Source organism: Mycoplana sp. MJR14 (assembly GCF_029210525.1).
Taxonomy (GTDB): Bacteria; Pseudomonadota; Alphaproteobacteria; order Rhizobiales; family Rhizobiaceae; genus Mycoplana.
Genome location: NZ_JARGEO010000009.1, coordinates 115,344 through 209,735 on the forward strand (window position 1 = coordinate 115,344; position 94,392 = coordinate 209,735).

97 protein-coding genes and 2 pseudogenes (1 of these 99 cut by a window edge) are annotated in these 94,392 nt (G+C 66.7%); 48 read left to right on the forward strand and 51 right to left on the reverse strand.

Annotated elements, in window-relative coordinates:
- Window positions 1-136 carry the start of an MFS transporter gene (locus P0086_RS19380; protein ID WP_275788512.1) on the reverse strand. Its footprint begins 1,067 nt before the window's first position, so only the first 136 of its 1,203 coding nucleotides appear in the window; its start codon is at window positions 134-136; its stop codon lies beyond the left edge, outside the window.
- 142 nt (window positions 137-278) lie between these two features.
- Window positions 279-539, reverse strand: coding sequence for a hypothetical protein (locus P0086_RS19385; RefSeq protein ID WP_112611839.1), 261 nt, complete (start codon window positions 537-539; stop codon window positions 279-281).
- A gap of 177 nt (window positions 540-716) precedes the next feature.
- Here P0086_RS19385 and hemF point away from each other — a divergent pair, with 177 nt between their 5' ends.
- From hemF to P0086_RS19400, 3 genes are all read left to right on the forward strand, one after another.
- Window positions 717-1,628, forward strand: coding sequence for an oxygen-dependent coproporphyrinogen oxidase (gene hemF / locus P0086_RS19390; protein ID WP_112600896.1), 912 nt, complete (start codon window positions 717-719; stop codon window positions 1,626-1,628).
- 183 nt (window positions 1,629-1,811) lie between these two features.
- Window positions 1,812-2,054 carry a hypothetical protein gene (locus tag P0086_RS19395; protein WP_275788517.1) on the forward strand — a complete coding sequence of 81 codons (243 nt, stop codon included), beginning with the start codon at window positions 1,812-1,814 and terminating at the stop codon, window positions 2,052-2,054.
- A 174-nt stretch (window positions 2,055-2,228) separates the two neighbouring features.
- Window positions 2,229-2,414 (forward strand): DUF1059 domain-containing protein, encoded by a 186-nt coding sequence (locus P0086_RS19400; RefSeq protein ID WP_112600898.1) that lies wholly within the window; start codon window positions 2,229-2,231, stop codon window positions 2,412-2,414.
- 180 nt (window positions 2,415-2,594) lie between these two features.
- Here P0086_RS19400 and P0086_RS19405 read toward each other — a convergent pair whose 3' ends face one another.
- From P0086_RS19405 to P0086_RS19415, 3 genes are read right to left on the reverse strand one after another with little or no spacing between them, the layout of a single operon-like run.
- On the reverse strand, window positions 2,595-3,854 hold the full coding sequence (locus P0086_RS19405) for a CCA tRNA nucleotidyltransferase (RefSeq protein ID WP_275788519.1): 1,260 nt from the start codon (window positions 3,852-3,854) through the stop codon (window positions 2,595-2,597).
- On the reverse strand, window positions 3,851-4,483 hold the full coding sequence (locus tag P0086_RS19410) for a CoA pyrophosphatase (protein WP_112600001.1): 633 nt from the start codon (window positions 4,481-4,483) through the stop codon (window positions 3,851-3,853). Before P0086_RS19410 ends, P0086_RS19405 begins: the two co-directional genes overlap by 4 nt.
- Window positions 4,480-5,103, reverse strand: coding sequence for a DUF1285 domain-containing protein (locus P0086_RS19415; RefSeq protein ID WP_112600000.1), 624 nt, complete (start codon window positions 5,101-5,103; stop codon window positions 4,480-4,482). The genes P0086_RS19410 and P0086_RS19415 overlap by 4 nt, the downstream gene beginning before the upstream one ends.
- 162 nt (window positions 5,104-5,265) lie before the next feature.
- Here P0086_RS19415 and P0086_RS19420 point away from each other — a divergent pair, with 162 nt between their 5' ends.
- The 4 genes from P0086_RS19420 to P0086_RS19435 are packed head-to-tail and all read left to right on the forward strand — an operon-like array spanning window position 5,266 to window position 12,092.
- Window positions 5,266-6,279 carry a MoxR family ATPase gene (locus P0086_RS19420; RefSeq protein ID WP_112599999.1) on the forward strand — a complete coding sequence of 338 codons (1,014 nt, stop codon included), beginning with the start codon at window positions 5,266-5,268 and terminating at the stop codon, window positions 6,277-6,279.
- A gap of 12 nt (window positions 6,280-6,291) precedes the next feature.
- Window positions 6,292-7,212: a DUF58 domain-containing protein gene (locus P0086_RS19425; RefSeq protein ID WP_112599998.1), complete on the forward strand. Its 921-nt coding sequence runs from the start codon at window positions 6,292-6,294 to the stop codon at window positions 7,210-7,212.
- Window positions 7,209-10,022 (forward strand): DUF4159 domain-containing protein, encoded by a 2,814-nt coding sequence (locus P0086_RS19430; RefSeq protein ID WP_275788522.1) that lies wholly within the window; start codon window positions 7,209-7,211, stop codon window positions 10,020-10,022. The genes P0086_RS19425 and P0086_RS19430 overlap by 4 nt, the downstream gene beginning before the upstream one ends.
- Window positions 10,023-12,092, forward strand: a complete 2,070-nt coding sequence (locus P0086_RS19435) for a hypothetical protein (RefSeq protein ID WP_275788525.1) — start codon at window positions 10,023-10,025, stop codon at window positions 12,090-12,092.
- Between the two features lie 27 nt (window positions 12,093-12,119).
- On the opposite strand, the gene P0086_RS19440 is transcribed toward P0086_RS19435, so the two are convergent.
- The gene (locus P0086_RS19440) at window positions 12,120-12,668 is read right to left on the reverse strand and encodes an N-acetyltransferase (RefSeq protein ID WP_112599995.1); all 549 of its coding nucleotides are present in this window, start codon (window positions 12,666-12,668) and stop codon (window positions 12,120-12,122) included.
- Window positions 12,669-12,953: 285 nt separating this feature from the next.
- On the opposite strand from P0086_RS19440, the gene P0086_RS19445 reads away from it, so the two are divergent.
- Window positions 12,954-13,952 carry a glutathione S-transferase family protein gene (locus P0086_RS19445; RefSeq protein ID WP_148179643.1) on the forward strand — a complete coding sequence of 333 codons (999 nt, stop codon included), beginning with the start codon at window positions 12,954-12,956 and terminating at the stop codon, window positions 13,950-13,952.
- Window positions 13,953-13,960: 8 nt separating this feature from the next.
- Here the strand turns inward: P0086_RS19445 and P0086_RS19450 are convergent, their stop codons facing one another.
- A complete protein-coding gene (locus tag P0086_RS19450; protein WP_112611831.1) occupies window positions 13,961-14,452 on the reverse strand; it encodes an NUDIX domain-containing protein in 492 nt (163 codons plus the stop codon).
- 189 nt (window positions 14,453-14,641) lie between these two features.
- Between P0086_RS19450 and P0086_RS19455 the strand changes: the two genes are divergently transcribed.
- From P0086_RS19455 to P0086_RS19465, 3 genes are all read left to right on the forward strand, one after another.
- Complete coding sequence (locus tag P0086_RS19455) at window positions 14,642-15,556, forward strand: metallophosphoesterase (RefSeq protein ID WP_112599992.1); 915 nt, start codon at window positions 14,642-14,644, stop codon at window positions 15,554-15,556.
- Between the two features lie 184 nt (window positions 15,557-15,740).
- Complete coding sequence (locus tag P0086_RS19460) at window positions 15,741-16,259, forward strand: RNA polymerase sigma factor (protein WP_112599991.1); 519 nt, start codon at window positions 15,741-15,743, stop codon at window positions 16,257-16,259.
- A gap of 3 nt (window positions 16,260-16,262) precedes the next feature.
- Window positions 16,263-17,105 carry an anti-sigma factor gene (locus tag P0086_RS19465; protein WP_275788533.1) on the forward strand — a complete coding sequence of 281 codons (843 nt, stop codon included), beginning with the start codon at window positions 16,263-16,265 and terminating at the stop codon, window positions 17,103-17,105.
- A gap of 111 nt (window positions 17,106-17,216) precedes the next feature.
- Here the strand turns inward: P0086_RS19465 and leuA are convergent, their stop codons facing one another.
- A complete protein-coding gene (leuA, locus tag P0086_RS19470; protein ID WP_275788535.1) occupies window positions 17,217-18,926 on the reverse strand; it encodes a 2-isopropylmalate synthase in 1,710 nt (569 codons plus the stop codon).
- Window positions 18,927-19,343: 417 nt separating this feature from the next.
- Between leuA and P0086_RS19475 the strand changes: the two genes are divergently transcribed.
- Complete coding sequence (locus P0086_RS19475; protein ID WP_112614769.1) at window positions 19,344-19,544, forward strand: hypothetical protein; 201 nt, start codon at window positions 19,344-19,346, stop codon at window positions 19,542-19,544.
- Window positions 19,545-19,629: 85 nt separating this feature from the next.
- On the opposite strand, the gene P0086_RS19480 is transcribed toward P0086_RS19475, so the two are convergent.
- A complete protein-coding gene (locus tag P0086_RS19480) occupies window positions 19,630-20,214 on the reverse strand; it encodes an ATP-dependent Clp protease proteolytic subunit (protein ID WP_275788542.1) in 585 nt (194 codons plus the stop codon).
- 273 nt (window positions 20,215-20,487) lie between these two features.
- On the opposite strand from P0086_RS19480, the gene P0086_RS19485 reads away from it, so the two are divergent.
- Window positions 20,488-21,066 (forward strand): HupE/UreJ family protein, encoded by a 579-nt coding sequence (locus tag P0086_RS19485; protein WP_275788544.1) that lies wholly within the window; start codon window positions 20,488-20,490, stop codon window positions 21,064-21,066.
- Window positions 21,067-21,316: 250 nt separating this feature from the next.
- Window positions 21,317-21,670, forward strand: a complete 354-nt coding sequence (locus P0086_RS19490) for an SPW repeat protein (RefSeq protein ID WP_275788547.1) — start codon at window positions 21,317-21,319, stop codon at window positions 21,668-21,670.
- A gap of 112 nt (window positions 21,671-21,782) precedes the next feature.
- Here the strand turns inward: P0086_RS19490 and queF are convergent, their stop codons facing one another.
- The 4 genes from queF to P0086_RS19510 all read right to left on the reverse strand — a co-directional run bounded on the left by queF (window position 21,783) and on the right by P0086_RS19510 (window position 25,786).
- Window positions 21,783-22,247, reverse strand: coding sequence for a preQ(1) synthase (gene queF / locus P0086_RS19495; protein ID WP_275788550.1), 465 nt, complete (start codon window positions 22,245-22,247; stop codon window positions 21,783-21,785).
- Window positions 22,244-23,161 (reverse strand): cation diffusion facilitator family transporter, encoded by a 918-nt coding sequence (locus tag P0086_RS19500; protein WP_275788552.1) that lies wholly within the window; start codon window positions 23,159-23,161, stop codon window positions 22,244-22,246. The genes queF and P0086_RS19500 overlap by 4 nt, the downstream gene beginning before the upstream one ends.
- Before the next feature lie 142 nt (window positions 23,162-23,303).
- Window positions 23,304-25,493 (reverse strand): anthranilate synthase, encoded by a 2,190-nt coding sequence (locus P0086_RS19505; protein WP_275788555.1) that lies wholly within the window; start codon window positions 25,491-25,493, stop codon window positions 23,304-23,306.
- Window positions 25,487-25,786: a hypothetical protein gene (locus P0086_RS19510; RefSeq protein ID WP_275788558.1), complete on the reverse strand. Its 300-nt coding sequence runs from the start codon at window positions 25,784-25,786 to the stop codon at window positions 25,487-25,489. The genes P0086_RS19505 and P0086_RS19510 overlap by 7 nt, the downstream gene beginning before the upstream one ends.
- A 21-nt stretch (window positions 25,787-25,807) precedes the next feature.
- Between P0086_RS19510 and P0086_RS19515 the strand changes: the two genes are divergently transcribed.
- From P0086_RS19515 to P0086_RS19525, 3 genes are all read left to right on the forward strand, one after another.
- Window positions 25,808-26,713, forward strand: a complete 906-nt coding sequence (locus tag P0086_RS19515) for an extensin family protein (RefSeq protein ID WP_275788730.1) — start codon at window positions 25,808-25,810, stop codon at window positions 26,711-26,713.
- 117 nt (window positions 26,714-26,830) lie between these two features.
- Window positions 26,831-27,340, forward strand: a complete 510-nt coding sequence (locus tag P0086_RS19520; RefSeq protein WP_275788560.1) for a DUF1993 domain-containing protein — start codon at window positions 26,831-26,833, stop codon at window positions 27,338-27,340.
- Window positions 27,341-27,443: 103 nt separating this feature from the next.
- Window positions 27,444-27,629 (forward strand): hypothetical protein, encoded by a 186-nt coding sequence (locus P0086_RS19525; RefSeq protein WP_275788564.1) that lies wholly within the window; start codon window positions 27,444-27,446, stop codon window positions 27,627-27,629.
- Window positions 27,630-27,787: 158 nt separating this feature from the next.
- Here the strand turns inward: P0086_RS19525 and P0086_RS19530 are convergent, their stop codons facing one another.
- Complete coding sequence (locus tag P0086_RS19530) at window positions 27,788-29,467, reverse strand: formate--tetrahydrofolate ligase (RefSeq protein WP_275788567.1); 1,680 nt, start codon at window positions 29,465-29,467, stop codon at window positions 27,788-27,790.
- A 228-nt stretch (window positions 29,468-29,695) separates the two neighbouring features.
- Here P0086_RS19530 and P0086_RS19535 point away from each other — a divergent pair, with 228 nt between their 5' ends.
- Window positions 29,696-30,157: an Lrp/AsnC ligand binding domain-containing protein gene (locus P0086_RS19535; protein ID WP_112599977.1), complete on the forward strand. Its 462-nt coding sequence runs from the start codon at window positions 29,696-29,698 to the stop codon at window positions 30,155-30,157.
- 128 nt (window positions 30,158-30,285) lie between these two features.
- On the opposite strand, the gene P0086_RS19540 is transcribed toward P0086_RS19535, so the two are convergent.
- The 8 genes from P0086_RS19540 to P0086_RS19575 form a co-directional block, all read right to left on the reverse strand.
- On the reverse strand, window positions 30,286-31,515 hold the full coding sequence (locus tag P0086_RS19540; protein ID WP_275788569.1) for a DUF2333 family protein: 1,230 nt from the start codon (window positions 31,513-31,515) through the stop codon (window positions 30,286-30,288).
- Window positions 31,508-32,809: a DUF6638 family protein gene (locus P0086_RS19545; protein ID WP_148151086.1), complete on the reverse strand. Its 1,302-nt coding sequence runs from the start codon at window positions 32,807-32,809 to the stop codon at window positions 31,508-31,510. The genes P0086_RS19540 and P0086_RS19545 overlap by 8 nt, the downstream gene beginning before the upstream one ends.
- 15 nt (window positions 32,810-32,824) lie before the next feature.
- Entirely contained in the window at window positions 32,825-33,238 is a 414-nt protein-coding gene (locus P0086_RS19550; protein WP_275788573.1) for a helix-turn-helix transcriptional regulator, read from the reverse strand.
- 12 nt (window positions 33,239-33,250) lie between these two features.
- Window positions 33,251-33,529: a type II toxin-antitoxin system RelE/ParE family toxin gene (locus P0086_RS19555; protein WP_345799320.1), complete on the reverse strand. Its 279-nt coding sequence runs from the start codon at window positions 33,527-33,529 to the stop codon at window positions 33,251-33,253.
- Between the two features lie 40 nt (window positions 33,530-33,569).
- Window positions 33,570-35,480, reverse strand: coding sequence for an AAA family ATPase (locus tag P0086_RS19560; protein ID WP_275788576.1), 1,911 nt, complete (start codon window positions 35,478-35,480; stop codon window positions 33,570-33,572).
- A 4-nt stretch (window positions 35,481-35,484) separates the two neighbouring features.
- A complete protein-coding gene (locus P0086_RS19565; RefSeq protein WP_275788578.1) occupies window positions 35,485-36,633 on the reverse strand; it encodes a hypothetical protein in 1,149 nt (382 codons plus the stop codon).
- Window positions 36,634-36,860: 227 nt separating this feature from the next.
- Window positions 36,861-37,949 carry a hypothetical protein gene (locus P0086_RS19570; protein ID WP_275788580.1) on the reverse strand — a complete coding sequence of 363 codons (1,089 nt, stop codon included), beginning with the start codon at window positions 37,947-37,949 and terminating at the stop codon, window positions 36,861-36,863.
- 205 nt (window positions 37,950-38,154) lie between these two features.
- On the reverse strand, window positions 38,155-38,529 hold the full coding sequence (locus tag P0086_RS19575) for a cytochrome c family protein (RefSeq protein WP_112599969.1): 375 nt from the start codon (window positions 38,527-38,529) through the stop codon (window positions 38,155-38,157).
- 396 nt (window positions 38,530-38,925) lie between these two features.
- On the opposite strand from P0086_RS19575, the gene P0086_RS19580 reads away from it, so the two are divergent.
- The 6 genes from P0086_RS19580 (at window position 38,926) to P0086_RS19605 (ending at window position 44,854) form a co-directional block, all read left to right on the forward strand.
- Window positions 38,926-39,882: a choline ABC transporter substrate-binding protein gene (locus P0086_RS19580; RefSeq protein WP_275788584.1), complete on the forward strand. Its 957-nt coding sequence runs from the start codon at window positions 38,926-38,928 to the stop codon at window positions 39,880-39,882.
- A 198-nt stretch (window positions 39,883-40,080) separates the two neighbouring features.
- A complete protein-coding gene (gene choW, locus P0086_RS19585; RefSeq protein ID WP_112599968.1) occupies window positions 40,081-40,953 on the forward strand; it encodes a choline ABC transporter permease subunit in 873 nt (290 codons plus the stop codon).
- Window positions 40,950-41,993 carry a choline ABC transporter ATP-binding protein gene (choV, locus tag P0086_RS19590; RefSeq protein ID WP_275788587.1) on the forward strand — a complete coding sequence of 348 codons (1,044 nt, stop codon included), beginning with the start codon at window positions 40,950-40,952 and terminating at the stop codon, window positions 41,991-41,993. Before choW ends, choV begins: the two co-directional genes overlap by 4 nt.
- A gap of 103 nt (window positions 41,994-42,096) precedes the next feature.
- Entirely contained in the window at window positions 42,097-42,870 is a 774-nt protein-coding gene (locus P0086_RS19595) for a HugZ family protein (RefSeq protein ID WP_275788590.1), read from the forward strand.
- A 128-nt stretch (window positions 42,871-42,998) separates the two neighbouring features.
- A complete protein-coding gene (locus P0086_RS19600; protein ID WP_112599984.1) occupies window positions 42,999-43,334 on the forward strand; it encodes a metalloregulator ArsR/SmtB family transcription factor in 336 nt (111 codons plus the stop codon).
- Window positions 43,335-43,528: 194 nt separating this feature from the next.
- On the forward strand, window positions 43,529-44,854 hold the full coding sequence (locus tag P0086_RS19605) for an aspartate aminotransferase family protein (RefSeq protein ID WP_112599965.1): 1,326 nt from the start codon (window positions 43,529-43,531) through the stop codon (window positions 44,852-44,854).
- Window positions 44,855-44,923: 69 nt separating this feature from the next.
- On the opposite strand, the gene P0086_RS19610 is transcribed toward P0086_RS19605, so the two are convergent.
- The 5 genes from P0086_RS19610 to P0086_RS19630 all read right to left on the reverse strand — a co-directional run bounded on the left by P0086_RS19610 (window position 44,924) and on the right by P0086_RS19630 (window position 48,116).
- The gene (locus P0086_RS19610) at window positions 44,924-46,546 is read right to left on the reverse strand and encodes an SDR family oxidoreductase (RefSeq protein WP_275788594.1); all 1,623 of its coding nucleotides are present in this window, start codon (window positions 46,544-46,546) and stop codon (window positions 44,924-44,926) included.
- Window positions 46,543-46,953 (reverse strand): DCC1-like thiol-disulfide oxidoreductase family protein, encoded by a 411-nt coding sequence (locus tag P0086_RS19615; RefSeq protein WP_275788597.1) that lies wholly within the window; start codon window positions 46,951-46,953, stop codon window positions 46,543-46,545. Before P0086_RS19615 ends, P0086_RS19610 begins: the two co-directional genes overlap by 4 nt.
- Before the next feature lie 72 nt (window positions 46,954-47,025).
- A complete protein-coding gene (locus P0086_RS19620) occupies window positions 47,026-47,238 on the reverse strand; it encodes a hypothetical protein (protein WP_275788599.1) in 213 nt (70 codons plus the stop codon).
- Window positions 47,239-47,385: 147 nt separating this feature from the next.
- Window positions 47,386-47,796, reverse strand: a complete 411-nt coding sequence (locus P0086_RS19625) for an SRPBCC domain-containing protein (protein ID WP_112613016.1) — start codon at window positions 47,794-47,796, stop codon at window positions 47,386-47,388.
- Window positions 47,793-48,116 carry a metalloregulator ArsR/SmtB family transcription factor gene (locus tag P0086_RS19630; RefSeq protein ID WP_112600924.1) on the reverse strand — a complete coding sequence of 108 codons (324 nt, stop codon included), beginning with the start codon at window positions 48,114-48,116 and terminating at the stop codon, window positions 47,793-47,795. Before P0086_RS19630 ends, P0086_RS19625 begins: the two co-directional genes overlap by 4 nt.
- Before the next feature lie 175 nt (window positions 48,117-48,291).
- Between P0086_RS19630 and P0086_RS19635 the strand changes: the two genes are divergently transcribed.
- From P0086_RS19635 to P0086_RS19660, 6 genes are all read left to right on the forward strand, one after another.
- Window positions 48,292-49,161 (forward strand): aldose 1-epimerase family protein, encoded by an 870-nt coding sequence (locus tag P0086_RS19635; protein WP_275788602.1) that lies wholly within the window; start codon window positions 48,292-48,294, stop codon window positions 49,159-49,161.
- A 78-nt stretch (window positions 49,162-49,239) separates the two neighbouring features.
- Window positions 49,240-50,934 carry an adenine deaminase gene (ade, locus tag P0086_RS19640; protein ID WP_275788604.1) on the forward strand — a complete coding sequence of 565 codons (1,695 nt, stop codon included), beginning with the start codon at window positions 49,240-49,242 and terminating at the stop codon, window positions 50,932-50,934.
- A 5-nt stretch (window positions 50,935-50,939) separates the two neighbouring features.
- Entirely contained in the window at window positions 50,940-51,185 is a 246-nt protein-coding gene (locus P0086_RS19645) for a DUF4160 domain-containing protein (protein WP_112613048.1), read from the forward strand.
- Window positions 51,166-51,411 carry a DUF2442 domain-containing protein gene (locus P0086_RS19650; protein WP_112613019.1) on the forward strand — a complete coding sequence of 82 codons (246 nt, stop codon included), beginning with the start codon at window positions 51,166-51,168 and terminating at the stop codon, window positions 51,409-51,411. Before P0086_RS19645 ends, P0086_RS19650 begins: the two co-directional genes overlap by 20 nt.
- 137 nt (window positions 51,412-51,548) lie before the next feature.
- Complete coding sequence (locus P0086_RS19655) at window positions 51,549-51,752, forward strand: hypothetical protein (RefSeq protein WP_275788608.1); 204 nt, start codon at window positions 51,549-51,551, stop codon at window positions 51,750-51,752.
- Window positions 51,749-52,003 (forward strand): hypothetical protein, encoded by a 255-nt coding sequence (locus tag P0086_RS19660; protein WP_275788611.1) that lies wholly within the window; start codon window positions 51,749-51,751, stop codon window positions 52,001-52,003. The genes P0086_RS19655 and P0086_RS19660 overlap by 4 nt, the downstream gene beginning before the upstream one ends.
- 4 nt (window positions 52,004-52,007) lie before the next feature.
- Here the strand turns inward: P0086_RS19660 and P0086_RS19665 are convergent, their stop codons facing one another.
- Complete coding sequence (locus P0086_RS19665; RefSeq protein ID WP_275788614.1) at window positions 52,008-53,651, reverse strand: alpha-glucosidase; 1,644 nt, start codon at window positions 53,649-53,651, stop codon at window positions 52,008-52,010.
- Window positions 53,652-53,942: 291 nt separating this feature from the next.
- On the opposite strand from P0086_RS19665, the gene P0086_RS19670 reads away from it, so the two are divergent.
- The 4 genes from P0086_RS19670 (at window position 53,943) to P0086_RS19685 (ending at window position 56,560) form a co-directional block, all read left to right on the forward strand.
- On the forward strand, window positions 53,943-54,932 hold the full coding sequence (locus P0086_RS19670; RefSeq protein ID WP_275788616.1) for an Ldh family oxidoreductase: 990 nt from the start codon (window positions 53,943-53,945) through the stop codon (window positions 54,930-54,932).
- 13 nt (window positions 54,933-54,945) lie between these two features.
- The gene (locus P0086_RS19675) at window positions 54,946-55,857 is read left to right on the forward strand and encodes a sugar kinase (protein WP_275788619.1); all 912 of its coding nucleotides are present in this window, start codon (window positions 54,946-54,948) and stop codon (window positions 55,855-55,857) included.
- A gap of 62 nt (window positions 55,858-55,919) precedes the next feature.
- Window positions 55,920-56,174 (forward strand): type II toxin-antitoxin system prevent-host-death family antitoxin, encoded by a 255-nt coding sequence (locus tag P0086_RS19680; protein WP_148151071.1) that lies wholly within the window; start codon window positions 55,920-55,922, stop codon window positions 56,172-56,174.
- Window positions 56,171-56,560: a type II toxin-antitoxin system VapC family toxin gene (locus P0086_RS19685; protein ID WP_148189440.1), complete on the forward strand. Its 390-nt coding sequence runs from the start codon at window positions 56,171-56,173 to the stop codon at window positions 56,558-56,560. Before P0086_RS19680 ends, P0086_RS19685 begins: the two co-directional genes overlap by 4 nt.
- Before the next feature lie 3 nt (window positions 56,561-56,563).
- Here the strand turns inward: P0086_RS19685 and der are convergent, their stop codons facing one another.
- From der to P0086_RS19700, 3 genes are all read right to left on the reverse strand, one after another.
- Window positions 56,564-57,997 carry a ribosome biogenesis GTPase Der gene (der, locus tag P0086_RS19690; RefSeq protein ID WP_275788625.1) on the reverse strand — a complete coding sequence of 478 codons (1,434 nt, stop codon included), beginning with the start codon at window positions 57,995-57,997 and terminating at the stop codon, window positions 56,564-56,566.
- A 41-nt stretch (window positions 57,998-58,038) separates the two neighbouring features.
- On the reverse strand, window positions 58,039-58,710 hold the full coding sequence (locus P0086_RS19695) for a tetratricopeptide repeat protein (protein WP_112606525.1): 672 nt from the start codon (window positions 58,708-58,710) through the stop codon (window positions 58,039-58,041).
- A 118-nt stretch (window positions 58,711-58,828) separates the two neighbouring features.
- Window positions 58,829-59,413, reverse strand: a complete 585-nt coding sequence (locus tag P0086_RS19700; RefSeq protein WP_275788629.1) for an NnrU family protein — start codon at window positions 59,411-59,413, stop codon at window positions 58,829-58,831.
- Window positions 59,414-59,554: 141 nt separating this feature from the next.
- On the opposite strand from P0086_RS19700, the gene P0086_RS19705 reads away from it, so the two are divergent.
- Window positions 59,555-60,568 carry a polysaccharide deacetylase gene (locus tag P0086_RS19705; protein ID WP_275788632.1) on the forward strand — a complete coding sequence of 338 codons (1,014 nt, stop codon included), beginning with the start codon at window positions 59,555-59,557 and terminating at the stop codon, window positions 60,566-60,568.
- Window positions 60,569-60,584: 16 nt separating this feature from the next.
- Here P0086_RS19705 and sbmA read toward each other — a convergent pair whose 3' ends face one another.
- The 4 genes from sbmA to P0086_RS19725 form a co-directional block, all read right to left on the reverse strand.
- Window positions 60,585-61,850 carry a peptide antibiotic transporter SbmA gene (gene sbmA, locus P0086_RS19710; RefSeq protein ID WP_275788635.1) on the reverse strand — a complete coding sequence of 422 codons (1,266 nt, stop codon included), beginning with the start codon at window positions 61,848-61,850 and terminating at the stop codon, window positions 60,585-60,587.
- 101 nt (window positions 61,851-61,951) lie between these two features.
- Entirely contained in the window at window positions 61,952-63,139 is a 1,188-nt protein-coding gene (locus P0086_RS19715) for a YbfB/YjiJ family MFS transporter (RefSeq protein WP_275788637.1), read from the reverse strand.
- 93 nt (window positions 63,140-63,232) lie between these two features.
- Window positions 63,233-63,982, reverse strand: coding sequence for a type I methionyl aminopeptidase (gene map, locus P0086_RS19720; RefSeq protein ID WP_148151066.1), 750 nt, complete (start codon window positions 63,980-63,982; stop codon window positions 63,233-63,235).
- Between the two features lie 55 nt (window positions 63,983-64,037).
- On the reverse strand, window positions 64,038-65,084 hold the full coding sequence (locus P0086_RS19725) for an Atu2307/SP_0267 family LLM class monooxygenase (RefSeq protein ID WP_148655733.1): 1,047 nt from the start codon (window positions 65,082-65,084) through the stop codon (window positions 64,038-64,040).
- A gap of 382 nt (window positions 65,085-65,466) precedes the next feature.
- Between P0086_RS19725 and P0086_RS19730 the strand changes: the two genes are divergently transcribed.
- Window positions 65,467-66,222, forward strand: a complete 756-nt coding sequence (locus tag P0086_RS19730; RefSeq protein WP_275788642.1) for a glycosyltransferase family 2 protein — start codon at window positions 65,467-65,469, stop codon at window positions 66,220-66,222.
- Window positions 66,223-66,248: 26 nt separating this feature from the next.
- On the opposite strand, the pseudogene P0086_RS19735 reads toward P0086_RS19730, so the two are convergent.
- From P0086_RS19735 to P0086_RS19750, 4 genes and pseudogenes are all read right to left on the reverse strand, one after another.
- Window positions 66,249-66,341 (reverse strand): annotated as a pseudogene (locus tag P0086_RS19735) (prevent-host-death protein); the annotation flags it as partial.
- Window positions 66,342-66,396: 55 nt separating this feature from the next.
- A complete protein-coding gene (locus tag P0086_RS19740; protein WP_112600290.1) occupies window positions 66,397-66,897 on the reverse strand; it encodes an SRPBCC family protein in 501 nt (166 codons plus the stop codon).
- A gap of 92 nt (window positions 66,898-66,989) precedes the next feature.
- Entirely contained in the window at window positions 66,990-68,246 is a 1,257-nt protein-coding gene (locus P0086_RS19745; protein ID WP_275788645.1) for an RNA polymerase sigma factor, read from the reverse strand.
- Window positions 68,243-68,623 carry a YciI family protein gene (locus tag P0086_RS19750; RefSeq protein ID WP_275788648.1) on the reverse strand — a complete coding sequence of 127 codons (381 nt, stop codon included), beginning with the start codon at window positions 68,621-68,623 and terminating at the stop codon, window positions 68,243-68,245. The genes P0086_RS19745 and P0086_RS19750 overlap by 4 nt, the downstream gene beginning before the upstream one ends.
- Window positions 68,624-68,781: 158 nt before the next feature.
- On the opposite strand from P0086_RS19750, the gene P0086_RS19755 reads away from it, so the two are divergent.
- Together P0086_RS19755 and P0086_RS19760 are read left to right on the forward strand one after the other, a co-directional pair.
- The gene (locus P0086_RS19755) at window positions 68,782-69,006 is read left to right on the forward strand and encodes a DUF2188 domain-containing protein (RefSeq protein WP_275788651.1); all 225 of its coding nucleotides are present in this window, start codon (window positions 68,782-68,784) and stop codon (window positions 69,004-69,006) included.
- A 3-nt stretch (window positions 69,007-69,009) separates the two neighbouring features.
- Window positions 69,010-69,651: a hypothetical protein gene (locus P0086_RS19760; RefSeq protein WP_275788654.1), complete on the forward strand. Its 642-nt coding sequence runs from the start codon at window positions 69,010-69,012 to the stop codon at window positions 69,649-69,651.
- Window positions 69,652-69,661: 10 nt separating this feature from the next.
- Here the strand turns inward: P0086_RS19760 and glpK are convergent, their stop codons facing one another.
- Entirely contained in the window at window positions 69,662-71,155 is a 1,494-nt protein-coding gene (gene glpK / locus P0086_RS19765; protein ID WP_275788656.1) for a glycerol kinase GlpK, read from the reverse strand.
- Between the two features lie 222 nt (window positions 71,156-71,377).
- Between glpK and P0086_RS19770 the strand changes: the two genes are divergently transcribed.
- The 3 genes from P0086_RS19770 to xdhB all read left to right on the forward strand — a co-directional run bounded on the left by P0086_RS19770 (window position 71,378) and on the right by xdhB (window position 76,242).
- On the forward strand, window positions 71,378-72,151 hold the full coding sequence (locus tag P0086_RS19770) for a 3-hydroxybutyrate dehydrogenase (protein ID WP_275788658.1): 774 nt from the start codon (window positions 71,378-71,380) through the stop codon (window positions 72,149-72,151).
- Between the two features lie 21 nt (window positions 72,152-72,172).
- A complete protein-coding gene (gene xdhA, locus P0086_RS19775) occupies window positions 72,173-73,645 on the forward strand; it encodes a xanthine dehydrogenase small subunit (protein ID WP_275788661.1) in 1,473 nt (490 codons plus the stop codon).
- Between the two features lie 260 nt (window positions 73,646-73,905).
- Window positions 73,906-76,242, forward strand: a complete 2,337-nt coding sequence (xdhB, locus tag P0086_RS19780) for a xanthine dehydrogenase molybdopterin binding subunit (protein WP_275788664.1) — start codon at window positions 73,906-73,908, stop codon at window positions 76,240-76,242.
- Window positions 76,243-76,706: 464 nt separating this feature from the next.
- On the opposite strand, the gene P0086_RS19785 is transcribed toward xdhB, so the two are convergent.
- Window positions 76,707-76,919, reverse strand: a complete 213-nt coding sequence (locus P0086_RS19785) for a hypothetical protein (RefSeq protein ID WP_275788667.1) — start codon at window positions 76,917-76,919, stop codon at window positions 76,707-76,709.
- Window positions 76,920-77,021: 102 nt separating this feature from the next.
- Here P0086_RS19785 and P0086_RS19790 point away from each other — a divergent pair, with 102 nt between their 5' ends.
- From P0086_RS19790 to guaD, 3 genes are all read left to right on the forward strand, one after another.
- Window positions 77,022-77,918, forward strand: coding sequence for a LysR substrate-binding domain-containing protein (locus tag P0086_RS19790; protein WP_275788670.1), 897 nt, complete (start codon window positions 77,022-77,024; stop codon window positions 77,916-77,918).
- 129 nt (window positions 77,919-78,047) lie between these two features.
- The gene (gene puuD, locus P0086_RS19795) at window positions 78,048-79,289 is read left to right on the forward strand and encodes a urate hydroxylase PuuD (RefSeq protein WP_275788673.1); all 1,242 of its coding nucleotides are present in this window, start codon (window positions 78,048-78,050) and stop codon (window positions 79,287-79,289) included.
- The gene (guaD, locus tag P0086_RS19800) at window positions 79,286-80,593 is read left to right on the forward strand and encodes a guanine deaminase (protein WP_275788674.1); all 1,308 of its coding nucleotides are present in this window, start codon (window positions 79,286-79,288) and stop codon (window positions 80,591-80,593) included. The genes puuD and guaD overlap by 4 nt, the downstream gene beginning before the upstream one ends.
- 19 nt (window positions 80,594-80,612) lie before the next feature.
- On the opposite strand, the gene P0086_RS19805 is transcribed toward guaD, so the two are convergent.
- From P0086_RS19805 to puuE, 6 genes and pseudogenes are all read right to left on the reverse strand, one after another.
- On the reverse strand, window positions 80,613-80,897 hold the full coding sequence (locus tag P0086_RS19805) for a Txe/YoeB family addiction module toxin (protein WP_112598622.1): 285 nt from the start codon (window positions 80,895-80,897) through the stop codon (window positions 80,613-80,615).
- 21 nt (window positions 80,898-80,918) lie between these two features.
- A complete protein-coding gene (locus tag P0086_RS19810; protein WP_148151051.1) occupies window positions 80,919-81,173 on the reverse strand; it encodes a type II toxin-antitoxin system prevent-host-death family antitoxin in 255 nt (84 codons plus the stop codon).
- 61 nt (window positions 81,174-81,234) lie between these two features.
- Window positions 81,235-81,597, reverse strand: coding sequence for a hydroxyisourate hydrolase (uraH, locus tag P0086_RS19815; protein WP_112606557.1), 363 nt, complete (start codon window positions 81,595-81,597; stop codon window positions 81,235-81,237).
- Window positions 81,594-82,109, reverse strand: a complete 516-nt coding sequence (locus P0086_RS19820; RefSeq protein ID WP_275788734.1) for an ureidoglycolate lyase — start codon at window positions 82,107-82,109, stop codon at window positions 81,594-81,596. The genes uraH and P0086_RS19820 overlap by 4 nt, the downstream gene beginning before the upstream one ends.
- Window positions 82,104-82,589, reverse strand: a pseudogene (uraD, locus tag P0086_RS19825) (2-oxo-4-hydroxy-4-carboxy-5-ureidoimidazoline decarboxylase); the annotation flags it as partial. The pseudogene uraD and the gene P0086_RS19820, both read right to left, overlap by 6 nt.
- On the reverse strand, window positions 82,586-83,515 hold the full coding sequence (gene puuE / locus P0086_RS19830) for an allantoinase PuuE (RefSeq protein ID WP_275788679.1): 930 nt from the start codon (window positions 83,513-83,515) through the stop codon (window positions 82,586-82,588). The gene puuE and the pseudogene uraD, both read right to left, overlap by 4 nt.
- Before the next feature lie 142 nt (window positions 83,516-83,657).
- On the opposite strand from puuE, the gene P0086_RS19835 reads away from it, so the two are divergent.
- Window positions 83,658-84,032: a PRC-barrel domain-containing protein gene (locus tag P0086_RS19835; RefSeq protein ID WP_112598615.1), complete on the forward strand. Its 375-nt coding sequence runs from the start codon at window positions 83,658-83,660 to the stop codon at window positions 84,030-84,032.
- A gap of 3 nt (window positions 84,033-84,035) precedes the next feature.
- Here the strand turns inward: P0086_RS19835 and P0086_RS19840 are convergent, their stop codons facing one another.
- Window positions 84,036-85,226 (reverse strand): FAD-dependent oxidoreductase, encoded by a 1,191-nt coding sequence (locus tag P0086_RS19840; RefSeq protein WP_275788683.1) that lies wholly within the window; start codon window positions 85,224-85,226, stop codon window positions 84,036-84,038.
- Between the two features lie 142 nt (window positions 85,227-85,368).
- Between P0086_RS19840 and mnmD the strand changes: the two genes are divergently transcribed.
- Window positions 85,369-86,025, forward strand: a complete 657-nt coding sequence (gene mnmD, locus P0086_RS19845; protein WP_275788685.1) for a tRNA (5-methylaminomethyl-2-thiouridine)(34)-methyltransferase MnmD — start codon at window positions 85,369-85,371, stop codon at window positions 86,023-86,025.
- Window positions 86,026-86,081: 56 nt separating this feature from the next.
- On the opposite strand, the gene P0086_RS19850 is transcribed toward mnmD, so the two are convergent.
- On the reverse strand, window positions 86,082-89,786 hold the full coding sequence (locus tag P0086_RS19850; RefSeq protein ID WP_275788688.1) for a PAS-domain containing protein: 3,705 nt from the start codon (window positions 89,784-89,786) through the stop codon (window positions 86,082-86,084).
- A gap of 234 nt (window positions 89,787-90,020) precedes the next feature.
- Between P0086_RS19850 and P0086_RS19855 the strand changes: the two genes are divergently transcribed.
- Window positions 90,021-91,613: a trimethylamine methyltransferase family protein gene (locus P0086_RS19855; protein ID WP_275788691.1), complete on the forward strand. Its 1,593-nt coding sequence runs from the start codon at window positions 90,021-90,023 to the stop codon at window positions 91,611-91,613.
- Window positions 91,614-91,716: 103 nt separating this feature from the next.
- On the opposite strand, the gene P0086_RS19860 is transcribed toward P0086_RS19855, so the two are convergent.
- Window positions 91,717-92,235, reverse strand: a complete 519-nt coding sequence (locus tag P0086_RS19860; RefSeq protein ID WP_275788694.1) for a c-type cytochrome — start codon at window positions 92,233-92,235, stop codon at window positions 91,717-91,719.
- A gap of 126 nt (window positions 92,236-92,361) precedes the next feature.
- The gene (locus P0086_RS19865) at window positions 92,362-92,808 is read right to left on the reverse strand and encodes a host attachment protein (RefSeq protein ID WP_112598607.1); all 447 of its coding nucleotides are present in this window, start codon (window positions 92,806-92,808) and stop codon (window positions 92,362-92,364) included.
- A gap of 424 nt (window positions 92,809-93,232) precedes the next feature.
- Here P0086_RS19865 and P0086_RS19870 point away from each other — a divergent pair.
- Window positions 93,233-94,392, forward strand: a 1,160-nt coding sequence (locus tag P0086_RS19870) for a DEAD/DEAH box helicase (RefSeq protein ID WP_275788697.1), incomplete at its 3' end; no start/stop codon positions are given.

The following is a 94,392-nucleotide window of genomic DNA, read 5'->3' on the forward strand; positions in this document are numbered from 1 at the left end:
ACGGGCCGAGGAACACGGCGGCCGACGTCAGGCCGAGGTCGACGGCGATCGCGTCGCCCAGCACCGAAACCGCCATGAACATGGTGGCCCAGGCCAGGATCTGGGTGATGGAAAGGATGGCGACGGCGCGAAGCATGGGGAGACAATCCGGTGGAAGGCTCTCCTAGCCCATGCTTCGAGCCGCGGGTATGTCCACAGCGCTACAACTCACGGGAAAAACAAACAACGCCGCGGCACAGCGCCGTCCGCCTGCACACGCGGCCGTCGTCCGGTCGCGCTCAGTCGGCGCTCGGCAGCCGCCGCATGGTGAACTCGATCCGGTCGCCTTCCAGCGGTCGCCAGCTTTCCACTTCGGTCCAGTAGGCCGCCTTCGGCCAGGTCTCGAACCACTCGCGCGCCTTCTGGCGCGCGGCATCGCGTTCGAGCTGGTAGGTCTCGCGGACAAAATGGCCCTTCTGCTGCGCGGTGCGCGCCTGTCTGCTCTGTTCGATCCGCCGCTTCAGGCCGTCGAGCGGCGGTGGACCTGGAATACGCGCCATTCAGAAAGCCTCCGGCAGCACATTCATGGAAGCAAGATAGGATGCCGGCGCGCCTTTGGCGAGTCCCACCTGTCCGGCCGCCGCGGGCAAAGGTTGCCAAAGGGCGGCGAAAAATGGGAAATGTGGCATGAAGCAGAATCGGCCGCGCAATGCGGCCCCCCAAAGCGGGAAGAGACGATGGAACGACCGGAGCTGCCAAAGGGCCTGCCGGACGACATAGCGGAGCGCAAGACACGCGCGCGGGCATGGTTCGAGAGCTTGCGCGACCAGCTCTGCGCGGCCTTCGAGGCGCTCGAGGACGAGCTCGAGGGGCCGTTGAGCGACCGCGAGCCGGGACGGTTCGTCGGGCGCGACTGGCAGCGCGAGGAAGGCGACGGCGGCGGCGGCCGCATGTCGATGATGTCCGGCCGCGTCTTCGAGAAGGTCGGCATCCACACATCCACCGTGCAGGGCGAGTTCTCGCCGGAGTTCCGCGGACAGATCCCCGGCGCCAACGACGATCCGCGCTTCTGGGCATCCGGCATCTCGCTGATCGCCCATCCGGTCAATCCGAACGTGCCGACCGTGCACATGAACACGCGCATGGTCGTCACCACCAGCCACTGGTTCGGCGGCGGCGCCGACCTGACCCCGATGCTCGGACGCCGGCGCGTCCAGACGGATCCCGACACGGTGCTGTTCCACCGTGCCATGGAGATCACCTGCGGCCGGCACCAGGTCGCCGACTATCCCAAGTTCAAGGCCTGGTGCGACGAATACTTCTTCCTCAAGCACCGGGGCGAACCGCGCGGCGTCGGCGGCATCTTCTACGACTGGCTGCACTCGCCCAAGGAGGCCGGCGGCTGGGAGGCCGACTTCGCCTTCACCCAGGATGTCGGCCGCGCCTTCGGCCTCGTCTATCCGAAGATCGTCCGTTCCAACTTCAACAACGGCTGGACCGAAGAGGAACGCGACGAGCAGCTCGTGCGCAGGGGACGGTACGTGGAATTCAACCTGCTCTACGACCGCGGCACGATCTTCGGGCTGAAGACCGGCGGCAACGTGGACTCCATCCTGTCGTCCATGCCGCCGGTGGTTCGCTGGCCTTGACTGTCGCCCTGGCGCTGGCCCTGACGCTGGCTCTGATCCGGCCCTGCACCTGGTCCCGACCGGTCCGGGGCGAAAATTCGGCTCACGCGAAGTTGCGCTGGATCAACGCTCCCTGACGCATACCGGACTAGTCTTTCGTATGATAGGATTGTCCCCGCATGGTTCCATCGGAGGAGGGTTATCATGACGAATACGACTGCCGGCACCCCGAGGGGCGAGGAGAAAGCGCTCGGAACCGCCGATCTCATCCATCGCATCGCTGAGAACATGCGCATCGCCAGCGGCACCAGCCTGCCGCCGGAATACTATCTGCAACAGGCCCGCCGGCAACTGGCAGGCCAGCAAACCGCGGCAAAGTCATCCCCCAGGGCAAAGGACCAGGACCAACAGTCGTCGGCCTGCTTCGACGCATGGGCAAAGCGCTGAAGGCAGCGCTTCCGCGGGGCGGAACCACACCGTCCGTTCCGCGTTGCCTTCGCACCACGTCCTGATCCGGCCAACGGTCGAACGGGACGGCAGAACAGACCAAGCAAGGACAACCTGCCAGGCAACAACAAGCTGCCAGCCAGGAACACTGGCAAGAACATAGGGAGAGATGCCATGAGACTGTTCGAATGTGGAACGCTCGTCCCCGGTTGCGAGTGGCATACGCGCGCCGACAACGATGCGGAAGTCGTCCGCCGCGTGGTCGAGCACATGCGCACCGCCCATGGCGAAACCGTCATTCGCGAGAACATGGTCGAAAACATCAAGGCCAGGATCGTCGACGAGAAGGTGAGTGCCTGAAAGGCATCGCTGACAGGCACCGCTGACGGGCCTCGTTGAAAGCAATGATGACGGGCAACGCTCTTTCCGGCGACCCGACCGGCGCCGCGCAACGGCCTGCGCGGCGTTTCGCTGTGCGGTGGCCGTTCGCATCCGCAGCCGACCCAGCCCTGCTCGTCGGGCCCTTATCCTGCCCCGCCGTCAGGCGTCCTTCGCCAGCGTCTCCAGCCGGGCCATCAGCGCTGCGCGGTCGAGGGTGAAATTGCCCTCCACCCATTCCGTCTCCAGCGCGCCCAGCACCTTGCCGACCGCCGGGCCGGCCGCGACGCCGGCCGCGAGCACGTCGGCGCCGGACAGCGGGAAAGCCGGACGCGTCCAGCCTGACGCACGCGTCAGCAGCCGCTGCAGGCGGGCGCTCTCCGCCATCGCCTGCGGATCGTCCGCAGCCTTCGAGCGCACGAGCGCCAGCGCCAGCTTCAGTCGCGTCGTCAGCCCCTCGCGCCCGGTGCGGTAGAGCATGCGGTCGAAGGCGGTCTCGGCGATCGTCTTCGGAATGTCGGGCGCTGCGGCCCAGTCCGCCAGATAGGCGGCTTCCGCGCGCGACAGCCGCAGGCGCTGCGCCAGGGCGGAAAGCCGCTCAGCATCCGGCGGCACCATCGCCGCAAGCCGGAGAAGCGGGTCCGGTTCCCACTTCAGCGCCTGTTCCGCAGCCACCAGCGCCGGGATGGCGTCGATGCCCCACTTCTCGGTCTCGGGCAGAATGGCGGTCAGCACGCCGGACTGCCGCATCCACAAGAGCGCGCGGAACGGATCGGCGGCGGTCAGAAGCTTCTTGGTCTCCGACCAGACCCGCTCGGCCGAAAGGGACGCGAGCTTGTCCTTCGCCCGCGCGCAGGCCCTCAGCCCGTCCGCGTCGGGGCGGCCGCCGCCGTAGAAGGCGAAGAAGCGGAAGAAGCGCAGGATCCGCAGGTGATCCTCGGCGATCCTCTGCGCCGCATCGCCGATGAACCGCACCGTCCGCGTCTCGATGTCCGGCAGCCCGCCCACCAGGTCGATCACCTCGCCGTCGGCTGTCGCATAGAGCGCGTTGATCGTCAGGTCGCGCCGTTCGGCATCCTGCTGCCAGTCCGTGCCGAACGCCACCTGCGCCCGGCGGCCGTCCGTCTCCACGTCCCGGCGCAGCGTCGTCACCTCGAAGGGCGTTCCGCTCGCCACCAGCGTCACGGTTCCATGCTCGATTCCCGTCGGCACCGCCTTGATCCCGGCAGCCCTGGCGCGCGCGACCACCTCCTGCGGCACGAGCGTGGTGGCGATATCGACGTCGCCCGCCGGCACGCCCATCAATGCGTTGCGCACCGCCCCGCCGGCGATGCGGGCCTCGCCGCCGTCGGCATTGAGCAGGTCGAGCACGCGCCGCAGCGCCGGTTGCCGGAACCAGTCCTGATCCGATAGCGACGTCATGCATAGAGCCTTTCATAGATCACCCGCACGATGCCGGCGGTGATTCCCCAGATGTTCCGCCCCTCGTAGGGCATGCGATAGTAGTGCCGCTCGCCGCCGAGCCAGACGCCGCTGCCGGTCTCGTGGTTCTCCGGGTTCATCAGGAACGACAGCGGCACCTCGAACACGTCGTCGACCTCGACGGGGTTGAGCGTCAGCGAAAAGCCCGGCTGCACCACCGCCAGCACCGGGGTGATGCGAAAGCCCGAGAGCGCCATGTAGTCCGGCAGGCGCCCGACCGGCTCCACCAGCCGGCGGTCGAGCCCGATCTCCTCCTCCGCCTCGCGCGCCGCGGCCGCCTCGACGTCATGGTCGTCCTCGTCCACCGCCCCGCCCGGGAAGGCGATCTGGCCGGAATGCTTGCGCAGCGACGCGGTGCGCTGCGTGAAGATCAGCCGGGCATCGTCGCCCTCGTCCACCGCCGCGACCAGCACCGCCGCGTCCTTCAGCTTCATGTCCTCAACATGCGCGATCGTCGCCGGGTTCAGCTTGGCATCGCCGCTCTCCCGCCAACTGTCGGCGGTGATCGTCCGCGACTGCAAAATGGCACGGCGCCGGAACTCGGCCGCACTGTAGAGGGGAAGGCTCATCGCGAAACCGCTTCCAGCTCTGCCGCCGGCATGATCGGAAAGACGGCGCCGCCCGAGCGGACGGCGAACATCTCCGTTCCCTCTACCGCGATCGTCTCGCCGAGGGCGACGATGTCGTACATGACCGGCCGCGAAACGAGCGCCTCCAGACGGCCCCTGACGTGCAGGTAGGGCTTCAATTCTTTGTTATCGCCATGGATGACGAAACGCAGCGGATGGTCGCTGCCGGCCTCGACCACATCGCCGACATTGGTGCGGAACGTCAGCACCTGAGTCTCCCCTTCCCCCACCGCTTCCATCTCGACGGCGACGAACGGCGCGTCGACGACGCGGATGCCGACCTTTTCCACAGGTGTTACGAGACAGGTCCTGCCGTCCTCCTCGCGCCGCAACACCGTGGAAAACAGCCGCACCAGCGGCGCCCGGCCGATCGGCGTGCCCATGTAGAACCAGGTGCCGTCGGCCCTGATCTCCATGTCGATGTCGCCGCAATCGGGAGGATTCCACTTCTCGACGGGCGGCAGGCCCCGCTTTTGGTCGCCTTTGTCGGCTGCGGCGCGCGCGATCAGCGCCGCCAGTCCCGCCGCATCGCCCGAAGCCTGAATATCGCCCTTCGCCATTGTTCCGTCCCGGTTGGCCCCTATCTCAAGCTATTGTGACGAGATAGTCATTTCATCATGGCTTGTCAGCAGCAGGCGAGCCGATAAGCTCAACAATCGACCGTTGGAGCGACAGCAGCTTCGGCCCTGCGGCAGGCCTAAACCGGTAATCTGGAGACGACCATGGGCGTGATGACATCCTCCGAAGCAGCTCTCGACGAAAAGGCCGTGATCGCCGCCGCCGAACGCGCGCTTTCCGACATCGCCAGGGTACGCCAGGAGGTCGGCAAGGTCATCTTCGGCCAGGAAAGCGTGGTGGAGCAGACGATGCTCGCCGTCCTCTCCGGCGGCCATGCGCTGCTGGTCGGCGTGCCGGGCCTCGCCAAGACCAAGCTGGTCTCCACGCTCGGCACCGTGCTCGGCCTCGATTCCAGCCGCATCCAGTTCACCCCCGACCTGATGCCGTCCGACATCCTCGGCTCGGAGGTGATGGACCAGGACGAGAACGGCCGGCGCTCGTTCCGTTTCGTCCCCGGCCCGATCTTCACCCAGCTCCTGATGGCCGACGAGATCAACCGCGCCTCGCCGCGCACGCAGTCTGCGCTTCTCCAGGCGATGCAGGAATACCACGTGACCGTCGCCGGCCGCGCCAACGACCTGCCCCGCCCCTTCCACGTGCTGGCGACGCAGAACCCGCTGGAGCAGGAGGGGACCTATCCTCTGCCCGAGGCCCAGCTCGACCGGTTCCTGCTGCAGGTCGACGTGCACTATCCCGACCTCGCCGCCGAGCGGCGCATCCTGCTCGAGACGACCGGGCTCGCCGAGGCCGAGGCGGGCCAGGCGCTCACCGCCGAACGCCTGCAGGAAATCCAGATGCTGATCCGCCAGATGCCGATCGGAGAGACGGTGCTCGACGCGATCCTCGCCCTCGTCCGCTCCGCCCGCCCGGGGCACGGCAATGCCGAGACCGACAAGCAGGTCGCCTGGGGTCCCGGCCCGCGCGCCGGACAGGCGCTGATGCTCTGTGCCCGCGCCCGCGCCCTCTACGAGGGGCGCCTGGCGCCCTCCATCGACGACGTGCTGGCCCTTGCCGAGCCCGTGCTGCAGCACCGCATGGCGCTGACCTTCGCCGCCCGCGCCGAGGGCATCTCGGTGCGCGACGTCATCGCCTCGCTGGTCCGGCAGGCCCGCGGCTGACGGAGGCGCTTCATGGCCGCCATCGGAACCATTGTAGAGCGGACGCCGTCGGCCGAAGTGCTTTCCCGGGCGCAGGCCCGCGCGGTCCTCATCCCGGACTGCCTGGTCGAGGCGCGCCGCCTCGCCAACACCGTCATCGCCGGCTGGCACGGCCGCCGCAAGCGCGGCATCGGCGAGAATTTCTGGCAGTTCCGCCCCTATGTGGATGGCGAGAGCCTCGCGCGCATCGACTGGCGGCGCTCCGCCCGCGACGACCACACCTATGTGCGCGACCGCGAATGGGAGGCCGCCCACACGATCTGGCTCTGGGCCGACCTGTCGCCGTCGATGATGTACAAGTCCACGCTCGGCAGCGTCTCCAAGGAGAGCCGCGCCCTCGTCATCATGCTGGCGCTGGCGGAGATCCTCGCCCGCTCCGGCGAGCGGATCGGCTGCCCCGGCGTGATGGAGCCGATCGCCGCGCGCAATGCGGCCGAACGGCTCGCCACCGCCCTGTCCCATAGCCCGCTCGCCGACGGCCTGCCGCGCACCGGCATGATCCGCGGCATGAGCGACATCGTCCTGATCGGCGACTTCCTCGACGCGCCGGACGCCATCATGGCGCGCCTCGCCCCGCTCGCCCGCCGCGGCCTGCGCGGCCACGTGGTCGAGATCGCCGATCCTGCCGAGGAACTCTTCCCCTATGCCGGGCGCACCGAGTTCACCGACCCCGAGACCGGCGAGAAGATGACGGCCGGCCGCGCCGAGACGCTGAAGGACGACTACAGCCGCGCCTACACGGCCCGCCGCACGGCGCTCGCCGACAGCCTGCGCCATCTCGGCTGGAGCTTCATCGCCCACCGCACCGACCACCTCGCCTCCGAAGCGCTCGTCGCAGTCCACATGTATCTCTCCGGCATGCCGGCGACCAAGGCGGCGGGAGATCGCCGATGAGCGGCCTTGCCTTCGCCTATCCCGCAGTCCTTACAGCCCTGGTCCTGCTGCCGGCGATCTGGTGGCTGCTGCGGCTCACCCCGCCGAAGCCCGTCGTCGAGGCCTTTCCGCCGTTCCGCATCCTGGCCTCCATCCTCAAGCGCGAGGAGACGCCGGCGCGCAGCCCGTGGTGGCTGACGCTGCTGCGCATGCTGATGGCCGCAGCCGTCATCCTCGCGATCGCCGACCCGGTCCTCAATCCGCGCGAGAACACGCTCGCCGGCTCCGGACCGCTGGTGCTGGTGATCGACAACAGCTGGGCCGCGGCCGGCGACTGGCAGCGCCGGATCGACACCGCGAACGCCATGGTGGACGACGCCGAGGCCCGCGACCTGCCGATCTCGGTGGTCTTCACCGTCGACCGCCAGAATGACGCGGTCCCGGCGGATGCGGCCACCGCCCGCACCCGGCTCGCCGCTGCCCAGCCGCGCCCGCTGCCCGCCCATCGCGCGCAGGCCGTCGCGGCACTCCAGACCGCGCTCGCCGGCACGCAGCCGGGGACGCTGGCCTTCCTTTCCGACGGCATCGCCGGCAGCGAGGCGGACGACACGGTCGCAGCGCTGCAGGCCCTGCGGCCCGCGCAACTGCGCCTCGTCGAGGGCGACGGTCGCGGCACGATCGCGCTGACCGACGCCAGCAACGATGCCGAGGCGATGGACGTCACCGCCAGCCGCCTTGCCGATGGCGAGGCGCGCACGCTGTCGATGACCGCACACGACACGCGCGGCCGGGCGATCGCCAACGGCACCCTGACCTTCGCCGCCGGTGCTTCGAGCGGTACCGGCAGCATCGCCGCCCCCTTCGAACTGCGCAACGATTTCGCCCAGGTGACGATCGACGGTCTTGCCACCGCCGGCGGCACCTACATGCTCGACGACGGCTTCCGCCGCCGCCGCGTCGCCCTGCTGACCGGCGAGACGCATGACGCGAGCCAGCCGCTGCTGTCCTCGCTCCACTACATCGAGCAGGCGTTGGCGCCCTATTCCGATCTCGTCCGGCCCAATGTCGCCGACCTTGCCGCCGGCATCCCCGAACTCTTGGAGCAGCGCCCCTCCGTCATCATCATGGCCGACGTCGGCCGCCTGCCGGAGGAGACCTACGCACCGCTGCAGCGCTGGATCGAGGCCGGCGGCATGCTGATCCGCTTCGCCGGTCCGCGGCTCGCCGCCGCCCCCGCCGACGACCCGCTGGTGCCGGTCGTCCTGCGCAAGGGCGAGCGCGCACTCGACGGCGCGCTGTCCTGGTCCGAACCGCAGCCGCTCGCCGACTACCCGCAGACGAGCCCCTTTGCCGGCATGCCGCGGGCAGGCGACGTGCTCGTCAAGCGGCAGGTCCTGGCCGAACCGACGCCCGACCTGCCGGAACGCACCTGGGCGAGCCTCGCCGACGGCACGCCGCTCGTGACCACCGGCAAGGTCGGCGCGGGCCGCATCGTGCTCTTCCATGTCAGCGCCGAGACCGGCTGGTCGAACCTGCCGCTGTCGGGCGATTTCGTCGAGATGCTTCGCCGCAGCGTCCAGCTGTCGCGCGGCGGCGGGGTCGCAGCGACCGGCGACACGCAGGGCCAGCACCTGCCGCCCTTCCGGCTGCTGACCGCGGTCGGCACGCTCACCACCGATACCGGCGAGGCGAAGCCGCTCGACCCGGCCGCAGCCGGCGCCGTGCCCGCCAGCGTCGACAATCCCCCCGGGCTCTACGGTTCGCAGGACGGCTTCTTGGCCCACAACCTGTTTCCGGCGGGAACGAACCTCGCGCCGCTGCCGGCCGCCGATGGCGCCGCCGTCACCCGCGAAAACCTGATCGGCCAGGTCGCGCAGTCATTGAAGCCGGCGCTGTTCCTGATCGCCACGCTTCTCCTGCTCGCCGATTGCCTGATCGTGCTGTTCATGAGCGGAGCCTTTGCCCGCCGCTTCCGGCCGGCCACCGCCCGTGGCGCAACCGCGCTCGCGCTGGCGGTCGGTCTCGGTGTTTCGCTCGCGGCCCTGTCGCCGGCGCCGTCATACGCCGACGACGCCAGGCCCGACGACGCCGAACTGCTCGAGCGGATGGACACCACCCACCTCGCCTATGTCGTCACCGGCGAGCCCGACGTCGATCGCGTCTCCGAGCGCGGGCTGGCGGGGCTGACCGAATTCCTGACCTACCGCACCACGCTCGAGCCCGGCGCGCCGGTGGCCGTCGACATCTCCAAGGACGAACTCGCCGTCTTTCCGCTGCTCTACTGGCCGGTGAGCGCCTCCGCCGACATGCCGACCTCGGCCACGATCAGCCGCATCGACGCCTACATGCGCAACGGCGGCACCGTGCTGTTCGACACGCGCGACCAGTTCTCCTCGCTGGAAAGCGGCGACACGAGCCCCAATACGCAGCGCCTGCGCGACATCCTGGCCAATCTCGACATTCCCCCGCTGGAACCCGTCCCGCCGGAGCACGTGCTCACCAAGTCGTTCTATCTTCTGTCGAATTTCCCCGGCCGCTTCACCGGTAGCCCGCTCTGGGTCGAGGCCGAGCTCGACCAGCAGCAGGATCCGAACCGCCCTGCCCGTGCCGGCGACGGCGTCTCCCCGATCATGATCACCGGCAACGACTTCGCCGGCGCCTGGGCCATCGACGACAACGGCATGGCGCTGCTGCCGACCGTGCCGCCGGACGAGACCCAGCGCGAGCACGCCTTCCGCTCGGGCGTCAACATCATGATGTACATGCTGACCGGCAACTACAAGGCGGACCAGGTCCACGTTCCCGCCCTCCTCGAAAGGCTGGGACAGTAGATGAACATCGCCTTCTCCCCCCTGCTGCCCTGGTCCGTGATCGGCGTCTTCGCGCTGGTCGCCGCAGCGCTTGCGATCTTCGGCCTGTGGCGCCGGGTGCGCGGCGCCGCGATCCGCACGCTCGCGCTGGCGCTGCTGCTGCTGGCGCTCGCCAACCCGGTGGTGATGAACGAGGAGCGCGAGGCGCTGTCCACCGTCGTCGCCGTCATCGTCGACCGCAGCCAGAGCCAGCAGAATGCCGATCGCACGGCGATGACCGATCAGGCGCTGGCCGAACTCAAGGAGCGGCTGGCCCGCTATCCGCGCATCGAGCCGCGCATCGTCGAGGCCGGCGACGACCCGGAATCCGATACCCCCTCGACCCGCCTGTTCGACGCGCTGACCTCGGCGCTTGCGGACGTCCCGCCCTCCCGCGTCGGCGGCGCCATCCTGCTGACCGACGGCCAGGTGCACGACATTCCCGATCCCGCCGCCTTCTCCAGCTTCGATGCGCCCGTGCACGCGCTGATCACCGGGCGGCCGGACGAATTCGACCGGCGCATCGAGGTGCTGAACGCGCCGCGCTTCGGCATCGTCGGCGAACCGCAGGAACTGAAGTTCCGCGTTACCGACGACGGCCGCAGCCCCGGCACGGCGGCGCGTGTGACCATCCGCCTCAACGGCAACGAGATCGCCTCCGAGACCGCAACCCCGGGTGCGGAGACGCCGTTCCGTTTCACCGTGCCGCGCGGCGGCAACAACGTGCTGGAATTCGTCGTCGATCCGGTCGAGGGCGAGATCACCACCGCCAACAACCGCGCCGTCCACGTCATCGACGGCATCCGCGAGAACCTGCGCGTGCTGCTCGTCTCCGGCGAGCCGCATGCCGGCGAACGCGCCTGGCGCAACCTTTTGAAGTCCGACACGGCGATCGACCTCGTCCACTTCACCATTCTGCGCCCGCCGGAAAAGCAGGACGGCACGCCGATCAACGAGCTGTCGCTGATCGCCTTCCCCACGCGCGAGCTGTTCGTCGACAAGATCAACGAATTCGACCTGATCATCTTCGATCGCTACCAGCACCGCGGCGTACTGCCGATCCTCTATTACGACAACATCGCCCAGTACGTGGAAAACGGCGGCGCGCTCCTGATCGCCGCCGGCCCGGAGCATGCCGGCGACGATTCCATCGCCTATACGCCGCTGTCGGTGGTCCTGCCGGCCACACCGACAGGCGTGATGAACGAGAAGGCCTTCTTCCCGAGGCTGTCCGAGCAGGGCAGGAAGCACCCGGTCACGCGCGGCCTGGAGGGCGCCCTCGACGAGCCGCCGCACTGGGGTCGCTGGTTCCGCACCGTCGACGTCGCAGCCCCCCAGGGCAACGTCGTCATGGAAGGCGCGGACAACAATCCGCTGCTGGTGCTCAATCGCTACGGCAAGGGCCGGGTCGCCATGCTGCTCTCCGACCAGGGCTGGCTGTGGGCGCGCGGCTTCGAGGGCGGCGGGCCGCATGTCTCGCTCTATCGCCGCACCGCCCACTGGCTGATGCAGGAACCGGCGCTGGAGGAGGAGGCGCTGACGGCGCGCGCCTTCGGCCGCACCCTGGAGATCACCCGCCAGACGATCAAGGAAGCGCCGGGGCCGGCGATGATGAAGCTGCCCTCCGGCGCAACGCGGCCGGTCGAACTGCGCGAGAGCGGCCCGGGCCTCTACAAGGCCGAAGTCAAGACCGCGGAAACCGGCCTCTACGAGATCGAGAACGAGGGCCTGACCGCGCTCGTGCATGTCGGTGCCGTCGATGCGCCGGAGTTCAAGGCGACCATTTCCACCACCCAGACCCTGGCGCCGCTCGCAGACAGCACCAAGGGCATCGTCCACCGGCTGGCCGACGAGGAGGGCAGTCTCAGGGTTCCCCCGCTCCTGCCGGTCTCCGGCGCCGTGCGCGCACCCGATCCACAGCGGCTGTCGCTACGGATGACCAACGAGACGGTGCTGAAGGGGATCGACAGCCTGCCGCTGTTCGCCGGCTTCGCCGGCGTCGGCCTGCTGCTGCTCGCCCTGTCGGCGACCTGGTATCGCGAGGGGCGGTAGAGCCTGTCGCGCCCGGCGCGGGCCACCTCAGCTTGCCTGTGCGAACGCGACCGGCTGGGCAGCCGCAATCACCTCGTCCGGCCGCCAGCCGATCTCGCCCTTCAGCCGCGCATGCGTATCGGCCGCGATCGGCACGACCAGCACCCGGTTGGGATCGACCGGCCCCGGGAAGGTCAGGGCGTTGTAGGCCACCTTTTCGAAGCCGAGCGGGCCGTAATAGGGCGGGTCGCCGACGAGGATGACGGCCTCGGAGCCCTTCCGCTTCGCCGCCTCCACCGCAATCCGCACCAGTTCCCGGCCGATGCCGCGGTTCTTGTGCGAGGGCCGCACGGCGAGCGGGCCGAGCAGGTGGCCCTTCACGGAACCGGCCGTCACCGGCGTCATCCGCACCGAGGCGATCGTCTCGCCGTCGTCGGCGCAGATGAAGGACAGCGAGAGGTCGTGCGGCCCCTGCTCGCGGATCCGCGCTGCGGCCCGCACATGCCGGCCGGGGCCGAAGGCTTCTTCGTTGATGAGTTCGATGGCTGCGTCATGGGACGCGTCTTCGGTCAGGTAGACGAGGTCGTGCTTGGGCATGGGAGCGGAAACCAAATGCGAGACAACAAAGGATGGCTTCGCCTCGAGAGAGGCGTCGAAAGCATCAGCGTCGTCGCGGGTTTCCTACAAAGAACATCGTTCTGTCCGAGCGTTCCGATCATCATGCCACGGCGGCATGAAATTCCTGACCAGCGCGGATAGCAGAAAAATGCCGGCTGTCAAAGCCCAAAACGCACTGTTCAGAAAATAGTGGCTATTCCATCTCAACCGTTCCGCTATCTAGAAAGCCAGGTAAACGCGGCGATGGAGCCGAAGGAGACAGGCATGGGAAAGCTGGTAGACGGCGTCTGGCATGACGTCTGGTACGATACGAAGTCCACCAGGGGCCACTTCCAGCGCGCGGCGTCGCAGTTCCGCAACTGGATCACCCCCGACGGCGCGCCCGGCCCCACGGGCGAAGGCGGATTTGCGGCGGAAGCCGGACGCTACCACCTCACTGTCTCGCTCGCCTGCCCCTGGGCGCACCGCACCCTGATCTTCCGCAAGCTCAAGAAGCTCGAGGATCTGGTTTCGGTCTCGGTCGTCGATCCGGTGATGCTGTCGAACGGCTGGGAGTTCAAGGCCCCCGGCGAAGGCGTGGACGGCGGCACCCTCGACCCGCTGTTCGGCGCTGCGACGCTGTGGCAGGTCTATCTGAAGGCCGATCCGCACTATAGCGGCCGGGTCACCGTTCCCGTTCTCTGGGACAAGAAGCAGAACCGGATGGTCTCCAACGAATCCGCCGAGATCATCCGCATGTTCAATTCCGCCTTCGACGGGATCACCGGCTCGCATGACGACTACTATCCGGCGCCGCTGCGCGCCGAGATCGACGCGCTGAACGAGACGATCTACGACACGGTCAACAACGGCGTCTACAAGGCCGGCTTCGCCACCACCCAGGACGCCTACGAGGAGAACGTCTGGAAGCTGTTTGCGACGCTGGATGCGCTGGAGGACCGGCTGGCCGGCCGGCGCTACCTGACGGGCGAGACGATCACCGAGGCCGACTGGCGCCTGTTCACCACGCTGGTGCGCTTCGATGCCGTCTATGTCGGCCACTTCAAGTGCAACATCCGCCGCATTGCCGACTACCCGAACCTGTCGGCCTATCTGCGCGACCTCTACCAGGTTCCGGGCGTGGCGGAGACGGTGAACCTCCACCACATCAAGACCCACTACTATCGCAGCCACCTGACCATCAATCCGACCGGGATCGTGCCCGCCGGTCCCGCGCTCGATTTCGCAGCCCCGCACGGCCGCGAGCGGCTGCTGGCCGCCTAGGCGAGACGCTACCAGAGGTCGGCCGGCACCGCCCGGCCGGCCACTTCGTCGAGGCGGCGCCGGGTCGCCGGCGTCGTTCCGGGCGGCAGGGCATCGGGGGCGAAGAACTGCGCCTCCAGGATCTCGCGGTCGGCCATCTTCGGCGCGCTCTGGCGCACGTTCCGGCAGACGTAGAAGATCACGTGGTCCCGCTTGCTGGTGCCGCGGTTGAAATAGACGTGGAAGAGCTGCGGCGGATCGCCGGCGAGGAGATTGCCCTCCTCGCGCAGCTCCTTCTCCAGCGCCTGCAGAGCCGTCTCGTGCCGCTCCACCCCGCCGCCGGGCAGGTGCCAGCCGGGAACGTAGCTGTGGCGCACGAGGAAGACGCGGCCTTCGGCGTCGAAACAGGCCGCGCGCACCCCGAGCGTCATGCCGCGGGCATAGGCGAAATAGCCGTGCACCACGCGCGTGACCAGTCGCGCCCACAGGTTCCGCATCTCCGGCGGCCGTTCGCTCTGCATCCGATCCTCTCTGCCTGCTCCGTTGCCTACGCTTGTCGCTGCCGCCGCCGAAATCAAGCTGCGCGGGTGAGCGGGCCGTCTTTGTCCACGGCCGGGCCCGCATGCGCAAGGGCGCCCCCGCCGCGCGCCCGGCAACGATTCCGCCCGCCCGGCATTTCCCTCGCCATCCAACTTGGTCTATGGAAGGTCATGTTCCGTCTCGCCCATATTTCCGACGTCCATCTCGGCCCCCTGCCCGCACTCTCCATTCTCGAACTGGCGTCGAAGCGCATCACCGGCTTCGTCAACTGGCATCGCAACCGCCGCCGCCACCTCTTTGCCAATACGCTCGACATCGTGATCAACGACATCGAGCGGCGCGACCCGGACCATCTCGCGATTACCGGCGACCTCGTCAACCTGGCCGCCAAGATCGAGATCGACACGGTGGCGAAGTGGCTGAGGGACGTCGGCACGCCGGAAAACGTCTCGGTCGTTCCGGGCAACCACGACGCCTATGTTCCGGGCGCCTACGAGCGGTCGACCCAGAGCTGGTACCCCTACATGCGCGGCGACGACGGGCCGTCCGGCTGGGACGAGGATTTCCACGTCTTTCCCTATCTGCGGGTGCGCGGCAACGTCGCCATCATCGGCTGTTCGACGGCAGTGGCCACGCCCCCTTTTGCCGCCAGCGGCTATTTCGGCCGGCGGCAGGCGCGCGAGACCGTCAACCTCTTGCGCGCCGCCGGCGAGGCCGGCCTGTTCCGCGTCGTCATGATCCACCACCCTCCGATCGACGGCGCCACCTCGTTCCACAAGCGCATGATCGGCATCCGCCGCTTCGCCGCCACCATCTCGTCGGGCGGGGCGGAACTGGTGCTGCACGGCCATACCCATCTCAACACGGTCCACTGGCTGAGGGACGCCGCAGGCCCCGTGCCCGTGGTCGGGATCGCCTCGGCCTCCCAGGGGCCGGGCGGGCACAAGCCGCCGGCCGGCTACAACATGTTTTCCATCTCCGGCAGTCCCGGCCGCTGGAACCTTCTGCGCGAGCGCTACGAACTCGACCAGTACGGAACCGACGTGCTGCTGGCCGAGACCACCCGCTTCCATGCCGGCGATTGAGGGCGGCAGCGCGCCTACCCGGACGACACCCTCACCAAAAGGACAGGCTTGAACGCCGGCACAGAAACTCCCTATCCTGAGCCGGTTTCAGCTTGCGCAGCACAGGGCGGATGCTTCATACCAGAAGCAGCATCCCGCTCACCGTGAATATTGACCGGATCTCGAACGTCCCCTTGGGAAGGCAATGCGTCAGTCGGCAGAATCAGATGAATTCCGGCGTGAATTGGTTGGTCTTCTGCCGAAATTGCGTCGCTTTGCCATGACGTTGACAAGAAACGCCAGCGATGCAGACGATCTCGTCCAGGAAGCCTGTGAACGCGCCATCACCCGCAGCCATCTCTGGAACGGGGAGGGACGGCTCGAGAGCTGGGTCTACGCCATGACCCGCAACCTCTGGGTGGACGAGGTCAGGAAACGGAAGGTCCGCACGGGGTCGGGAACCGTCGACTTTGCCGAGCAGGACGATCTGCACGTCGAGGCGTCCGCCGACAAGGCCGTCTACGCCAAGCAATTGCACAGATTGATCATGACCATGCCGGAAGGGCTCTCCGCCGTCTTCCTGCTCGTCAACGTCGAAGGACACAGCTACCGCGAGGCAGCCGACATCCTCGGGATTCCGATCGGCACGGTGATGAGCAGGCTCTCGACCGCACGCATACGCCTTGCCGCCATGATCTCCGAACAGACAGAAAGAAGGACCTGAGCTTTGGAAGGCACGCAGGGTCTACCGCTGGAAGTACGCCTGTCCGCCTATCTGGACGGACAGTTGACGCAGTCAGAGGTGCGCGAAATCGACGGGATCCTCGCGCGCGACGAAAAGGCCCGCACGCTCTTCAACCGCCTCAAGCTCGGCAGCGACCTCGGCCGGCAGGCCTTCGAGGACATGCTGCACGAACCGGTTCCGCTCGATCTCGTCCGCAGCATCAAGCAGGCCTCGATCGAGCTCGGACACGAGCGCGGTCCCGCCATGAAGGTCCTGCCCCCCAAGGAGGCGCCGGCGCGCGACGATCGCGCCCGCCTTGCGGCGGCCGGCCTGGCCCTGCTCCTCGCCGGAACCGGCGCCGGCTATCTGCTCGGGATCTGGAAACCGCCGCTGGCGGCGCCGGCAGCGCAGACCGAAACAGCGCGCAACTGGCTGGACGACGTCGCCGACTACCACAGCCTCTATGCCAGCCAGTCGCGCCATCTCGTCGAGGTGCCGGCCTCCGAAAGCCCGCACATCACCCAGTGGCTGACCAAGGTGGTCGGCGTCGATTTCACCATTCCCGATCTCAGCGACAGCGGCCTTTCCTTCGAGGGCGCACGCCTGCTCCTCGCCGGCGGCCGGCCGACGGGACAGCTGGTCTATCGCGATGCGGAGGGACAGGTCTTCGCCGTGTGCTTCCAGAAGGCCGATCCCGGCAGCGCGCGCACCGAACCCACAGGCACCATCCGAAACGGTCTCAACCTCGTCTCCTGGCAGGACCGCAACGCCTCCTTCGTGTTCGTCGGCCCGTCCTCGGAACCCGAACTGGACGCGCTGGCCGCCATGGTCGCCCAGACGATCTGAACACAGGCCTTTCTGCGTCCTCCCGGAAACGGCAAGGCCGCCCCGTTTCCGGCGCGGCCCGTCATCGGGTCAGGACCTGCGGCCATCCCGCAACCTGCCTGTGCGCGAGGATCAGCGTCCCGTTTCCGCGAGAACGCGGTTTGCCGCCGAGACGATCGCTTCGAGCGAAGCGGTGACGATGTTGGTGTTGATGCCGACGCCGAACAGCTTGCCGCCCGGATAGGCGATCTCGACATAGGCGATGGCGGCGGCGTTCGAGCCGCGCTGCAGCGAGTGCTCGGAGTAGTCCACCACCGACATCTCGATGCCGGTATAGATCGACAGCGCGTGGATGAAGCCGTCGATCGGCCCGGTCCCCTGCCCCTCGATCCGCTTCGTCTCGCCGCCGTCGGTGATCTCGGCGGCAACGATGCGCACGCCCTTGTGGGCGGTATCGGGATAGGTGTGGTGGTCGACGAAGCGCAGGCGCGCATCCGGCTGGGTCACGTAGCGCTCGAGGAAGCGCTCGTAGATGCGCTTCGACGGCAGCTCCACGCCTTCCTCGTCGGTGATCCGCTGGATCTCCTCGCGGAACTCGACCTGCAGGTTGCGCGGCAGGTTGATGCCGTGGTCCTGCTGCAGGATATAGGCGATGCCGCCCTTGCCCGACTGCGAGTTGATCCGGATGATCGCCTCGTAGGTGCGGCCGACGTCCTGCGGGTCGATCGGCAGGTAGGGCACCTCCCAGAGCGGCTTGTTGGCCGTCTTGATCGCCTTCATGCCCTTGTTGATCGCGTCCTGGTGCGAGCCGGAAAAGGCCGTATAGACCAGTTCGCCGACGTAAGGATGGCGCTCGGGGATCACCATCTCGTTGGAATACTCGTACACCGCCTTGATGCGCTCGATATCGGAGCAGTCGAGCTCCGGATCGACCCCTTGCGTGTACATGTTCAGCGCCAGCGTGACGATGTCGACATTGCCGGTGCGCTCGCCATTGCCGAACAGCGTGCCCTCGACGCGGTCCGCGCCCGCCATCAGCCCGAGCTCGGTGGCGGCGATGCCGGTGCCGCGGTCGTTGTGCGGATGCAGCGAGATGATCAGGTTCTCGCGGTTGTCGAGATTGCGGCACATCCACTCGATCTGGTCGGCATAGACGTTCGGCGTCGCCATCTCGACGGTCGACGGCAGGTTGATGATCAGCTTGTTCTCGGCCGTGGGGCGGACGATCGCGGTGACCGCGTTGCAGATCTCGAGCGCCACTTCCAGCTCGGTGCCGGTGAAGCTCTCCGGCGAATATTCGAAGCGGTAGTCGCCGCCGGCCTTCTCCGCCATGTCCATGATCATCTCGGCGGCGTCGGTGGCGATCTGCTTGATGCCGGCGACGTCCTTGGCGAAGACCACCCGGCGCTGCAATTCGCTCGTCGAATTGTAGAAGTGGATGATCGGCCGCCTGGCGCCTTCCAGGGCCTCGAAGGTGCGGGTGATCAGCTCCGGCCGGCACTGCACCAGCACCTGCAGCGAGACGTCGTCGGGAACGTTGCCCTGCTCCACGCACCAGCGGGCGAAATCGAAGTCCGTCTGCGAGGCGGACGGAAAGCCGATCTCGATCTCCTTGAAGTTCATGTCGAGCAGGAGCTGGAACATGCGGGCCTTGCGGTCATGGCCCATCGGATTGACCAGCGACTGGTTGCCGTCGCGCAGGTCGACCGAGCACCAGATCGGCGCCTTGGTGATCGTCTTGCCGGGCCAGGTGCGGTCGGGAATGGCGACCTGCGGATAGGGCTGGTACTTCACCGAGGCATTCGGCATGCCTTGTTTCGGGGTGCGGATATCGATGCTCATGTGCGTGTCTCTTCTCATCCCGGCATTTGCCGCAAGCCTCATAGCGGATCGGGCGTGGCTTGGCGACGGCGAATGCGGCTCTTCTGCGAGCCCTTGGGCGGATTATACGATAAGGGTGAGGCGAGGAGCACTTCTGCCGGCGGGCTTTTCGGCCGCCGGGCGCTCCTCAAAGAACCCGGCAACCGCGCGTAAGGCCGAGAAGAAGGAGCGAGGTGAAGCTGCGCGCGCGCGCCGTCGCAGCCTGGCGGCTGTGCGAAATGCGTGCGGCGAACTGGCTTGCGCTCCTGGACATGGCCCGGCTTATAGCGGGCAAGCCAGGACGGCGCAAGTCGCGGCAAGATGATTTGTGAAAACCGCAGGCCCGCGATACTCTTCTCGCCGGCGCCGAAGGGGGCGGCCATCGCAAGGAACGAAACGATGAAGCTGCGCTACGCGATGCTGGCAATTCTGGCCCTCGTTTCGGTCGGCTGCCAGTCGAACCCGCCGAGCCAGAAGACGCTCGACGCGACCAACTACTGCTTCCAACGCTTCGGAGGCCCCTCCAACACCAACTACGACAGCTGCGTCTACGCCCGGCAGATGGGTATGGAAGTGACGCCGGCGACGCCGGGCTGGTGACCGGCGCGGATGACACCGCCAGACGCAAGACGCCCCTCCGCCGGTTGGACGAAGGGGCGCCTGAAACGGTGAAACCGCGGACCGATCAGATGTCGGCCTGCGAGGTGATGATGCGCGAGACGAGGCCGTACTCGATCGCGTCCTTGGCCGACAGCCAGTAGTCGCGGTCGGTGTCCTTGGCGATCTTCTCGATCGGCTGGCCGGTGGCATCGGCGAAGATCTTGTTCAGCCGCTCGTTCATCTTGATGATCTCGCGCGCCTGGATCTCGATGTCGGAGGCCATGCCGCGGGTGCCGCCGGACGGTTGGTGCAGCAAGAAGCGGGTGTTCGGCAGGCAGATGCGGCGCTCCTTCGGCGCCGCCACGAAGATCAGCGCGCCGGCAGAGGCGACCCAGCCCGTGCCGATCATCCAGACCTTCGGCTTGATGAACTTGATCATGTCGTGGATGCTGTCGCCGGATTCGACGTGGCCGCCGGGCGAATTGACGAAGATGCGGATGTCCTCGTCGCTGGCGGCGGCGAGCGCGACCAGCTGCGAATTGACCTTCTGCGCCAGCTCCTGGGTGATGCCGCCATAGATGAAGATCGAGCGCGACTTGAAAAGGTTCGCCTCGGTTTCCTTGCCGAGCGGCAGCTCGGTCTTTTTCTCTTCTTCGTCGCTCATCGGCAACTCTCCGCCTGTTGTCTCATAGGTCTTGCCGCAGTCAGATAATGCGACTCAGTGGCCAAGACAATGCAACAAAACGTTCATCGCGCGATAGAGGGCGGGAAGGGCAACGGCAAAAAGGGTAAATGCCGGGCACGGCCGCCGGGGCCTGCTCCGATCCGCCCGTCCCGACCTGCGTATCTTTACGTATGGACTCGCCGCGACGCCTCCCTAGGATGCCGATTGCATTGACGAAACGCCGGCCGCCTCCCAGGCCGGATCATTATTGGGGACACCATGATCAGACGCACCCTGCTTGCGATCGGCCTGACCGTCGCATCGACCGCTCCCGCCTTCGCCCATCTCAATCCCGAGGAGCACGGCTCCTTCATGGCGGGCTTCTCCCATCCGCTGTTCGGCCTCGACCACATCCTGGTCATGGTCGCCGTCGGCCTCTGGGCGGCGCAGATCGGCGGCCGGGCGCTCTGGGCGGTTCCGGCCGCCTTCGTGGCAATGATGGCGGCCGGCTTCGGCCTTGCGCTCGCAGGCCTCCCCCTGCCCTTCGTCGAGCCGGTGATCCTCGCCTCCGTCGTCGCCCTCGGCCTGCTGGTCGCGATCGCCGCCCGCCTCGACGTGGCCCTCTCGGCCGTGATCGTCGCCGTCTTCGCGCTGTTTCACGGCCATGCCCATGGCGGCGAGCTCGGCGTCGCCGGCGCAATGCCGTTTGCGGCGGGCTTCGTGATCGCGACCGCCCTGCTGCACGGAGCCGGCATCGCGCTCGGCCTCGGCATCGGCCGCATCGCCGGCGGCGGCACCCTGACCCGCATCCTCGGCGGCGCGACCGCGCTTGCCGGCGTGGCACTCGCCTTCGGCTGATCGCCCGGTGACCGGCAAAGACGACGCGGCGGCCGCACCGGCCGTCGCGTTTTTCGTTCGAAGGCAACCTTCGGCGCGCTTTCCCTCCGGCGAGACGGCGGCTGCACACGGCAATGGTGCGGCGCGCGCATCACAAGCCCGCGATGTCCACACTAACATTTTGAAAAACAGTAAATTTTAGAGTATTCTTGTTTTAGGCCGCGCAATGGTGCGCGGCAGCAGAAAATGCCTCACGCACGGAGGTTGCAGCATGAATATGATGTCTGGACGGAGAGGTCAGGATCTGGTCACTCTGATCCTGGCGTTTTGCCTGTTCATCTCCCCATGGGTCATCGGCTTCGTCGCCGATGCGACGCCGAGCTGGAACGCCTGGGTCGCCGCCATCGTCCTCGGCGCCTTCGCGGTCATGACGCTTTCGGCCTTCGCCGAATGGGAGGAATGGGTGAACATGGCGATCGGCCTGTGGCTGATCGCCTCGCCATGGCTGCTCGGCTTCATGGCGAACACGAGCGCAATGTGGACGCACGTGGTCCTCGGTATCTGCACCGCCGCGCTGTCGGCCTGGGCAGTCTGGGACTTCCGTCACCCGCATTCGCACGCCTGACGGACCCGGTCGGGCCGGACGCTGTCCGGCCGCCCGGAAATGTCGCGCCGCCCATCCGGAAGGACGAGCGGCGCACGTCTCGACGTTTTCGCAAAATCGACGAACAGCCCGCTCAGCCGCGGCCGCGATAGGTCGGCACGCCATGCTCCGGCAGCCAGACGCCTTCCGGCGCCTCCCCCGTCTGCCAGAAGACGTCGATCGGGATGCCGCCGCGCGGATACCAGTAGGCGCCGATCCGGAGCCACTTCGGCGACAGCAGGTCCACCAGCCGCTTGGCGATAAAGATGGAGCAGTCCTCGTGGAAGGCGCCATGGTTGCGGAACGAATGCAGGAACAGCTTCAGCGACTTGGATTCCACCAGCGAGGCGTCGGGAATGTAGTCGATGACGATATGGGCGAAATCCGGCTGCCCCGTCATCGGACAGAGCGAGGTGAACTCCGGCGCGGTGAAGCGGACGACATAGTCTGTGCCCTGGTTGCCGTTCGGCACCTTCTCCAGCACCGCCTCTTCCGGGCTTGCCGGCAGGGCGACATTGCGCCCCAGCTGCGAAAGCGTTGAAACGTCGGTCTTGCTCATGCCCTGTTCCTTTCCACCTTCACCTTGATGCCATGCGCCTTCTCCGTCTCCGGCTCGACATGGATCGCGATCTGCGCGCCCTGATGAACCCTTTCCAGCGCCGCTTCAAGCCTGTCGCAGATCTCGTGCGCATCGGCCACCGCCATCCGCGCCGGCACCACCAGGTGGAACTCGATGAAGATCGCCTGCCCGGCCCGGCGGGTCTTCAGGTCGTGCACGCCGAGCGAGCCGTGCGCGTTCTCGGCGATGGTCTGCTTGATCGCCGCCTCCTCGTCCGCCCCGGCCGCGTGGTCCATCAGCCCGTTGACGGAATTGGAGATGATCGACCAGCCCTGGAAGAGGATGTTGACGGCGACGAAGATCGCGATCACCGGGTCGAGGATCGCGTATCCGGTCGCAAGCACCAGCAGCAGGCCGACCAGCACGCCCGCCGAGGTGACCACGTCGGACATGATATGATGGCCGTCGGCGAGCAGCGCGGGCGAGCGGTGGCGCTTGCCGGCGCGGATCAGGATGGTCGCCCAGACGGTGTTGATGACGCTGGCTGCGAGGTTGATGCCGAGGCCGAGCACCGGCTGCTCCATCAGCGACGGCGCCCAGAGTTTCGGCACGGCCTCCTGCACGATTAGCATCGCCGCCACCACGATCAGCACGCCCTCGACCACCGCCGACAGGTACTCGGCCTTGTGGTGGCCGAAGGGATGGTCGGCATCGGCCGGTCGCGAGGCATAGCGGATCGCCCCCCAGGCGATCACTGCGGCCACCACGTTGACGATCGATTCCAGCGCGTCCGACAGAAGCGCCACCGACCCCGTCACCCACCAGGCGAGCATCTTCAGCCCCAGCACGAAGACCGCCATCGGAATGCCGACCAGCGCCAGCCGGTTGACCGTGTGATTGCCGTTCTTGCTCATGATCGCCTTCCCTGCGGATGCAAACGAATTGCAGAAACCGCGCCCTTCAACGCAAAACCGCCCGCGCGGGGTTCGCGCAGGCGGCTTTCTCTTCGGCGTCTCTATCGGCCGTTTCGGCCGGAATGTCAAAGGCGGATTGGCCTCAAGCCGCCTTCGTCTTCGCCTTTCGCGAAAGGTGCGCCACGACGTTCTCGATCATCCGCATGCCGGCGTCGCCGCCGAGCGTCATGATCGATTCGGGGTGGAACTGGACGGCGGCGACCGGTTCCTTGACGTGCTCGATGCCCATGATCGTGCCGTCCTCGCTCTCCGCCGTGATGATGAAGTCGCGCGGCAGCGTCGAGGGGTCGGCGAAGATCGAATGGTAGCGGCCGACCGTCACCTCCTTGCCGAGCCCGGAGAAAACGATGCCGGGTTCCAGCACGCGGATGCGCGAGGGCTTGCCGTGCATCGGCACCGCCAGTTGCCTGAGATCGCCGCCATAGGCTTCCGCCAGCGCCTGCAGGCCGAGGCAGACGCCGAAGATCGGCAGGTCGCGGGCGCGCGCCTTCTTGATCGTCGCCTTGCAGTCGAAGTCCTTCGGCGTGCCGGGACCGGGCGAAAGCACGACGAGGTCGGGCCTGATCCGGTCGAACAGCTCGTCTGCGACGGGCGTGCGCACCGTCGTCACGCTCGCCCCGGTCTGGCGGAAGTAGTTCGCCAGCGTATGGACGAAGCTGTCCTCGTGATCGACGAGCAGGATGCTGACGCCGGCGCCGACGGAGGCGACGTCGCGCTGGGACTTCGCCGCATTGCCCGACTTGGCGTCACGGATGGCTGCGATCATGGCGGAGGCCTTCAGTTCGGTTTCGGCTTCTTCTTCCTGCGGGTTGGAATCGTTGAGCAGCGTCGCGCCCGCCCGCACCTCGGCGATGCCGTCCTTGATGCGGATGGTGCGCAGCGTCAGGCCGGTGTTCATGTCGCCGTTGAAGCCGACCATGCCGATCGCCCCACCATACCACAGCCTGGGGCTCTTCTCGTGCGCCTCGATGAAGCGCATCGCCCACAGCTTCGGCGCGCCGGTGACGGTCACCGCCCAGGCGTGGCTGAGGAAGCCGTCGAAGGCGTCCATGTCGTCGCGCAGCCGGCCCTCGATATGATCCACGGTGTGGATCAGCCGCGAATACATCTCGATCTGCCGGCGGCCGATCACCTTGACCGAGCCCGGCTCGCAGACGCGCGACTTGTCGTTGCGGTCGACGTCCGAGCACATGGTCAGCTCAGATTCGTCCTTCTTGGAGTTCAGGAGCTTCAGGATCTGCTCGCTGTCGGCGATCGGGTCGTCGCCGCGCTTGATCGTGCCCGAGATCGGGCAGGTCTCGATACGGCGGCCGGACACGCGCACGAACATCTCCGGCGAGGCGCCGACGAGATATTCCTGGTCGCCGAGATTGATGAAGAAGGAATAGGGCGACGGGTTGATCGCCTTGAGGCGCTTGGAGATCTCCGACGGCTTGCTGTCGCAGCGCTCGTAGAACTTCTGGCCCGGCACCACCTCGAACAGGTCGCCGCGGCGGAAGCTCTCCTTGGCCTTGACGACGAGCTCGGCATATTCGCCCGGGCGATGGTCGCCGTGCGGCGGGATGACGTCGGAGGTCCGGAACGGCTCCGGCGCGATCGCCTGCTCCCGGCCCTCGGTGGAAACCCCGTCCTTCTCGAAGTCGTAGCGGTCGACCCAGGCCTTGGCGGCATAGTGATCGACGACGAGGATCTCGTCGGGAATGAACAGCACCATGTCGCGCTGGTCGTCGGGACGCTCGAGCTTCAGGTCGATCGCGTCGAACTGGAAGGCGAGGTCGTAGCCGAAGGCGCCGTAGAAGCCGAGATTGGCGTCCTCGGCGGAATGGAACAGGTCGCTGACCGCGCGCAGCACGGTGAACACGGTCGGGATCTTCGAGCGCTCCTCCTCGGTGAAGACGCGGTCCGGTTCGTTGACCTTCAGGTCGAGCCGGCGTTGCGTCGAGGCGCCCAGCGACAGCTCGGAAATGCTCGCAAGCTTCGGCCTGATGATGTCGAGCAGCACTTCGCCGCGGCCGTTGTAGGCCTCGATCCAGACATTGCGGCCGAAGGAGGAAATGGCGAGCGGCGGATCGATGATCGCCGTGTCCCAGCGGGTGTAGCGGCCGGGATATTCGTAGTTGGAGGAGAAGACCGCGCCGCGGTGCTCGTCCAGCCTGTCCACATAGGTGGAGATCGCGGTCGCATAGTCCGCGTCCCGGCGCCGGCGCGTGACGGTGATGCCGCCCCGCGTCTCGTAGCTCTCGGCGCCGTCCTCCAGTTGCTTCGTCACCATTGCCTGCTCTCCTGTTCGGCCCGGTCTTGCGTGCGGCCCGAATACGAAAAAGCCGCCTCGAAGGTTTCGGGCGGCTGTTCGTTGCAATCACGCATGACTGGTCGAGGCCGCCTCAGCGAGCCCACCACCAGATCGAAATCATGCGTGCGTCTGTCATGGCCGGAATTGTTAGCGCGAAGCCGATGCGAACGCAACCGGCATTTCTTGCGCCACGCACCGCCGGATCCGGGACCGCTCCCGGACAGGGCGAATGCGGTTCTTCCTTGCCTTGTGAAACCGAACGGGGTTTCCATGCGTTTCTTCCCTCCGTGTCCATGGAAGAGGAGAACGCCGCCATCCGTTCGCGATCTTTCGCCATCCTGGCTGCCAGTGTCCTGTCCCTGACCGGGGCCTCCCTGCCCGCAACGGGTCCGATGCCGGTTCCGCGGCCGGCCGCCGGCCAGCACCAACCCGAAAGAAATGCCCCTGCCGAGCCTTCCGCGGCGCAGGCCCCTCCCGCCGCGCAGGAGAAGGATGCCCCGCCCCCGAAGCAAGCGGACGACGGCGGGGGACAAGCAGAGGGCGGCGACGACAAGGACGGCAACAGGGAGACGGAGGCCGACAAGGAGGCCGGGGCCGGCAAGGAGGTCGAAGCCCGAAAGCCGCCGCCGCTCGTTCGCGAGGACGACGCCACCTTTGCCGCCTGCATCGGTGCCTTGAAGGCGGGCGGCGCTGTCTTCGAGGAGGTTGCGGCGATCGGGCCCGAAAACGGCTGCGGCATCACCCGCCCCGTGCTGCTCAAGCGGCTTTCGGCCGACGTCGCGATCAGGCCGGAGGCGACGCTACGCTGCGAGACCGCCCTTCAGCTCCAGCGCTGGACGTCCGGCGCGCTCGGGCCGGCGGTCGAGGCGGCCATGCCGGAGAAGACGCTGTCCGGCCTGGAGCAGGCCTCCGGCTACGTCTGCCGCAACCGCAACGGTGCGGCGAACGGCAAGGTCTCCGAACATGCCTACGGCAACGCGATCGACATCGCCGCCTTCACCTTCTCCGACGGCAGCCGCATGGACATCGCCCCGCGCGAGAAGGATTCGACGATGGCGGGCGCGCTGCAGCGTGCCGCCGTCGCCACCGCCTGCCTCTATTTCACGACCGTTCTCGACCCCGGCAGCGATGCCGCCCACGAGACGCACCTGCATCTCGACGTGATCCGGCGCAAGAGCGGCTATCGCTACTGCTGGTAGCCGGCGGCAGAATTTCTTTCCGCCGGCGGGGATCGCGGGCTCAAAACCGGCCGGCGCCCGTCCTATCTTAGCGGCGTGATCCCGGCCCGTCGCCGGCCAACCGACAAGGATGCCCGCATGCCCGTCTCCATGTATCGCCTCTCCGTCCCCGTGTTCGTCCGGGGCCTCACCGTGCTCTCCGCCCTGCTCGAAAAGGCCGAGGCTCACGCCGCGGCAAACGGGATCGCCTCCGAGGTTCTGGTCAACTCGCGGCTTGCCCCCGACATGCTGCCGCTCTCCGGACAGATCCAGCGCGTGAGCGATACCGCCAAGAACGCGCTCGGCCGCCTGAGCGGCAAGCCGGCACCGAGCTTTCCCGATACCGAGACGACCATGGCCGAACTGAAGGCGCGGATCGAAAAGACCATTGCCTATCTCCAATCGGTCCCCGCCGCCGATCTCGAAGGCAGCGAGGGCCGCGAGGTGAAGCTCAATGTCGGCAGTCTCGGCGTGACGTTCACCGGCGAAAGCTACCTGCTGGAATTCGCCCTGCCGAACTTCTTCTTCCACGTCACCACCGCCTACGACATCCTCCGCCACGACGGCATCGAGATCGGCAAGCGCGACTACCTCGGCCCCTACTCCTGAGAGAGCCCTCCGCTCCGGGGCAACTCGGTAAACCCGGCCGGAGGAATTCTTTTGGCGGCCTCCACAAGGTCGTGATAGGTTTCAAACCATGTGCACGACAAAGATGCCGAAGCCGACCCGGAGCGCCGCAACCGGCCGCCTCACCCAGACGCGAGCTGAAAAGATCAGCGCGGTTGAGGGCCTGGTGCTGAGCCCGCGCATGCGCGAACTTCTTGCCCGGACCGAAGACCAATCGGCCGAGGAACGCCGCAAGGCGGTCCGTGCACAGTTCGCCCGCAAGTCCGCCTAGCGGTGATCTATACTGCCGAAACCGATCCCCTCTCGGAGCTGCCGTTGACAGACCTGATCCTCGACATCGTCTCTGAATCCTCGCCCTCTTGAGCATGCGGGCCATTGGGCCGGCAAGACGAAGGTAGCCGGGGCCGGCGCCGGCAAGGAGACAGCCCCCTAGAACAGTCCCTCGATGTAGCCAGCGTCGTTGAGGTAGATCCGCTCGGAGGAGGGAACCTTCGGCAGGCCGGGCATGGTCATGATCTCGCCGGTGATGACGACGACGAAGCCGGCGCCGGCGGAAAGGCGCACCTCGCGCACCGGCACCGTATGCCCTTCCGGCGCGCCGCGCAGGTTGGGATCGGTGGAGAAGGAATACTGCGTCTTGGCCATGCAGACCGGCAGGTGGCCGTAACCCTGCGCCTCCCAGGCATGCAGCTGGTCGCGCACCGTCTTGTCGGCGATCACCTCGCCGGCGTGGTAGATGTCCTTGGCGATCGTCTCGATCTTGTGGAACAGGCTCATTTCGTCGGGATAGAGCGGCGCGAACTGCGAATGGCCGGTTTCGGCGAGCGCCACCACCTTGTGCGCCAGCTCCTCGATGCCCGCCGAACCCTCCGCCCAGTGCTTGCACAGCACCGCCTCGGCGCCGAGCGTCGCCACATAGTCCTTGATCGCCTGGATCTCGCCCGCCGTGTCGGAGGCGAAATGGTTGATCGCGACGATCACCGGCACGCCGAATTTCTTGACGTTCTGCACATGCCGGCCGAGATTGGCGCAGCCCCTGTGGACCGCCTCGACGTTCTCGATGCCGAGGTCCTGCTTCTTCACCCCGCCGTTCATCTTCATCGCCCGCGCGGTCGCGACGATCACCGCCGCATCCGGCTTCAGCCCGGCCTTGCGGCACTTGATGTCGAAGAACTTCTCCGCCCCGAGATCCGCGCCGAAGCCGGCCTCGGTCACCACGTAGTCGGCGAGCTTCAGCGCCGTCTTCGTCGCGATCACCGAGTTGCAGCCGTGCGCGATGTTGGCGAAGGGGCCGCCATGCACGAAGGCCGGGTTGTTCTCCAGCGTCTGAACCAGGTTCGGCTGCATCGCGTCCTTCAGCAGTACTGTCATCGCTCCGTCCGCCTTGATGTCGCGGGCGAAGACCGGGCTCTTGTCGCGGCGATAGCCGATGATGATGTTGCCGAGCCGCTTTTCGAGGTCTTCCAGATCCGTCGCCAGGCACAGGATCGCCATGACCTCCGAGGCGACGGTGATGTCGAAGCCGGCCTGCCGGGGATAGCCGTTGCGCACCCCGCCGAGCGAACAGACGATCTCGCGCAACGCCCGGTCGTTCATGTCCATGACGCGGCGCCAGGTGATGCGGCGGGTGTCGAGATCCTGCTCGTTGCCCCAGTAGACGTGGTTGTCGATCAGGGCGGCGAGCAGGTTGTGGGCCGTGGTGATCGCGTGGAAGTCGCCGGTGAAGTGCAGATTGATGTCCTCCATCGGCACGACCTGCGCATAGCCGCCGCCGGCGGCCCCGCCCTTGACGCCGAAGCAGGGGCCCAGCGAGGCCTCGCGGATGCAGACGATCGCCTTCTTGCCGATCCGGTTCAGCCCGTCGCCGAGGCCGACCGTCGTCGTCGTCTTGCCCTCGCCGGCCGGCGTCGGGTTGATCGCCGTCACCAGGATCAGCTTGCCGTCCTTCTTCTCCTTCTGCCGGGCGATGAAGGCGGCGCTGATCTTGGCCTTGTCATGGCCGTAGGGAATGAGCTCGTCGACGGGAATGCCGAGACCGGCGCCGATCTCCTGGATCGGTTTCTTGGCGGCATCCCTCGCGATCTCGATGTCGGATTTCACCTCGGTCATGCTTCCCCCTCTTCGTGCGTCTTTTTGCCCCGCCTTGTCTGGCGGAATCCCCGGTTTCCATGGTCATAGCGCCAATCGGCGCGGTGGCATACGGCTGATCGGTGCATCTTCTCCGATTGACGTAGCCTTGGCTCTTGCGATTTTCGGCAAAATGTGGCGAGAGGATCACCAAAATTCTGACAGTCTTCGCCTCGATCCCAAAGGGATGGAGGAGAAAGGTAGAGAAAGATGAAGGAACTCGACCGTCTGGACCGAAAGATTCTCCGTGCGCTGCAGCAGGAGGGCCGCCTGTCGAACATCGAGCTGGCCGAGAAGGTCAACCTCTCCCCCACGGCCACGGCAGAGCGCGTCAAGCGGCTGACCCGCGACGGCTACATCATGGGCTACATGGCGATCCTCTCGCCCGAGCGGCTGGGCCGCAACCTGCTCGTCTTCGTCCAGGTCAAGCTCGACCGCACCACGCCCGACGTCTTCGACGTCTTCGCCGAGGCCGTGCGCCAGAGCGACAACGTCATGGAATGCCACATGGTGGCAGGCGGCTTCGACTACCTCGTCAAGGCGCGCGTCGCCGGCATGGAAGCCTACCGCGCCTTCCTCTCCGACGTCTTCCTGTCGCTGCCCGGCGTGCGCGAGACCCACACCTACGCGGTGATGGAGGAGGTCAAGAGCACGGGGTGGCTGCCGGTATAGGGGGAGGCAGTAGGCAGTGGGCAATAGGCAGTAGGGTGAAATCTGAGCCGTCCGCCCTGGAAATCACTCACTACTGCCCACCGCCTACTGCCTATTGCCCACTGCCTCCTGGCCACGGCCTGGCACGCTCAGCGCGCCAGAATATCCCGCATCTCCACCAGGTTCGACCGCACCCGCAGGATGTAGAAGCCCATGGTCGCGAGATGGGTGGGCATGATCCAGCCGTCCTCGCGGCCGTTGGAGATGATCACCGGCTGGATGTTGAGCGCCGAGCGCAGCTGGCGGAGCGTCTCCGTCCAGATCTGCGTCAGGCCGCGCTGGGCGATGACGCTGTCGAAGTCGGCGCCGGCGGCCGACAGGATGCCGTAGTAGCCGTAGAGCTGGCCGAAGGCGAACCAGAAGCGGTCGTCGGCGCGCAGGTCGAACCAGCCGCCATTGTGGAACTCCGAGCGCTCGCGGATGATCGCCGAAGTGTTGCCGATGTCGTTGGCGATCCGGTCGAGGAACTCCACGAGGTTGTCGGAGCGGGCGTCGAAGGTGGCGCTGCAGGTTTCCAGCGAGGCATTGAACTTCCGAAGGTCCCGCGCCGCCGCGCGGTAGATGCTCGGGGTCGGCGTTCTCGGGCCGAACGGGCTGAGGCTGAAGTACCAGGTCTCCTCGTCGAACTGGATGTTGCCGCGGGCGAGCTGCAGGTCGTTGTTGATGCCGGAGGTGCCGCGCACGCGGCCGAGCGAATCCACCAGTTCGACGGTGGTGCGGCGGACGGCCTGGTTGATGCCGCGCTGGAACGAGGCCTTGTTGTCGAGCCACGGCGTATCGTCCCAGTCGATCCCGAACAGGCCGAGCTTGTAGAGCAGCATCGACGAGATCCAGGCGTTCTGGTTGACGTTGAAATCGATCAGGTCGGCCGTGACGTCGACGATCGCCGAGCGCTCGCAGACATTCGCCGCCGTCTGCCCCGAGGCGGCCGGCGCCACCCCGCCGCTCGCCGGTTGCCCGGTGGTTTCGGTCGCCGGCTGCCCCGAACCGGCCTGCCCGTCCGTCGTCTGTCCCGAAGGGGCGGCCGCCGGTGTCCTGACCGGCAGGCCCGCATCGTTCTTGCGCGCGGCGAGATTGTAGGCGTTGACGTAGTCGATGTTGAAATTGCTCCAGACCTGCGTCTGCCAGATGAAGTAGCCGTAGAGCGCCACGAGACCGATCAGCACGATGCCGATCGGGCCCTTGATCAGCCAGCCGCGCTGCCGGTACCAGTTGGCGGCGGCGATGAAGGGCCAGAGCAGCCATGAAATGGCGAGCCCGATGCCCCGGCCGATGGCGGCGAAGACGCGCTGGAAGAACGCGGCGATCGGGTCAAGCATTGCGTTTGTCCTCTCCAATTCCATAGAGCCGCAACCGGAAGGCGGCCTTGTCCTGCAAATAGGTACGGGTGAGCGTTTCGACCACGAATTCCCTGAATTTTTCAGAGAGTTTCTCGTAAGTTGCGTAGAAACCCTGCTTGTCGAAGACGAAGCGCGAGACGAAATCGAACGGCGTCAGCTGCGAAATCAGCTGGTTGACGAGCCAGCGGTCGGGGTGTTCCGGCGCCGCCCGCACGAGGAGGAAGCGCGCCCAGGGTGTGATCTCCTTCAGCCGGATCTCGCCCGTCGACGAAATCGTCCGCATCGCCTCCTGCAGGAAGGGATAGACGCCGTCCTCGGCGATCAGTGCCGCATTGCGGTGCATCCAGGTCTGCATCCAGACGCGATCGGCGCGTGCGAGGTCGGCGCGGGGATCGGCCCGGTTGACGAGGCTCAGGATCGTCATGTCGGCGCGGTGCTGCAGCAGCCCCGACGCCTCGACCCAGGAGGCGCGCGGCAGTTCCAGCCGCTTCGTCGAGGCCAGGAACTCGAAGATGCGCGGATAGTCGTCGAGCGCGATGTAGCTGACCTGCCAGGGCCGCGAACGGCGGAAGCCGGGAACGGAGGGATCGCAGATCACCGTCGTCTGCCGGCCGTCGACAAAGACGAAGACGCCGCCGAAGTGATTGGCCCAGAACGCCTCGTGGCGGAACACCAGCTGGTCGGGCACGAGCGCGTTCTGGCGAATGTCGCCGGTCTGCTTGGAAAGCTCCACCATGCGGTTCAGCATGGCGTCGTCCGCCCAGGCGTTCGGCACCGTCTTCAGCCGGTCGACCAGCGCGCGCAGTTCCGCCGCCTTGCCGAGCACGTCCTCAGCCGAAAGCACGCGGAAGCGCACCTCGTTGATCGAGAGCAGGTCGTCGATGTCATTGACCGCAGCGACGCTGTCCTCGATCTCGCCGTAGAGCGCGTCGCGGATCGTCACCGCGTTGATCGCACGCGCATTGGCGGAAAAGAATTCGTGCATTAGGGCGGCGGTGTTGGAGAAGCTCGTGTGCACCACCGGCAGTTCCACCTGGTCCGGCGTCAGGATGATGAAACGGCGGTTCACCCGGTTGGGGTCGAGATAGTCGCGGTCGCCGAGCTCGTCGGCGATCTCCGGCGAAAAACCGGTCATGTCGATGCCGAAGCGCGTGAGATTCGTCCGCGGCAGCCCGAAGGCCTCCAGCGCCTTGTTGTAGCGCTCGACCAGATGCGGCTCCGACACGTCGAGCAACCGCCCGTAGATCAGCTCGGCTTCGAGGAGGCGTTTCATGCGATCAGGCTCTCGTCACCCAGCAGAGCCGGATTCGGCATCGTGGTCGCCCCAGGCCACCAGATCGTCAATATCCACCTTCAGCGCCTTCGCGATCTTCTTCAGCGCCGAGATGCTGCCCTCCTTCTTCCGGGATTCTATCTCCGACAGATAGGTGGCGCTGATCCCGGCGGATGCGGCAAGCTCCTTGGCCGAAAGCCCGCGGAAATCCCGCCAGACCCGGACCGGGCTCTCGCCGTCGATCATCCGGTTGACGAATTCGGCGGGGATGAACTCCTCTTCTCCGCGCGCCAGCCGCTCTTGGAAGCGATCGTACGCGGCAATGTCTTCAAGCATCTCGGCCGCCTCTACGAGCTCCTCGTAGTCGACTTGCGACAACACCACCATCTCCTCACCGTTAGGCGTTTTGAAACGTGTAGCCATGCCCATGTCATCACCTCGCTAATATACGTTGCCACGACTGGCTATCTTCTCGACATCCAGAACCTTGTCGTCTTCATCGAAGATGACCCGCCAGTCGCCGACGCGAAGTCGATAGCCGGGGCGACCCTGCAATTTCACGACGTTTTTGGCCTGTGAACTTGGATCTCCGGCATACTGCTCGATCTTTGCGATGATCCGCTTGCTCTCGTTTGTGGGGATACGCGCCAGTGTGCGACTTGCTTGCCTGCTGTAGACAACTCGCTTTGCGACCATACCGCCCCCAAGTGTTTCAAACAACAAAATTCGCTAATAGCGAATTAAAGGTCATCACTATCCCCTACCACTTCCCCTCCCGCTTCATCGCCTCGATCTCCTCGACCGCCCGTTCGCGCAGGCGTTCGCGGCGGATGATGTCGGTGACGGCGGCGTCGTCGGATTTGTCGGCATAGCGGAATTCGCTGTCGGCGTAGCGGTTGATCTCCTGCAGCACCATTTCCATCGTGATCGGCCCGCGCAGTTCCTCGATCATGCTCTTCTTCTCGTCGTAGGACCGGTGCATGAAGGCGTCCGGCGTCGCGAACCAGTCGTCCGGCAGGTCGACGTCCATGGCCCGCATCTTGATCGCGTCGGTAATGTTCTTGATCGCCCGGCCGGTGAAGCGCGGCTCGGCCTCCTTGATCATGTGCAGGTAGGTGCCGACGTCGGCGAGCGTCGCCATCTTGCCGTGCGCCTTCTCGTAGCGCTCCCACACCTTGAGAAGCCCGTCCTCCTGCGGCAGCGCGTGCTGGCCGTAGGAGGTCGAGACCGCCTGCTTGATCTCCTGTCCGGCCAGAAGCGCATGCTCCCCGAGCGGGATCGAATGGTTCTTGCCGACGAGCAGCGCGAAGATGTCGACATAGTCGGCGCGCGACTGCGGCCCGTCGACCAGCCAGCGGGCGCCGGCGCGTTGGCGCAGCGCGTCGTCGACGTTTTCGGGATAGTTGGAGAACATGCCGAAGGTGCAGTTGCCGCGCACCACCGTCGAGGCGCCGGCAAAGCTCTCCATCAACACCGCCGTCACCTCGTGCTGGCCGGCCGACGCCCGGTCGTCGGAGCGCTTGGCCGCGACCTGGTCGACGTCGTCGATCGTGCCGAAACCGATCGCCTTTGGGTTCACCACGTTGTTGACGAAATCCTTGCAGTTCTGCCCCGACTTGCCCTGGTAGGAGGAGATCTGGTCGACGCCGAAGTTCTCGTAGTGGAAGGGATAGCCCGCCACCCGGCAATAGTCGTCGAGCAGCCCCGCCAGCATCTGGATCAGCATGGTCTTGCCGGTGCCGGGCATGCCGTCGCCGATGAAGGTGAACAGGAAGCCGCCGAGCTCGACGAACGGGTTCATCTGCCGCTCGAAGTCGTAGGCCATCAGCATCCTGGCAAGCCGCAGCGCCTGGTACTTGGCGATATGATTGCCGACGATGTCGGTCGGCTTCTTGAACGTCATCGACAGCGGCTTGCGCTTCTGCCCCGGCGCCACGTCGAAGCCGTTGAGGGTGAAATCGTCCTGCTCGATACGGATATGCGCGTTCTCGAAGCGCGAAAGCCCGGCAAAGCGCGCCTTCCTGGCGATCAGTCCCTCCAGCGCCACGCGGGCGAAGGCGCGGGCGCGGGCGATCAGCGCCGTCTCGTCGGCCGCCCCCGCGATCGCCCGGTCGAGGCCGGCTGTGAGGCTCTTCACCGCGTCCTGCGCCGTGTCGAACAGGTAGTCGGGCTCGTCGGTATCTTCCGCCGGCTCGCCCTCGCCGGACAGCGTCGCGCCCAGATAGGCGGCAAGGGTGAAGGCCGCCACATAGGCCGATGCGGAAAGCAGCGCCTTGAACCGCTCCGCCTCCTCGCCTGCGAGCGGCGCCGTCTGGTTGCGCGCCTGCAGCTGCTCCAGCTCCGTCTGCCGGGCGAAGACCTCGGCGACGGCGAGCGCGATCTCGATGCCGCGGCGGGCCCGATAGAGCAGCTGGTGCTGCGCCGGCGACAGCAGCGGGTCGTTCGCCCGCACAGCGGCGATCGTCTTTGCGAGTTCGACCTCGCGCGAACGCCGCATCCCGCCGGTCGAGACGGTGGGCACGAAGCGCCGCCCGGTGCCGGCGATCGGCGCGCCGCCCGGCCGGCCGTCGCTCTCCAGAACGGCGAGCCGCGTCACCATGCTCTGCGCCACCGCCCGGTGCTTTTCGATATCGCCTTCGGGGATCATCGTCAGTCCGGCGTTCAAGCTCATCGCGTCATACCCCGCTGACCACCTGGTTTCCGGAAATCACATGCACCTTGTATTCGCCGAAGATCGCGTCTGCCTCGCCGGCGGCATAGAGCGCCTGGTAGGCATCGTGCGGCACCAGCGCATGCTTCTCGAACGCGCTGACGCCCATGCGCACCGCCTCGAGATTGCCCGTGTCGATGTGGAACTCCTCCTGCGCCGGCGTCGAGCTCCAGAAGCCCTTGCTTGCCGGGCGCTCGGCCTTGGAGAACACCTCCTGGATCGTCCAGGTGAGCAGCCAGGCGTTCTCGACCTTGCGCACCTTCGACAGGATGTCGCGGACCTTCTGGTTGTTCTCGGTGATGTCGGCGGAATAGAACGGCCCGAGCACGATGCGCCGCAGCTGCTTGGGATGCAGCATCTCGAAGTCGCGGTCGAGATTGGTGGCGATCGTCACCGGCGACAGCGAATAGGCGCTGTTCTTCAACGCGAAATCGTCGAAGCGGCTGGCGAGCTCCGGATTGAGCAATCCGCCTACCGGCAGGTCGATCGTCACGTCGGGGTTGAGCTTGCCGTCCTCGGTGACCAGCAGGTCGACGATCTTCTCCGAACTGTCCTCGATCGTCGCCATGTAGACCATCGGCAGCGTGCTGGCGCCGTCGAAGGCGCCCCAGCTGACCACATAGTAGGGCCGCATCGTCTTCGGGTTGACGGCGACCCGGATCGTCTCCGGCAGCACGAACGGCGAGAACACCTCGCCCTTGCCGATCTGCTGCAGGTACATGCGCTCGGCCATGCGCGCCTGCAGCTCGGTCGGAAACGCCTTGTTGCGCAGGATGAAGTCGGCCATCTCGCCGCGCAGCTGATCGGCGCCCGGGATCTCCGAAAGCCGCTTTTCCGCGCCCTTGCGGTCGTTCTCCAGCTCCAGCACGTTCTGGTAGACCGGAAAGCCGCTCTCGGCGCGCGAGATGCGAAACTGGTCGACGAAGCCGATCCGGTTCTCCCAGCAGGAGAACGACGCCTTCAGCCGCGCAAGGTACGGCACGATCGCCTCGCCGATCACGCCATGCTGGTAGAGCGGCGAGTTGCGGTCGCCGAGGAAGATTTCCAGCCCGCCGAGCGCGGCCCGGATCGAAGCGAAGTACTGCGCGACAGCGCTGTCGGCCGCAGCTTTCATGGCTGCCTCCGGCTCGCAATTGCGGTGCGGAGAAATGCCGGGCGAAGCGAGGCGGCGATACGGTGCAGCATCCTCATCGGCCCCTCATCCGCCTGCCGGCACCTTCTCCCCGCTTGCGGGGAGAAGGCACGAGCCCGCAACGTCTCCGTCCCCTCTCCCCGCCTGCGGGGAGAGGGTCAGGGTGAGGGGCAATTTCTCGTGGCGCCACACCGGCCGGCCCATCGCCGTCACGCCTTCACGTAGTTGGACGCGTTGTGCTTGTCCATGACCTCCTGGAAGCGCCGGGCGAAGGCGTCGTCGGCGAGCTTCTTGCGGCGCTGGATGTCCTGGGTGGCGAGCATGTTCTTCTCGTGCATCTCGAGCAGGTCGCCGATGTGCTTCTGCGCCGCGGCGCCGATGCCGGCCATCGTCTCCTCGGCGGCGGTGTCGACCTGGCTGCCGAGCGTGTTGATCCGGTGGGCGACGTCCTGCTGCGCGGCCGTCTTCAAGGAATCCTCCAGCGCCTTGTAGAGCACGATGCGCTGCTCGGTATCGATCGTCAGCTTGTTGATCAGCGTGTTCTGCGCGGCGATCTGGTTGTTCAGGGAATCCACGAAGGTCTGGAACATCGAGGTGTAGCGCTCCAGCGTCTGGCTCTCGGCCAGAAGCTCCTGCTCCTTCGCCTGCTGCTCGTTGTATTCGGTCGCAAGCGCCGAGCGCTCGCCTTCCAGCTGCGTGCGCGTCTTCTGGTCGGTGGAGGCGGCGATCCGGTTTTCGATGTCGAGCAGTTGCGGGTTCAGCTCCTCGATCCGCTTCTGCGTCGTCTCCAGGTTCGCCATCGTCTGCTTGCGCCGCTCGATCACCTGGACCAGGCTCGCCTCCGAGGTCTTGTAGCGGCCGTCGAGGATCGCCTTCTGGTCCTTCAGGATGCCGACGATCGTATCCGACTTGGACAAGAGCTCCTGCAGGTTGCCGGAGAGCGACATGTTGCGCACGCGGTCGGTGCGCATGCGCTGCATCTTCTGCTTGGAGAAAAGGCCGATGAATTTCTCGTAGCCCGTATAGCTCTTCATGCTCTCGAACTCGGAGCCGAAGACGTTGGTGGCGTCCTCCAGCCCGATGATCAGGTCGGCGATGTTGGCTTCCATCACCTTCTGCTGGGAGAGCACGTCCTGCAGGCGCGCATTCTCGATGTCGAAATTGGTATCGCCGAGCTTGGTGTCCGCCTTGGCGAACTGTTCCAGCACGATGCCGGTCTGCTCCAGCTTGCTGCGCATCTGCTCGACCGTCTCGCGCGTTCGCGCGATCTCCGCGTCGAAGTTCTGAAGTGTGGCCATGCCTGCTCCCCTCTGTCCAAGGCGAATGCCCCGTCCCGCCCGACCGGATGGCCGGACCTGCCCCGCTGCAACCGGCAAAGGCCGCCGGCTGCGGCACTGGACATGATGTGGGAAGGCCGCCGGCCGCTGCAAGCCCTGAAAGATAAGTATTTTTTGAAGACGGGCCGACCGGGCGTTGCATCGACCGGCCGGCTGCACGGCAGGCCTATTCCGCCGGCGGTGCCTTCAGATAGGCGATGACGTTGGCGACGTCCTCGGGCTTCTTCAGCCCGGCGAACGCCATGGAGGTTCCCTTCACGACGGCGCGCGGCGCCGCCAGATATTCGGTCAGGAGGGCCTCGTCCCAGGTCTTGCCCTCCCCGAAGGCGACCATCGCCTTGGAGTAGCGGAAGCCCTCGACGGTGGCGACCGGCCGGCCGACGACGTTCTGCAGCGACGGGCCGACCTTGTTGGTCGGGTCCACGCTGTGACAGGCCATGCACTTCTTGAAGACGGTCGCACCCGCGGCCGCGTCACCTTCGGCATGCGCCGCGGTGGCAGCCGCGATGAGACAGCTCGATACGATGATTGCCAGCTTCATGTCGTTCCTTTCTCTGGATGGGTCATGCGATGAAGGAAGGCAGCGACCGGGACTGCACTTGGACGACGGCCGGCCGCCCTGAGGCGACCATCATGTGGTCCTCCCGATGCCGCAGGCAAGAGGAGCCTTCATCGTCGCAGTGTGGAAATAGAAATTTGCCATGATTTTGGCATCGGCGTTTTCCGGACCGGAGGACCGGCGTTTTCCATCGGGAAGAGGGCCGGATTTGCAGAATACCGCGCGCTCCGTTCTGAGCGACATTCTTGCGCCGGATTGCGAAACGCCATGAAATAAACTAGTCGCCTGATAGCCACCCGGCTGCGGTAAAGTGCTTGAATAATGACGTTTTTGATGCTTGGCTTAAAGCATCAGAACAAGAATGGGGAGCATGACATCATGAAATTCGCATCGACACTGAGGACTTCGGCGCTGGCCGCGGTCTCGCTGATTGCACTCGGCGTATCCGGCGCGCTCGCCGCCGAGCCGGAAAGCTGCGGCAAGGTTCGCTTCTCCGACGTCGGCTGGACCGACATCACCGCGACGACCGCGACGGCCTCGACGATCCTCAAGGGCCTCGGCTACGAGACGGAGACGACCGTGCTGTCCGTGCCGGTCACCTACCAGTCGCTGAAGAACAAGGACATCGACGTCTTCCTCGGCAACTGGATGCCGACGATGGAAGCCGACATCAAGCCCTTCCGCGAGGACGGCTCGGTGGAGACGGTGCGCGAGAACCTCGAAGGCGCCAAGTACACGCTCGCCACCAACGCCAAGGGCGCCGAGCTCGGCATCAAGGACTTCAAGGACATCGCCGCCCAGAAGGACGCGCTCGACGGCAAGATCTTCGGCATCGAGCCGGGCAATGACGGCAACCGCCTGATCATCGACATGGTCGACAAGGGCACCTTCGACCTGAAGGGCTTCGAGGTCGTGGAGAGCTCCGAGCAGGGCATGCTCGCCGAGGTGGCCCGCGCCGAACAGGACGGCAAGCCGATCGTCTTCCTCGGCTGGGAACCCCACCCGATGAACGCCAACTTCAAGCTGACCTACCTTTCGGGCGGCGACGACATCTTCGGCGCCAACTACGGCGGCGCCACCGTCTACACCAACGTCCGCCAGGGCTACGTGGCCGAATGCCCGAACGTCGGCAAGCTCCTGCAGAACATGAAGTTCTCGCTGGAGATGGAAAACCAGATCATGGGCAAGATCCTCAACGACGGGACGGCCGCCGAGGACGCCGCGGCCGAGTGGCTGAAGGCCAACCCCGCCGCCATCGAGCCCTGGCTGGCAGGCGTCACGACCAAGGACGGCGCGGACGGCCTGGCCGCCGTCAAGTCCGCTCTCGGCCTCTGATCGAGGCTGCGAAAGGCGGAAGGCAACTTCCGCCTTTCTTGAAATCGACGGTGCGATATGCTTCCGCGGAAGCGCGTCGCAGACTGATCAGTCTCATTTTTCGGATGCCTCCGCGCCCCTTGCGACCGCCGCTCCGGCAAGCGCATGGCACATGCGGCATGGCGTTTCATCAACCCTTCGGAAGGCAGGTGCGGACCCGTGGATTGGCTGACGAATTTCAAACTGCCCATCGGCCCCTGGGCCAAGACTGCGGTCAACTGGCTGACGAGCAACGGCAAGGAGATGTTCGATCTCCTCAAGGTCGTGCTGCAGGCCGGCATCGACGCCATCCTCTTCGTGCTGCAGGGGCCCTTTTCCAGTGAGCAGGGCGAATATGCCTATGCCTTGGTGATGATCGCGCTGATCACCCTCCTGTCCTGGTACCTGCGCCGTTCCGTCGGCGTCGCGGTCTTCACGCTGCTGGGGCTGCTCCTGATCGTCAACCAGGGCTACTGGCAGGAGACGACGGAGACGCTCGCGCTCGTCCTGGCCGCCACGGCCGTCAGCATGGCCGTCGGCATCCCGCTCGGCATCGCCGCCGCGCGCCGGCCGCTGTTCTACGCCTTCCTGCGCCCGGTCCTCGACCTGATGCAGACGATCCCGACCTTCGTCTACCTGATCCCGGCGCTGATCCTCTTCGGCCTCGGCATGGTGCCGGGCCTGATCGCCACCGTCATCTTCGCCATTCCCGCGCCGATCCGCCTGACCCGGCTCGGCATCATCTCCACGCCGGAATCGCTGGTGGAGGCCGCACAGGCCTTCGGCGCGACACCGGCGCAGGTGCTGCGCAAGGTCGAGCTGCCCTTCGCCACGCCCCAGATCATGGCCGGGCTGACGCAGACGATCATGCTGTCCCTGTCGATGGTGGTGATCGCCGCCCTCGTCGGCGCCAAGGGTCTCGGCGTTCCCGTCGTCCGCGCGCTCAACACCGTCAACATCTCCATGGGCTTCGAGGCCGGGCTCTGTATCGTGGTCCTCGCCATCATTCTCGATCGCCTGTTCCGCTCGTCCGATGAAGGAGAAGGCGCATGACCGAGGCCGTCGTCTTTCGCAACGTCGACATCATCTTCGGCGAGAAGCCCGAACGGGCGCTGGCCATGGTCGACGCCGGCCGGACCCGCGACGAGATCGGCAAGGAGACCGGGCTCGTCATGGGCGTCGCCGGCGCCTCGCTTTCGATCCACGAGGGCGAGATCCTGGTGCTGATGGGCCTCTCCGGCTCCGGCAAGTCGACGCTGCTGCGCGCCGTCAACGGACTGGCGCCGGTCGTCCGCGGCGAGGTGCAGGTCAAGACCGGCACCGGCTCGCTCAGTCCCTACAGCTGTTCGCCGAAGGCGCTGCGCGACTTCCGCATGCACACCGTCTCCATGGTGTTCCAGCAGTTCGCGCTGCTGCCCTGGCGGACGGTCGCCGACAACGTCGGCTTCGGGCTGGAACTGGCGGGCATGCCGGAGGCCGAGCGCAAGGCCCGCGTCGACGAACAGCTGAAGCTCGTCAACCTGACGCAATGGGCCGGCCGCAAGGTCAACGAGCTCTCCGGCGGCATGCAGCAGCGGGTCGGCCTCGCCCGCGCCTTCGCCACCGGCGCCCCGATCCTCCTGATGGACGAGCCCTTCTCCGCCCTCGATCCGCTCATCCGCACCCGCCTGCAGGATGAGTTGCTGGAGTTCCAGCGGCGCCTGAAGAAGACCATCATCTTCGTCAGCCACGACCTCGACGAGGCCTTCCGCATCGGCAACCGCATCGCCATCATGGAAGGCGGCCACATCATCCAGTGCGGCACCCCGCAGGACATCGTCAAGAACCCGGCCAACCAGTACGTCGCCGACTTCGTGCAGAACATGAACCCGATCAACATGCTGATGGCCCGCGACGTGATGCAGCCGGGCCTCGGCGGCCCGGCGGTGGGCGTGACGGCGACGGCCAAGCCCGAGACCCCGCTGGTCGACATTCTCGACGCCATGTCCAAGCAGCCGGGCAATATCGGCGTGGTGGAAAACGGCGCGATCGTCGGCATGATCAACGCGCAGAACGTGGTGGAGAGCCTGACGCGCCATCGCCGTCGCGAATGACGGCAGGCCGCGGCGGCCGCAGTGTCGCAGTGCCCGCATCCCGCTTGACACCGCCCCGCCCGTCGGCTCGAAACGAGACGATGCAACAAGGCGAGGACGAGCCATGACCGGCAGCAATGACGACCGTGCGAAGGTCCTGCGCGACACCGACGACGAGGCCCGCAGGCTCGCCCGCACGCTGCTGCGTTCGGCCCGCAGCGCCTCGCTCGCGGTGCTGGAGCCGGAGACGGGCCATCCGCTGGCAACCCGCGTCCTCACCGGTCTCGACATCGACGGCGCGCCGGTGATCCTCGTCTCCGCGCTTTCCGTCCACACGAAAGCGCTGCGCGCCGATCCCCGCTCTTCGCTGCTGGCCGGCGAGCCCGGCAAGGGCGACCCGCTTGCCCATCCGCGGCTGACGCTGATCGCAACCGCAGACGAGGTCGCCCGCGACACGAAGGAGCATGCCCGCCTGCGCGAGCGCTTCGTCCGGCGCCACCCCAAGGCGAAGCTCTATGTCGATTTCCCGGATTTCACCTTCTTCCGGTTGGTGCCGCTGCGGGCCAACCTGAACGGCGGCTTCGGCAAGGCCTACCTCCTGTCGGGCGACGACCTCATGATTCGTTCGCCCGCCCGCGAGGCCGTCGCCGACCGCGAAAATGCCGCAATCGAGCACATGAACAGCGACCACGCGGAGGCCGCATCGGTCTATGCGAACCACTACTGCGGCGCGAAGGGGAACAATTGGTCGCTTTGCGGAATTGATGCGGCGGGCATTGACCTCGCCGCCGGAGACGAACTGAAACGTGTTGAATTCGCAGAAGAACTCACCGATCCTGCGCAACTGCGCACGGTCCTCGCCGACCTGCTCCGCAACGCGCGCGCCGGGCAGGCCTGACCTCTCCCCCTCGATGCACAGACCCCCAATTTCTGGCCACTTGATGTGTTCGGTTTTGTTTATATGCTAACAGTCATACAGTACGGGACCGCACATATTGAAGTTGATACGCATTGAAGGAGTTTCCGATGGACGCCTTTTCTGACTACGAGCAGGCACAGGCCGAAGTTGCGACGAACTTTCTGTCGGCAGTGGCGAATCCCAAGCGCCTGCTGATTCTGAAAGTCTTGGTCAGCGGCGAAATCGCCGTGGGTGCGCTCGCGCAGAAAGTAGGACTGAGCCAGTCTGCCCTGTCCCAGCATCTGTCGAAGCTGCGCGCGCAGAACCTCGTCACCACGCGTCGCGACGCCCAGACGATCTATTATTCCAGCAAGTCGGACGCCGTCCTGACGATCCTGGATGCGATCGACACCATCTACGGCGAGGCACGCCCGGCCGACAGCAGGCAGCTGCGCTACGCCTGACCGGAAGAACGGACCCGTTTCACGCCCGGCGGAACACCCACCGCCGGGCGTTTTCTTTTGTGCGGTCGCGATGCGGCCGAGGCTTGACGATGCCGGGCGCTTCGATAATTTGACCAACAGGTAAAGAAACCTGCCGGGACGGCGCCGCCCGTCCGCACCCATTGTCCTCACGGAAGAAGGCCACGGAGATCGCCATGTCCAACCGCGTCAACACCCCGAACGACATGCGCGCCTTCTGGATGCCGTTCACAGCGAACCGGCAGTTCAAGAAGGAACCGCGCCTGTTCGTCAGCGCCAAGGACATGTACTACCAGACCCATGACGGCCGGCAGGTGCTGGACGGCACGGCGGGGCTGTGGTGCGTCAATGCCGGCCACTGCCGGCCGAAGATCACCGAGGCGATCCGCGAACAGGCGGGCGAACTGGACTACGCGCCGGCCTTCCAGCTCGGCCACCCCAAGGCCTTCGAACTGGCCAACCGGCTGATCGACATCGCGCCCGAGGGCATGAGCCACGTGCTCTACACCAATTCCGGCTCCGAATCGGTCGACACCGCGCTCAAGGTCGCGCTCGCCTATCACCGTGCGAAGGGCGACGGCTCGCGCTTCCGCCTGATCGGCCGCGAGCGCGGCTACCACGGCGTCAATTTCGGCGGCATCTCGGTCGGCGGCATCGTCGCCAACCGCAAGATGTTCGGCACGCTGCTGACCGGCGTCGACCACATGCCGCACACCCATTTCCCCGACCGGAACGCGTTTTCGCGCGGGGAGCCCGAGCATGGCGGCGACATCGCCAGCGAATTGCAGCGCATCATCACCCTGCACGACGCCTCGACCATCGCCGCCGTCATCGTCGAGCCGGTCGCCGGATCCACCGGCGTGCTGATTCCGCCGAAGGGCTACCTGCAGAAGCTGCGCGAGATCTGCACGCAGCACGGCATCCTGCTCATCTTCGACGAGGTCATCACCGGCTTCGGCCGCCTCGGCGCGCCCTTCGCCGCCCAGTATTTCGACGTCAAGCCGGACATCATCACCACCGCCAAGGGCCTGACCAACGGCGTCATCCCGATGGGCGCGGTCTTCGTCACCTCCGAGATCCACGACGCCTTCATGAACGGGCCGGAGCACCTGATCGAGTTCTTCCACGGCTATACCTATTCCGGCAACCCGATCGCCTCTGCCGCAGCGCTCGGCACCCTCGACACCTACAAGGAGGAGGGCCTGCTGACGCGGGCAGCCGAGCTCGCCTCCTACTGGGAGGACGGGCTGCATTCGCTGAAGGACTGCCCGAACGTCATCGACATCCGCAACGTCGGCCTGATCGGCGCGATCGAACTGTCGCCGATCGCGGGCGAGCCGACCAAGCGGGCCTTCTCCGCCTTCCTCAAGGCCTACGAAAAGGGCCTTCTGATCCGCACCACCGGCGACATCATCGCGCTGTCCCCGCCGCTGATCATCGAGAAGCATCACATCGACGAACTGTTCGGCAAGCTCAGGGATGTGCTGAAGGACAATATCTGAGCGCGGTCGGCTCCGATTTCGGCAATGGCGGCCCTTCCGGCCGCCATTTTCGTTTCCGGCTCCACTCGGCTACAGCCGGCGCAGCCTTCCGGTATAGCGGATGATCTCTCCAATGCCCGGCAGCGCGATCGGGACGTCGAAGCAGAAATCCTCTCCTTCGCCCCACTCCCTGGCCTCGCTTCGCGGCGCGAGCGCAAGCGGCATCGGGATGCGGAAGATGGACCATTTGCGCATCGCCATCCGCAGTCCCGAGGGGTCGGCCGGAAGATCGAAGTGAAACCGCATGGGACCGAAGCGCTCGCAGAGAAAGGCGCCGCACTGGCTGAGTTCGCTGGTGAAGGACCGGCCCGAGAACGTCCGCGTCCAGCGCTCCCTCCCGCGATGTTCCTCGAACGCGACATGCAGGCTGTGGGCGCCCTCAGGGGGAAACCGCATGACGGCGCAAACGAGACGGGCCAAGGGCGATCGTCCCCGCCGTACCGTCGCCGTCCCGGCAGCCCCGGCGTCTCCGATCAACTGATGCATGTCGCGGACGGAGGGCGGCAGCGTGTCGAAGGCCGTGCGCATGATCCTGCGGTAGAGCGGCACATAGGGCTCTTCCACGATCTCGCGAAAAGTCGAGAGCCGGTCGAGGTGCCGATCGAAGGCCTCAAGCGCCAGCTTCCCCGCCGCGTGCCCCGCCCCTGTTGCAAGCCGCCCCTCCGCAACCGCATTGGCCAGGAGCTGGGCGGCGATCGTCGGAATTTCCGGGCCGTCTCCGTCTTCCGCAATCAGCGTCCACCGCCGAACCAGCGGTTTCCCCCCAGCCATGCCCTTCAGCTCGACGGCCATCGCCGAACGATCGGTGCCAAAATACGACGTGACCTTCTGCAAGGGCTGCAGCCACTTCGACAGCCCTGACAGGGAAGCAAGCCAGCCTGCCCTGACGAGCCAGCTTGCAAGCCACAGCGCGGCGAGCTGGACCGTGAACTCCGGCCCGGCGCGGAAGACGGTGGCCGGCTTGCCCCTGATCATCTGCGGAACGACATCGTGGTCCGGAACGTCGGAGAGGGCAACGACCCTCGTGATCGGCCGGCGGTGCGAGACGCGGTATCGCTCGCGCCGCAGCATGTGCCAGCCCGTCTCCTGTTGCCATCGCCGCCCGCGCCAGAGCCGAACCGGCCGGCCGACATAGCTGAGGATGGCCGCCGCCACCGAGGCCCCGGCGGCGGCCCGGCTGGAGGCGCTGATGGAGATGCTCACCTGCCGCACGTCGTCCATGTCCCGACCGAGTTCGGCGATGACGGCACCGGAGAGCACCGGCACGCTCGAGCCGCCCGATAGCACCACGACGCCACCCTCGCGGGCCGCGGCGTCCAGGCTCTCGATCCCGCCGACGAAATCGCGCGCATCGGCGAGGTCGATATAGTTCACCCCGCAGGCGATGCAGGCCTGCACGACCTGGTAGCCGCTGCCCTGGAACGGGCCGGCCGCGTCGATGAGCAGCATGGGTCGATGCTGTTCGAGGAGCGGGGTCAGGTCGGCGTTGCGATCGGCCACGAGCGGCCGGGCGTTCGGCAGGCGCGCGGCAAGCGCCGCCGCCGCATCACCGTTGCGCCCGGCGACCAGCACCGACCAGCCGTCGGCCGCGAGCCGTCGCGATAGCCGCGAGCCGAAGCCGCCGTAACCGCCGAGAACGATGACTGTCTTCACAGGATGCGATCGGCATAGTCGGCCGGGGGAACCCAGCAGGCCTCGCGCCGTCCGAAGATGCGGTAGCGGTTGCGCGCGATCCAGCGATAGACCGGGTCGCGGACGAGGCGCGGGACCAGCCGCAGAACCCCGACCGCTTTCCACGGCCAGCCGAGGCCGGCATAGATCGCAAGCACCGCGTCGCTGTCGCGCAGCATGCTGTCGCCATCGACGATGATCAGCGTCTCCGGCCGCAGGGGATCGATGCCGAAACGCCGGTAGAGGGCCGCCCCGACCCCGTTCTGCATCGAGGCGAGGCGAAAACGCCGCGCCCGGTCGTGCCGCAGCACGAACTGCGCATTAACGGAGCAGAGGATGCACTGCGCATCGAAGACGATGATCGGACCGGTTGCATGGTGAGGTGCCATGCCGCAACCATATTTCGGCTGGCAGCCGCCATCAATGGACTTTCTGCCGCGAGGCACTGCGGCCGCGGCTTCCTACCCGGCGATGTCGCGACGTTTGGCGGCGTGGGGCAGGATGAAGAGGTAGAGGCCTGTCGCCAGCAGCGGGATGAGCGGCACTAGCGCGAGCAGGCCGATCCAGACCACGGGCTCGTCCATGCCCATCGCAGCGATATTGGCGATCACGGCGAGCGTGAAGGCGATCGAAAGCCAGCGGTGAAGCTGCCTGATCCACGTGTTCCGGTTCAAATCGGTCTTCCTCGATTGCGGGCCGGACGGCCCTCCATTGCCTTTCTGCCCCCATAGTGCGCGACGCCGTCCGCGCCCCGTCCCCGGACGGGCCGCGTCGGCAATGGCTGTCGCTCACTTGGGACGTTTCCGCCGGTCGCGGAGACCTCAGTCCAGACGCGCGAGCACGTCTTCCAGCCTGTCGATGAATTTCGGCCAGCCCATCTTGGCGCCGCCGTAGAACATCGGCTGGTCGTGACGGAAGCCGGTTTGCTCCATGCGCAGCATCGTGCCGCTCGCAGTCGGCGTCAGCGTCCAGGTGACGATGCTCTCCAACGGCGCGGCGTCCCAGCTGTAGGACAGCGTCCTGTTCGGCTCGACGGTGCGCACCTTGCATTCCACGGTGCCCCAGTCGGCGCTGAGGCTGAAGGCATGGCCGACTGTGGGCTTGAACGCGTTCTTCATCAGCCATTCCTCGATGAGTTGCGGTTGCGTCAGCGCACGCCAGATCTTCTCCGGCGGATGCGGCAGCTCCCGTTCGACAACGACGGAGAGCGTTTGTTCGGCGGCTGCAGTCATTGATCCATCCTCTTGAGCAGGTCTTCGAGATCGTCGAACCGGCTTTCCCAGAAGCCGGCCATCTGTTTGGTCCAGTCCACCAGCGGGGAGAGCGCTTCGAGCCGGGCGCTGTAGTGCGTCTGGCGGCCTTCGTGCCGGTCGCGCACGAGGCCCGCCCGCTTCAGCACGCCCAGGTGCTTCGATACCGCCGGCTGCGAGACGCCGGCCTCGGCCGTCAGGGCGCCGACCGTCTGCTCGCCCCGGCGGCACAGCCGCTCGAAGAGCGCCCGACGCGTCGGATCCGCCAGTGCGGCAAAGAGAATGTCCTGCGCTTCGCCCATGAAACCCATAACCCGATGGCTATTGGTCTGTTCAATAACTCTTCGGTTATGGATATGTCAAGTGACGCGTGAGTCACGGAAAATCGCCCCGCCGCCCCCGACTGCCCACGAAAAATCCGGGAGAAGCGTCTATGCTGCGTCGCGCGTATCGCCGCATCATGCATCAGGAGCGACCATGTCCACCCTCACCCGCATCGAAAGCGAAGCCCTCACCGTCGAAGTGTCCGCCCTCGGCGCCGAAATGCAGTCGTTGACGACCCGGGACGGCCGCGCGTGGCTGTGGAACGGCGACGCCGCCTTCTGGTCCGGCCGCTCGCCCGTTCTCTTTCCGATCGTCGGCAAGGCGCCGGACGATACGCTCTCGATCGGCGGCAAACCCTATCCGATGAAGCAGCACGGTTTCGCACGGCGCAGCACCTTCGCCCTGTCGGCGTCCGGCACGGGCTTCTGCCGGCACGAGCTGACGGCCGACGCCGAGACCCGCGCCGTCTATCCCTTCGACTTCCGGCTGGCGCTGGAGCACCGGCTGGACGGGCACCGGCTGTCCGTCACCGCCACGGTGAGGAACGAGGGCGCCGATCCTATGCCCTATGGCATCGGGTTCCACCCCGCCTTCCGCTGGCCGCTGCCGGGCGGCGAGGGCAAGCCCCATGTCGTCGTCCTCGACAACGGCGCCGAACCGCCGCTGAGCCGGCTGCACGACGGGCTGCTGGCCGCCGATCACCTCCCCTCGCCTTTCCAGGCCGGCCGCCTGGAGCTGGAGCACGACCTGTTCGACGCCGACGCCATGATCTTCCCGGACGGGGCGGGCAACGGCCTGACATACGGCCCGCCCGACGGCCCGAGCCTGACGTTCCGCTTCGAGAACCTTCCCAATCTCGCCCTGTGGCAGAGGCCGGGCGCCCCGTTCCTGTGCATCGAGCCCTGGCACGGCATGGCCGCCCATGCCGGCGGCACGGCGGAGCTCACCGAACGGCCGTTCACCGTGGCCCTGGCGCCGGGCGAGAGCGCCGCCTACGGCTTTTCGGTCGAACTGCCGGCGTGAGATTGTCATCGCCGCCGTCTTCCGCGCCACGGCCGGGCGCGGTTAGACTGTGGGCGACAACGGAATCGGGAGATCGCCATGACCGACTTGGAACGCCGCATCGACCAGGGTACCGGCCGCATGCCCGCCGACATCGTGCTCAGGGGCGGCCACTTCCTCGACCTCGTCACCGGCGAACTGGTGGCCTCCGACATCGCCATCTGCGGCGATCGGATCGTCGGCACCTGCGAGGCCTATGAGGGGCGCGAGGAGATCGACGTCTCCGGCCGCATCGTCGTCCCCGGCTTCATCGACACCCACCTGCATATCGAGAGCTCGCTCGTCACCCCGCACGAATTCGACCGCTGCGTGCTGCCGCATGGCGTGACGACGGCGATCTGCGATCCGCACGAGATCGCCAACGTGCTCGGCGAGGACGGCATCCGCTTCTTCCTCGATTCCGCCGAGCAGACGGTCATGGATATCCGCGTGCAGCTCTCGAGCTGCGTGCCGGCGACGCATCTGGAGACCTCCGGCGCCGACCTGCCGGTGGAAAAGCTCCTGCCCTTCCGCACCCATCCCAAGGTGATCGGGCTTGCCGAATTCATGAACTTCCCCGGCGTGATCCACAAGGATCCCGGCTGCATGGCCAAGCTCGAAGCCTTCCAGGGCGGCCATATCGACGGCCATGCGCCGCTGCTGTCCGGCCGCGACCTCAACGGCTACCTCGCAGCCGGCATCCGCACCGACCACGAATGCACGACCGCGGAGGAAGCGCTGGAGAAGATCAGGAAGGGCATGCACATCCTGATCCGCGAAGGCTCGGTGTCGAAGGACCTCTTGGCGCTGATGCCGCTCTTCACCGAGCGGTTGTCGCCCTTCATCGCGCTCTGCACCGACGACCGCAACCCGCTCGATATCGCCGAGCAGGGCCATCTCGACCACATGATCCGCACCGCGATCGCCCATGGCCGCGCGCCGCTCGCCGTCTACCGCGCCGCCTCGATCTCGGCGGCCAGGGCCTTTGGGCTAAGCGACCGCGGCCTCGTCGCTCCCGGCTGGCGCGCCGACCTCGTCGTCATCGACACGCTGGAGGACTGCCGCGCCGAGATGGTCTTCGCCGCCGGCCGCCGCGTCACCGACGCCCTGTTCGCAGCCCGCAAACCGGTCGCTCCCGTCGGTCTCGACAGCGTCAGGGCACGGCCGGTTCGTGCCGCGCATTTCGCCGTCCCCGCCACCGAGCACGAGACGCCGGTGATCGGCGTCATGCCGGGCAAGATCATCACCGAGCATCGCCGCTACCGGTTGCCGACCAGCGGCAACCAGACGACCGTCGACCTCTCCCGCGACATCATCCGCGTCGCCGTCATCGAGCGCCACGGCAAGAACGGCAATCACGCCAACGGCTTCGTGCAGGGCTTCGGGCTGAGGAAGGGCGCGATCGCCTCCACCGTCGGCCATGACAGCCACAACATCTGCGTCGTCGGCGTCGGCGAGGACGACATGGCGCTCGCGGCCAACCGGCTGGGCGATATCCGCGGCGGCTTCGTCGTCGTCGAGGACGGCAAAGTCACCGGCGAGATCGCGCTCCCCGTCGCCGGCCTGATGAGCCTGGAGCCCTTCGAGGTGGTCCGCGACACGCTGCATCACCTGCGCCAGGCCGCTTTCGCGCTGGGGGCGACGCTGGAGGAGCCGTTCCTGCAACTCGCCTTCCTGCCCCTGCCGGTCATCCCGCACCTGAAGATCTCCGACCGCGGCATGGTCGACGTCGACCGGTTTGAACTGATCGGGTGAGCGGGATGCCGGTCGTCTTGCGGATTGGCAAGTTCGTCTTCTTCTTCTACTCGAACGAGGGCGACCCGCGGGAGCCGGTTCACATCCATGTCCGCAGTTCCGGCGCCGAGGCGAAGGTGTGGCTCGATCCTGCGATCGGCATCGCCGACAGCCGCGGCTTCAATGCGAAAGAACTGTCTGCTATCATCCGCCACGTCATCGACAACCGCGAGACCATCCGGAGCGCATGGAATGAACACTTTGGCGACTGACGTGCGCTTCGACGACGACACGATGTGGGTCGACCTCGACGACGGCCGCACGCTCGGCGTTCCGCTCGCATGGTTCCCCCGGCTGTTGTCCGCATCCGCCGATGAGCGCGGCCGATATGAACTCAGCCCCGGCGGCATTCACTGGGACCATCTCGACGAGGACATATCCATCGCCGGGCTCCTGGCGGGTCGCGGCGACATGACCCGCAAACGCCCTGCGGCGTAAAGCATCCCTGAAGATCTCCGACCGCGGCATGGTCGACGTCGACCGGTTCGAACTGGTCGGGTGAGCGCCCGCGCTTGGCAACGGCATGGAAAGCGCCTAACGTCCGCCGGAGATCGAATTTGACCGGAAATCTGCCGATGTCGAAGCTTCAGAAGATCGAGGAAAGCGTCGCGTCGCTCGACAGCGACGATTTCGCCGCCTTTTCCCGTTGGTTCGAACGGTTGCAGGCGAAACGGTGGGATGAAGCGTTCGACCGCGACGCCCGGACGAGCGGGAAACTGTCGGAGCTTGCCGACGAGGCTTTGTCCGAGCATCGCGCCGGCAGGACCAAGGCGCTTTGAGGCATCATGCGAGCGCCAAGTTCTGGCGTTCCTATGACGCCTTGCCCGAACACGTGCAAAGACTTGCCGATCAGAACTTCACGCTCCTCAAGTCCGATCCGCACCATCCCTCGCTGCATCTGAAGCAGGTGGGGCGCTTCTGGTCCGTGCGCGTCGGCCGCTCATGGCGCGCCATTGCGGTGGCCGACGGCGACGATCTCGTGTGGTTCTGGATCGGCAGTCACGCCGACTATGACAAACTGCTGAAGTGACCCCTCAGAGCCGCACGCAGGCCATGTCCAGCGGCGCGAGCGCGATCGAACCGTCCACAAGCCTGCCGCCGAAGCCGGGCACGGCGACGCTGTCGCCGAGCTTGATCGAGGACGGCGGGGAGAACTCCGCCTTCTCCCGCGTCAGGTTGAACACGAACAGAAGCTTTTCCGCCCCCTTCTCGCGGGTGAATGCCAGGATGTCCTGGTTGGACTTCACGAAGACCATGTCCCCGTCCAGCAGCGCCGCATGCGCCCGCCGGAAGGCGAGCGTGTCGCGATAGTGGTTCAGCACCGAGCCCGCGACCTTCGCCTGCGCGTCGACGGCAAGCCGCGCGTGCTCTTCCGGCACCGGCAGCCACGGCCGGCCGGAACTGAAGCCGGCATGCGCCTCTTCCGCACTCCAGGGCATCGGGGTTCGGCAGCCGTCGCGGCCCTTGAAGGCCGGCCAGAAGCGGATGCCGTAGGGGTCGCGCAGATCCTCGAAGGCGAGCTCCGCCTCGGGCAGGCCCAGTTCCTCGCCCTGGTAGAGGCAGATCGTGCCGCGCAGCGTCGCCAGCAGCGTCATCGCCAGCCGCGCCACGCGCTCGCGCTCCTCCGGCGCCTCGATGAAGCGGCTGACATGGCGGACGACGTCGTGGTTGGAGAAGGCCCAGCAGACCCAGCCGTCCGTCACCGCCTTCTGGAAGCCCTCGACGCACTTGCGGATATAGGGCGCGGAGAAATCCGGCCCCAGCAGGTCGAAGGTGTAGCACATGTGCAGCTTGTCGCCGCCGCTCGTATACTCCGCCACCGTCTTCAGCGACCGCGCCCCGTCGCCGACCTCGCCGACCGTGGTCCGCCCCTCGTAGCCGTCGAGCAGCGCACGCACCTCTTTCAGGAAGCCGACGTTTTCCGGCTGGGTCTTGTCGTGGCGGTGCGACTGCATGCCGTAGGGGTTGACGTCCGGGGCGTCGAGCCCGGCCTCGTCGCTGTCCGGTTCGTGCGGCGGATTGTCCCGGAGCCTGGCGTCGTGGAAATAGTAATTGACCGTGTCGAGCCGGAACCCGTCGACGCCGCGGTCGAGCCAGAAGCGCATCGCCTTCAGCACCGCCGCCCGGACGTCCGGGTTATGGAAGTTCAGGTCCGGCTGCGAGGTGAGGAAGTTGTGCATGTAGTACTGGCGGCGCACGCCGTCCCATTCCCAGGCCGGCCCGCCGAACACCGAAAGCCAGTTGTTCGGCGCCGTCCCGTCCTTCTTCGGCTCAGCCCAGACGTACCAGTCGGCCCGGTCGTTGTCGCGGCTGGATCGGCTTTCCCTGAACCAGGGATGCTGGTCGGAAGTGTGCGAGATCACCTGGTCGATGATGACCTTGAGCCCGAGGCGGTGCGCCTCGGCGAGCATGTCGTCGAAATCGGCGAGCGAGCCGAACATCGGATCGACGTCGCAATAGTCGGAGACGTCATAGCCCATGTCCGCCATGGGCGACTTGAAGAACGGCGACAGCCAGATCGCATCGACGCCGAGGGACGCGATGTGCCCCAGCCGCTGCTTGATCCCCTTCAGGTCGCCGACGCCGTCGCCGGTGGTGTCCTGGAACGAGCGCGGATAGACCTGGTAGATCACCGCGCCGCGCCACCAGTCGGCTGCGGACGTCTGCGAAGCGGCCATGGAGAACTCCCGGAAATGATGCGCCTCAATGTGTAGCGGGCAGGACGGGACGCGTAAACAGCCAAACGGCAGCGCCCGCTCGATGCCGTTGCGGCCTTCCCAAGGCCGTTCCCCTCGTGCGTCCAGTGTGCATCCCTTGTGCACCCCGCGTGCATCCCGCGGTTGACGCCGGTGGCTCGGGGCTTGATGATGGCGCGGAACGGGACCGGAGCAAAGCCGTTCTTGCCCTGGGGCGGCGCGCCGCCCGGGGAGCCCGAACGAAAACGCCTGCCCATCCCCGGAGGCGACCGCATGGCTGATCGCACCATCTCCCTGACGCTCGCCGAGATCTCCACGCTCGCCGCCGACGCGCTGCTGCGGGCCGGCGCCAGCGAAGCGCTTGCACGTTCGCTGGCTGGCGCGGTCGTCGCCGCCGAGGCGGCCGGCAAGCGGGCGGTCGGCCTCGCCCACCTGCCGGACTATCTCGACGCGCTCGACCGCGGCCGCATCGACGGCCGCGCCGAACCGCTGCTCACCTCGCCGGTCCCCGCGCTGATGAAATGCGATTGCGGCGGCGGCATCGCCCAGCTCGGCTTCGACATGGCCTTCGAGGAACTGGTCGCCAAGACCCGCATCTTCGGCCTGACGGCCTATGCCTCGCACAACAGCTTCACGACCGGCGAACTGGGCTGGTATGCGGCCAGGCTTGCCGCGGAGGGTCTCGTCGCCCTTGCCGCCACCAACGGCCCGGCCCTGATGGCCGGCGCCGGCGGCACCCGGCCGGTCTATTGCACCAATCCGCTCGCCTTCGCCGCCCCGCGCGCGGACGGCCTGCCGCTCGTGATCGACCAGGCATCGAGCGCCACGGCCTTCGTCAGGATCCGGGAGGCGGCGGAGCGCGGCGGGACCATCCCCGAAGGCTGGGCGCTCGACGCGGAAGGTCGCCCGACTCTGGACCCGAACGCGGCCATCAAGGGCGCGCTTCTCGCCTTCGGCGGCCCGCGCGGCGCCAACATCGCGCTGATGGTCGAGGTGCTCGCGGCAGGGCTGACGGGGGCCAACTGGTCGCTCGACGCCCCCGACTTCCAGTCGGGCGACGAAACGCCGGGCGCCGGTCTCTTCATCCTCGCGATTGCGCCGAAGCTCCTCGCCCATGATTTCGAGGCCCGGCTCGACAGGCAGCTGCAACGCCTTGCGACGGACTATGGGGTCCACGTCCCCGGAAAGGGCCGCGCCGAGCACGGTCGCATCGCCTTGCCCCGTGCTCTGTTTGACAGTATCTCCTCCTTCCGACGCAGATAGGGAGGCGGACTTCATGGCAGGCAAGCTGCTCGCGATAGGCGAATGCATGGTCGAACTGATGCAGGCGGATGGCGGCCTGATGCGCAAGAGCTTCGCCGGCGACACCTTCAACACCGCCTACTACGCCCGCCAGTACCTGCCCGCCGACTGGTCGGTCGACTATTTCACCGCCGTCGGCCGCGACATGATCTCCGAGGAGATGCTGGCCTTCATGGCCGGCCACGGCGTCGGCACCGGCCATATCGCCCGCATCGAGGGTCGCTCGCCGGGCCTCTACATGATCCACCTGAACGACGGCGAACGCAGCTTTTCCTACTGGCGCTCGGTCTCCGCGGCCAAGCTTCTGGCCCGCGATGCCGAGCGGCTGCGGGCGGCGATCGAGGCGTCGGACGTCATCGTCTTCTCCGGGATCACGCTGGCGATCCTGTCGCCCGAGGACGTCGACACGCTCTTGGCAGAACTCCGCCGCGCCCGGGCGTCCGGCAAGCTGGTCGCCTTCGACCCCAATATCCGCCCCCGCCTCTGGGAAACGCCCGAGCGCATGCGCGCGACGATCATCGACGGCGCACGCGCCGCCTCGCTCGTGATGCCGAGCTTCGACGACGAGGCGACCCATTTCGGCGACGCCTCCATCGAGGCGACGATCGCCCGCTATCGGGCGCTCGGCGTGCCCGACATCATCGTCAAGGATGGTGCGGATGGCGCCACCCTCGCCCTTGCCGGCACGACCGCGCACGTTCCCTCGGCCAAGGTGGAGAAGATCGTCGACACCACCAGCGCCGGCGACAGCTTCAACGGCAGCTTCCTCGCCCGCTATGTCGCAACCGGCGACGCTGTCGCAGCCGCCCGCTTCGCCGCCGACGTGGCGGCATCCGTCATCCAGCACCACGGCGCGCTGGTGACGCGGGAGAAGCTGCCGGGCTGAGAGACCTTGTCGCACCTGTCGTGAAGCACTATATTGACCAGAGTTAGCTAAGGAGCCATCCGATGCGGACTGTTAACATGCTGGACGCCAAGACGAACCTTTCAAAGCTGGTGAGTGATGTCGAGAGAGGGGTGGAGAGCGAGGTCATCATAGCCCGCAATGGTCGCCCTGCTGCCCGCATCGTTCCAATCTCGGAGGCAAAACCCACGCAGAGGCGGCTGGGCCTGATGGCAGGCAAATTTCCCCCAATGGAACTTGAAGACTTCAATGCACTCGACGCTGAGGTCGCGGAGCTTTTCGGCGTCAAGCCTGAATGAGGCTGCTTCTCGACACACACGCCGCCGTCTGGGCGGTCGCCTCTCCTGAGAGGCTGTCGGGATCTGTGGCGGAAGCCATCGCCGACACGAGCAACGAGATATTCGTATCGGTGGCGAGCCTTTGGGAAATCGCCATCAAATTCAGTCTCGGAAGAAAGCAGGCGCCGCCTTTCGATGCGGAGGCCGCTCTGACGTTCTTTCACGAAACGGGCTTCGCGCTGCTCGACATCACGCCGGCACACGTCGTTGCCGTCGGCAAACTCGCCATCGAGCACTCGGATCCGTTTGACAGGCTGTTGATCGCACAAGCGCTGACAGAGCCGATGGTGCTTGTCAGCAAGGATCAGAAGATCGCCGCCTGCTTGCCCCAGCTGACGCTCTGGTAGCCCTCAGCGCTTCTTCTTCGCCTTTCCGGCATAGGGATTGTCCGAGGCGCGGAAATGGATGCGGATCGGCACGCCCGGCAGGTCGAAATCGTTGCGCAGACCGTTCGTCAGGTAGCGGACGTAGGATTCCGGCAGCGCCTCGGGCCGCGTGCACGAGATCATGAAGCCCGGCGGACGGGCCTTCACCTGGGTCATGTACTTCAGCTTCAGCCGGCGGCCGGAGACGGCCGGCGGCGGATGCTGGACCTGCTGCGCCTCCAGCCAGCGGTTGAGCCGGGCGGTCGAGATGCGACGGTTCCAGACGCGGTCGGTGTCGATGATCGACTGCATCAGCTTGTCGAGCCCGCGGCCGGTCTGGCCGGAGATCGGCACGGCGCGGATGCCGCGCGCCTGGGGAAGCAGCCGGTCGGTCTTCTCGCGCAGGTCGGCGAGAACGGCCTGCGGGTCCTCGATCAGGTCCCACTTGTTGAAGGCGAGCACGGCCGCCCGGCCCTCACGCAGCACCAGGTCGACGATCTGCAGGTCCTGCTTTTCGAACGGGATGGTCGCGTCGAAGACGATGACGACGGTCTCGGCGAAGCGGATCGCGCGCAGGCCGTCGGCGACCGAGAGCTTCTCCAGCTTCTCCTGCACCTTCGCCTTGCGGCGCATGCCGGCGGTGTCGAACATCTTGATGGTGCGGCCGCGCCATTCCCATTCGACGGAAATCGAATCGCGGGTGATGCCGGCCTCCGGCCCGGTCAGGAGCCGGTCCTCGCCGAGGAAGCGGTTGATCAGGGTCGACTTGCCGGCATTCGGCCGGCCGACGATCGCCACCCTGAGCGGCTTCGTCTCGTCGTAGGCGGGCTCCTCCTCTTCCGCCGCGTCCTCTGCGCCGAGAGCCGTCTGCGGCACGTCGACATTGGTGACGGCCTCGTCCTCCTTCGGCGGGAAGGCGCGCTCCTCGCCGAGGGCGGCGACGATGGCGTCGCGCAGGTCGAGCATGCCCTGGCCGTGCTCGGCGGAAATCGGCGTCGGATCGCCGAGGCCGAGCGTGAAGGCCTCGTAGAAGCCGGCGTCGGAATCGCGCGCCTCGGACTTGTTGGCGACGAGCACCACCGGCTTGCCGTGCCGGCGCAGCATCTCGGCGAGCGCCTGGTCGACCGGGGTCAGCCCCGTCTTGGCGTCGACGATGAAGAGCGAGAGGTCGGCCTCGTCGATCGCCGCTTCCGTCTGCGCGCGCATGCGCCCCTGCAGCGTCTCGGGGGCGGCTTCCTCCAGGCCGGCGGTGTCGACGACGCGGAAGCGCAGGTCGACGAGCTTCGCCTCGCCGGGCCGGCGGTCGCGGGTCACGCCGGGCGTATCGTCCACCAGCGCGAGCTTCTTGCCCACCAGCCGGTTGAACAGCGTGGACTTGCCGACATTGGGGCGCCCGACGATGGCGACGGTGAAGCTCATGGGACGTTCCGTTCCGGGTTCGAGCCGCGCGGTGCGCGGCGTCAGGAGGCCTTGCCGCTGGCGGCGATCAGGTCGAGCAGCATCTGCGCGCGGTTGGAAAGGTTGCGCGGCGCCTCGGCGTCGTTGACGACCTGCTCGAACCATTCCTTGGCGCGGGCGAAATCGCCGGCCTTGTAGGCCGACAGGCCCAGCACCTCGCGCGCCGAATGGCGCATCGGGTTCGCCGCGTTCGTCAGTTGCTCGGCTTCGGCGGCGACCTGCTCGTAGGTACCGGTGTCGACCAGCAGGTAGGCCGCGCGCAGCCGGGCGGCATCGCGGATCGCCTGCGGCACCGAACCGTCGTTGGCGATCGCCGAGAACGCGGTGACCGCGCCGGCGGCATCGCCGCCCTCCGCCAGGAGCGAGGCCGAACGCAGGCGCGCCAGCACCGGATAGGCGCCGAAACCTTCCTGCTCGAGGGCGGCCAGTTGCTTCTGGCCCTCGTCCCTGTTGCCTTCGCGGATCTGCGTCAGCGCGGAAAGGAACTTGTCGCCGGCGGCCGAGGCCTCGCGGTCGCGCCAGTATTCGTAGCCGACCTTGCCGATCGTGCCGAGGACGACGAGGACGGCGGCAGCGATGAGGACCCGGCCGAAACGCCGCCAGAAGGCGCGCACCTGGTCGGAGCGAAGCTCCTCGTTGACTTCGCGGATAAAGCTGTCGTCCTGGTTTGCCATTATCGGTTCCGGCTTTCACTCGTGAGTTTGTTTTTCGCGCTTCTACCCGATTTTTGGCGCGTTGTAAGGGGGCAGCGCGATTTCGCGCCGCCGCCACGGAGGCAATAGGCGAAACGGCTCAGGCCAGCGGCGCCACGCCGATGAAGAGCTCGTGCAGTTTCAGCACGATCGCCGCATAGAGCGCCAGGCCGAGGACGATGGCGATCAGGTCGTAGCGGGCGGAGACGAAGACCGGCAGCTTGGTCTCGCCCGCCGCGATCCGCCTCTTCAGCGAGATGCGCAGGACGACCGCCCAGGCGAGGATCGCCAGGAACAGCACCACCGAGTAACTCTCGCCGTTGGCGAGCAGATGTGCGAGGGCCCAGATCTTGATGGCGACGAGCAGCGGGAACTTCAGCTTCGTGCGGATATGACCCGCCGGCAGGAAGCCCGCGACCAGACAGATCGAGGCGATCAGCATCAGGGTCAGCGTGATGTGCGCCATGAAGGCCGGCGGATAGTAGAGCATCGTGCCGCCGTTCCAGCGCGCCTCTGCGAAGCCGTAGACCATCATCACCGCGCTCAGAAGCGAGACGATGCCGTGGATCGCCATGAAGGCCGGCATCCCGAGACGGCCGATTGCGGCAGCACGAAGGCCGGGCGCGAACGGTCGAACGAGGTGCGTCGCGATGAAGAGAACAATGCCGGCAACAAGCAAAGTCATGAAGTTCCGCCTTTCGTCATTGAAATGCGGTCAGGGGACCGCCCCGCTGGGATAGCGCCGCTATCGGTCAAATTCCAGTGTCATCACGGCTTTGCCGCATTCGCAACCGATGAAGGCCCGTTGCAAATTGTCGCGGTGCCCATGTTTCGATCAAGTCTTTCGACCGTCCTTGCCCTTTCCCTGGCCGGCTTTCCGGCCCTTGCCCAGTCCCCGGAGGATCCGGTGGACGACAGGCCCGTGCAACTGGTCGTCGTCTCCTTCGACGGAGCGCACGACAACCGGCTGTGGACGCAGAGCCGGGAGATGGCGAGGCGCACCGGCGCCCATTTCACCTATTTCCTCTCCTGCACCTTCCTGATGACGAAGGAGAACCGCAAGAGCTACCAGGCGCCGCACCAGCCGCGCGGCAAGTCGAACGTCGGCTTTGCGCCCGACAACGCCGACGTCGTCACCCGGCTCGAACACATCTGGCAGGCGCGCGCCGAGGGGCACGACATCGGCAGCCATGCCTGCGGCCATTTCGACGGCGCGAAATGGAGCGCCGACGACTGGAAGCAGGAGTTCGATTTCTTCCGCAACACGCTGCGCGACGCCTGGCAGAACGCCGGCGTGCCCGAGCGCGAGCCGTTGGAATGGCGCAATTTCGCCGAGAAGGAGATCATCGGTTTCCGCGCCCCCTATCTCGCCGCCGGATCCTCCCTGAATGCGGCGCTTCGCGATTTCGGCTTCCGCTACGATGCAAGCCAGGTGTCGAAGGGCCCGGTCCTGCCCGGCGAGAGCGAGGGCCTCGTGCACTTTTCCCTGCCGCTGATTCCGGAAGGCCCCTCCGCCAAGCCGGTGATCGGCATGGACTACAACCTGTTCGTCCGCCATTCGCTCGGCATCGAGGACAAGAAGCACAGCGCAAAATTCGAGGAGCGCGCGCTTTCCGCCTACCGTGCCGCGTTCGAAAAGCAGTATTCCGGCGAGCGCATCCCGCTCCAGCTCGGTTTTCATTTCGTGGAGATGAACGGCGGCGCGTACTGGCGCGCGCTCGATCGCTTCCTCTCCGAGGTCTGCAGCAAGCCCGGCGTCGCCTGCGTCAGCCAGCGCGAGGCCATGGACATCCTGGCAAAACGGACGAAGGCGGCCGAGGCCGCCTCCCAAACGCTCTGACGCTGCCGGCGCGGGACTACTGCGCCATCTCCTCGACCCCGCCGGCGGCGATGAACTCCTCGTCGATCGACGGCAGCGGCCTGTCGTCCATCGCCGCCTCGAACGCCTTGAGGCGCTTGTAGATCGAGATCAGCTCGATCACGGTCGGCCAGGAGTTGACGAGGTACTGGAACGAACTGGTCACCTGCGAGAAGGCACCCTGGATCTGCTGCATCAGGCCGAAGGTGATGGTGGCCGCGACAACCGATGGTATCAGCAGGAAAAGCGAAAAGATGACGTCCGTCTGAAGGTAGAAGTAGCGGGCGACGTTGAAATACATGTAGTGGAAATAGAGCCGGAAATAGTTCTTCCGGACGTTGTCGAACAGCTCGCGCACCGCCAGCGGCTGAGCCCGCTCGACATGGTCCTCGCCATAGACGAGTTCCTTGCGGTAGGCCGCCTCGACGCGCTGGTTTCGGAATTCCAGCCCCGGCAGCTTCACGCCGACCACGGCCAGAAGAACCGTGCCGAAGATCGACCAGAAGATCGCCGCCGTCACCAGAGGATAGGGAATGGCGCCGACGATCGGCAGTTCCTTGATGCTGGCAGACAAGGCGTGCAGGACCGGAAGAAAGGCGATCAGCGTCATGAAGCTGTCGACCAAGCGGATGCCGAGCCCCTCCACCGTGCTGGCGAAGCGCATCGTGTCCTCCTGGATACGCTGGGAGGCACCTTCGATGTGGCGCACCTTCGGCCAGACCGAGATGTAGAAATTGTTCATCGCGTTGCGCCAGCGGAACACGTAGTGGCTGGTGAAGAAGGCAATGAGCACGCCGGTGATGATTGAAATCGTAGCGAGCTGGAAGAAGATGAAGGCGTAGCCGTAGAGTTCGTCATAGCTGACCGTGTTCGGCGCCTTGAGCGCCTCGATGATCCGGTCATAGGTCGGGCGGCGCCAGTTGTTGACGGCAACGCTGATATCGACGGAGAAATAGACCGTGAAGATCAGAAAGGCCGAGCCCCAGACGGACCACAGCCGCCAGGGCTGGTCGGTAGCGCGGATATGCCAGAAGCCGCAGAAGATCGCCATCGAGGCTATGAAATAGAGATAGAACCAGATCGAGGCGGTGGTGAAGAAGTGCCCGAGGCCGATTGGCACCTCCTGTCCGGGCGGCAGCGGCGGCAGGCCGAACGAGGCGCCGAGGCTCTCGCCGACACTGTACCAGACCGCGACGACCACGAACGTCCAGATCAGGGCGGACAGGAAGAACTTTTTCGGCTCGGGGAAGAAGGAATGGAACAAGGCGATCGTCTCTCGTTGCGGGAACGGTTGCTCCGCTCCGGTTCGCGCGGAAACTAAAGCAGTTTCCGCACAGCAACAATCGCCGAGGCCGTGGATTACCGTTATTTAATCATCGCGTGATCGCCGGCGGCAAGCGTTGCGAGCGCAGCGATCGCCAGCACGACGGCGGCGAGCAGGCTCGGCAGGCCGTAGCCGCCCGAGAGACCAGCGAGCCAGCCGGCAGCGAGCGGCCCGACGATCTGGCCGACGCCGAAGCCGGCCGTCATCATCGCGAGCGACCGGCGCGGGCTCTCCGGCGCCATGGTGCGGCCGAGCTGGAGGCCATAGGCGGTGACCACCATGAACGTCGCACCGAGCAGGAAGCCGCCGACGAGCACGGAGGCCGGCGGCGGCAGCAGGACCGTTGCGGCAACGCCGGCCGCCTCGATCACCAGCGCCGCACGGTAGACCCCGAGGATGCCGAGAGTGCGGTCGAGCCCCTTCCAGGCAAAGAGCGACAGCATCGCCGTGAGGCCGGTGAGGAACCAGGTGAGCCCTTCGAGCAGCCGGCCGCCGCCGCCCTCGCGGGCCATCGCCACGATGAAGGTGGCGGTGACCACATAGCCGATGCCGAACAGCCCGTAGCTCAAGGTCAGCGCGACGAGCGGCCGTCTCCAGAGAAGCGGCGGCTCGGGTCGGGCCGGACCGCCCCTGCCGCCGCGCGGCAGAAAGGGTCCGATTGCGAGAACGGCAAGCGCGGCGAAGCCGGCAGCGACGAACCAGTCCAGGCGCCAGCCCGCCAATCCGGTCGGATGGAGCGACGCAAGCCCCATCACCAGCAGGGACGACAGCGCGATCCCCGCCCCCACGCCGGAGAAATAGACGACGGGGACGCGTCGGTCCCCTGCCGCAAGTCCGTGCGACAGGACGATCGCCGAGGTGAAGACCATGCCAAGCGCGCTGGCAAGCCCGGCGAGGAAGCGGATGACGACGAAGGCGGGGATGGTCGAGACGAGCCCCATCGCGGCGAGCAGAACCGCATTGGCGGCCAGGGCCGCGAGCGCCAGCGACCGCTCGCGCCCGGCAGCCCAGCCATAGGCCGCCAGCACGGCGCCTGCGAGATAGCCGGCGAAATTGGCAGCGGCTATCAGCCCGCTTTGCGCCGGGTCGAGATGCAGGTCGGCCATCATGGCGGGCAGGACGGGCGTATAGAAGAACCGGCCGAACCCCATCAGGGAGGCGAGCGAAAGCCCTCCCGCGAGCGCCACGAGGACGGGATGAGGATGGAGCGGTTTGGCAGATTGCAGCATGACGCCGTCGTATTGCAGCGCAGCACACAGCGTCAAACGACTAAAACTGATCGATCGACGATTATTTCTGAAGGCGCGGCGCGCGCCCGAAGCTCAGCCCGGCAGCGTCAGGATCAGCGGGCCGTTCTTCGTCGCCACCACGGTGTGCTCGAACTGGACCGTCGGCGCGCGCGGATCGCTGTAGAGCGTCCAGTCGTCGTCGCCGTTCTCCGCCCAGTTGGCGCCGAGCGACAGGAACGGCTCGACCGTGAAGACGAGACCTTCCGTCATCATCCGCTTGTCGCGCGGATCCGGCCAGGTGGCGATCTCCGACGGCTCCTCGTGCAGCGAGCGGCCGACGCCGTGGCTGGCGAGGTTGGTGATCAGCGTATAGCGGTTCTTGCGGGCAAAGGTGCCGATCGCGTTGCCGATCGCCGACAGCGGCCGGCCGGACTTGACCTCCTTCAGCCCGACCCACAGCGCCCGCTTGCCGTCGCGGCAGAGCCGGTCGACGTTCGGCGCGACGCGCCCGACGGTGAACGAGGCGCCGGTATCGGCGAAGTAGCCGTCGAGCTCGGCCGAGACGTCGATGTTGACGAGGTCGCCCTCGGCGATGACGCGGTCGCCCGGGATGCCGTGCGCGACTTCCTCGTTGACGCTGATGCAGGTGGCGCCGGGGAATTCGTAGCAGCTTTCCGGCGCCGAGCGGGCACCCGCCTCCTCGATCATCCGCCGGCCGATCAGGTCGAGCTCGGCCGTCGTCATGCCCGGGCGCAGCGACGCGCCCATGTGCTGCAGGACATTGCCGCACAGGCGGCCGATCGCCTGCATGCCGCGCAGGTCTTCGTCGTTGTTGAGGGTCATCGTATCTCGCTTTCGGCGGGCTCCATATCACGGGGGAGCGGCGGAGGCCATGCCCTCAGATTTCCGGCGCGCTCCCGGCGAGCGCCGCGCGCACCAGCGGCGCCACCTTCGTGCCGTAGAGCTCGATGCCGCGCATCACCTGCTCGTGCGGCATCAGCCCGATCGCCATCTGCAGCACGAAGCGGTCGTTGCGGAAGAGCCGGTGATGGGCGACGATCTTCGCAGCCACCGTCTCCGGATCGCCGAGGAACAGATGCCCCTCCGGCCCGGTGGAAAGATCGAACTGCGCCCGGCTCGTCGGCCCCCAGCCGCGCTCGGCGCCGATCCGGTTCATCACCGCCGTCTGCGGCCCGAAGAACTGGTCGGCCGCCGCCGCGAAGGTGTCGGCGACGAAGCCGTGCACGTTGATGCTGGTCTTCAGCGTCGAGAGATCCCGCCCGGCACGGCTCGCCGCCTCGCGGTAGAGATCGAACAGCGGTGCATAGCGCGCGGGCGTGCCGCCGATGATCGCAAGCGCCAGCGGCAGGCCGTGCACTGCGGCGCGCACGATCGATTGCGGCGTGCCGCCGACGGCGATCCAGATCGGCAGCCGGCCATGCAGCGGCCGCGGATAGACGCCGAGCCCGGGGATCGGCGGCCGGGTCTCGCCGCTCCAGGACACCTTCTCGCTGTCGTTGATCGCCAGGAGCAGCTCGAGCTTCTCCTCGAACAGCTTGTCGTAGTCCTCCAGATCGTAGCCGAACAGCGGAAAGGACTCGATGAACGAGCCGCGGCCGGCCATGATCTCGGCCCGCCCGTTCGAGAGCAGGTCGAGCGTCGCATACTGCTGGAAGACCCGCACCGGATCGTCCGACGACAGCACGGTCACAGAGCTGGAGAGTCGGATCGACTTCGTCCGCGCAGCCGCCGCCGCAAGGATCACGGCCGGCGCCGAGGCCGCGTAGTCCGGCCGGTGGTGCTCGCCGATCCCGAACACGTCGAGCCCGACCCGGTCGGCAAGCTCGATCTCCTCCAGAAGCTCGCGCAGACGCCGCTCCCCTTCCCTGCCGCGATCGGCGGCGGCGGGATCGACGTCAGCAAAGGTGTGAAGGCCAAGTTCCATGGCGATGCTCCGGGTTGCGGTTGCATCCACAAATAGGGGCACGCCGCCGTCGCGCAAAGCGCGAAAATGGAAACGCTACGTTTCACAATCGTGCCACGGGTCCCGGAAACCACCCCACACCACAGCAGAAATATCGAAGCATTGCAGAGAGCGTTACCGCACGCGCCACCCAATTTTGCTCGTATTTCAGGAATAAAGAAAACATTTCCAGACGGAACTATGTATTTCCTCATCGACGGATTACCAGATGCACAGAAGTACGGGCATGAGGCATGAGGTCAAGGCGAGATATATATCCACCTGAGGGATCCCGTTGCGCATCATCTCGCTTTCCACCATCCCGCCCAGGTTCGAAACGCTTGCGTCGACGCTGCAAAGCCTCTTGAGCCAACGCGGTCCGATCGACGAGGTGCGCCTCTACGTCCCGCGCCGCTATCGCCGGTTTCCGCAATATGACGGTGGCGCACCTGCCGTACCGCCGGGTGTCACCGTCGTGCGGACCGAGGTCGATCTCGGCCCGGCTTCGAAGGTCCTGTTTGCCGTGCGTGAGCTGAGGGGCAAGCCTGCGCAAATCCTCTTCTGCGACGACGACCGGGTCTTCTCTCCCACCTGGGCCGCCGATCTTCTTTCCGTGCAGGCGGACCGGCCCCGCGAATGCGTCGCGCTCATCGGCAAGGCGATCCCCGCCCATCGCGGCAAACCGGGCCCCTTCCGGCCGAAGGCGGTGCACGCCGGCAAGTTCGACCCGCAACTCCGCGCCCGCCGCCTCGGTCACAGGCTGACATCCGCGCTTCTTCGCCGCGACAGCCCGCGTCCGATGCGCCGCCCGGTCGCCAGGGCCGGCTATGCCGACATCCTGCAGGGGCTCGGCGGCGTCGTCGTGCGGCCCGAATTCTTCGACGACACCGCCTACGACATTCCCGACGCCGTCTGGGCGGTCGACGACGTCTGGCTCTCCGGGCTGCTGGCGTGGAAGGGCATTCCGATCTGGCTGCCGGCCGGCCTCGAGCAGCCGCAGACAACGGCAGCGCACGACATCGATTCGCTCTACCGTTCCACCGTCGAGGGGATCAGCCGCAAGGAGGCGAACCGCGCCTCGGTGGCCTACATGCAGCAGCGCTTCGGCATCTGGACCTGAGCCGTTCGGGGCTTGCGCCGTACGCCGCCCCGATCGGTGATGAAGAAGGGGCCGTGTACCGCCGCCTTCTTCGCCCGACCCGTATCCTGATTGAATTCGCGGCTCGTCATGCGTGCCATGCAGCACCTCCAATTGTAGAAACGTTGCTACATGGACCGATGCCAGCAAGCCCGTTCAGAGCTTGGCGGCGACCGCCTCGAGCTGGCTCGCCACCTGTCCCCAGCCGCCGTGGAAGCCCATCTTCTCGTGCTCCTTCGCATCCTCGACGCTCCAGTGGCGGGCGATCGCGGTGTAGCGGGTGCTGCCGTCGCCGAGGTCGTCGAAGAGGATCTCGGCGGTGAAGAAGGCCTTCTCCGTCGGCTTCCAGTCCGGTCCGAAGGCATCGGTGAAGATGATCCGCCGGTCCTTCTCCACCTTCAGCAGCACCCCGGTCGAATCCATGTGGAAATCGTCCGGCCCCTTCATGACGGTGCGGAACTTGCCGCCGTCGCGTGGCTCGATCTCGACGAGCGGCGTCTCGTACGGCTTCGGCGCGAACCATTGCGTCATCAGTTCGGGCGTCGTCCAGGCCTTGAAGAGCTGGGCGGGAGTGGCCTTCAGCACGCGGGTGAGCACCAGCTCCCGCTCGTTCTGCGGCTTGATCTCGCCGGCCTTGATCTCGACGGTCTTGTCCATGGTCTGTCTCCTCGTGGTCCGGTTTCGGTCGGTTCATTGCAAGGACGAAGGCGACGCCGGCGATCCGACAGGCCGAACGAAAAAATCGTCCGTTATTTCGTCTCCGCGACGACATCGCGCGAAAGCCCGTCCAGGTGCTGGCGGATATGGGCGGCTTCCGCCGGCGTCGTGGCGAGTGCGATGGCGCGTTCGAAGGCGGCGCGTGCGTCGCGATCGCGGCCGAACTGCTTCAGGAGCCCGCCCCTGAGCCCATGGAAATAGAAATAGCCCGAAAGCCGATCCTCCAGCGGCTCGATGAGATCGAGTGCGGCCTGCGGTCCCTGGCGCTTCGAGACGGCGACGGCGCGGTTGAGGGTGACGACCGGAGACGGCTGCAGCCGCTCCAGCGACTGGTAGAGCAGGTCGATCTCCTCCCAGTCGGTATCCTCCGGGCGCGCGGCGCGCGCATGCAGTGCGGCGATTGCCGCCTGGATCTGGTAGGGACCCGGTGCGCGGTGGCGCAGCGCCTTGTCGATCAGGGCCAGCGCCTCGCGGATCATCCGGCCGTCCCAGAGGCTGCGGTCCTGCTCCTCCAGAAGCACGATCTGGCCGTCGGCGTCGAAGCGCGCGCCTTTTCGCGAATGCTGGAGCAGAAGCAGCGCCGTCAGCCCCATGATCTCGGGCTCGGAGGGAAACAGCCGCAACAGCAGCCGCGCAAGCCGGATCGCCTCTTCGCAGAACGGCGCATCGGCCCGCTGGGTCTCGCCGGCCGAGTAGCCCTCGTTGAAGACGAGGTAGACCATTGCCGAAACCGCGCCGAGCCGCTCGGCCCGCGAGACGGCGTCCGGCGTCTCGAACGGCAGTCCGGCGGCGGCGATCCTGGCCTTGGCGCGGGTGATCCTCTGCTCCATCGCCGCCTCGGAGACGAGGAAGGCGCGGGCGATCTGCCGCACCGACAGCCCGCAGACGATGCGCAGCGCCAGCGCGATCTGCTGCGTCGCCGGCAGGTCCGGATGGCAGCAGACGAACAAGAGCCGCAGGATGTCGTCGCGGTAGTGCGAGCCGTCCAGCCGCTCGGCGAGGTCGTCCTCGACATCCTCCAGGTCGGACAGCGTCTCCTCCGGCGGCAGCGGCTGCTGCCGCGCCCGCTTGCGCAGGTGATCGATGCCGCTGTTGCGGCCGACGAAGATCAGCCAGGCGACCGGATCGCGCGGCGGCCCCTTGTCCGGCCAGACGCGCACGGCCCGCAGGCAGGCCTCTTGGAACGCCTCCTCGGCCAGGTCGAGGTCGCGGAAGTAGCGCAGCAGCGCGCCCATCGCCTGCGGGCGGGCGGAGGACAGCGCCAGGTCGATCCAGGAGAGTTCGCTCACAGTGCCTCCAGGGCTCCGCCCGGCTTGAAGACGCGCAGGGGCCGGATCTCGTAGGCGCCGACGCCGGGATTGGCGACCGCGAGATCCTTCGCGAAATCGATCGCCGCGTCGAGCGTCTCCATGTCGACGAGGAAGAAGCCGAGGAACTGCTCCTTGGTCTCGGCGAAGGGCCCGTCCACCACGATGGTCTCCCCCGGCGCCTTTCGCAGCGTGGTCGCAGCCGTCGTCGGCATCAGCCGGGCGACCGGCCCGAGCTTTCCGGCCGCCACATATTTCCGCTCCACTGCGGCGAGATCGGACATCACCCTGTCCTCCTCCTCCCGGCTCCAGGCGGCGACGGCTTCCTCGGAATTGTAGCAAAGCACGGCATACAGCATCGGATCCTCCCATCGTTGCAATGACGTAGGAGTAACGCCGATCCCGACACGGCGCATGAAAAATTCGATGGGCGGCCGCCGGAGTCGGACGAATGCATCTTGGACTGGCATGCAGGCATGCTATTCTCTGGCGCAAATGGGAAAGGACTACTCCTGTCATGGCACGCAAAGCGCAACACGTGGTTCCAAGTGGCGGAAAATGGAGCGTTCGGGCAGCCGGATCGTCACGCGCGTCGCATACGTTCGAAACGCAGACGGAAGCCATCGAAGCCGCGAAAAGAATAGCGCAGGACCAGCGGTCGGAACTCTATATCCACGGAGCCAATGGGCGTATCCGCGACCGCCGCTCCTATGGCAATGATCCTGCCAGCAGGAAGGGGTAACGTTTGGGCGCAAATTTCGATCGGAATGTCTTTGTAAATTGCCCTTTTGATAGAGACTTTGCTCCACTGCTCGAGGCGGCCATTTTTTGCGTCGTGTCCTTCGGATTTACGCCGCGCCTTGCCAGCGAACGCCTTGAAGGCGGCGAGAGCCGGCTGGACAAAATCGTAGATCTGATAAAAGCCTCTCGATACTCGATCCATGATCTATCCCGCGGCCGCGCCAGCGCATCCGGCGAGTACCTTAGGATGAATATGCCGTTCGAGCTCGGCTTGGACCTCGGCTACCGTCGCAGCGGGGCGCAAGGCGCGGAGCAGAAAAAGTTCCTGATATTTGAATGCGATCCGTACGATCTGAAGCGGTCGCTATCGGACCTTGCAGGTCAAGACGTGGCGTTTCACCGAAACGATTATGAATTGGTCATCAAGAAGGTCCGCGACTTCTTCAGGGTCGAGGCGCGTATCCAGGCTCCCGGACCGTCACGGATAATTTCAGACTACACCACGTTCCAGGGCTGGATGGTGGAGAAAAAGATACACGAAGGTCATTCGGAACGGGAGGCGATAGACTTGCCCACCCAGGAACGTCTCGATGAGATGAAGGCATGGATCGCGCTCGGGCGTCCATCGGCATTCGCTCCGGCGTGACCGTTCGCCCCTACCCCGCGCTCAGCGTCCGCCGCACCGCGTCCTTCCAGCCGGCGACCTTGGCAGTGCGCGTTGCCTCGTCCATCTGCGGCTCGAAGCGGCGGTCGCGGGCCCAGGAGCGGGCGATGCCGTCCCGGTCCGGCCACACACCGGCGCGGTGGCCGGCGAGCCAGGCGGCCCCCAGCGCCGTCGTCTCCAGGATCGTCGGCCGGTCGACCGGCGCATCGAGGATGTCGGCGAGCCGCTGCATGGTCCAGTCCGAGGCGACCATGCCGCCGTCGACGCGCAGCACCGTCTCGCGCGCACCGTCCGCCCAGTCGCCGCGCATGGCCTCCAGCAGGTCGCGCGTCTGGAAGCAGACCGCCTCCAGCGCCGCGCGCGCGAATTCCGCCGGGCCGGTGCCCCGCGTCATGCCGTAGATCGCCGCCCGCGCGTCGGGATCCCAGTGCGGGGCGCCCAGGCCGGTGAAGGCCGGCACCAGATAGACGTGCTGCGTCGGATCCGCCTTGTCCGCAAGCGCGCTCGCCTCCGACGCCGCCCCGATCATCTTCAGCCCGTCGCGCAGCCACTGCACGGCCGCGCCTGCGATGAAGATCGAGCCCTCCAGCGCATAGGTCGTCTCGCCGTCCAGCCGGTAGGCGATCGTCGTCAGCAGGCGGTTCTTTGAGCGCACCATGTCGGAGCCGGTGTTCAGGAGCGCAAAGCAGCCGGTGCCGTAGGTCGATTTCATCATGCCCGGCGCAAAGCAGGCCTGGCCGATCGTCGCCGCCTGCTGGTCGCCGGCGACGCCCAGGATCGGCACCTCGGCGCCGAGATGCTCGCGCGCGGTGACGCCGAAATCGGCCGCGCAGTCGAACACCTCCGGCAGCATCGCCCTCGGGACGTTCAGGATCGACAGCAGTTCGTCGTCCCAGGCGTTGGCGCCGATGTCGTACATCAAGGTTCGGCTCGCATTGGTCGCATCGGTGGCAAACGAGCGCCCGCCGGTCAGCCGAAAGATCAGGAAGGTGTCGATCGTGCCGAAGCAGAGCTCGCCGCGCTCGGCGCGCGCCCGGGCGCCGTCGACATTCTCCAGTAGCCAGGCGAGCTTGGTGCCGGAGAAATAGGGATCGAGCAGCAGCCCGGTCCGGCCGGTGAAGAGCGCTTCCAGCCCCTGCCGCTTCAACTCCTCGCAGCGATCGGCGGTCCGCCGGTCCTGCCAGACGATGGCGTTGTGGATCGGCCGGCCGCTCTCGCGGTCCCAGACGACGACGGTCTCGCGCTGGTTGGTGATGCCGATGCCGGCGAGATCCGAGGCGCCGATGCCGGCCTGCTCGAGTGCGACCCGGGCCGACCAGATCACGCTCTCCCAGATCTCCTCGGGATTGTGCTCCACCCAGCCGGAACGGGGAAAGATCTGCGGGAACTCGCGCTGGCCGACGCCCACCACCTTCTGGCCGCCGTCGAAGACGATCGCCCGGCTCGAGGTCGTGCCCTGGTCGATTGCGAGGATGAAGCCGCCCATGAATCCCTCCCGTCTGTCCGGCCGCTCCCGACGGCCTTCGGAATCTTCAATACGACATGAAAACGAATGTCAAAGGAAAATAAAACGCAACCTGCGGCGCACAATTTCCGCGCTGCACCGCCCCAAAAGCCGATTGCAACGGCCGGTTCTTTGCGCGTAGGCTGGCCCGGATGCGGCGGTCCGGAGGTTCTTCCCGCCGCAAGAAAACGGGAGAAAAGCAAGATGAAGACAGCCGTCGTCACCGGCTCCACCAGCGGTATCGGCCTTGCGATCGCCACGGCTTTTGCCCGCACCGGCGCCAATGTCGTGATCAACGGCCTGGGCAGCGCGGCCGAGATCGAGGAGATCCGGCAGCGGCTTTCCGGCCTCGGCAGCGGCAAGGTGGTCTATCATCCCGCCGACATGACGCGTCCGGCCGAGATCGCCGACCTGATCGGCAGCACGGCCGCCGAATTCGGAAGCGTCGACATCCTCGTCAACAATGCCGGCATCCAGCACGTCGAAAAGATCGAGGACTTCCCGGTCGAGAAGTGGGACCAGATCATCGCCATCAACCTGTCGAGCTCCTTCCACACGATTCGCGCCGCGATCCCCGGCATGAAGGCGAAGGGCTGGGGCCGCATCATCAACGTCGCCTCCGCCCACGGTCTCGTCGCCTCGCCGTTCAAGACGGCCTACGTGGCGGCGAAACATGGTATCATGGGCCTGACCAAGGCCGTGGCGCTGGAAGTCGCCGACCAGGGCATCACCGTCAACGCCATCTGCCCCGGCTACGTGCTGACGCCGCTGGTGGAGAAGCAGATTCCCGATACGGCGCGCGCCCGCGGCATCAGCGAGGCGCAGGTGAAGTCGGACGTCATGCTGAAGTTCCAGCCGACCAAGGAATTCGTCAGCGTCGAGGAGGTGGCCGAGACGGCGATCTTCCTCTCGAGCGACGCCGCCCGCTCGATCTCCGGCACGCACATCTCCATCGACGGCGGCTGGACCGCGCAGTAGCAGGCAAGGCAGAAGAGGCGCATGCAAGAGACCGACCGCATCCGATTCATGCTGAACGACGAGGACGTCGTGCTCGACGAGGTCCCGGCGACCGGTACCCTGCTCGACTGGCTGCGCCTGCGCCGGCGGATGACCGGCACCAAGGAGGGCTGCGCCGAGGGCGACTGCGGCGCCTGCACGGTTCTCGTCGGCCGGCTCCTCGGCGGCGAACTGGTCTATGAGAGCGTCAATGCCTGCATCCGCCTGCTCGGCTCGATGAACGCCACCCATGTCGTCACCGTCGAGCATCTGGCCGGCGCCGATGGGGCGCTGCATCCGGTGCAGCAGGCGCTGGTCGATCATCACGGCTCGCAATGCGGCTTCTGCACGCCGGGCTTCGTCATGTCGCTCTATGGGCTGTGGCTTTCCGGCGACCGGCCCGGCCGGCCGGCGATCGAGCGGGCGCTGCAGGGCAATCTCTGTCGCTGCACCGGCTACGAGCCGATCGTGGCCGCCGCCGAAGCCGTCGCCGCCATGCGCCCGAGCGCCGTGTTCGATCCGATCGAGCGCACGCGCACGGCCGTGAAGGAAAAGCTGGCGGCGCTCTCGCCGCGCCAAACGATCCGCCTCGGCGGGACGGGAAACCGCATCGTCGTCCCCGCCTCCGCCGATGAACTGGCAGCGGTGCTGGCGGCCGAACCGAAGGCCACCGTCGTCGCCGGCTCCACCGATGTCGGACTCTGGGTGACCAAGCAGATGCGCGAACTCGACCCGGTCGTCTTCATCAACCACCTTCAGGATCTGCAGGCGATCGAGCGCACCCCCGCCGGGCTTTCGATCGGCGCCGGCGTGACCTACACGCAGGCCTGCGACGCCCTGTGCGACCTCGTCCCCGCGCTGCGCCCGCTGATCGACCGGATCGGCGGCGCGCAGGTGCGCAACATGGGCACGATCGGCGGCAACATCGCCAACGGCTCGCCGATCGGCGACACGCCGCCGCCGCTGATCGCGCTCGGCGCCACGCTGACGCTCCGCTCGACCGGCGGCCGCCGCGAATTGCCGCTCGAGAACTACTTCATCGCCTATGGCCGGCAGGACCGCCGCCCCGGCGAGTTCGTCGAAAGCCTGTTCGTGCCGGCGCCGGCGGAGGCCGACCTGTTTGCCGTCTACAAGATCTCCAAGCGCCGCGACGAGGACATCTCGGCGCTCTGCGGCGCCTTCCGTCTGAAGCTCGACACGGCCGGCGCCGTGGCCGACGCCCGCGTCTGCTTCGGCGGCATGGCCGCGACGCCGAAGCGGGCGACGCATGTCGAGGCGGCGCTTACCGGCCGGCCGTGGACAGAGGCGACCGTGCAGGCCGCGACCGCGGCGTTCGACCACGACTACACGCCGCTCTCCGACTGGCGCGCCACCGCCGCCTACCGCCTGCTGGCGGCGAAGAACCTGCTGTTGCGTTTCTATCTGGAGACGACCGGCGAGGCGGCCCAGTTGAGGCGTTTCGAGGAGGTGGCATGATCGGCGCGTGCACACGGACTTTCCTGCTGCGACCCTCCCTCACCGAGGCCTGGGCACTGCCCCTCACCCCGACCCTCTCCCCGCAAGCGGGGAGAGGGGCACCGAGACGCCGCGACACCCGTCCTTCTTGCCGCCTGCGGGGAGAAGGTGCCGGCAGGCGGATGAGGGGCGCCCTGTCCGCCTCGCTGCGCTCGGCACTTCTTTCCGATGAGGAGAGGGCGGCGGAATTGATGCCCACAGGGCGCCCGGAGGCCTGAACCATGGACAAGTCCGCCTTCGAGGAGCGCAAGACCATTTCCGCACCCGTGCACGCGCCGCTCCGCCACGACAGCGCCCACAAGCACGTCGCCGGCAGCGCCGACTATATCGACGACATGCCGGAACCCGAGGGCACGCTGCATGCGGCGCTCGGCATGAGCGACCGGGCGCATGCCGAGATCGTCTCGATCGACCTTGCCGCCGTCCGCGCGGCCCCCGGCGTCGTCTGGGTGATGACCGGCGCCGACGTGCCCGGCCACAACGACATCAGCCCGACCGGCCGGCACGACGAGCCGGTGCTGGCGGAGGGAAAGGTCGAGTTCCACGGCCAGCCGGTCTTCGCGGTGATCGCCGAAACCCGCGAGGCGGCGCGGAAGGCCGCACGGCTGGCGAAGATCGAATACCGCGACCTGCCGCACTTCACCGACGTCACCGACACGCTCGCAAACGGCGCAGCACTCGTCACCGACCCGCTGACGCTGTCGCGCGGCGACGCCGATGCCGCCCTTGCCGCATCGCCACGCCGCATCGCCGGGGCGGTGCGCGTCGGCGGCCAGGACCATTTCTACCTCGAGGGCCACATCGCGCTCGCCATCCCCGGCGAGGACGACGAGGTCACCGTCTGGTCCTCCACCCAGCATCCGAGCGAGGTCCAGCACATGGTCGGCCATGCGCTCGGCGTGCCGTCCAATGCGGTGACGGTGCAGGTGCGCCGCATGGGCGGCGGCTTCGGCGGCAAGGAGACGCAGTCCAACCAGTTCGCCGCCATCGCCGCGATTGCCGCCAAGCGGCTTAAGCGGGCGGTGAAATTCCGCCCCGACCGCGACGAGGACATGACGGCGACCGGCAAGCGCCACGATTTCCTCGTCTCCTACGAGGCCGGCTTCGACGACGACGGCCGCATCCTTGCGGTCAAGGCCAACTATGCCGCCCGCTGCGGCTTCTCCTCCGACCTCTCGGGTCCCGTGACCGACCGCGCCCTGTTCCATGCCGACAACGCCTATTTCTTTCCGCATGTGACGCTGACCTCGCAGCCGCTGAAGACCCACACCGTCTCCAACACCGCCTTCCGCGGCTTCGGCGGCCCGCAGGGCATGGTCGGCGGCGAACGGATCGTCGAGGAGATCGCCTACGCGCTGGGCAAGGACCCGCTGGAGATCCGCAAGGCCAATTTCTACGGCGAGGCGGGCTCCGACCGGGTGCTGACGCCCTATCACCAGCCGGTCGAGGACAATATCGTCGCCCGCATCGTCGACGAGCTGGAACAGTCCGCCGACTATCAGGCGCGGCGCAAGGCGATCCTCGCCTTCAATGCCACGAGCCGGGTGATCCGCAAGGGCATCGCGCTGACGCCGGTCAAGTTCGGCATCTCGTTCACCGCCACGTGGTACAATCAGGCCGGCGCCCTGGTGCATGTCTACCAGGACGGCTCGATCCACCTGAACCACGGCGGCACCGAGATGGGCCAGGGCCTGTTCACCAAGGTGGCGCAGGTGCTGGCCGACGCCTTCCAGGTCGACATCGCGACGGTGAAGATCACCGCGACGACGACGGCGAAGGTGCCGAACACCTCGGCCACCGCTGCCTCCTCCGGCTCCGACCTGAACGGCATGGCCGCCTACGATGCCGCCCGCCAGATCAAGGAGCGGCTGGTGGCCTTTGCCGCCGAGAAATGGGGTGTGGCGCCGGACGCGGTGGCCTTCGTGCCGCATCACGTCCGCATCGGCGAAACGCTGATCCCCTTTGCCGACTTCATCAAACAGGCCTACATGGCGCGCGTCCAGCTTTCCGCCGCCGGCTTCTACAAGACCCCGAAGATCCACTGGGACCGGGCGAAGGGGATGGGCTCGCCCTTCTACTATTTCGCCTACGGCGCCGCCGTCTCCGAGGTCTCGATTGACACGCTGACCGGCGAATACCAGGTCGACCGCGTCGACATCCTCCACGACGTCGGCCGCTCGCTGAACCCGGCGATCGACAGGGGCCAGGTCGAGGGCGCCTTCGTGCAGGGCATGGGCTGGCTGACGACGGAAGAACTGTGGTGGGACGACAAGGGGCGGCTGCGCACCCACGCGCCTTCAACCTACAAGATCCCGCTCGCCTCCGACCGCCCGAAGATCTTCAACGTCCGCCTCGCCGAATGGTCGGAAAACGCCGAGCCGACGATCGGCCGCTCCAAGGCCGTCGGCGAACCGCCCTTCATGCTGGCGATCTCGGTGCTGGAAGCACTCTCGATGGCGGTGGCCAGCGTCGCCGGCTACCGCCACTGCCCGCGGCTGGATGCGCCTGCGACGCCGGAACGGGTGCTGATGGCGGTGGAGAGGTTGAAGGGGATGTGAGGGAGGGGCCACCCGCCTGCTCTGCTCTCTCGCTGCCCCTCATCCGCCTGCCGGCACCTTCTCCCCAGAGAAGGGCGAACGCCGCGACGTCCCCGTCCCCTCTCCCCGCCTGCGGGGAGAGGGTCAGGGTGAGGGGCAAGTCTGGGGACCGAGAGGGAATGCAGGCGGCACCCATGAGGGGCTGCAATCTGAGACGGGGCGGTTTCCGCAGCCTCGCTCTTTTCCCCGCCGGAGCGAAGTGCCGAGCGTAGCGAGGCGATGGCGGGCTTGGCGCAAACACGACGCCTGCCGCCTCCCCCTCATCCGCCTGCCGGCACCTTCTCCCCGCGAGCGGGGAGAAGGGCGAATGCCGCGACGCCTCCGTCCCCTCTCCCCGCTTGCGGGGAGAGGGTCAGGGTGAGGGGCAAGTCTGGGGACCGAGAGGGAATGCAGGCGGCACCCGTGAGGGGGAAGGCAGATCCCCCTCACCGCCCCTCGTCGCAATAGCGGTCGCGGCCGTCGAGCAATCCCAGGTCGCGCTTGATGTGATCCGGCATCGTCTCCAGGTCGAGGCGAGAATGGCGTGGCGTCAGCGACGGCATAAGCGCGTCCACGATGACGCGAACCCACCAGTCGAAGGGGGACGGAAGCGGCTGGCGCAGGCTGTGTTCATCACGAACAAGATCGGGGCAGGTCATAACGACACCTCATGGCGGCTGTTGAACTTGCTTGCACTTTGCACGCCGAAGTGCTGGAATTCCAATCGAACCTCCGGCTGCATGCATCAAGAGAGCTTATCCATGAAGATGGCCCGCCAGTTCCCGCTGAATGCGATGCGGGTGTTCGACGCCGCCGCCCGGCATGGCAGCTTCACCCGCGCCGGCGAGGAGCTCGGCATGACCCAGACCGCCGTCAGCTACCAGATCAAGCTTCTGGAAGACCTGCTCGGCGAACCGCTCTTCCTGCGCCGGCCGCGCCAGATCGTGCTGACGGAGGTCGGCCAACGGCTGGCGCCGAGGGTGGGCGAGGCCTTCTCCATCCTGCAGGACGCCTTCGCCTCGGTGCTCGAGGATGCCGAGGGCACGCTGGTGATCTCCTCGACCTACACGATGGCGTCCAGGTGGCTGGCGCCGCACCTCGGCTCCTTCCACCTGCAGAACCCGACCGTCGCCGTGCGGCTTCTGACCGACCAGACGCTGGTCGATTTCTCGCGCGAGGCGGTCGATGTCGCGATCCGCTACGGCGACGGCAACTGGCCGGGCCTTGCCACGCACCGGCTGATGGAACTGACCTTCACCCCGATGCTGAGCCCGGCGCTGGCCGAGAGCGTCGGCGGCATCGACAGGCCCGAGGACCTGCTGAAGCTCCCCATCTTCGATCCGACCGACCCCTGGTGGGCGCAGTGGTTCGCCGAGGCCGGCCTGCCCGACGTCGACCTCGGCGCCCGGCCGCACACCTATCTCGGCACCCAGACGCTGGAGGCCGACACCGTGATGGGCGGGCACGGCGTGGCGATGCTCAGCCCGGAACTCTATGCCGACGACATCGCGCGCGGTCGCCTCTACCAACCCTTCGACATCGCCTGCAACGACGGCAAGGCCCACTGGCTGGTCTACCCCGAAAGCCGGCGCAACGTTCCCAAGATCCGGCTGTTCCGCAACTGGCTGCGCTCCGAGGCGCCGACCTTCGTCGATTGAGGAACGAGAGCGGGGCAGGTCGCCGAGGGAGCCCGGACGGCGACAGGGCGGTGGAACCGCGCGTCATCCCCTTCCCTCGCCTCGCATTTTTTCGCAAGGTGCGGGACAGACGAGAATGAGGGGTCATGCATGTACGAATACGCCATCGCCTGGGAATGGATCGCCTTTGCCGTGCGCTGGCTGCACGTGGTCACCGCGATCGCCTGGATCGGCTCGTCCTTCTACTTCATCGCCCTCGACCTCGGCCTGGTGAAGCGGCCGCATCTGCCGCCGGGCGCCTATGGCGAGGAATGGCAGGTTCACGGCGGCGGCTTCTACCATATCCAGAAATACCTGGTGGCGCCGGCGACCATGCCCGAGCACCTGACCTGGTTCAAATGGGAGAGCTACGCCACCTGGCTGTCCGGCTTCGCCATGCTCTGTCTGGTCTATTACGGCGGCGCCGAACTGTTCTTGATCGACCGCCAGGTGATGGACGTCTCGGCTGCCATCGCGATCGCCATCTCGCTCGCCTCGCTGGCGGCAGGCTGGATCCTCTACGACCTGCTCTGCAAGTCGCCGCTCGGGAAGAACACCTGGGGCCTGATGATCCTGCTCTATATCCTGCTCGTCGCCATGGCCTGGGGCTATACGCAGGTCTTCACCGGCCGCGCCGCCTTCCTGCACCTCGGCGCGTTCACCGCCACCATCATGTCGGCCAACGTCTTCTTCATCATCATCCCCAACCAGAAGATCGTCGTCGCCGACCTGATCGCCGGGCGCACGCCGGACCCGAAATACGGCGTCATCGCCAAGCAGCGCTCGCTCCACAACAACTACCTGACGCTGCCCGTCATCTTCTTCATGCTGTCGAACCACTATCCGCTGGCGTTTGCCACGGCCTTCAACTGGATCATCGCCGCACTCGTCTTCCTGATGGGCGTCACCATCCGCCACTGGTTCAACACCACGCATGCGCGGAAGGGCCGGCCGACCTGGACCTGGCTCGCCACCGCGATCCTGTTCATCGTCATCATCTGGCTCTCGACCGTGCCGAAGGTCCTGACGGGTGGCACGGCGGAGGCGACGCCCGCGCCGGTGTTCGAAAGGTTTGCGGCCGATGCGCATTTTCCCGCCGCCCGCGACGTGATCATGAGCCGCTGCAGCATGTGCCATGCCGCCGAGCCGGTCTGGGAAGGGCTGCACGCCGCGCCGAAGGACGTCGTGCTCGACAGCGATGCGGCGATCGCAAGCCATGCCCGCGAAATCTATTTGCAGGCCGCCCGCAGCCATGCCATGCCACCCGGCAATCTCACCGGCGTTACGCCGGACGAGCGGCAATTGCTGACCGCCTGGTATGAAAGCGCGGTCTCGAAAGGAGACGCACCATGACGGCAACGCTTCTGCGCGGACGTCTGCTCGGCTTCGTCCGCCGGCCGGAAGGCATCGACGATCACGACGCCTACCGCTACGAGGAGGACGGAGGCATCCTGGTCGAGGACGGCCGCATCGCCGCTGTCGGGCCCTATGCGGCCGTGCGCGCCGCAGCGCCCGAAGGCATAGACGAGATCGACCACCGGCCCTGCCTGATCCTGCCCGGCTTCATCGACACGCATGTGCATTTCCCGCAGATGCAGGTGATCGGCGCCTATGCGGCAAACCTTCTGGAATGGCTGAACACCCATACCTTCCCCGAGGAGTGCCGCTTCGTCGAGCCGGCCCATTCGGCAAGGATCGCCCGCCATTTCTATGACGAGATGCTCCGCCACGGCACGACGACGGCGGTCGCCTACTGCTCGGTGCACAAGGCCTCGGCCGATGCCTATTTCGCCGAGGCGCTGAAGCGCGGCATGTGCATGGTCGGCGGCAAGGTGATGATGGACCGCAATGCCCCGCAAGGGCTGCTCGACACGCCGGAGATGGGCTACGACGAGACCCGCGCGGTGATCGAGGCGTGGCACGGCAAGGGCCGCAACCACGTCGCCATCACCCCGCGCTTCGCCATCACCTCGACGCCGGCGCAGATGGAGATGACCGCAGCGCTCGCCCGCGAGTTCCCCGACCTGCACATCCAGACGCATCTGTCGGAAAACCACGAGGAGATCCGCTACACCGCCGAGCTCTACCCCGAGGCGATCGACTACACCGACGTCTACGCGAATTATGGGCTGCTGGGTCCGAAGAGCCTGTTCGGCCACTGCATCCATTTGACCGAGCGCGAGGCGGATGCGATGAGCGAGGCCGGCGCCGTCGCCGTCCACTGCCCGACGTCCAACCTCTTCCTCGGCTCCGGCCTGTTCCCGCTGAAGACGCTTTCACGACGGGACAAGCCGGTGCGGATCGGCCTTGCCACCGACGTCGGCGGCGGCACCAGCTATTCGATGCTGAGGACGCTGGACGAGACCTACAAGATCCAGCAGTTGCTCGGCGAGCGCCTGAACCCGTTCGAGAGCTTCTACCACATGACGCTCGGCAACGCGCAGGTCCTGTCGCTCGAAAGCCGGATCGGCACGCTGGAGCCCGGCACCGACGCCGACCTCGTCGTGCTCGACGCCACTGCGACGCCTGCGATGGCGCTCAGGATGGAAGTCGTCCGCTCGCTCGCAGACGTGCTCTTCCTGTTGCAGACCCTCGGCGACGACCGCGCGGTGCGCGAGACCTACGTCGCCGGCAAGGCGATGAAGGCGGGGCTGTGAGGTCGAGAATGGTGCCGCTTCAGTAGTGGAAGCGGCACTGGAGAACGATCAGCATCCGCCGCTCTCCCTCTCCTTCGACCTTGTAGACGAGGCGGTGCTCCTGCGTGATCCGCCGCGACCATTGGCCCTTCATCTGGTTGCGGAGCGGCTCCGGCTTGCCGATCCCCTCGAAGGGATGGCGGAGGGCGTCGCGGATCAGTTCGTTGATGCGCGACACCATTTTGGGATCCGACTGTTGCCAATGCAGATAGTCGCGCCAGCCTTGAGGCGACCAGCCAAGCGTGCACCCGTCGTTTGCCCCCATCGCCCCTCTCCCGGTGTGCCGTCAAGGATCGATGAGATCGTGGAACTCGACCTTTCCCTCCTTCACGCTCTCGATCGCCTCCATCAAGGCCTTCGCATTGGCCGGCGTCGACATCAGGTGCAGCGTCTCCAGCATGCCCTCGTATTCGTCCTTGTCGATCAGGATGGCGGAAGGTTTGTTGCGGCGGACGATCTCGACCGGCACCCGGTCGTTGCTGACCTCGTCCAGCAGGCCGGCCAACTCTTCCCTCGCCTTGGAAAACATCACCGTGCGCATGGGGCACCTCCGTTCGACTTGTACCAAATATCGTACAAGTCGAACGAAAACTCAAGCGCCGTCAGCTGCCCCGGTAGGTCGAGTAGCCATAGGGCGAGAGCAGCAGCGGTACGTGGTAGTGGCTCGACGGATCGGCGACGCCGAAGCGCAAGGGGATGACATCGAGGAAGGCCGGGTCCGGCAGTGCCGACCCACTCTGGCGCAGGTAGTCCCCGGCGTGGAAGGCGAGCTCGTAGGTTCCGGCCATGAAGCCGACGCCCTCGACCAGCGGCGCGTCGACCCGCCCGTCGGCGTTGGTCTTCACCGTGGTGATCCATTGCCGCTCGCCGTTCTCCAGCCAGAAGAGATCGATCGTCAGGCCCGCGGCCGGCCTGCCGAGGGCGGTGTCGAGCACATGCGTCGTCAGTCGTCCGGCCTTGGTCATGCGCGTAGCTCCGCCGCTTCGATGATGAAGGGTTCGTCGTAGAAGAATTCCTCGAGATTGTTTCCCGCCCCGCTCCGGTCGACGACGAGGAAATCGCTCGTCTCGCCCACCGTCATCAGCGGATGGTGCCAGACGTTGCGGCGGTAGTTGACGCCCTGCCGGCCGCCCGCGAGAAACACCTGCGGCACCCCCGGCCGGCCGCCTTCGTCCTCGGCCACCACCACCAGCCAGGGGCGGTCGTCGATCGGCGAAAAGCTCTGGCTGCCGAACGGGTGGCGCTCCATCATGGCCACCGCATAGGGAAAGGTCCGCGGGCTGCCGCGGAAGATGTTGATGACGACGCGCGCGTCCTCGCCGGTCGCCTCGGCCTCCGCAAGCGCATGGTAGCGCTCGGTATTGCCGCCGTTGATCAGCCGCATCGTCCCGGGATCGGCCTCGATGACGCTGCCGAAGGGGGCGAACGCTTCCCTTGTCAGCGGGCGGACGGCGAGCGCATGCCCGTCTCCCGGCAAGAGCGCCGACAGCCGCAGCAGCGCGATGCGCTCCACCTGCGCCTTGGCCGTCTCGAATTCCTGTTCGCGGCCGTTGCCGATCCGCGCCTCGAACGCCTTGAGGATGTCGTCCTTCGTCAGCCCCTTGACGGCGATGATGAAGGGAAAGCCGAATTTCTCCACATAGGCCGTATTCAATTCGGTGAAGCGCGCATGCTCGGCCGCACTCAGCCGGTCGAGACCTGCACCCGCCTGCTCCTTGCGGCTGTCCTCGGTCAGTTCGCCGGCGATCGCGAGCCGGCCGGCGAGATCGGGATGTGCCCGCAGGACGCCGAGCTGCTCTTCGGAAGAGGCCGCGCGAAACTGCGCCGCCATCGCCGCGTGCACGCCCCGGGCCGTCAGCGGCGCGATGATGGCACCTGCATCATGCGCCCGTTCTGCGATGAACGGCGAGTGCTCGAAGACGCCGCCGAAGCGGCTGACGAAATCCTCGCGGGTCATGGCAGGCCCGCCGTCGGCTTGTGATGCGCATGCCAGTGGCGGGCGATGTCGATGCGGCGCGGCACCCAGACCTTCTCGTGCGACAGCACGTAGTCGACGAAGCGAGCGAGTGCGGCCGCCCGACCCGGACGGCCGACGAGGCGGCAGTGCAGGCCGACGTTCAGCATCTTCGGGCTCCCCTCCTTGCCCTCCGCGTAGAGCACGTCGAAGGCATCCTTCAGGTAGGTGAAGAACTGGTCGCCGGAATTGAACCCCTGCGGCGTGGCAAACCGCATGTCGTTGGTCTCCAGCGTATAGGGAATGATCAGGAACGGCTCGTCGCCCAGCCCCTTCACCCAGTAGGGCAGGTCGTCGGCATAGCTGTCGGAGGAATAGACGAAGCCGCCCTCCTCCATCACCAGCCGCAGCGTATTTGCCGACGGCTTGCCCTGGTACATGCCGAGCGGGTGCGATCCGGTCAGCTCGGTGTGCAGCCGCACCGCCTCGCGGATGTGCCGGCGCTCCTCCTCCTCGGAAAAATCCTTGTACTCCAGCCAGCGGTAGCCGTGGCTGGCGATCTCCCAGCCCGCCTCCTTCATCGCCGCCACCGCGTCCGGGTTGCGTGCCATCGCCAGCGTCACGCCATAGACGGTGACCGGCACGTCGCGGCTGGAAAACAGCCGCCACAGCCGCCAGAAGCCGGCGCGCGCGCCGTACTCGTAGATCGATTCCATGTTGAGGTTGCGCTGCCCGGGCCAGGGCTGCGCGCCCACGATCTCCGACAGCAGGCTTTCGGAGGCCGGATCGCCGTCGAGCACGCAGCTTTCGCCGCCTTCCTCGTAGTTGACGACGAACTGCACGGCGATGCGCGCCTCACCGGGCCATCGCGGGTCCGGCGCCGTGCGACCATAGCCGACGAGATCGCGCGGATAGGGCTTTTCAGACATGAATTCCACCTCGAAACGTTCGGCCGACGGTAGCATCCGCGGCAGGAAAGTCGAGGCGGAATCCGGCATTTCCACGATGCCGCCGATGGAACAAGACGGGGAACGGCGCGTTGATTTCCCGAACAGAAAGGGAGAACACACGATGATTCCGCAGGATGCAAACATCAAGGAAACCGAAGCCCTGATCGCCAGCGACAAGGTCGAGGGCACCGCCGTCTACGGCGCCGACGGCAAGCACATCGGTTCCGTCGAACGGCTGATCCTGGACAAGCGCAGCGGCCACGTCTCCTATGCCGTCCTCTCCTTCGGCGGCTTCCTTGGCATCGGCCACGATCACTATCCGCTGCCCTGGGGCAAGCTGAACTATGACGAAAGCCTCAACGGCTATCGCATCGACGTGACCAAGGAGCAGGTCGAAGCCGCGCCGCACTACGAGAGCGAAGCGGAATACGAATGGGATCGTCGCAACGGCAAGCTGATCCACGACTACTACGGCGTGCCGCCCTACTGGATGTAACGCCTAGGCCAGATCCCGGCGCGCAGCCTCCAGATGCGTGCCGACGGCAAACGACGGCGGTAGCTCCCCTGCGCTACCGCCGTCGATCTGTCGGATCACCGCGCGCGCCAGCTCATGCGCAATGCCGAAACTGATCTTGAAGCCGCCGCCGAGAACCGCGACCGCGGGAAAGTCGGGGTGCAGCCCCGCGACCGGATCGCGCCCGATCGGCTTCGGCCGCAGGCCCGCCCAGCGTTCGACCAGCGACGCCTCGCGCAGCACCGGCGCCAGCCGGCAGGCTCTTTCGACCACGTCGTCCAGCAACCCGTCGGTGGCGGTTCCGTCGCCGAACGCGTCCTCGCTGGTGCTGCCGACCGCACAGTATCCGCCGTCATGCGGCACGATGTAGATGCCGTTGTCGAACAGGATCGGCAGACCGGGGTCGATTTCGGCCCTGAACAGCGCCGCCTGCCCTTTCACCGCCACGCCCAGCGGCCGCGGCAGCTCGAGCGGCTCCAGCGCTTCGAGCAGGCCGAAGCCCGCAACGCCGGCCGAAACGACCACATGGCCGAAGGCGATCTCGGTGGCGTCGGCCAGACGCGCGGTCCTCGCCTCGGGATCGAGGCGGGCGACATTGGCACTCTCCGCGATGCGGACCTGCGGCATCGCCTCGAGGGCAGCCCGCAGCAGGTTCAGCAGCCCGCGCGGCGAGATGCGGGCGGCGAGGCTGTCGAAGACCAACCCATGCGTCGTCGCCTCTGCCGCCGGCCAGCCGGAGGCCGGAGCACGATACGAAACCTCGTAGGAAAACGTCCGCCCAGCAACGCTCCAGGCCGCGGCGGCATCGCGGGAATGCTGCAAAGCGCGCAGATGCTGCTGCGGTCCGGCCAGGGGGATCACGCGTCCGCTGCGACGATAGCCGGCGGAAAGGCCGGTGGCCGCCTCCAGCTCGGCAATCTCACCCTCGAGCGAAGAAAGCGCCTCGAGCTGGAACTGCTTCTTGGCGTTCCAGCGATCCGGCAGGTGCGGCATCAGGGCGCCGAGCAGGCCGCCGCTGGCGCCGGCCCCGACCCGGTTACGTTCGGCGACCAGCACCGTGTGCCCGGCGCGCGCCGCCATCAGCGCCGCCCACATCCCCATCACGCCCGCCCCGATGACCAGAACGTCGGGGTGCCATTGACCGGCACCGCTGGCGCGACTATCGACTGGCGGCATGGCTGACAACGCTCCTGACATCGCCGCGGCGGCGAATGGCTCGACCCCGGACCCGGTCCCCGGCCGGGCGCCCGCTGATCCGACGCCAGATCTGGCCCCTGATCTCGCCCCCGATCTGGCTCTCGATTGGCATGAGGGCGATATGCCCTATTCGCAGGCCTATGGCGATCACTTTTATTGTCGCACCGACGGGCGGCTGGAATGCGGTCACGTCTTTCTCGACGGCAATGGCCTGCCGTCCCGCTGGGCGGCGGGCGGCGACTTTGCCATCGGCGAACTGGGCTTCGGCACCGGCCTCAATTTCTGCGAAACCTGGCGTCAATGGCGCTCCGCCCGCACGGCGACCGGCCGGCTGCACTTCGTCTCCTTCGAACGCTTCCCCCTGCCGAAAGCGGCGATCGGCCGCGCGCTCTCCCATTGGCCGGAGATCGACCGCGAGCGCGAGGCGCTTTTCGAGCACTGGCCGGAGGCACCGGAAGGAGACGGGGCGATCGAGCTGGAACTGGACGCGCAGACCCGCCTGACCGTCGTCTGCGGCCCTGCCCTGGAACGGCTTCGGGCGTCCGGCCTCGCCTTCGACGCCTTCTATCTCGACGGCTTCGCGCCCTCGCGCAACCCGGACATGTGGTCGGCGGAACTGATCGGAGAGGTGTTCGGGCACACCCGACCCGGCGGCACGTTCGCGACCTATGCGGCCGCGGGCTTCGTCCGGCGCAATCTGATCGCTGCGGGCTTTGCGGTGGAACGGCGCCCCGGCTTTGCCGGAAAGCGCGAAATGCTGTGCGGCCGCCGCCCCTGAAAGCGACCCGCCGCGCGCAACAGAGAGCCCCGACCGGACCCGCCGGGCGCGCCCGCTCAGTGAAGCGTGGAACGGCGGGCGGCGGAGAAGGCGCTCAAGTCCATCCAGCGCCCCAGCATTTCCTCCAGCCGGTCGGTGCTGATCGGCTTCGTCAGGTAGTCGTCCATGCCGGATTCCAGGCAGCTCTCCCGGTCGCCGTCGAGCACGTGCGCGGTCACCGCCACGATGGGCACGCGGTCGCGCGTGCCGGCCTCCAGGCTACGGATCGCGCGTGCCGCCTGATGGCCGTTCATGACCGGCATCGACACGTCCATCAGGATCAACCGCGGCTTCAGCCGCTTGTAGGCCTGCACCGCCTCCTCGCCATTGGCAACCACCGTGAAGCCGACGCCCAATCCCTCCAGCAACTGCCGGAAGACCAGCTGGTTGACCTCGTTGTCCTCCGCGACGAGAACGTCGACGGTCCCTTCCTCCTCGGCCGGAGCCGCCGGCGCAGGCTGCCGGATGTTGACGACGATGCCGCCGTCGGCCTCCACGGGCGTGCCGTGGCCGGAGGCGCGCCGCCGCGCGGCACGCACCACTTCGCACACCGTCTCGCGCAACAGCCCGGCCCGCACCGGTTTCATCAGGTGCGCCTCGGCCTCGCAGGCATCCAGCCCCGCCTGCGGCGAGGCGCCGCCGAACGTGGAGACGGCGATCACCGCCGTCTCCGGGAATTCCTTGCGGATGGCCTCGATCAGGCTCCGGCCGTTGCCGTCGCGGATATTGCGGTCGACGATCACCGCCTCGACCATGATTTCGATCGCGCTGGCCGCCGAAAGCACCGCCAGCGCCTCCTCGGCATTGGCGACCGCCGTCACGTCGAAGCCCCACTCCGACAGAAGCTCGCGCGCGACCGTCCGCGTCGCGTCGCTCCGGTCGGCGACGAGGATGCGCGCCCCGCGCAGGTTGGCGGGCACGGCCGTGTTCGACGCCGAGAGCTGATCGACCTCGAAGGGTAGCGTCACGGTGAAGGCGGACCCCTTGCCGACCGTGCTCGTCACGGACAGCGCGCCGCCGAACAGCGTCACCAGGCCGTGGGTGATGGCAAGGCCGAGACCGGTCCCTTCGTGGCGGCGGGTGGACGACGAATCGACCTGCGAGAACTTCTCGAACACCGAGGCGAGCTTGTCTTCCGGAATGCCCGTGCCGGTGTCCTCCACCGTCAGCGTCACGTCGATCCTGCCGTCCTCGGCCTCCCGTGCGGCCATGTCGATGCGGACATGGCCGAAATCGGTGAACTTCACCGCATTGCCGACGAGGTTCGTGACGATCTGGCGGAAGCGCCCGGCATCGCCGACCAGGACCGCCGGCATGTCGGCCGCAGCCCGGACGACGAGCTCGATGTCCTTTTCCGCCGCCTTCGCCGCAAGCAGCGTCGCCACGTCCTCGACGGCTTCCAGCGCGTTGAACGGCGCCTTGCGCAGGGTCATCTGGCCCGCATCGATCTTGGAGAAGTCGAGCACGTCGTTGATGATCGTCAGAAGCGCGTTGCCGGACTTCACCATGATGTCGATGAAGGTCTTCTGCCGCGTGTCCAGGTTCGATTTCGCCAGGAGCTCGGCCATGCCGAGCACCCCGTTCATCGGCGTGCGGATCTCGTGGCTCATGTTGGCCAGGAACTCCGACTTCGCCTTGTCGGCCGTCTCGGCCCTGACCACCAGGCGACGCAGCTCGTCTTCGCGTTCCTTCAACTGGCTGATGTCGGAAAAGACGAAGACGATGCGGCCGTGTTCGGTGGGCCGCGCCTCCATCTGCAGCCAGCTGCCCTTGCCGCTCAGCAGCGTGATCGAGGCCCGCCGGTCGCGCAGCAGCGTCTCGCGAAAATTCTCCACCGAGACGCGCTGGTCGCCGGAAAAGCCGAAGATGCCGCGTTCGCGGCAATCGGCGATGATGTCCGCCACCGCCGCCCCGGGCCTGAGCAGCTCCGGCGCAATGTCGACCATCGACAGCAGCGCCTCGTTGGCGAGTTCGACGTGGTCCTTGTCGATGATCAGCAGGCCCTGGCTCATCGCCGCCATGGCGTCCTTGACGAGGCTTCCGACCTCCTCGAGGGCGCTGCGCGTCTCCAGCACCTCCCGTTCGTGTTCGCGCCGCTCGGTGATGTCGATATAGGTCAGCAGGCAGCGCCCGCCCGATATCGGCTGTCCGGATTCGATCAGCGTGCGGCCGTTGGCATAACCGACCTCGCGTGTCGGAAAGCCGCCGTCCCGTACCCGGCGCAGCCAGACCTGATGATCGGTGTCGCAGACGTCCGCCTCGGTCCCGATCGTCTCGCCCTGCTCCTTCTTGAACCGCAGCAGCGCATCGAACGGCTTGCCGATTAGCGCCGGCAGCTTGCCGTTCCACAGGCTTTCGAAGGCGCTGTTGACCAGCTCGATCGTCGAGTTCTCGTCGACCACGACGATGCCGACATGCAGCGAGGCGACGATGCTTTCCAGGTCCGACTTGATCTCTTCGGCCTGCCGGCGCGCCTCGATCAGCTGCTCCTCGCGCCGTTTCAGCATCGAGGTGTCGGTGATCGAGCCGATCAGGTACTTGTGGTTGTCGGCGGAGATCACGCGGTAGCTGCGGGCAATCGTCGGGATCACCTGGCCGTCCGGCCGGCGGTAGTCGGCCTCCGCCTCGACCAGTTCGCCGCCGTCCAGCACGCTCTGGTTCCGGGCATGGAATTCGTCGCCCTGATCGGGAAACATCTCAAGCGTGGTCTTGCCGAGCACATCCGCGGCGACAAGCCCGGTCAGCTCGAGGAAGGCCCGGTTGGCGAACACCAGCCGCTGCGCCTCGTCGCGCACGAAGGTCGCCACCGGCAGTTCGTCGAGGAGCGCGCGGTAGAGCCCGATCTCCTGCCCCTGCTGGCGCAGCCGGCCCTCGTTCTCCTTCATCGCGGTGACGTCGGAGCGCAGCGCCACGAGCGTGCCGTCGGCGCGGCGCTGGGTGACGAGCCGCATCCAGCCGCCGGCGACCGTGCGGCTGACGCGCTCGAACAGCGGCAGTTCGTACTCGGCGAGCCGCTGGCTGATCCAGTCGTCCCTGGCATCCTCGACCGCGTCCGGCGCCTCGACCTCGTAGAGTGCCTGAAGCAGCGCGTGCATGGTGATGTCCGCGTCCGCAACCTCGCCGAGAAGCGCCTTGTAGAAGGCGCGCATCACCTGGTTGGCGTGGATCAGCGCGCCGGCCCGGTCGTAGATCGCAACCCCGGTGCCGATCGCATCGAGCAGGTTCTCCGCCGAGGCGGCGCCGGCGTTCGCCAGCGGCTGTCCGGCCGAGACCGGCGACGATCCGGTGGCGCAGCCCTGCTCGGGCGCGCCGGCAAAGGCGATGCCGGTGCCCTGCGCCAGCACGTCGAGCCGGTTGGCGAGCGTCTCCGTCGCCGGCAGGAAGGTGCCGACCAGGATCGACAGCTCCGCCGACAGCTTCTGCCGTCGCATCGAGATGACGAAGGAGGAAGCGCTGGCGCTGTGATGATAGCGGGCGGTCTCGTCGGCTCCGAACACCAGGCAGCGACGCTCGTGCTCGCTCCTGTCCTCGTGGCCGTCGCACTCGCCGAGTTCCGGGCCGCTGCGGCCGACGACCTCGCCCTCGCTCAGGCCGAAGAGCTCGCAGAAGGCTTCGTTGACGGCGAGATAGCGCATCTCGCTGCACTTGATGTAGGCCGGCGATTTCTGCGCGCGAATCGCTTCGCGGGCCGCAAGCAAAAGATCGTCTCGTATGTCAGCCACGCCGGCGCTTTCCACGTGTGGGCAGAAGGAAGTCTCCCTCCAGCGATTAGCACGAAGGATTTGAACAGATGGTTAAGAATCGGTTGCTTACGCCGTGCGGTTGCATCGCCGCAGCCGGCGACCGGCCACGGCCGGGCACCTGCAGGCATGCCGCCGCATGTCGCAAATCGCCCGTCGTCCGGGAGGTTTCTGTGGCAGGATCGCGACCGAACTGAACGGCAATCGGGACGGATCATGGGCGACGTCGTAAACTTGGACCTGCACCACGGACATCAGGCGGCAGAAGGCCCCGTCGAACGCCGCCGGCGCTCGGGAGGACGCGGAACCGAGCGGCAGCGGGCGGCGCCGACCGGCTCCCGCTACCTCAACCTGCGAAACACGATGGCCTCTTCGCGCGTGCTCTCGGACGACGCCGTCGAGGCCATCCATGAGGCCTCGCTGACGATCCTCGAGGAAATCGGCATGGACATCATCTTGCCCGAGGCCCGCGAGCGGATGAAGGCAGCCGGCGCCGACGTCACCCCGGGCACCGACCGGGTGCGCTTCGACCGGGGGCTCATCATGGAGATGGTGGCTCAGGCGCCGTCGAGCTTTACGATGCATGCGCGCAATCCGATGCGCAACGTCGAGATCGGCGGCAACAACCTCGTGTTCGCGCAGATCGCCTCCGCCCCCTTCGTCGCCGACCGCGAGGGCGGCCGGCGCACCGGCAACCAGGAGGACTTCCGCAAACTCGTCAAGCTCGCCCAGTCCTACGACATCGTCCACACCACCGGCGGCTATCCCGTCGAACCCGTCGACCTGCATGCCTCGGTCCGCCACCTCGACTGCCTCTCCGACCTGGTGAAGCTCACCGACAAGGTGTTCCACGTCTATTCGCTCGGCCGCCAGCGCAATCTCGACGGCATCGAGATCGCCCGCATCGGCCGCGGCATCTCCATGGAGCAGATGGAGCGCGAGCCCTCGCTTTTCACCATCATCAACACCTCGTCGCCGCTCAGGCTCGACGGCCCGATGCTGCAGGGCATCATCGAGATGTCCTCGCGCAACCAGGTCGTCGTCGTCACGCCCTTTACGCTCGCCGGCGCCATGGCGCCGGTGACGGTCGCGGGCGCGCTGACCCAGCAGAACGCCGAGGCGCTCGCCGGCATCGCCTTCACGCAGATGGTGCGCAAGGGCGCACCGGTGATGTATGGCGGCTTCACCTCGAACGTCGACATGAAATCCGGCGCGCCCGCCTTCGGAACGCCGGAATACATGAAGGCGGTGATCGCCGGCGGCCAGCTGGCCCGCCGCTACAACATTCCCTACCGCACCTCCAACACCAACGCCTCCAACACGCTGGACGCTCAGGCCGCCTATGAATCGGCCCTTTCGCTCTGGGCGCTGACGCAGGGCGGGGGCAACTTCATCATGCATTCCGCCGGCTGGAGCGAGGGCGGGCTCACCGCCTCGTTCGAAAAGTTCATCCTCGACGTCGACATGCTGCAAATGGTGGCGGAGTTCCTCGCGCCCCTCGACACCAGCCCCGACGCGCTCGGGCTCGATGCGGTTCGCGACGTCGGACCGGGCGGGCACTTCTTCGGCACGCCCCACACGCTGGCCCGCTACGAGACCGCCTTCTATTCCCCGATCCTGTCGGACTGGCGCAATTTCGAGACCTGGTCGGAGGCCGGCCGGCCGACCACCTACGACCACGCCAACCGCGTGTTCAAGGAGAAGCTGAACAGCTACGAGCGTCCGGCGATCGATCCGGCGGTCGAAGAGGAGCTCGATGCCTTCGTGGCGCGACGGAAGGCGGAAGGCGGCGTGCCGACGGACTTCTGAACGCACGGTAAGCGCCCGCATTCACCGGAACGGCGCGCGGCTCGGATGGCAGATGCACACGCCGGCGGCTCCCGGGCCGGCCCTCCCGCAGGCGTTCGCCCGCCTACTTGGCGGGCTGCGGCGCGCCCTCCGGAAAGATGAGCGTCAGCACCGGAAAGGTCGGTTTCTCGCCCGGCCCCAGGGGTCCCGGCACCTTGTGTTCGACCGGCTTCATCGACTTGAGGAAGGCGGCGATCGCCGCCGCATCCTCCTTCGTCAGCTTGGCGAAGGCGTGCCAGGGCATGATCGGGGCGAGCACGCGCCCGTCCGGCCGCACGCCCGTCTGCAATGCGGTGACGATCTGCGCCTCGCTCCAGTCGGCAAGCCCCGTCTTGTCGGGCGTCAGGTTCGGGCCGACGAACGTGCCCTGCGGCATCTGGAAGCCGACATCGGAGCCGGAGAGATAGGTCTCCGGCGTCGTCTTGCCGAAGAAGTACCCGGGCGAGTGACAGTCGTTGCAGCCGCCGAACTGGACTAGGTACTGACCGCGCTCGACGGGCGTTTCCGCGCGGGCGGTCTCGATGGGAAGGATGGCCGGACAGCACAAGAGCACTGTCGCAGCGATTGCGCTCTTCTTATGCATGGGATGGCTCCTTTAGAAAGAGCGAACATATAGCAATCGCGCCCGGAAACCGGCAATTCGTGCAATGGAGGTAGGTCCGGCGAAGAGGGGGCGGACGGCGTCGCCCGCCGCCCTGCCTGTCGCCGGTCAGTCGAACATGATCGAGCGCACCGACGACACGAGCTTGTCCGTCGGCAGGTTGGTGAAATCCTTGTCGATCTCCGCCGTGGTCTTTTCCCGGCACTTGGCGCCGAGCATGCTGCGCAGGTCGCCGAGCGTCTGCGGCGCGGCGCACACGATCAGCCGGTCGAAGGCGCCGGCATCGGCATAGCCTTCCAGCTTCTCGGCCACTTCCGCGGTGAAGCGCTGCTGCTCGTCGCGCACGGGATCGCTGGTATATTCCATCGCCGAGCGCCCGGGCCCGTGCGACGAATAGCTCCGTCCCGGCCTGTCGCTCATGATGTCCTGCACCTTCTTCGGTTCGCTCTTGAAAACCTCCTGTTCGGGGCTGCGCCTGTCCTCCTTCAGAAAATTGACGCCCTTCAACAGCCGGGCCTGGTTACCGTCGGCGGCGAGGATCCAAGTGGTCGTCATGCTTTTCACTCCTTTGGCGGTTACCGGCGGCAGCATGGGGTGCTGCGGCCTCAGGATGCCTCCGAAAGGCTGCATCCTATGAGGGCAACGCGAGGGCTGGGTCGAGGTTCCTTGCTTCGTCCGGAGCGGCGGTCATGTTGCACCCGCGAAAACTCGCGCTTGACTTTCAGGTTGAAAAGCACGACATGGGCCTGTGTAATCCTTCCGGCCGCCGCGTGAGCGAGCCCCGCACAGTTCCTGATTGGACTGCGGAAGAAGGAAGAGCGCAAGAGAAATTGTGCCGCCACCCGGCGGGAAACTGCGCCAGACGCCACTATCAACCCACAAGTTCCCAATTCACGCGGGGTTCTTGACGCCAGACGGTCCCGGATCGGCAATGAAGCCGCTCCGCCAGACGCGCTTGGCGCCCCGAAAGGCTATTGCTTTGACCACTTTTCATGACCTCGGTCTGTCGAAGAACGTTCTGTCCGCGCTGGAAGCGCTCGGCTTCGACACCCCGACCCCGATCCAGCAGAAGGCGATCCCGCTGGTGCTCGCCGGCAACGACCTGATCGGCCTTGCCCAGACCGGCACCGGCAAGACCGCCGCATTCGGCCTGCCGATGATCGAGCGGCTTCTGGCCGAGGGCCGCCGCCCCGACCCGAGAAACATCCGCGCCCTCGTCCTTGCGCCCACCCGCGAACTGGTCAACCAGATCGCCGACAACCTGCGCGACTTCGTGAAGAAGACGCCGCTGCGCGTCGTCACCGTCGTCGGCGGCGCCTCGATCAACAAGCAGCAGCAGATGCTGGAGCGCGGCACCGACATCCTCGTCGCCACCCCCGGCCGCCTGCTCGACCTCGTCTCGCGCAAGGCCGTGACCTTGACGCAGGGCCGCTACCTCGTCCTCGACGAGGCCGACCAGATGCTCGACCTCGGCTTCATCCACGACCTGCGAAAGATCGCCAAGCTGGTGCCGAAGAACCGCCAGACGCTGCTCTTCTCCGCAACCATGCCGAAGCTGATCGCCGAGCTTGCCGGTGAATACCTGACCAACCCGATGAAGGTCGAGGTCACCCCGCCCGGCAAGGCCGCCGACAAGGTGGAGCAGTATGTCCACTTCGTGCCCGGCAAGGACCAGAAGACGCAGATCCTCAAGCAGTCGCTCACCGACAATCCCGACGGCCTGTCGCTGATCTTCTCGCGCACCAAGCACGGCGCGGAGAAGCTGATGAAGCATCTCGACCACGTCGGCTTCAAGGCCGCCTCGATCCACGGCAACAAGAGCCAGGGCCAGCGCGAGCGGGCGCTGAAGGCCTTCCGCGACGGCGAGATCCGCGTGCTGGTGGCGACCGACGTCGCCGCCCGCGGCATCGACATTCCCGGCGTCACCCACGTCTACAACTACGACCTGCCGGAAGTCCCCGACGCCTACGTGCACCGCATCGGCCGCACCGCCCGCAACGGCCGCGACGGCATCGCGATCGCCTTCTGCGCGCCCGACGACATCCGCCTGCTGCGCGACATCGAGAAGCTGATGGGCATCTCGATCGCCGTTGCCAGCGGCGACGCGCCGGCGGATCTCCCCGGCCCCGGCGGCAAGTC

Excerpts from the sequence above, each read along its gene's own strand:
- P0086_RS19385 (WP_112611839.1), bottom strand. The coding sequence starts at position 539 with ATGGCGCGTATTCCAGGTCCACCGCCGCTCGACGGCCTGAAGCGGCGG.
- hemF (WP_112600896.1), top strand. The coding sequence starts at position 717 with ATGGAACGACCGGAGCTGCCAAAGGGCCTGCCGGACGACATAGCGGAG.
- P0086_RS19395 (WP_275788517.1), top strand. The coding sequence starts at position 1,812 with ATGACGAATACGACTGCCGGCACCCCGAGGGGCGAGGAGAAAGCGCTC.
- P0086_RS19400 (WP_112600898.1), top strand. The coding sequence starts at position 2,229 with ATGAGACTGTTCGAATGTGGAACGCTCGTCCCCGGTTGCGAGTGGCAT.
- P0086_RS19405 (WP_275788519.1), bottom strand. The coding sequence starts at position 3,854 with ATGACGTCGCTATCGGATCAGGACTGGTTCCGGCAACCGGCGCTGCGG.
- P0086_RS19410 (WP_112600001.1), bottom strand. The coding sequence starts at position 4,483 with ATGAGCCTTCCCCTCTACAGTGCGGCCGAGTTCCGGCGCCGTGCCATT.
- P0086_RS19415 (WP_112600000.1), bottom strand. The coding sequence starts at position 5,103 with ATGGCGAAGGGCGATATTCAGGCTTCGGGCGATGCGGCGGGACTGGCG.
- P0086_RS19420 (WP_112599999.1), top strand. The coding sequence starts at position 5,266 with ATGGGCGTGATGACATCCTCCGAAGCAGCTCTCGACGAAAAGGCCGTG.
- P0086_RS19425 (WP_112599998.1), top strand. The coding sequence starts at position 6,292 with ATGGCCGCCATCGGAACCATTGTAGAGCGGACGCCGTCGGCCGAAGTG.
- P0086_RS19430 (WP_275788522.1), top strand. The coding sequence starts at position 7,209 with ATGAGCGGCCTTGCCTTCGCCTATCCCGCAGTCCTTACAGCCCTGGTC.
- P0086_RS19435 (WP_275788525.1), top strand. The coding sequence starts at position 10,023 with ATGAACATCGCCTTCTCCCCCCTGCTGCCCTGGTCCGTGATCGGCGTC.
- P0086_RS19440 (WP_112599995.1), bottom strand. The coding sequence starts at position 12,668 with ATGCCCAAGCACGACCTCGTCTACCTGACCGAAGACGCGTCCCATGAC.
- P0086_RS19445 (WP_148179643.1), top strand. The coding sequence starts at position 12,954 with ATGGGAAAGCTGGTAGACGGCGTCTGGCATGACGTCTGGTACGATACG.
- P0086_RS19450 (WP_112611831.1), bottom strand. The coding sequence starts at position 14,452 with ATGCAGAGCGAACGGCCGCCGGAGATGCGGAACCTGTGGGCGCGACTG.
- P0086_RS19455 (WP_112599992.1), top strand. The coding sequence starts at position 14,642 with ATGTTCCGTCTCGCCCATATTTCCGACGTCCATCTCGGCCCCCTGCCC.
- P0086_RS19460 (WP_112599991.1), top strand. The coding sequence starts at position 15,741 with ATGCGTCAGTCGGCAGAATCAGATGAATTCCGGCGTGAATTGGTTGGT.
- leuA (WP_275788535.1), bottom strand. The coding sequence starts at position 18,926 with ATGAGCATCGATATCCGCACCCCGAAACAAGGCATGCCGAATGCCTCG.
- P0086_RS19475 (WP_112614769.1), top strand. The coding sequence starts at position 19,344 with ATGAAGCTGCGCTACGCGATGCTGGCAATTCTGGCCCTCGTTTCGGTC.
- P0086_RS19485 (WP_275788544.1), top strand. The coding sequence starts at position 20,488 with ATGATCAGACGCACCCTGCTTGCGATCGGCCTGACCGTCGCATCGACC.
- P0086_RS19490 (WP_275788547.1), top strand. The coding sequence starts at position 21,317 with ATGAATATGATGTCTGGACGGAGAGGTCAGGATCTGGTCACTCTGATC.
- queF (WP_275788550.1), bottom strand. The coding sequence starts at position 22,247 with ATGAGCAAGACCGACGTTTCAACGCTTTCGCAGCTGGGGCGCAATGTC.
- P0086_RS19500 (WP_275788552.1), bottom strand. The coding sequence starts at position 23,161 with ATGAGCAAGAACGGCAATCACACGGTCAACCGGCTGGCGCTGGTCGGC.
- P0086_RS19505 (WP_275788555.1), bottom strand. The coding sequence starts at position 25,493 with ATGGTGACGAAGCAACTGGAGGACGGCGCCGAGAGCTACGAGACGCGG.
- P0086_RS19510 (WP_275788558.1), bottom strand. The coding sequence starts at position 25,786 with ATGGAAACCCCGTTCGGTTTCACAAGGCAAGGAAGAACCGCATTCGCC.
- P0086_RS19515 (WP_275788730.1), top strand. The coding sequence starts at position 25,808 with ATGGAAGAGGAGAACGCCGCCATCCGTTCGCGATCTTTCGCCATCCTG.
- P0086_RS19520 (WP_275788560.1), top strand. The coding sequence starts at position 26,831 with ATGCCCGTCTCCATGTATCGCCTCTCCGTCCCCGTGTTCGTCCGGGGC.
- P0086_RS19525 (WP_275788564.1), top strand. The coding sequence starts at position 27,444 with ATGCCGAAGCCGACCCGGAGCGCCGCAACCGGCCGCCTCACCCAGACG.
- P0086_RS19530 (WP_275788567.1), bottom strand. The coding sequence starts at position 29,467 with ATGACCGAGGTGAAATCCGACATCGAGATCGCGAGGGATGCCGCCAAG.
- P0086_RS19535 (WP_112599977.1), top strand. The coding sequence starts at position 29,696 with ATGAAGGAACTCGACCGTCTGGACCGAAAGATTCTCCGTGCGCTGCAG.
- P0086_RS19540 (WP_275788569.1), bottom strand. The coding sequence starts at position 31,515 with ATGCTTGACCCGATCGCCGCGTTCTTCCAGCGCGTCTTCGCCGCCATC.
- P0086_RS19545 (WP_148151086.1), bottom strand. The coding sequence starts at position 32,809 with ATGAAACGCCTCCTCGAAGCCGAGCTGATCTACGGGCGGTTGCTCGAC.
- P0086_RS19550 (WP_275788573.1), bottom strand. The coding sequence starts at position 33,238 with ATGGGCATGGCTACACGTTTCAAAACGCCTAACGGTGAGGAGATGGTG.
- P0086_RS19560 (WP_275788576.1), bottom strand. The coding sequence starts at position 35,480 with ATGAGCTTGAACGCCGGACTGACGATGATCCCCGAAGGCGATATCGAA.
- P0086_RS19565 (WP_275788578.1), bottom strand. The coding sequence starts at position 36,633 with ATGAAAGCTGCGGCCGACAGCGCTGTCGCGCAGTACTTCGCTTCGATC.
- P0086_RS19570 (WP_275788580.1), bottom strand. The coding sequence starts at position 37,949 with ATGGCCACACTTCAGAACTTCGACGCGGAGATCGCGCGAACGCGCGAG.
- P0086_RS19575 (WP_112599969.1), bottom strand. The coding sequence starts at position 38,529 with ATGAAGCTGGCAATCATCGTATCGAGCTGTCTCATCGCGGCTGCCACC.
- P0086_RS19580 (WP_275788584.1), top strand. The coding sequence starts at position 38,926 with ATGAAATTCGCATCGACACTGAGGACTTCGGCGCTGGCCGCGGTCTCG.
- choV (WP_275788587.1), top strand. The coding sequence starts at position 40,950 with ATGACCGAGGCCGTCGTCTTTCGCAACGTCGACATCATCTTCGGCGAG.
- P0086_RS19595 (WP_275788590.1), top strand. The coding sequence starts at position 42,097 with ATGACCGGCAGCAATGACGACCGTGCGAAGGTCCTGCGCGACACCGAC.
- P0086_RS19600 (WP_112599984.1), top strand. The coding sequence starts at position 42,999 with ATGGACGCCTTTTCTGACTACGAGCAGGCACAGGCCGAAGTTGCGACG.
- P0086_RS19605 (WP_112599965.1), top strand. The coding sequence starts at position 43,529 with ATGTCCAACCGCGTCAACACCCCGAACGACATGCGCGCCTTCTGGATG.
- P0086_RS19615 (WP_275788597.1), bottom strand. The coding sequence starts at position 46,953 with ATGGCACCTCACCATGCAACCGGTCCGATCATCGTCTTCGATGCGCAG.
- P0086_RS19625 (WP_112613016.1), bottom strand. The coding sequence starts at position 47,796 with ATGACTGCAGCCGCCGAACAAACGCTCTCCGTCGTTGTCGAACGGGAG.
- P0086_RS19630 (WP_112600924.1), bottom strand. The coding sequence starts at position 48,116 with ATGGGCGAAGCGCAGGACATTCTCTTTGCCGCACTGGCGGATCCGACG.
- P0086_RS19635 (WP_275788602.1), top strand. The coding sequence starts at position 48,292 with ATGTCCACCCTCACCCGCATCGAAAGCGAAGCCCTCACCGTCGAAGTG.
- ade (WP_275788604.1), top strand. The coding sequence starts at position 49,240 with ATGACCGACTTGGAACGCCGCATCGACCAGGGTACCGGCCGCATGCCC.
- P0086_RS19645 (WP_112613048.1), top strand. The coding sequence starts at position 50,940 with ATGCCGGTCGTCTTGCGGATTGGCAAGTTCGTCTTCTTCTTCTACTCG.
- P0086_RS19650 (WP_112613019.1), top strand. The coding sequence starts at position 51,166 with ATGAACACTTTGGCGACTGACGTGCGCTTCGACGACGACACGATGTGG.
- P0086_RS19655 (WP_275788608.1), top strand. The coding sequence starts at position 51,549 with ATGTCGAAGCTTCAGAAGATCGAGGAAAGCGTCGCGTCGCTCGACAGC.
- P0086_RS19665 (WP_275788614.1), bottom strand. The coding sequence starts at position 53,651 with ATGGCCGCTTCGCAGACGTCCGCAGCCGACTGGTGGCGCGGCGCGGTG.
- P0086_RS19670 (WP_275788616.1), top strand. The coding sequence starts at position 53,943 with ATGGCTGATCGCACCATCTCCCTGACGCTCGCCGAGATCTCCACGCTC.
- P0086_RS19675 (WP_275788619.1), top strand. The coding sequence starts at position 54,946 with ATGGCAGGCAAGCTGCTCGCGATAGGCGAATGCATGGTCGAACTGATG.
- P0086_RS19680 (WP_148151071.1), top strand. The coding sequence starts at position 55,920 with ATGCGGACTGTTAACATGCTGGACGCCAAGACGAACCTTTCAAAGCTG.
- P0086_RS19685 (WP_148189440.1), top strand. The coding sequence starts at position 56,171 with ATGAGGCTGCTTCTCGACACACACGCCGCCGTCTGGGCGGTCGCCTCT.
- der (WP_275788625.1), bottom strand. The coding sequence starts at position 57,997 with ATGAGCTTCACCGTCGCCATCGTCGGGCGCCCCAATGTCGGCAAGTCC.
- P0086_RS19695 (WP_112606525.1), bottom strand. The coding sequence starts at position 58,710 with ATGGCAAACCAGGACGACAGCTTTATCCGCGAAGTCAACGAGGAGCTT.
- P0086_RS19700 (WP_275788629.1), bottom strand. The coding sequence starts at position 59,413 with ATGACTTTGCTTGTTGCCGGCATTGTTCTCTTCATCGCGACGCACCTC.
- P0086_RS19705 (WP_275788632.1), top strand. The coding sequence starts at position 59,555 with ATGTTTCGATCAAGTCTTTCGACCGTCCTTGCCCTTTCCCTGGCCGGC.
- P0086_RS19715 (WP_275788637.1), bottom strand. The coding sequence starts at position 63,139 with ATGCTGCAATCTGCCAAACCGCTCCATCCTCATCCCGTCCTCGTGGCG.
- map (WP_148151066.1), bottom strand. The coding sequence starts at position 63,982 with ATGACCCTCAACAACGACGAAGACCTGCGCGGCATGCAGGCGATCGGC.
- P0086_RS19725 (WP_148655733.1), bottom strand. The coding sequence starts at position 65,084 with ATGGAACTTGGCCTTCACACCTTTGCTGACGTCGATCCCGCCGCCGCC.
- P0086_RS19740 (WP_112600290.1), bottom strand. The coding sequence starts at position 66,897 with ATGGACAAGACCGTCGAGATCAAGGCCGGCGAGATCAAGCCGCAGAAC.
- P0086_RS19750 (WP_275788648.1), bottom strand. The coding sequence starts at position 68,623 with ATGCTGTATGCCGTGCTTTGCTACAATTCCGAGGAAGCCGTCGCCGCC.
- P0086_RS19755 (WP_275788651.1), top strand. The coding sequence starts at position 68,782 with ATGGCACGCAAAGCGCAACACGTGGTTCCAAGTGGCGGAAAATGGAGC.
- glpK (WP_275788656.1), bottom strand. The coding sequence starts at position 71,155 with ATGGGCGGCTTCATCCTCGCAATCGACCAGGGCACGACCTCGAGCCGG.
- P0086_RS19770 (WP_275788658.1), top strand. The coding sequence starts at position 71,378 with ATGAAGACAGCCGTCGTCACCGGCTCCACCAGCGGTATCGGCCTTGCG.
- xdhA (WP_275788661.1), top strand. The coding sequence starts at position 72,173 with ATGCAAGAGACCGACCGCATCCGATTCATGCTGAACGACGAGGACGTC.
- xdhB (WP_275788664.1), top strand. The coding sequence starts at position 73,906 with ATGGACAAGTCCGCCTTCGAGGAGCGCAAGACCATTTCCGCACCCGTG.
- P0086_RS19785 (WP_275788667.1), bottom strand. The coding sequence starts at position 76,919 with ATGACCTGCCCCGATCTTGTTCGTGATGAACACAGCCTGCGCCAGCCG.
- P0086_RS19790 (WP_275788670.1), top strand. The coding sequence starts at position 77,022 with ATGAAGATGGCCCGCCAGTTCCCGCTGAATGCGATGCGGGTGTTCGAC.
- puuD (WP_275788673.1), top strand. The coding sequence starts at position 78,048 with ATGTACGAATACGCCATCGCCTGGGAATGGATCGCCTTTGCCGTGCGC.
- guaD (WP_275788674.1), top strand. The coding sequence starts at position 79,286 with ATGACGGCAACGCTTCTGCGCGGACGTCTGCTCGGCTTCGTCCGCCGG.
- P0086_RS19805 (WP_112598622.1), bottom strand. The coding sequence starts at position 80,897 with ATGGGGGCAAACGACGGGTGCACGCTTGGCTGGTCGCCTCAAGGCTGG.
- P0086_RS19810 (WP_148151051.1), bottom strand. The coding sequence starts at position 81,173 with ATGCGCACGGTGATGTTTTCCAAGGCGAGGGAAGAGTTGGCCGGCCTG.
- uraH (WP_112606557.1), bottom strand. The coding sequence starts at position 81,597 with ATGACCAAGGCCGGACGACTGACGACGCATGTGCTCGACACCGCCCTC.
- puuE (WP_275788679.1), bottom strand. The coding sequence starts at position 83,515 with ATGTCTGAAAAGCCCTATCCGCGCGATCTCGTCGGCTATGGTCGCACG.
- P0086_RS19835 (WP_112598615.1), top strand. The coding sequence starts at position 83,658 with ATGATTCCGCAGGATGCAAACATCAAGGAAACCGAAGCCCTGATCGCC.
- P0086_RS19840 (WP_275788683.1), bottom strand. The coding sequence starts at position 85,226 with ATGCCGCCAGTCGATAGTCGCGCCAGCGGTGCCGGTCAATGGCACCCC.
- mnmD (WP_275788685.1), top strand. The coding sequence starts at position 85,369 with ATGCCCTATTCGCAGGCCTATGGCGATCACTTTTATTGTCGCACCGAC.
- P0086_RS19855 (WP_275788691.1), top strand. The coding sequence starts at position 90,021 with ATGGGCGACGTCGTAAACTTGGACCTGCACCACGGACATCAGGCGGCA.
- P0086_RS19860 (WP_275788694.1), bottom strand. The coding sequence starts at position 92,235 with ATGCATAAGAAGAGCGCAATCGCTGCGACAGTGCTCTTGTGCTGTCCG.
- P0086_RS19865 (WP_112598607.1), bottom strand. The coding sequence starts at position 92,808 with ATGACGACCACTTGGATCCTCGCCGCCGACGGTAACCAGGCCCGGCTG.